We start from the raw sequence: 115,343 nt of genomic DNA, 5'->3' as shown, positions 1-115,343 counted from the left end.
CACCCAGCAGAAAATTTGAAATTAAAGCTGCTTTGGCCGATGACTTAGGATTAAAAAGTGTACAAATTCAGATTCCTGAACTGTCACTGGATAAAGTAATATCATTTGCAACAGATCCGCTTTTAAAATCATACGATTTGAGTTATTTTTTTGAAGTACCGGCAAACAGAGGAACTTCAGAATCTTTCAAAATCAAATTAATTATTACAGACGTTTCCGGAAATGTGGTTAATGAAGAGATTAATCTTCGTTTAGATGGTGAGTTTGCAGCACCTTCTATCACTATGGTGACACCAAAAGAAGGAGCGGTAATCCTGCTTTCAACAAGCAACGAAATGCCAGTAAACTTTATCGTAAACGATGATTCGGGAATCGATTATGTTCAGGTAAAATGTGAAGCACTAGGTATTGATGAAACAGTACAGTTAACAGGTTCTCCGCAATCATATACTTTCAACAAAACCTATACACTGCCGGTAACAGCAGCTGATTATGTACTGACTATTACAGCAAGAGATAAATTTGCTATTCCTAATACCGGGACATTGAGTATTAACGTTGTGGCAACAAATGAATACCCGGCGATCTATTTATGCGATCAGCCAAAAGGTACTAACCTGACTACCGATGCAGTAGGGGTTCCAATGTATTTCCACGAGAAAAACGGACAGGATTTTGAATTCAAATATTATGCAGATACAGACAATAAAGAAGTGTATTTCTTAGGTCAGGAATCTGATTTTGCACCACACTGTTTTGGTCTGAATACTTCAGGAGAATTAGTAGATGATGTAACGTCAGCACCAATTGTTCTGCCAACAAAAGGATATTATATCATTAAAGTAAATCCAAATACTTTACAATATACGGCAACCAAGTACACCCCGACAAGTAAAGTCTGGGCTGATATTGCCAACGGATTATGGCATGATGACGAAGCTTTAAGAAAACCATTCGTGAGTGTTTGCGGAGGCGGTATAGACGGAGCCAACTGGGATACCTGGAATGCATGGGTAGTAACCAAACTTCATTTGGCCAATAATGCGGCAAATCCTTATCAGTTAGTAGGAGAGTACACTTTAACAGGAACTATGGAAGCGACTTTTACAGGTCAGTGGTGGAGCCCGTCATGGAGGTTAATTAAAAATGGTATCTGTACCATGTCACCGGGAGAAAACGGAAATGCTAAATACCCAGCAGCAGCCGGCGTTTATAAAGTAGTTCTGGATACTGAGTTAGAGAGAGTTTTCATAACAAAAAAATAATTTGTTATCAGGCTTTTATAACATTAATAAATAAAACAGCTTAATATGAAATTTAAATATATAGGATTTTTTATTGCCCTATTGTGTACTGCCGTATCATTTGGACAAATAAAAATAAAAGGAACTGTTAAGGACAAAGGCAATGTGCCAATTCCGGGTGTTAACTTAATAGTAAAAGGAACTTCAGCATCGGCAGCCACTGATTTTGACGGGAACTATCTTATCAATGTACCCAATAAAAATTCGCAGATTGAATTTTCATTCGTAGGATTTACTTCTCAGGTAGTTTCTGTAGGCGATAAAACTGAAATAAATGTAGTACTCCAGGAATCCAGCCAGGCACTGGACGAGATTGTAGTAGTAGGTTATGCCGCTGTAAAAAAGAGCGATGTAACGAGTTCTATTTCTTCGATAAAAGGAAAAGAATTACAAACCATGACCGTGGGTAACGTAACCGAATCACTTCAGGGTAAAGTAGCCGGGGTTCAGGTAGTAGGAGCCGGAGGACCGGGTGCACAGCCAAGAGTTTTAATTCGTGGTATTTCTACCGTAAACTTAAGCACAGACCCTCTTTATGTAGTAGACGGAATTCCAATGGGAACCAGTATCAATTTCCTGAGCAATAACGAAATTGAATCTATGGAGGTTTTAAAAGATGCATCGGCTAGTGCTATTTATGGTTCACGTGCTTCAAACGGGGTAATCCTGATTACCACCAAAAAAGGAAAAACAGGAAAAACAAGATTCAATTTTGACTTAAGTTCCGGTATGCAGATCATGGAAAACCCTTATAATATGGCTGATGCCGAAGGGTATGCTACGATTATGAATACGGCCTACAATAATTCGGGCTATTCAGATTACCTGCCAAATCCTTCTCAGTACAGAGGAAAAACTACCGACTGGTGGAAAGCAGGAATCAGAAAAGGAACAGCGGTTACCAATGCTTCTTTGGGAGCAACCGGAGGTTCAGATAAACATACTTATGCCGTAAGTTTAAATTATTACAATTCAGATTCTATGTATGGCGTAGGCGGATGGGAAAGAGTTACGATGAGAATTGCCAATGATTTTAAATTCACGGATAAATTTTCTGCCGGAATCACTTTAAACCCGCGTTACGAAACCTGGGGGTCTCCTGGAAACTGGGCCGATTTTGATAAAATTGATCCTATTACTCCAATTTACAAACCGGCAGATCAGTTAACCGGTCTGGAAAATGAATACAGTATTTATGCAAGATCTCCATCGTATATATGGAACCCGGTGGCAGCTGTAAAACGTTATGATGATTATACAGACCAGTACAATTTAAATACAAACGGATATTTACAATATGAACCAATTAAAGGTTTGGTAATTCGCACACAGGCTTCTGTTGAAGTGGGAGATAAAATCTGGAGCAAATTTACGCCTGATTTCGTGATCGATGCCGCACACGAAAAAGCAGAAATCAATACAATTGAAAGAACTGCTACTAACAATGTAAACTGGACATGGCAGAATACAGCCACTTATACCAGAACATTTGCAGACAAACACAATGCCTCTTTAATGATTGGTAATACAATGGAAGAGTACAACGGAAATGATGTTTGGGGATATGGAGAAGGAGTTCCGAATAACTCAGAATCTATGAGAGAATTAAATGCCGCTACCAAAAACCGTAACAGCGGTGGTAACAGCTGGTCAAGTTCTTTAATGTCTTATATTTCCCGTTTATCATATAACTATGATGGAAAATATTATTTCACTGGTACATTCAGACGTGACGGTTCTTCGAAATTTATGCCAGAGAACAAATGGGCTAATTTCCCTTCGGCTTCGGTTTCCTGGAGAATTTTAAACGAAGGATTTATGGAGAAAACCAAAGATGTTTTAAGCGACCTTAGATTCAGAGCAGGATGGGGTAAAGTAGGAAATCAAAACCTTCCGGATGCGGTTTATCAGTCTAACATCGGACAAGGATTTTATATTATCAACGGTGAAGTGGTAGATACTTCTTATCCTTCTTCTATGGCTAATAAAGATATTAAATGGGAAACTGTAGAAGACGTAAGTTTTGGACTTGATTTTGGATTATGGAAAAACAAACTGTCAGGATCTTTGGAATATTATCAAAAGAAAACACGCGATATGTTGTTCCTTAAACAGTTTCCAACCTACAGCGGATTTCCTGGATATTCTACAATGTGGACAAATGTTGGTTCCATGCAGTCAAACGGTATCGATTTAATGATTTCTTATAAAGATAAAAAAGGAGATTTCTCTTACGGTGTAGATGTAACGTTTACTACTGTAAATGTAAAAATGCTTTCATTATCAACTGAAGGAGAAAAACTTTACGGTTCAAGTAACAGAACCCTGACCGTAAAAGGCGAAGAGCCAGGCTATTTTTACGGATATGTAGCTGATGGCTTATTCCAGAACCAGACAGAATTAAACGCTCATACAGATGAACATGGTACTAAATTACAGCCTTACGCACAATTAGGAGATGTTCGTTTTAAAGATCTGAATGGTGACGGAAAAATTGACGATAAGGATAGAACTAAAATTGGTTCTCCATGGGCAGATTACAATATTGGTCTGAACTTAAATTTTGCTTACAAAGGATTTGATTTAGTGGCCAATTTCTATTCAAGTATCGGAAATGATTTGGTAAACCAGAATATTTCAGATTTATACAATGGTGCCAGTTTAACCAATAAAGTAAGCGGACTGGACCAAATGGCGTGGCACGGAGAAGGAACTTCTAATTATATTCCTCGTTTATCAAAAGACGACAACAACGAAAACTACACTAAATTCTCTTCTTTATATGTTGAAGACGGTTCGTTTGTACGTTTAAAAAACTTACAGCTGGGTTATTCTTTCTATAATAAATTCGGTTTAGATAAACTGAGATTATCAGTGTCAGGTCAGAATATATGGACATGGACAAAATACACAGGAGTTGATCCTGAAGTAGGAGGAGGAGTGTTAGGATCAGGTTTTGGAGGATGGAATTATCCGGTACAGCCAACTATACTGATGGGACTTAATGTTGCATTTTAATAAAAAACGATCATGAAAAAAATATTAGTATCTATTATAGCTTTTTCAATGCTGACGGTTTCCTGCAGCGATTTTATTGAAAAAGAGCAAAGAGGAACGCAGACTTTAGAAAACTATTTTCAGACTGCACAGGAATGCGAGAATTATGCCAATGAATTAACCCAGCGTTTGTTACTGGCAAAAGACTGGTGGACCTTAACGGCACCAAGGGTAACCAACGAAATGTCTACTGATGATGCGTGGATGGGAAATACAGGTCAGGACAGCGGTGCTCACAGGCCATGTTCACAATACATCATTACACCAGACAATATGGGGGATATGAACAGTATTTATACAGCACACTATTACACCATTCAGTCTGCTAACATTGGGTTAGAAAAAATGGCCAATTCGCCAATTACCGAAGCACAGAGAAATCAGTATATGGGAGAATCATTGTTCGTTCGTGCGTACTGCTATTATGAATTGGTGAACCTTTTTGGAGGAGTTCCTTTATATACAAAATCTTTAGGAACAGGTGATTTGAATTTAGAGCGCAGTTCTGCTGCAGACGTTTATGCTCAGATTGAAGCAGACCTTAAAGATGCTGCGGCAAAATTAGAAAGTGCCCCTGTAAACCGAGACGGAAGAGTAAACAAATGGGCAGCCTATGCTTTATTGGCACGTGTATCTTTATTTCAGGAGAAATGGGCAGAAGCCAAAACATATTCAAATAAAGTGATTACCGAAGGTCCTTTTTCTCTGGAAGCTGATTTCTTAAATATCTGGAATGTAAACAACCATAATGGTGTAGAATCAATTTTAGAAGCGCAGTCATCCTCTGTACAGGACAAAAGTTTAGGAGCAGCTTTACCTACTTTGGCAGGAGCAAGAGGCGAGGACAAGAAAAATTTCCCAAGTAATGATGCCGGAGATGTTTTAGACGGCTGGGGATGGTGTATGCCAACCAGTGATTTAGAAAATGCTTATTTATCTGAAAATGATGAGATTCGTCGTAGAAGCACTATTACCAAATGGGGAGAAGCAGCTTACGGTGATGAGACTTTAAACCCAACACACAAATTCAGCTTAAATGATAATAAATCAGGACGTATCTGCCGTAAATACTATATTCCAATTGCTACACGTCGTGCTTTGGATAAAAAAGACGGACATTTACCATTAAACATTCCGTTGATTCGTCTGGCCGAAATGTATTTAACAAGAGCAGAAGCCAATTATCATCTTGGCGGAGATGCTTTATCAGATATTAATGTCATTAGAGCCAGAGTAAAACTGGATCCGAAAACCGGAATATCAGGACCAACGCTTTTAAGACAAATCTATAAAGAGCGTCGTTTAGAATTAGCTTTTGAAGGATTACGTTTATTCGACATCCGTCGTGAAAAAGACCCAACAACCGGAAGACCTGTAATTGAATCTTTACTTGGACCAAACGGAACTTTTGTACAGTACAATCTGAATTCAACAGATCCGTACGAAACTACCAATTTAAGAGAGCCTCAGGACAAAGGAATCAATTTTGATCCGTCCAAACATTTGTTATGGCCTATACCACAGCTGGAAATTGACTTGAGTAACCATTTGATTACACAAAACCCTAACTACTAAAAATGAGGTTTTTAAATAACAACAAAGTAAGTCTGCTGTGTGCAGGCTTACTTTTCAGCAGTACTTTATTGACAAGCTGTGACTCTGATGATTCTAAAAGTTCAGGTTCAGAGTCAGGGGTAAATGAGCTCAGTGTCAGTCTGGATATGCCGCTGCAGACTATGGAAAGCTTTGGTGCCTCAGATGCCTGGCAATGTAATTTTATCGGGAAAAACTGGCCCGCAGACAAACGAAACAAAATAGCCGATTTATTGTTTAGTAAAGAACTGGATGCCGACGGAAATCCAAAAGGTATCGGATTATCATTATGGCGTTTTAATCTCGGAGCAGGAAGTGCAGAACAGGGAGATGCCAGTGATATTACCGATGAATGGAGACGTTCTGAGTGTTTTACCACAGACGGTATCAGCTACAATATGAACAAACAGGCCGGGCAGGTCTGGTTTATGAAAGCAGCGAAAGAAAGAGGAGTTGAAAAATTACTGGCTTTTGCCAACAGTGCTCCGGTATATTTAACCCAGAACGGAAAAGCACATGCTTCTATCAAAGAATTTTACAATTTAAAAGATGGAAAAATGCCGGATCTGGCTGATTTCTGGGTAAACTCATTAGACAAATTAAAAACAGAACACGGTTTAACCATTGATTATGTAAGTCCGTTTAATGAACCACAGTATGAGTGGGATGGTACAGGTCAGGAAGGTTCTCCGGCTACTAATGCCAATATTTACAGTTTTGTAAATATTTTGTCTCCAAAATTACAATCAAAAGGACTCGAAGCACAAATTGTGGTAGGAGAAGCAGGAGCTTATGAACCACTTTATAAAACTGTATCCGGAAAAGAAAGCAGATCCAATCAGATTGATTATTTTTTTGGTGCCAATTCTACTAAAAAAATCAGCGGGTTAAGTAATGTTAAAAAAACAATTTCGGCACACAGTTACTGGCAGGCATGGCCATTAAGCGAAATGGTGTCTTCCAGACAGCAGGCTGCTTCCAGAATTCAGGGAGCAGGAAATATCAGCCTTTGGTCGTCTGAATATTGTGTACTCGAAAGTCCGGGAACTTCAGAACTTCCGGGTGGCGCAGGAGCGGGAAGAGATTTAGGAATGCCGTTAGCCCTTTGGACAGCCCGTATCGTAAGTACCGATATTGCTGTTGGAGGCGTAACCTCATGGCAGTGGTGGACCGCCATCAGCCGCGGTGATTACAAAGACGGTTTGATTCATGTGGATGACGGAGCAAGTAACGGAGCAGGAGATGCCAATTATTGTAAAAACGACGGATACATCAGAGACTCTAAAACCTTATGGGCTCTTGGAAACTTTTCATTCTTTGTAAAACCGGGAATGGTTAGAGTTCAGATTCCTTCTGTTGACAGTGCATCAGCTGTAAACGATGTGATGCTGACGGCTTATAAAGATACAGCTAATAAAAAACTGGTAATTGTAGCGGTTAACATCAGTAAATCGGCAAAAGCTTATAAATTAAATCTTGCCGGCGGAACAGTAACCGATAACAAATTAACGCCTTATATTACTTCTGAAACAATGAGTTTGAAAAAAGGAACAGCAGTTGATGTTTCCGGTTTTGAAATCCCTGCCAGATCAGTAGTGACTTATGTAGGAACGTATAAATAAGATACTAAGGTTTTGAAAAGCATAAAGTAAGAATGAAAATTAACCGCAAAGATGATAGAAAACTTTGCGAACATTGCGTAAAACTTAGCGTCTTTGCGGTTAAATAAAAATAAAGAATAAATGAGAAAAATATATCTCTCGCTTTTATTGGTAATCAGTTCGCTGTCTTTTGCACAGCGCACTGTTACTATCAGCACAGATAATGTAGTACAAACCATGGACGGTTTTGGAGGCTCAGATGCCTGGAGAACACAGTTTGTAGGGAAAAACTGGCCGGAACAGAAAAAAAATGCTATTGCAGATTTATTGTTCAGTAAAGAAATCGATGCAAACGGAAATCCAAAAGGAATCGGACTTTCGATATGGAGATTCAATCTGGGAGCCGGAAGTACGGAACAGGGAGAAAACAGTAAAGTTTCGGACGAATGGAGAAGAAGCGAATGTTTTTTAAATGCTGACGGGACTTATGATTTTTCCAAACAGGAAGGTCAGAGATGGTTTTTACAGGCGGCTAAAAAACGTGGGGTAGAAAAATTCCTGATTTTTACGAACAGCCCGCCGGTTTACATGACAAACAACGGATTATCTTTTGCTTCTCAAAAGAATAAACTGAATCTAAAAGATGGTGCAATTCCACAATTTGCCGATTTCTTAGTTCAAAGTATTCAGGGATTGGAGAAAAAAGAAGGAATCAAATTCGATTACGTTAGTCCGATTAATGAACCGCAATGGGAATGGATGCCCAAACATGGTGACACCAACAGTCAGGAAGGAACACCGGCAACCAATCAGGAAATTTATGATTTGACCAAATCACTTTCGGAAAAGCTGAAAGCTAAAAAAATGAGTACCGAAATTGTGATTGCAGAAGCGGCACAAATCGATTATTTGTATGAAAATGTAAATGCCGAAAATCGTGACAATCAAATTGATTTTTTCTTTGGAAAAACAAAAACCAATGTGACTAAATTTTCGAATGTAAAAAATGTAATCCTTGGACATAGTTATTTTACAACCTGGCCAATTGAAAGACAAGTTTTAAGCCGTAAATTAATTGCCGCTGAAGTAAAACAAAAACCGGGATTAAAATACTGGCAGTCGGAATACTGTATATTAGAAAATCCGGGAGAAGCTGAAATTCCGGGTGGTTCCGGAGGCGGAAGAGATTTAGGAATGCAGACCGCTTTATTCGTAGCAAGATTAATTCATAATGATATTGCAGTAGCCAATGCAGCTTCATGGCAGTGGTGGACATCGATCACAAGAGTAGATTACAAAGACGGATTAATTTATCTGGATGACGGAAAAAGCAACGGCGGAACTGAGCCCAATTATGTAAAAAATGACGGAGAATTTCACGATTCAAAATTGCTTTGGGCATTAGGAAATTATTCGCTTTTTGTACGTCCGGGAATGCAGAGAATTGATATTCCAAATCAAAAAGAATTGGATGCGGCAAATGATGTAATGCTGACCGCTTATAAAGACATTCAAAATAAAAAACTGATTGTTGTAGCAGTAAACTGCGGTAAAGAAGCTCAGAAATACAAATTCGATTTGTCAAAAGGAACTCTGAAAAATAACGAGTTTACTCCTTATGTAACTTCTGATACTTCAAATTTAAAAAGAGCGAATACACAGAAAATTAATAATTTAGAAATCCCTGCAAAGTCAGTTGTAACGTTTGTGGGAGAATTAGAATAGTAGAAAATTGTTTCAAGTTTCAGGTTTCACGTTCAAACCTAACTTGAAACTTGAAACCTGAAACAAAAAAATAACTAAAAAACATGTTAACTAAGAAAACCTTAATCTCTGTTTTACTCTTTTCATGTCTGTCTGCGAGCAGTCAGATTTCGTTTGGAGATTCGAAGAAAATAAATGACAACTGGAAATTCAATCTTCAGGATGTTTCCGATGCTAAAAACGTCACTTTTGATGATGCTAAATGGCAGAACGTCAATGTACCGCACGACTGGAGTGTAAAAGGACAATTGAGTCCAACACTGGCAAGCTGTACAGGATATCTGCCTGGAGGAATTGCTTGGTACAGAAAATCAATTAATATTCCGCAGGCTAAATCCGGTGAAAAAGTCTATTTGTATTTTGAAGGTGTTTACAACAGAAGTGAAGTTTTCATCAACGGAAAATCATTAGGAAAACGTCCAAATGGCTATATTTCTTTTGCTTATGATGCTACACCTTACGTAAAATATGGCGGAGAAAATACCATTTCCGTTCGCGTTGATCACAGTCAAAGTGCCGATTCAAGATGGTATACGGGTTCAGGAATTTACAGAAACGTTTGGTTGGTTTACGCAAATCCCGTTCATATTGCACAATGGGGCGTTTATGCGTATCCGGAAGTTAAAAAAGGAGCAGGAACTTTAAATGTTGAGGTTGATGTAGAAAATGGTTCTTCTTCAAAATCATCTTTAACTGTTGTAAATGAATTGTTTTCAAAAGACGGAAAATCGGTTGGAAAAACAACTTCTAAAGTTGAAGTTGCCGGAAATCAAAACGGAAAAATTTCGGCTAAAATCAATGTTAAGAATCCACAACTATGGGATTTAGACAATCCAAATTTATACGAACTGAAAACTACTGTTTTACAAGACGGAAAAGAAATCGATAAAACGGTAACACAAACAGGTTTTAGAAACTTTACATTTGATCCAAACAATGGTTTTGCCCTTAACGGAAAATGGATGAAAATGAAAGGTGTTTGTTTGCATCACGATGCCGGAGTTTTAGGATCAGCAGTTCCAAGAGAAGTTTGGAAAACAAGATTACAAACACTAAAAGAAATTGGTGTAAATGCCATCAGAACAAGTCATAATCCGCAGGCACCAGATTTTTATGAGCTTTGCGACGAATTGGGATTATTGGTTTTAAACGAAGCGTATGACGAATGGGAATTTCCAAAACGTAAATGGTTAGAAGGCTGGAATTACGGAACTCCGGGATTTGAAGGTTCATTTGATATTTTCGCGGAGTATGCTGAAAAAGACCTTGAAGATTTTGTACGTCGTGACAGAAACCATCTTTCAGTTTTCGCATGGAGTATTGGTAACGAAGTAGATTATCCAAACGATCCCTATTCACACCCGGTTTTAGATAAAGGAAAAGACGGTTTCGGACAAGCAGCTTATGGCGGTTATAAACCAGATGCACCAGATGCCATGAGACTTGGAGCAATAGCAAAACGTTTGGTTGCGGCAGTAAAAAAATACGATAAATCACGTCCAACAACGGCTGGTTTAGCAGGAGTTGCCATGTCTAATGAAACAGAATATCCAGGCGCTTTAGATATTACAGGATACAATTATACAGAAAGTAAATATCAGACAGATCATGCTAAATATCCAAAAAGAGTAATCTACGGAAGTGAAAATGTGCATGATATGGAACCTTGGTTAGCAGTAAAAAATAACAAACATATTTTTGGACAGTTTCTTTGGACAGGTATCGATTATTTAGGAGAATCAGGAAGATGGCCTTCAAGAGGATTTTACTCTGGATTAGTGGATTTTGCTGGAGTTATCAAACCAAGAGGTTATTTCCGTCAGTCTTTATGGTCAGATAAACCAATGGCTTATTTAGGAACTTATCCTTTAGTAAATGAAAAAGATATTTCTAAAGACGCATGGGCAATCTGGAATTACGAAAACGGACAAAAAATCCGTGTGGTTTGTTATACCAATGCTGCAAAAGCACGTTTAGAATTAAACGGAAAAGTAGTTGGAGAAACGAAATTATACGACGAAAAAACTGGAATTATCTATTGGGATATTCCATTTGCTTCAGGGAAATTGGAGGCAATTGGCTTGGATAAAAATGATAAAGAAGTGAGCCGTTATGCAATCAATTCGACACAACAGCCAGTTGAATTAACGATTGCTGAGAAAAACATCACGATCAGCAAAGACAAAGGCGTTGCTAAAATTATGGTTCAGGTTAAAGACCAAAACGGACTTCCGGTAATGCTTTCTGACAATGAAGTAACTTGTACAATTGTTGGCCCAGGAACATTATTAGGACTAGAAGCAGGAAACAACAGCGATATGACAGATTATACAGATAATGTACAGCGAGTATTTCACGGTCATATTGCGGCTTACATTCAGGCAAAAGGAGATTCAACAGAACCTGTAAAAGTGAAATTCACAAGCCAATGGCTAAAACCAGTTGAGGTTACGATTAATTTGAAGTAATTGATTAATTTCCAGATGAGACTTTTATCTGGTCAGTAAAAAGAGGCTGTCCATTAATGTTGGACAGTCTCTTTGATTTTTGAAAGAGCCGCTTCGGAGAAGCGCAATATTTATAGAATTCGTAATTGTTATGAATATCAAAGCTTCAGAGGAGCGGCATTTTTTTACAATGTTTGTATATTTCGCTCCGCCGGAGCTCTTTTATATTTGTAATTATTGAACTTCTATAAATATTATGCCCGGCCGGGGCTTAATAAAATGAGCACAGAAATAAAACAAAAGCATTGTCTGATGATTTTTTAGATAACCTTCTATCTGTAAAATATATGTAATGAAAACAACAAGAAACATTCTGATTTTAAGTTTTATATTAAATTTTTGTCTTCTAAAAGCACAAGAATTAGTATCTCCCAACGAGAAAATTAAAATAGAATTAAAAACGGTAAAAGACAGAATTGATAAGGTTTATTTTAAAATAAGCTATAAAAATAAAGAAACCTATACCGAAGTTTTACCAGAATCCCATCTTGGAATTCTGCAGGATAAAGAGCGTTTTGACAGTTTGGTTTTTATTGGAGAATCCAAAATTGTCGAGATCCACGATGATTATCAAATGATTTGCGGAAAGCGTTCCCATTGTGAGAATTTTGGAAGAGAAAAGAAGTTTCATTTTAAAAATAAAAACAATCAGGAATTGGATATTGTTTTTAGAGCTTATAATAACGGAGCTGCCTTTCAATATGTATTTCCTAATTCGTCTGAAAAGAAGATTAACATAACAGAAGAAGCTACAACTTATGTTATTCCGGATGGAACCTCACGATGGATACAGCCTTTCGAGCCTTCTTATGAAGGATTTTATCCTCAAAGTAAAACAGGATTAAGCGACGAAAAAAACAACAATAATTGGGGTTTTCCTGCACTTTACAATGTAAATAAAACACTACTTTGGGTACTTATTTCTGAGGCAGGAATTACAGAAAACCATTGTGCTTCCATGTTGAATAATAGCAATAGGTTATCAGAGTATAAGGTAACGTATCCTGCTAAAAGAGATAATTTTCAGCAAAGCGGAGTTATAACGAAATTACCCTGGAGTTCTCCGTGGCATATCTTTGCGATTGGAAATTTATCAGATATCGCAGAATCCAATTTAGTTACAGATGTTAGTGAACCCAACAAATTAAAAGATACAAATTGGATAAAACCGGGAACCGTTTCATGGATTTATTGGGCGAACAATCATGGTTCAAAAGATTATCAGAAAGTTGTGGAATATATTGATTTAGCGGTAGAAATGAAATGGCCTTATGTATTAATTGACTGGGAATGGGATGTCATGGCTAACGGAGGGAATCTGGAAGCAGCATCTAAATACGCTAAAAGCAAAGGAATCAAACCGCTTATTTGGTACAACTCTGGGACCAGCTGGCTCGAACCAACTCCTGTAGACCGATTACTGACTGCGGATAAACGAAAAAAGGAATTTGAATGGCTGAATAAAATTGGAATTTATGGAATAAAAGTTGACTTTTTTGCCGGAGACCAACAGGATATGATGCAATATTATATTGACATTTTAAAAGATGCTGCAAAATATAAGTTATTAGTTAATTTTCACGGCGCAACGGTGCCGCGCGGCTGGGCGAGAACCTATCCAAACTTAATGACTACAGAGGCCGTTTATGGTGCTGAATGGTATAATAATAATGGAGTTTTAACCAATAAAGCAGCAGCTCATAATACGACACTTCCGTTTACACGAAATGTAGTAGGTTCTATGGATTACACGCCGGTAACGTTTTCTGATAGTCAGAATCCTCATATTACTACTTATGGGCATGAACTGGCTTTGGCTGTCGTTTTTGAATCGGGTTTACAGCATTTTGCAGACCGTCCTTCGTCTTATTATAATCTGCCTGCAGCGCCAAAAGAGTTTCTTAAAAGTTTCCCTTCCAGTTGGGACGATACTAAACTGATAGATGGTTATCCGGGAGAAAAAGTAATTATAGCCAGAAAGAAAAAAGATGTTTGGTACATAGCAGGATTAAATGGAAAAGATACTGCTGAGACTTTAAATGTTGCTTTCGATTTCCTAAATGATAAAGAGTATACTTTGGAACTGATTACAGACGGAAAGGATGATAAATCTTTTACAGTTAAAACACTTCAAATCAAAAAAGGGCAAAAAATTACAGTGGATTGTCTGCCAAGAGGAGGATTTGCCGGTTTGATCCAAATAGCAAAATAAAATACCAATTAAATCGTACAGAATAAACTCAAATTGGAAGAATTTCACAAGTAAATCTCTAATCAACAGAAAACTATAATCGTTATTAAAAAAAGTTCATTACTTTTAAAGTGTATAAATTACACATAAAAACCACTTATAATGAAAAAGACTAACTTACTAGCCATGATGATGGGGGCATTTTTCCTGTCAGTTGTATCTACCGCACAAACCAAACCATTTCAAAAAGAAGAATTTAAACAATGGGCGCAGACTCCTCCAATGGGCTGGAACAGCTGGGATTGTTACGGTCCTACAGTTGAAGAACACGAAGTAAAAGCCAACGCCGATTATATGGCAAAAGAGCTGAAGAAGTTTGGCTGGGAATATGTCGTAGTCGATATCCGATGGTTTGTCGAAAATGACAAAGCAGGAGGATACAATCAAACAGATCCTCGTTATGTAATCGATCAGTACGGAAGATATCTTCCGGCAGTTAACCGATTTCCTTCAGCGAAAGACGGACAAGGTTTTAAGCCTTTAGCCGATTATATTCATAAAAAAGGATTGAAATTTGGAATTCATATTATGCGTGGTATTCCCAAAAAAGCGGTTGAGGAAAAAATGCCGATTAAAGGTGCAAACGGAATTACAGCTGATCAGGTTTATTCAACAGCATTGCAATGCGAATGGTTGAGAGACAATTATACCGTTGCAGCGGATAAACCGGGTGCACAGGAATATTATAATTCTATTTTCGAATTGTATGCACAATGGGGAGTAGATTTTATTAAAATTGATGATTTATCAAGACCCTATCACGAAGGAGAAATCAACTTAATTCGAAATGCGATTGACCATTGCGGACGCAAAATTGTATTAAGTACTTCGCCAGGAGAAACACCAATTTCGGCAGCATCACACGTAACGACGCACGCCAATATGTGGCGTATGGTGGATGATGTTTGGGATACTTGGCCGCATATGACACATTTAATGGATGTAGCGCAAAAATGGTATCCATACATTGCGCCGGGAACATGGCCGGACTGCGATATGATTCCTTTAGGACGTATTTCGATTAGAGGAGAACGCGGCGAAGACCGAATGACCCGTTTAACAAAAGACGAACAATATACTTTAATTACATTTTTCAACATCTTCAAATCACCATTGTTTTTTGGCGGTGATTTACCAAGTAATGATGCCTTTACTTTATCATTGTTAACGAATAAAAATGTCGTGAAAATGCATAATGAAAGCACTGCGGTAAAACAGCTTTTCCAAAAAGACGGAAAAATTGCAGTAACTTCAAAAAATGCGAAAGACGGAAGTGTTTATTTGGCACTATTCAATATTTCAGATAAAGACTCTCAGAAAGTATCCGTAAATCTTTCAGATCTTGCAATTTCCGGTTCAGCAGAAGTTTTAAATATGTGGACAGGTGAAAAATCTAAAGTAACTTCCAAAGAAATAGGAGCAGATTTAAAACCGCATAGTTCAGTTCTGTATCAATTAAAAAGCAAAAAATAATGAAAAGTTTTTTGCTTAATTCCAATTTAAAACTGATTTTGCTTTTTACTATTGTTTTTGGAATGTCTGGATTTACAATCAAAACAAAAGATGAAAATCCAGGAAAGGTATATTTATTTGCGTATTCTACTTTAAAAAATAATGGGAAAAACGGACTTCATTTTGCATGGAGTACAGATCAGAAAAATTGGTTTGCCATTGGTCCGGAATTCAGTTTTCTAAAATCAGATTTTGGAAGCTGGGGACCAATGGGTAAAAGTATGTCTGAAGCTTTTTTAGTTCAAGATAATGCTGGAGTTTTTCACTGTTTCTGGAGTGTTAGAGATAATGTTTTTGCGCATTCAGAAAGTAAGGATTTGGTCAATTGGGGAAGACAGAATTATATTCAGGGAATGAAAAATTTTGTTGGAAAAAACCAAGATAAATCGGTTATTCTAAATGTTCAGGTTAGTCAGAAAGAGGCACAATACATAGTTCACTTTAGCGAAAGCGGAAAAAATTATTATACTGCTACAAAAGACTTTCAAAATTTTACACCTGCTGCAATTGATGCTAATACTTCTGCATTAAATTTAAGAAGTGAGATTCAACTGCAAGGAGAGGTTTTACAAGGAACATTGCATAAAGTAGACTGGAGTTTAGTAGACAACATGATTAAAAATATGGAGTCGGTTAAGTTTAGAGATAAACAGAATAATACTTCTCCAAAAAGTGACAGTCTGCTGTTTTTGGGTTTAAAACCAATTAAAGCAGAAATTAAAATAAACGGTCAGGAATCCAAAAAAATCAGCAATATGCTAACGGGTGTTTTCTTTGAAGACATCAATTATGCAGCAGATGGCGGTTTATATGGAGAACTGATTCAGAATCGTGATTTCGAATATTCGGTTCAGGATAAAAAAGGAAGCGATCCAAAATGGAATGCTTCAATGGCCTGGAGCGGTGATTTTAAAATTGAAAACGAGAATCCAATTCATGCTAACAATCCGAATTATGCCATAATTAAAAACGGAAATATCACGAATTCAGGTTTTGACGGAATTGCGCTTAAAGCGAATGAAAAATACGATTTTAGTGTTTTTGCCAAAGGAACAAAAGCGGTTGCTCGCCTGAAATCGGCAAGCGGAGAAACTTTAGCGGAAGCGGCATTCACACCTTCAAACACTTGGAAGAAACTGAATCTGGTTTTAAAACCGACAAAAACGGTTAATGATGCTCATTTAGAAATTAGTACCAATGGAGAAATGGCTGTTGATATGGTTTCGCTTTTTCCACAGAAAACATTTAAAAATCGTAAAAACGGATTACGTTTGGATCTTGCTGAAGCAATTGCAGATATGCATCCAAAATTTGTTCGTTTTCCGGGAGGATGTGTGGCGCACGGAGACGGATTGCATAATATTTACAAATGGAAAAATACGATTGGACCGCTGGAAAGTCGAGTAGGATCGCGAAATATTTGGGGTTATCATCAGTCAATGGGATTGGGGTATTTTGAATATTTTCAGTTTTGTGAAGATTTAGGAGCCGAGCCAGTTCCGGTTTTGGCGGCAGGAGTTCCGTGTCAAAATTCATCTGATGGAGGTTCCGGACAGCAATTCGGAATTCCGATGGAAGATATGGACGAATATGTTCAGGATGTTTTGGATTTAATTGAATACGCTAACGGAAGTGTCAACACCGTTTGGGGTAAAAAACGTGCTGAGGCGGGACATCCAAAACCTTTCAATTTAAAATATGTCGGGATTGGAAATGAAGACTTAATCAGTGATGTTTTTGAAGAACGTTACCGAATGATAGTAAAAGCGGTACAGCAAAAATATCCAGAGATTATGATTATTGGTACAGTCGGACCATTTTTTGAAGGAACAGATTATAGAGAAGGCTGGAAAATTGCTGATGATTTGAAACTGCCTCTTGTAGACGAACATTATTATCAATCTCCGGGATGGTTTATTAATAATCATGATTTTTATGATAGTTACGATCGTTCAAAGTCTAAAGTCTATCTTGGAGAATATGCATCCTGGGGGAATAAGTTTTATAACGCTTTGGCCGAGGCATTGTATCTTACAGGCGTTGAACGAAATGGAGATGTGGTTGCAATGGCTTCTTATGCGCCGTTGTTGGCGAGAGAAAAACATACGCAATGGAATCCGGATTTGATTTATTTTAATGGAAATGAAGTAAAACCGACAGTAAATTATTTCGTTCAAAAACTGTACGGTCAGAATCCGGGGGATATTTATATCGAGAGAAGTATAAAAGTTTCAGATAATAATGATGTAAATAAACGCATTGGAGTATCTGTAGTTAAAGAAAGCACTTCAGGAGATTTGATTGTCAAATTGGTTAATGTACTTCCAGTTGCGGTTCTGCCATCAATCGAGACAGCTAATTTGACTACAAGCGAAAACGCGAGTTACACGGTATTAGCTGGAAATCCAGAAAAAACAGATGCCAGACCAGTAACTCAAAATATCACAGTTAAAGAAGCATTTTTGAAAGAATTACCGCCCTATTCTTTTACTGTTATCCGTATTAAAACCAAAAAATAAACTGTTGTATTATTTTCGAAAATAGAACAGCATTAAACTTATTACAAAATGAAAAAATTAAAATTTAGTCTTGTATTCTTGTTATTGATTTCAACTTTTTTACAAGCGCAAGATAAAGCACAAGGAGTGCCGCCTACAATTGCAGAGAAAGATTTAACCGCCTATTTATTCGTTTATTTTATTGGAAATAAGGTAGAAGAAGAAGCGGTTAATTATGCTGTAAGTCAGGACGGTTATCATTATTACAGTTTAAATGGAAACAAACCGGTTATAGATAGTAAAGCAATCAGTTCAACTGGAGGTGTTCGCGATCCGCATATATTGCGAGGAGAAGATGGCAAAACATTTTATATGGTTTTGACCGACATGACTTCTTCAAAAGGCTGGGACAGTAACCGTGCTATGGTTCTGTTAAAAAGTACCGATTTAGTAAATTGGAAAAGCAGTATTGTAAATATCCAGACTACATTTCCAGGAAACGAAAACTTAAAAAGAGTTTGGGCGCCTCAGACTATTTATGATGCGAAAGCTGGAAAATACATGATTTATTTTAGCATGCAGCATGCCGGTGGTCCTGATAAAATTTATTATGCTTACGCCAATAAAGATTTTACAGCTTTAGAAAGTGAACCGAAATTATTGTTTGTTCCAAAATCAGGAAATGCTTGCATAGATGGTGATATTATCGAAAAAAATGGAGAATATCATCTTTTCTATAAAACAGAAACCAATACGCCAGGAATCAAAGTCGCAGTTACAAAAGATTTGACTTCCGGAAACTGGATTGAAAATGACAATTATCTGCAACAAACAAAAGATGGAGTAGAAGGTTCGAGTGTTTTCAAACTGAATAATTCAGATGAATATATTTTGATGTATGATGTTTACACCAAAGGAAGATATCAATTCACAAAAACGAAAGACCTGGAAAATTTCAGTGTAATTGACAACGATATTTCAATGGATTTTAATCCGCGTCACGGAACTATTCTTCCAATAACTCGATCTGAATTAAAAAGAATTACAGATAAATGGGGAACGCCTGAAAAGTTTCCAAAAGTAAATCATAACCCAGTTTTAGAAGGGTATTATGCCGATCCTGAAATTCTGTATTCAAACAAAACAAAGAAATATTATATCTATCCAACAAGCGACGGATTCGATGGCTGGTCTGGTTATTATTTTAAAACATTTTCTTCAGATAATTTAACAGACTGGAAAGACGAAGGTGTTATTCTGGATCTTAAAAAAGAGGTGCCCTGGGGAAACAGAAATGCGTGGGCGCCTTGTATTGTAGAGAAAAAGATAAAAGGAAAATATAAATACTTCTATTATTTCACTGCTGCTCAAAAAGTAGGCGTTGCAGTTTCAGATAATCCGACAGGGCCTTTTAAAGACAGCGGAAAAGCTATTGTAGCCCAAAGACCGGAAGGAATAAAAGACGGACAGGAAATTGATCCGGATGTATTTACAGATCCTAAAACAGGAAAAAGTTACTTGTACTGGGGAAATATGTATATGGCTGTAGCCGAATTAAATCCAGATATGGTTTCGCTAAAACCAAATACCCAAAAAATTATAGCGGTTAATAATTCTTTCCGTGAAGGAACTTATGTGATTTACAGAAACGGAAAATATTATTTCTTTTGGAGTGAAGACGATACCAGAAGTCCGAAATATAAAGTGAGATACGGAATTTCAAATTCACCAACAGGCCCATTGGAAATCCCGGAAAATAATATCGTAATTCAGGGAAAACCAGACGAAGGAATTTATGCGACAGGACATAATTCGGTATTACAGATTCCAAACAAAGACGAATGGTACATTGTATATCACAGATTCTCTTATCCAACGGGAATAAAAATGGGTGATGCAGGAGGTTTTCATCGTGAAGTCTGCATCGATAAATTAGAGTTTAATCCGGACGGAACCATAAAACCGGTAGTTCCTACTCATGAAGGAATCAGCAGTTTAAAATAATTTTGTTTTTGTTTCATTTAAGAAGCCATTTTCGTAACAGGAAATGGCTTTTTTAGTTATATAAAATCCTGCTGATTCCTTAAGAAAAGGAAACATCTGCCTTTATTTTATAATTTTTGACTGTTTTGTGTTATTGTGTGTTTCAGAAATTTCTTTTGTATTCAATTTTGAAAAAATAAGTGTAGGTAAAATCATGATATGGATTATTTCGTGGTAAGTAAAAAATGATAATTAGAATGAATTACAACCTTTGGTTATATTCTATAAGCTGATTTGTAAGAAAAAAAACGTGATTATGCGTAATATTGTGAAAGGATGTGCTGTTGAACTTAGCAGCATTTTCAAAACATATTTTTAAGCCTCAAACAAATTCAAAGAAAGCCGCCCAGGGACTTTCCTGAATTAGATTTTTAATTATTTAGTATTATGTTCATTTCACTTACACATGACCAGGTGCGGTTTTGCTACGGGTCAAATCAATGGCAGTATCATTTTAACGAAGTTGTTAAATTAGGTCTGCTCAAAAAAAAGAAATCCTGTCTTTTTGAAAACAGTGCATTTATTGCCGTTACTGCATCAGCTTATTATTGCATGATTTTTACCAGCCTGATGGAACTCTATTATGTAATTCCCACTTTATTATGCTACAGTTTTCTACTTATCTTAAGGTTTCACAACCAGGAAGAATTTGAATATTTCGTCTTTGTAAAAGATATTTACAGAAAGCAGATTAAAGTAAAAATTAATGCTTTGGACCGTCCGGCTATTGGCAGGCAAATCGACCAGTATTCACGTTTTGAATTTTACCGGATTTTAGAAACGGCACGTCATTAACATTAAGATGAATCAATTATTTAGCAAAATTTCCAATTATGATTTAGCCTTTATAATTGTTGCCCTTGTATACGGCTTTATTATTATAATTAGAAAAAAATAAAAAATCAAGTTTCGTCTACCTACCATTGAAACAGAAATTAAATTATCCAATTAAACAAACATAGCTGAAATACCTAAGTTTAATGGCTGTTCAGCTATACATGCCTCCCCAAATCAAACTTATGGCCACTTCAATTAAAAATAAAATAAAAAGCATTAGAGAGTTAAAAAATTACACTCAGGAATATATGGCAGATCAACTCGGTGTAACCCAGGCTGGTTACAGTAAAATAGAAAAAGGAAAAACTATTTTATCTTATGTTAAATTAGTAGAAATTGCCAAAATTTTAGAAGTTAGTGTAGAAGACATTATCAGTTTTGACAGTCAGCGTTATTTCAACAGTTTCAATACCGTCAAAGGCAATCATAATACAGGCAGTATCTTAATCAATTCCAGTAATGATGAAGCCTTAAAAGAATTGTATGAAGATAAAATCAAACTGCTTGAAAAGCTTTTAAGTAAAACAGAAGAAGAGCTTAACCGATACAAACGAAAGTTTGGTCAGATGTAAAGCATAAAAATCAATTTAGTTAAAGTAAAAAAAGACGGATCTTAAAATCCGTCTTTTTTTATATGTAAATCTGATAAATATATAAAGATCAGTTTTTTAGTAATAATAAAAAATTAAGTTATTGATTGTTAGTGTTTTAAAAATTATTACATTTACATATTCTTATTATAAAAAGGAATTTTATTTTCTGCATCAAAGCATCTCTTTTTTCCTTTTTAGTTACCTGCCTTAAACATGTAAATACACAAAAATACGATTCTCCCTGTTTAAAGGGATCCTTCACAGAACTTTTGAATTTTCAGGAGTGATGCTGTGGGGTTTGTATTCATTTTTTATTTCTCTTATAATTTAAATTGTTAACGCTAATAATTCAATCTTATGAAGAATAAAATACTCTCCATGTTTTTATTATTAAACAGTTACACTGAATTTTCCCAGGCAGGTTTAGGTGCGCCAGTGCTTAATTCCTCTGCTCAATTAGAAGTAGCGGCTGCCGATAGAGAGGTACTGATTCCCCGGATGAATTCAACCGGTCCAACAGATACGTTAACCATTACAGGTGGTTAACATATAACAGACAATGTCTTAAAATGACATTTTAAAAACGTTTAATAGCTAAAAATATCGCACTCCAAACGGAAATTTGCACTTTCAAACCCCGCTTACAAAAACAATTAAACATTAGATTCTAAGAATTAAAATTAATAAAGATGAACTTAAAACCAGCAAAGAGGTCATTATTTATTCTTATAATTTTTATTATAAGTTTTTTAGGCCATGCACAAGTTGGAGTTGGAACACTGACTCCTGCTAATTCGGCACAATTGGATGTAACTGCTGTAAATAAAGGTGTACTGATTCCCAGAATAAATTTAACGGGTTCAACAGATACATCAACCATCACATCAGGAAATGTGAATAGTTTACTGGTATTCAATACAGCGACAATTTCCGATATAAAGCCGGGGTATTACTACTGGCTTAATAATAAATGGAATAGAATTCTTATTTCAGATGATGTTACTTCCAGCTCTGCAAATGTGGTTTATAATCCAGCAACTCAAACATTCAGTTATATTGATGCAAATGGAAATATGCAGTTAATTTATTTCAGCACCATTGTTAAAGCAAATGAAACTGTGACAGCTCTTGTTAATAATTCAGGTGGATCTTATACTTACATCAATGAAGCGGGAACAGCTGTAAATATTGATATTGTGGGAGATGTGACTACTAATTTTAGTACAATTGCAAATAATCCAGCTGTAACCAACATTCTTCAGCAGATCGTTGTTAAGACAAAAGGAATTGTCACTTATAATTCTGTTACAAATCAATTCAGTTATGTTGATGCTTCAGGAAACACAAAGGTTATTGATCTAAGTTCAGTCGTCAAAGCAAACGAGACCGTAACCACTCTTGTTAATAATTCAGGGGGATCTTACACTTACACCAATGAAGCAGGAACAGCGGCAAATATTGATATTGTTGGAGATGTGACTACTAATTTTAATACAATCGCCAATAATCCAGCTGTAACCGACATTCTACAGGATATTGTAATTAAAACAAAAGGGATTGTCAATTATAATTCTGTTACAAATGAATTTAGTTATGTTGACACTTCAGGAAATATACAGGTTATTAATATAAGTACAATAGTCAAAGCAAATGAAACGGTTACCAATATGGTTCAGGCTCCGGCTACTGGCGTAATTACCTATACCAATGAAGCGGGAACTGCTCAGACAGCCAATGTAACAAGCACAGATGCAGGAAATATCCTGACTGCTGGAACTGATGGAGGTTCTTTATTGTCGTCTGCATCGCTTGCAAATGCAACTTCTGTATCAAATGCTTCAACAGGGAACACTTCAACCATTACAGTAAACGGAAAAACCAGCGCAGGAGCACCCATTATCAACAGTAATACTTTAACTGTTACAAATGGAAATTTAGTGTCAACTGTAAACGGCGTAGCAGCAACAGCGGTAGTTCCAGTTTTAATTTCGGCAGATAATGGGGTAACAGCAGCTAACGGCAATGTTCAATTAGGCGGCAGTTTAATAACACCAACTACCATTACTACAGATGACACCAATACTCTGGCTCTTAAAGGTTTGCAGCAGGGAAATCCTAACGGTGAATTACTTACGGTTGATTCTGCTACGGATGTCATCAGAAAAATAAGTATCAACGAGTTGACAGGGGTTATAAAAGAGGAACTGATTGCGGTTAATGGACAGAAGGTTTTTGCTACTCCACAGCCTATTACCTCTTTAGATAAAGTACAGGTTTTTAGAAATGGAATCGAAATAAATTTTACCGCAACCCCGGGAACTTCCCAATTAACATTACAACTGTATGCTGATACTAATGGAGGATGTCTGGAAGGCGATGAAATAAAAATTTACCAATGGAAGTAAAAATAAACTAGCATTAAAATAAAAAATAATTTTTAACCAATATAGAAATATGGAAAAGGAAATGAAGTAGAAAAAAACAGAAGAACAGTTAGGATATGTTTTTAGAATATTCGTAATAAAAAACAATAATCATAAATCGTAGACAAATTAGTAAAATGGAAAATAACAAACAAATATCAATCATGAAAAACAAGACAATTAAAAAAGGTATGTTCGTGTTAGCGGCAGTTTTAGGGATCAGCCTAAGTGCACAGGCACAACAAGTAACGGGCGATGTTACAAAACAAGCGGCTGTAGCTGCACCGGGAGCAACATCATCACTAAGCGGCTCTGTTAGGGTAATTGACAACAAGGGTACCGTTAAATATCTGCAGGTACAAAATGGTATTACCCAAATTACAAACTCTAATGCTGCCGGCAATATTGTTACGACGTGGCAATTGGGAGGTACATTAACTAATGATACCTATATTGATGCAACAGGAAAAGTATTTGCTTTAGATGGAATTAAATTAGCCCCTAACACATTAGCTGCCTCTACTAATGCTACGGACGGATCTACACATACTACAGCAACCGGTACAGGTTATACTTTTTTGGTACGTGATGAAACTACAGGAGAAACATTAAAATTGATGCCGTCTCAATTGGTTGGAACCGGTGTAACAGTAGTGGCTGTTACCACTGCTGCTACGGATGTAACCTATACTGATGCCGCCTTTTTACCTAATGATGTGAGTAAAGTATCGGTATATCGCAATGGTGCTAAATTATTGGCTGGTACAGACTATACATTAGCAGCCGGAACATTAACAGTTAAAGGTGCAGGTGGTACAGATCCGGAAGATTATTCTCTGGCTACAGCTGACAAGATTGAAGTTCAGTGGATTAACTAATTAAGTGCCCAAAAGCAATAATCAGGTTAGTATTCAATCACTTTTATCTCCCTGCATACTGTAATGCAAGGGAGGTAAAAGTGATTATAAAAAATACGAATATGCTGATATTCTATTATAACGTAAATTGTCCTGTTTGCCTTATAAATGATTTTTTTCAATGTGTCTGGAGTTTTTCCATAGAATGTCATCGGGTGGGAAATGTAATATAGAACTAGTGATGCCTAAAAAATAGTATTCCATTTAAATGATTAAAAAAATGAATAAGTATTTAATAATATTGTTGTCTCTTTTATTCCCTTGTGTGCTTTTGGCTCAGAACAAGGGCATAAGAGCGGTTGATAATAAAGGTACAATTATTTATGTAGATCCAAGCAAATGGTATCAGGTGGGATCTAATCTATTTAATAAAAACACCAGCGGAAATGTAGCTATAGGAGTGGATACATTAAATATTCCGTCATTGTTCAATTCCCGCTTGTATATTAGTAATAATAACAGCACCACCATACCTGTATTAAAATTGGATACTCCTTTTGACGGAGAATTGACTGATAATGTACTCACATGGGATCCAGCTACCTTTTCAGTTAGAAAAATAAATATTACTAATTTATCGCCAAACGACTGGCATTTATTGGGTAATGCTGGAACTAATCCAAGTGTTAATTTCTTAGGGACTACTGATAACCAGGCATTACGTTTTAAAATAGACAATACCAACTCTGGTCTTCTCTCTAAAACCATGACAGCCTTTGGTTTTAGTGCATTAACCAATAGTACAGGCGCCAATAATACTGCATTTGGTATAAGTGCATTAACTTCTAATACATCAGGTCACGATAATACAGCTGTGGGTTCTAATGCATTAAGTACTACTGGTTCAACATTTAACAATACTGCTGTAGGTACTTCGGCGTTGGCTCTTAATACAGGCAGCTACAATACTGCAATAGGTAGTTTTGCAATAGGCACCGGTGGAGGATCAGGGGGTAACAATACAGCTGTAGGTAATGCTGCATTGTCAAAAAACACATCAGGAAATTACAATGTGGCTATAGGAGCATCTGCATTAAATTCCAATACAGTAGGTATCGATAATATAGCTATTGGCGGTAATGCATTAGCGGCAAATGTCTCCTCTATCAACAATGTGGCTATAGGCAGCAGTGCTTTAGGTGCATTTGCAGGTACTGGCGTAAATAATTTGGTTGCTGTAGGCTATCAGGCTTTACAGTTAGCCCAAAGTGGAAATTCTAACACTGCGATAGGCTACCAGACGCTCCAAAACACTAATGCTGGTACTGCAAATGGAAATACGGCAGTAGGATCTACAGCTTTAAAGGCAAATACAACTGGGGCTGGCAACACTGCTTTAGGATCTGCGGCTTTATCTAATAGTACGTCGGGTACCTCCAATACAGCTCTTGGATCGGCGGCAATGAGCAGTAGTACTGGTTCAACCAGCTACAATGTGGCTGTAGGAAATAGTGCTATGCTTTTTGCAGCTGGTGCCAATGCAAAATATAATGTGGGGATAGGAGCTAGTGCACTTAGCGGACCTACTTTTTCAGGTGCCTATAATATTGGAATAGGTTCTGCATCTGGTTTTACCACTACTACAGGCGGTTATAATATACTTATAGGCAGCAATGAAAATAGTAATGCAAATGCGTCATCAGCTACAGTAAGTAACGAACTAAACATAGGTAATACATTATATGGTACAAATGTAAATGCTAATATAGCTAACCAGGGTAAAATAGGTATTAATACTAATGCTCCTCAGGCAGCTTTACATGTTGTTCCTTATCTCGTAGGTCCTACAGATAACCCTGTTCGTATAGAAGGGCTTAAAACTGGTCTTACAACAGATAATATTGTAACAGCAGATGCAAGCGGTAATTTAAGAACCATTGATCCTGCTTCCTTGGTTCCAGCAACAACAGTTTCAAATACTTCTGCAATCAATGCTCTAAGTACTACAGTAAACGGAGTAACAGGAGCTGACGTGAATATTATTAATGATAATACTTTAACCGCTGCCAATGGCAACCTAATATCAACTGTAAACGGCGTTGCAACACCAGCAGTTCCTGTACTAATTGCAGCGGACAATGGTCTAACAGTAACTAATGGCAAGGTACAATTAGGCGGAACACTGATACAGCCTACTACAATAAATACTAACAGCAATAATTTTGCAATTACTAATCTTCCGACCGGAGCAGCATCAGATAAACTTGTAGCTATTGACCCTGCAAGCGGGGTTTTAAAAACGGTTACTCAGGCAATGTGGTCTATAATAGGCAATGCTGGCACAACTCCAGGTACTAATTTCCTAGGTACTACCGATGACCAGTTTTTAATGTTCAAGGTTTTTAACAACAAAGCCGGTATGGTTTCTTCTGCCACTAAAGGTAATTTGAATACTACTTTAGGGTATCTAACACTCAACAATTGGACAGGTATATCGCCAAATAATGGTGCAGAGAATACCGCTATTGGAAACAATGCATTACCTGCAGGCGGCGGAGCCAGCGATAATACTGCCATTGGTTATGGGGCTTTATTCAAAGCAACATCAAATGCTAATACAGCAATAGGTGCCTTGGCAATGAATAATTATACTACCTCTTCACCTGCTGCTAGTGCTGGATGGAATACTGCTGTAGGTTATCTTGCAATGTCAGGCCAGAGCACCAACACTGTTCCTGTTACGGGGGCATACAACAATGCTTTTGGTTCAAGTGCGCTTCATGATAATACTTCCGGTACGGGTAATGTAGCTATTGGAGCTAATGCATTGTCCATCAATTCAAGTGGAAACTACAATGTAGCTATAGGCCACGGTGTTGGTTCTACAGGAGCAATTGGTACAGGTACAGGCAACTCCAATATTCTAATTGGTGGAGGAACTTCATCAATTAATGTCAGTACATCTACAGCAACTGTCAGCAACGAAATGAACATTGGTAACACTTTGTTTGGTACTGGTGTAAATGGTGCGGCAGGAGGAACTGCCGGAAGAATTGGTATTAATACTAATTCGCCAGCCAATACTTTGCACATTAGCTCAACTGCAGATCCAATTCGGGCTGAAGGCTTGCAGACAGGAGCAGTAACAGATAATTTTGTAGTAGTTAATGCTAGTGGTGTCTTTAAAACAATTGCTCCAAATACTGCAAACTATTGGAGAATGACCGGTAACGGCGGGACCGATTCGTCGATTAATTTCTTAGGAACTACTGATGGCCAGCCTTTAATGTTCAGAATTAATAATGTAAAAGCCGGAATGTTATCTCAAACCGGAACAACAGCTTTTGGACTTCGAGCATTGTCCAATTCAGTTGGAACCAATAATACAGCTTTTGGGCATAACACCTTAACAGGTTCTGCAAGTGGTACTGGAAATGTTGCAGTTGGATATAAAGCCTTAGAAGTTAATACCGGTAATTTTAATACAGCAATGGGAGTAGGAGCGCTTATTGTTAATACCTCTGGAAATCAAAATGTAGCTATTGGTAATACAGCACTTGGTGTTTTGGCCAGTGGTACGGGGAATACAGCTTTAGGATATCAGGCTGGAATGAATTTAACATCAGGAAGTCAAAATATTATTATTGGAAATACTGTAGATCTTCCGGCAGCCACGGGAAGTAACCGTTTAAACATTGGAAATGCAATTTTTGGTACAGGAGTAAATAATTTAGGGTCGTTGGCTAAACAGTCGAAAATTGGAATTAATATTGATACGCCGACTAATACCCTTCATGTTTCACCACAGACTATTGGTACTGATGATCCCATACGTGTTGAAGGATTAAAAAGCGGCAGTACAACAGATAATTTAGTTGTGGCAGATGTTACTGGAGTATTTAAAACAATTGCGCCATCAACATTAGCTGTTGAACCTTGGCATGTAGAAAATTCAGCAGCATTGGCTACTACAAACACTCAAAATATTTATCAAAACGGTAACGTAGGTATTGGAGATTTTAATGCTGCTGTTCCTTTAGCAAAATTAGATGTACGTGGTGCTGTAAGAACTGGTCTGCCAGATTCAGCTCTAACAATTGGTTCGAATTCTTTTGCAGGAGGAAACGGAATGGAAGCCTCCGGAATTAATTCTTTTGCATTTGGGGCAGGACATACAAGCCCTACTACAAGTACATATTATCCTCCTGGCAAGGCTACTGGAGAATCTTCTGCAGCTTTTGGTACCTCTACTGCCAGTGGAGCACTTTCATTTGCCTCCGGAAATGGGAATACGGCATCGGGAAACTATGCCGCTGCTTTTGGTCAGGGTAATTTTGCCACAGCCCGATTTTCAGTGGCTGTAGGACAAAATAATTACATAAAAGATGCCGCTATGCCGGCACCGCCAGCGCCCTACGTAGTTGCGCCAACGCTTGGTGCAGGACCCGCTACTGTTTCATTTGCGGCAGGCTATAACAATCAAATAGCGGCTTCAAATGCTGCTGCATTTGGAGCGAGTAATATTGTAAATGGTCAAAGTTCTGTGACAATGGGGGTTGGAAACACCACAGGAGCTTCTGCAATAGGTTCAGCAGCAATGGGTAGTACCAATTATTCTATGGCGTTATACTCGGTAACGATGGGATTAAACAATACTATTGCTGTAACAAATGGGAATTACAGTCTTGCAGTTGGCAATGGTAATTTTATTGGTGATGCTGCCACGGCTAATTCCTCTTTTACAGCCGGAGCGGGTAACCATGTTAATAGTTCATATTCAACCGCTTTAGGTCAGAATAATAATATTGGCAGTACAAGTACTTTTTCAACAATAATGGGGAACAACAATATCATTAATAGTAACAGTAGTAATACTACTATTATGGGGCAGAGCAATACAGTGTCATCGCAATATAGTACCATAAGCGGATTTAATGCCGTTATTCCCGCCTCTATGCCAGGATCAACAATAATGACTGATTTTTCTTCTGGAGGAACTGTTACTGCTACAGCGTCTAACCAATTTACAGGAATGTTTAATGGTGGCTACAGATTGTTAACCAATAGGGTTGATTTAAATAAGGGAATGGTAATGGATAATTTAGGCAATGCAACTTTTAGCGGTATTGTCACTCCTAGTGCGGTAGTACTTCCTTCCGATGTACGATTGAAAAAAGACATCCAAACCTTAACAGGTGTGTTGAATAATATCAAACAGCTAAGAGGAGTGACCTATTACTGGAAAGATGCTTCAAAAGGGACAGATCTTCAGCTTGGTATGATCGCACAGGAATTAGAAAAAGTATATCCCGAACTCGTTATTACCAATAAAGAAACTGGATTTAAAGCTGTGAATTATGCTCAGTTTACAGGAGTATTAGTTGAAGGTATTAAAGAACAGCAGACTCAGATAGAAGATCTGAAATCTGAAGTAGAAACCCTTAAAAAACAAATGCAGGAAATTAAAGATTTGTTGAAAAAGTAATAAAATGTATAGAATGGACTAGCTTAAAATTGAATAAGTTATGGGTACAGTAAAGAGATATATTTTAGTATTGTTTTGTATTCAAAATATAACCGCGCAGACTGTCAATACAGGGGTGTTAACTATTGAACCCAACACAGACTTTCTGACCTTTTTTGCCTTTGATAACAAGAGTAATGGAAATGTTTTACAAAATGGAAATTTTTATGCCTACTCAGATTTTAAAAATGACGGACTGTTTACCTATAGCAATTCATTGGATGGAAAAACTTTTTTTATTGGTAATTCCAATCAAATAATAGAAGGGGGATCCATTTCAGAATTTCAGAATATAGAATTCAATAATATTTCCAGTAAGTTTCCTTTTTCCTTAAAAACTACTATTGTTGTTAATAAACGGGCTTCATTCAGGAACGGAATTGTAGACGGATCTCATGATGAAGGAATCATGATTTTCAACGCAAATGCCTCCCATTCGCAAACCAGTAATTTAAGTTTTGTTGATGGAAGGGTAGAGAAAATAGGCACTGCAAAATTTGAATTTCCTATTGGCGATGATGTGTATTACAGACCATCTATGAATGATGCAAACAATAATTATAATAGATATACAACGGAATATTTTTTTGAAACTATAGGAAATATTCATCCGTACACCAGTAAAGAAGCAAGTATTGTAACCATAGATGAAGCTGAATATTGGAATTTAGCTCAGGAACAAGGAACAGATAAAGCGGTTTTAAGTCTTACCTTGGATAAAAATACAACACCCGCGATTTTCTTCCAGGAAACTAATGATACTGAATTAGCGATAGTGAGATGGGATACTGCGACATCTAAATGGATTAATGAAAAAGGCATGACAACAGATCTTCTGACTGGTGCTGAGTATACAAAACTCGTAACGACTCAGGTTAGTGGTTACGGTATTTTTACAATAGCGATAGTGCAAAAAGCTAATCCTGAACCACCCACTGATGAAATTATAGTGTATAATGCCATTTCTCCCAACGATGACGGGATGAATGATACTTTTCATATTAAAGGAATCGACAATTTCCCGGATAACAGGGTACAGATTTACAATCGATGGGGAGTTAAGGTGTTTGATGCAAAATCCTATAATGAAAGCGACAATATGTTTAGAGGTTATTCAGAAGGACGAGATACAGTCAGGAAAAATGACGGATTATCTGATGGAACGTATTTTTACATTCTCGAATATCAAAATGCAGGTAAAACAGTGAGAAGATCGGGTTATCTTTATATCAGTAAGGAGAATAAATAAAAAAGCGAGGTTTTTGCCTCGCTTTCATTATATTTTAAAAGTAATACCAAACGAATTTATTCTTTATTCAAAACGCTCTGGTATAATGCCGATCTAATATAGAAAATAGAACAATGTAATGAGTCTATATTGAATATATACAATCGGTATAAATTTAAGCTGTCTGATCATCTATAGTTGCATCAGGAGCATTTTTCTTTACAGATTCGATTCCGTTTTCTCTGGCGGCAGCACTTTCATACATTTCACTAGAACCAATAATTTGTCCGTTTCCGGCCTTTAAATTAAAGTAAGGTTTTCCGTTTTTAGCCTCTTTTCGGTCATAACGATTATCGTCAGCAGCATTGTTTTTTACAGACTCAATACCATTATTGCAGGCAGCTTTTGTAGTGTAACCTTCACTGGTTAGAATTGTCTGGCCATTACCAGCTTTTAAATTGAATTGAAACTCTCCGTTGGCTCTGGTTGTAATTACAAATTTTCCCATGTAGTTTATTATTAAAGTTAGGTAATATATTCATTTTGCTGAACATAAAAATACAAAACTTAGCTATATGATGAATAAGACAATAAAAAATAATCGTTTATAATTTGTTAAATGTTAACAGTGAAAGCTTAAGTTGGTACTAACTTGTTAAAATACAACATGTAAGAAAAATTGGTACATTTGAAATAACAATAAATACAAAGAGTATGAAAAAAACAGCCCTTCTACTGATTGCTGCAATTTGCACAATCTCTTGTAATTCAAATAAAAAAAAGGAAGAACTTCAAACAGCTGCAGCTGCAAAGGATTCTCTCAATTTAAAAACGGAAAATGTTTTGGTTTATGAAGGTTTACTGCCTTGTGCAGACTGCAGTGGTATTCAGACGGTACTTAAGATTGATATGGGAAACGGGACCATGGAAGGACAAAAGTTTGAAGTATCCAGTATTTATAAAGGCAGATCACCTGAAAAAAAGTTTGTGGAAAAAGGAAGTTTTAATACCGAAAGAGGTTTGGAAAATGATCCCAACGGAACCATTTTTATTCTCAATTGGAATAAACCGGCTGCTGAACAGATCTATTACGGTTATTTCAGTTCAGATATCAAAAAGATTTATATGCTGGACAGAGATAAAAGAATTATTAAATCGAAGCTGAACTATACGCTCGAAATGAAAAATTAAAATTGATATTTTTCCGGATTTTACAGGAGAATAGGATAAACTTAACGGCTTTCCTGCTGTGAGGTTTATAATATTTTTTATTTTTAGAGTATTAAAAACATCTTCAGTCTTATTTTTACGGGAGAGTATTTATTTTATGAAAGAAATCAGCGAAATTTTAAAAGCGTATTCAAAAGCAAAATCAGAAGAAAAGAAAACAACTTTAGCAACAGTCGTCAAAGTTGAAGGATCATCGTATCGACAACCCGGAGCCCGCATGCTTGTTACTGAAGATGGTCAGTTAACAGGAGCGATAAGCGGAGGCTGCCTCGAAGGAGACGCACTTCGAAAAGCATTGCTTGCTATTCATCAAAAACAGAATAAATTGATTACGTATAATACCAATAATGAAGATGATGCTGAACTCGGTTTACAGTTGGGCTGCAACGGAATTGTACATATTCTTTTTGAATTTATTGACGATGAACAGTCAAATAATCCAATACAGCTTTTACAACAATTAGAATTAGAAAGAAAAGAAGCGGTTATTGTTACCGTCTTTTCACTTAGAAGAAATGCTTTTCAAATAGGAACAACCTTATTCTTTAGGAAAGATAGTCCGGTAATGAATCATAATGGCGAAGTATTAAATTTGATTGCTTACGCGAAAGAAGTGTTGCAAACCAAAACTTCAGTAGTAAAAAAACTTCAAACTGAAAATGAGGCTTTGATTGAATACATTAATCCGCCAATTTCGCTGGTGATTGCGGGAGCCGGAAATGATGTACAGCCTTTAGTGAAAATGGCCTCTATATTGGGCTGGAAAATTACTATTGGCGACGGACGCGCCACACATACTACCGAAAAGCGTTTTCCAAAGGCAGATACAGTTCAAACTGTTAAGTCGGAACAATTTCTGGAAAATATTATAATTGATGAACAGACTTATTTTGTTTTAATGACTCACAATTATAAATATGATTTAGCAGTTTTAAAACAGCTTTTAGAAACGAATTGTAAATACATCGGAATTCTTGGTCCTAAAACCAAATTAAACCGAATGCTGGATGATCTTGAAAACGAAGGAATAAATCTTAATGACGAACAATTGGAACGTATCTACAGTCCGATTGGTTTAGATATTGGAGCAGAAACTTCAGAGGAAATTGCTCTCTCAATTGTCGCAGAAATCAAAGCTTTTTCAGGAGGAAAGACCGGAACTTCTTTAAAATATAAATTGGGTAAGATCCATGATGAGGTGCCGCATGAAAGATAATTTTTTAAATAAAACAGGAATCATCATTTTGGCCGCTGGAAATTCTTCCAGACTAGGCCGTCCCAAACAATTACTGGAATACAAAGAATCGACACTTTTAAAAAATACAATTTCAGAAGCTTTAAAGATCGAAAATGCATTCACTTTAGTAGTAACTGGTGCAAACTATGAAACGATTGAAAATGACCTTAACTTTCCTGAAATAACAATTTGTTTAAATTCAGATTGGGAAAACGGTATGTCATCTTCAATTGTCAAAGGATTAAGTGAATTATTGAAATTACACCCGGATTGTGAGCAGTGTATATTTTCAGTCTGTGATCAGCCTTTTGTGACGAGTTTAGTATTTGAAAATCTTATAAAAGAACAGCACAAGACTCAAAAAGGAATTATAGCTTCTGCATATTCCGAAACTTTAGGAACTCCGGTTTTATTCGATAAAAAATATTTCAAAGAATTATTGGATTTAAAAGGACAGGAAGGAGCAAAAAAACTCCTTAAAAAATATGCTGAAGATACTGTCTCGATTTCTTTTGAAAAAGGGAATATTGATATTGATACTGAGGAAGATTATACTAAGCTGATTTCGTGAGTAGTTTTGCCACGAAGGCACTAAGGCGCTAATTTTTGTATTGTTATAAAGGCAATAAGTTTTTTATTAATTGCCTCCAGTTTTAACTGGAGGATATAATAAATTAACATTAAGAAAGGCTTTAGCCAAATAAGCAGGCTTGGCTAAAGTTTGGATTTTAATTGTTTTTTCTTATAATATTAAATTTTGTGACTTTGCAAGATAAAAAAACTTAGCGCCTTAGTGCCTTTGTGGCAAAACCAATTGCTGAGCCAAAGTTAAAACCCGCTCAACTGCAATATCAATTTCTTCATCAGTAGTAAATCGTCCCAAACTAAAACGAATAGAACTCAAAGCTTCTTCATCAGACAATCCCATTGCTTTCAAAACATGTGAAGGCTCCGAAGTAACCGCAGAACAAGACGAACCATTAGAAACCGAAATATTCCCCAAAGCCATAATAAGCTGTTCGGAATTCACGCCCGGAAAACAAATATTAGTAGTGTTATAAATTCGGTTTGGAATATTTCCGTTAACAAAAGAACCTTCAAATTGCAATAAGCCAAATTCGAGTTTATTTCGCAATAGATGAATTCTATTTGAATCTTTTTCTAATTCATTTACAGCTATTTCAGATGCTTTACCTAAACCGATAATTCCGGGAATATTTAATGTTCCACTGCGTAATTTTCGCTGCTGTCCTCCGCCTAAAATCTGTGGAATTAATTTTAATTTGGCTTTCGCCGAAATATACAAAGCACCAATTCCTTTTGGCCCATAAAATTTATGAGCAGATAAAGTTAAAAGGTCAATTCCTAAAGCTTTGACATCAATCGGAATTTTACCAACTGCTTGTGTCGCATCGCACATAAAAAGTACATTTTTGCTTTTGAGTATTTTAGAAATTTCGCTGCTATTTTGTATGACACCGGTTTCATTATTAGAAAACAATCTAATGAAAATCAGAGTTTTATCGGTTATGGTCTCGTTTAAAAGATTAAGGTCTAAAAGTCCGTCTCTGCCAACCTCTAAATAACTGACTTCAAAACCATTACTTTCCATAAAACGACAAGTTTCAAGAACTGCCTTATGTTCTGTAGAAACAGTAATAATATGTTTTTTATCTTGATTTACCAGACCTTTAATCGCCAGATTAATTGCTTCTGTAGCACCGGAAGTAAAAATAATTTCTTCAGCATCGGCATTAATTAAATCAGCAACTTGCCAGGCAGCATTTTCTACAGCTTCGTTGACCGTTAATCCAGCAATATGACTGCTTGTAGAATTGGCATACAAATCAGTAAAATACGGAAGCATAGCATTCAAAACACGTTCATCAACACGAGTGGTGGCGTTATTATCCAGATAAATAGATTGCTGATTTGACATATAAAAAACTTAATCTCGTAAAAATACAATTTTGATGGGTTTTCTAACCGCAAAGCACGCAAAGATTTTAATCTTATGTCATGCTAAATGATCGCAAAGTTCGCAAAGCTGGAATCGATAAAGCTTTGCGAACTTTGCGTTTTATTAAGGTGTAAATAGTAAAAAAAACTTGCGTTCTTTGCGGTTAAATAAAAATTGTAATTATTCTAAATAAGCCTAATGTTTGAATTTCATAACTTTTTGTGATTTAAGATTGTTAAATTTGTTAGAATACCCAAGTGATTTTGCTAATTTAAAATAGATAGAATGGCTTCTAAAAAAAACAATCCGAAAGAAGTATCGGAGAATGACTCCAATTCCCGTCGTGACTTTATAAAGAAATCTGGACTTTTTACTGCGCTGGCTTTTACACCGCCTTCATTGGTGATGGCTTCAGAAAATAAATGGGATGAGAAAATAGCGGAGTATTTAGAAACAGTACCGCTATCTATTGAAGTAAATGGTAAAAAACACAATCTTAATATCGAGCCCAGAACTACTTTGCTTGATTTGCTAAGAGAGCAATTACAGCTTACCGGAACCAAAAAAGGTTGTGATCATGGACAATGTGGTGCCTGCACAGTCCATGTAAACGGAACCCGAATTTTATCGTGTCTGACTTTGGCATCCATGCAGCAAAATGCGCAGGTTACTACAATCGAAGGTCTTTCGAAAGGAAAAAAATTACACCCAATGCAGGAAGCATTTATCAAACATGATGGTTTTCAGTGCGGATATTGTACGCCTGGACAAATCATGTCGGGAATTGCCTGTATCAAAGAAGGACATGCCAACAACAGAGAAGAAATTAGAGAATATATGAGTGGTAACATCTGCCGATGCGGTGCTTACCATAATATTGTAGACGCTATAACTGAAGTGAAGGAAGGAGGGAAGGAGTTATGAAAAATTTTCAAATAATTAGAGCTTTATCGTCAAGAACAGCCGTAACGAATATCAGCAAAGAAAAAGAAGCGATGTTTATCGCTGGCGGAACAAATCTGGTGGATTTAATGAAAAAGAATGTTGTGGCACCAGATAAATTAATTGATATCAACGGTCTGGATTTAAAGAAAATAGAATTCCTAAAAGGTAAAGTTTCGATAGGTGCTTTGGCAAAAAACAGTCAGGTTGCCGAAGATGCGATAATAAAAGAAAAACATCCTTTATTGTCTTTAGCTTTAGCAGCAGGAGCTTCACAACAAATCAGACATATGGCGACTGTTGGCGGTAATATGCTGCAGAAAACCAGATGTTCTTATTTTTATAATACTGATATGCCGTGTAATAAAAGAACACCTAAAAGCGGTTGCGGTGCTATTGGCGGTTCCAACAGAATGCATGCTATTTTTGGAGCTTCAGACAGTTGTATTGCCGTTCATCCAAGTGATATGTGTATTGCTTTAGCAGCTTTAGATGCACAGGTTTTAGTTGAAGGATCAAAAGGCAAAAGACAAATTAAATTTACAGATTTTCATCGTCTGCCGGGAAATATGCCTGAAAAAGACAATACTCTGGAAGCAAAAGAATTGATTACTTCTGTTGAAATTCCAGATCATAATTTTACTAAAAACGTGCACTATCTAAAGGTTCGTGACAGAACGAGTTATGCTTTTGCATTAGTTTCTGTTGCTGCAGCATTAGATTTGAAAAATAATGTAATAAAAGATGTTAGACTTGCCATGGGTGGTGTGGCGCATAAACCATGGAGATTGACTGAAGCTGAAGAATTTCTAAAAGGAAAAACAGTTTCAGAAGAAGTTTTTAGACAAGCAGGCGATTTAGCAATGAAAGGAGCCAGAACTTACGGCGGAAATGATTTTAAAATTACGCTTGGAGCTAATACCATAACAGAAGCACTTACTATAGCAGCATCAAAATAATTAGAATTATGAGCAAGACAAGTAATATTAATAGAGTTGACGGATTTGCTAAAGTAACGGGTTCTGCAACGTACTCGGCTGAATATAAAACGCCTGGAGTAGTCTACGGTTGTTTGGTCGGAAGTACTATTGCCAAAGGAAGAATAAAAAGTATTGATACTAAAAAAGCAGAATGGGCGCCGGGAGTTTTGGCGGTAATTACGCATTTAAATGTCGATAAACCTTCTGGCTATCAAAAAGCAAAAGACAAACGTAATTTTGGACAGCCTCTACAGATTTTTAAAGATGATTCGGTATTGTATTACGATCAGCCAATTGCTCTGGTTATTGCAGATACTTTTGAACGTATGCAATATGCTGCGAGTTTAATCAAAGCAGATTATTTTAAAGAAGAGCATTCAACAGATCTTCAAAAAGCAGCTGATAAAGAGAAAAAAATAGATACCGAAAAAGGAAACGATTACCATCGTGGAGAACATGACGGTTATAAAAATGCAGAAGTAGTTTTTGAAGCCGAATATACAATTCCGACTGAAGTTCATAATCCGATGGAATTAGCGAATATCATCGCGAAATGGGATGGAAATAAACCGACTTTATATACCAAAAGTCAGGGAGTAGAAGGAACAAGAAGAAGTGTTGCCGGAGTTTTTGATGTTCCTGTCGATGATGTTTCAGTGTTTTCAGAATATTTAGGAGGTGCATTTGGAATGGGATTACATACCTGGCCTTATGAAATTGCTGCTTTGATGGGCGCAAAGAAACTAAATCGTCCAGTAAAATTGGTTTTACATCGTGAACAAATGTTTACTAATGTTGGATTCAGACCTTTTACAATTCAGAAAATGGGTCTTGGAGCAACAAAAGCAGGAAAGCTGACTGGTTTGACTCATGAAGCGGTAGCCATGACTTCCAGCTATGAGGATTTTATGGAAGGAACCGTAAACATGTCCCGTTTTATTTATGATTGTGCCAATGTTTCAACACGTTATAGAATTGTGCCTTTGGACACTTGTACGCCAATCTGGATGCGTGGTCCAGGAGAAGCAACGGGTTCATTCGCTTTAGAATGTGCGATGGATGAAATGGCATATAAATTAAACTTAGATCCGATTGAATTCCGCAAGCTGAATTATGCTGAAAAAGATTTGGAACAAAATAAACCGTGGAGCAGTAAATACCTTCTGGAATGTTATGAAGGCGGAATGGAACGTATTGGCTGGAAAAATCGTAAAAATGAACCCGGTTCAGTAAAAGAAGGAAACTGGTTGGTTGGCTATGGAATGGGAACGGGGACTTTTGGCTGTTACAGAAGTCCAACTTCAGTAAAAGCAAAATTTTTACCAGATGGTAATTTAGTGCTGCAATGTAGTGTTAATGACATGGGACCAGGAACAGCAACAATGATGACGGCTATTGGTGCAGAAATAACAGGGCTTCCTGCTGAAAATGTTATTGTTGAAATGGGAAAAAGCGGTTTGCCAAAAGGTCCAACTCAAGGAGGATCGGCTACGACTTCATCTGTTGGTTCTGCAGTTCATGATTCTTGTAATTTATTGGTTAGTAAAGCCTTGGAATTGGCAGCTCAAAATCCGGTTTTTAAAGGAATCGCTATTACTGATTTAACTTTTTCAAATGGTTTGATTTCTGCTAAAAATAATAGTTCGAAGTCTGTTACTTTGGCCTCTTTACTTACTGCTAACAAGTTAGAAGGATTAGAAGTCGAAAATCTGTCTAAAGCGGCAGAAGAAGCGAAGAAATATTCCATTTATTCTTTTTCAGTGCACTTTGTAAAAGTTTTGGTGAATCCGAATTTGGGTAAAATACGATTGGCACATGTGGTTTCTTGTGCTGATATTGGAACCGTTATCAATCAGAAAACGTCTGCCGGACAAATGTTTGGCGGTGCAGTAGGAGGAATCGGAATGGGATTGATGGAAGCTTTAGAAATCGATCATCGTTTTGGACGTCCAATCAATAATAATTTTGCGGATTATCATGTACCTGTGCATGCTGATATTGAAAAACAGGAAGTTTTCTTCGTTAATAAAAAAGATCCAATTAGTAATCCAATGGGAACAAAGGGATTAGGAGAAACCGCTTTAGTAGGAATGGCACCTGCAATTGCAAATGCCGTTTTCAATGCAACCGGAAAGCGAGTTAGAGATTTACCGATCACATTAGATAAAATTATAGAAACCGTTAAGGTTTAAAAACAAAAAGAGACATTGAAAAATGTCTCTTTTGTTTTATGCCCCTATTTTAAACATAGCCCGTGGTTGAAACCACGGGCTATGTTTATGACGGATTGTATTTAGAAATGCGGAAAAATATTTAAAAAAGCATTTATCAGTTTACAGCAATGGGGCTGTTTCTTTCTAAATATTTTCTCAACAGTATCATTAAAAAAGCTAATGTTCCAAATATCATAGTAAGCCAAGGGGTGTATTGGACACCTTTACTAATGATAATCCATCCTCCAACTGTTGTACCTAAAGTAACTCCCAGATTCCCAAAAGAAGTAGCAAGACTATTCGCAAATTCCAGCGAATCAGGTGCCGATGAAATCATATAAGTCGAAGCATTCAGAAAACTGGGAGAATATAAAAATCCCCAAAGTGCCACAACAAAAATAATGGCAATTGTATTGGAACCGGAAAAATAAAGTAATATAGGAATAATGATTGTTCCCGATAAAAACAGGGCTGTTGTATGGGCTATGTTTTTATTTAGCATTTTTCCGGATACACGATTAGCAATGACGCCTATTACCCCAAATATAAAAAGCATATAACTTACCATTGTATTGTCCATTCCTTTGGCTTTATTCAAATATTCGGCAAAATAACTGTAAGTAGAGAACCAGGCTGCTATCATAAAGAAATTCATTGCCGTACTTATGATAAAAATAGGTTGCGTTAGTATTTTCAGCTGACTAGAATATGATTTTTTTTCTGTAATAGGCATTTTGGGCAGAAAAAAATAGATTATCAGTAAAGCGATAATACTTACAAGTGATTGAATCATAAAAGAATACTGCCACGAAAAGATGCTGGCTAACCAAGTCGCAAACGGAACTGTAGAAACCATTGCAATTGCAACACCACTAAAAACAATACTCATCAGTTCATTTTCCTGTTTTTTATTGCCTACTGAAACAGCTACAGATAAAGCTGTGGCAATATAAACAGGCTGTAAAAATGCCGGAAGTATTCGAACCAGCATCAGTAACCAAAATGGTGGAGAAAATGATGAAATAATTCCTGTAAAAAGAAAGATAATTAGTGATGTAAGCATTATTTTTTTACGATCAAAACCTGAAGTGAGTAAGGTCATGAAAGGACCTGTTAAGGCAATTACTAAAGCAAAAGCACTGAGTAGCATTCCCGCTTTATCAATACTTAAATTATAATGTTCGGCAATCTGAGGCAGAATCCCAATTACACCAAATTCTGTAGTGATAACAGCAATAAAACCTAAACATCCGATGTACGCGTATTTTTTCATTTTGTTAAAACAGTATTATTTAAAAAATCTACTATATCCTGCATCAAAATTTTAGACTCACCAATAAATCCTCCCATTTGAAAGAAACCATGAGTAGTTCCCTTGTATAGATTTAATTTTGTATTTCCTTGAGCTTCTTTTATTTTTTCCGCATATTGAATCGCTTCATCTCTTAACGGATCATATTCTGCCACAGCGATAAATGTAGGTGGCAGTCCTGATAAATCATTTGCCAGTATAGGGATAGCATCTGGATTATCTACATGTTCTTTGGGTAAATACCAATCCCATGCTTGGATTCCACCTTTTAAATCGAGCAGAGGTCCGTTTTGAAATTCGATCCATGATGCTGTTTTTAAATCATTGCTTGTTACGGGATATATAAGTAGTTGTGCTGCAATTTTACTTCTGAATTTTCTTGTAATTGATGAAGCCAAAGCACCACCCGCACTGTCACCTGCAACGATTATTTTTTCTGGATTAATATTAAGTGATAAGGCATTTTCAATCACCCATTTTACAGCAAATTCACAATCGTGTAATCCTGCCGGAAAAGGATATTCTGGTGCAAGTCGATAATCTACCGCAATTATGGTTGATTGTGCTGCATTAGCCAGTTGTCGTAAAGGTGTGTCGTGTGTTTCAAGATTTCCGGCATTAAACCAGCCACCGTGAAAATAAATAATTACAGGTTGTTTGTCATTATCGTTTGGACGATAAATTCGTAAGCTAATTGCATTATCAGCATTTGATAATGTCTGTTCTGTAATTTGAAATACGGTTTCTTTTTCTCCAGCCAGAGGTGTAAATTTTTCGTAAAAAGCCCTGTTTGCCTCCCATGGATTTAGATTCTCATCTATTTCAATTTTTTGTATAAAGTCCAATACATCTTGTACTTGTTTTGATAGTATCATATTATTTTTATTAGGATGATGGACAAAATTATTTCACAATCCCTAAATTTGTATGGTACACATTCAAATGTATGGTACTAACAAATTTGTAAGTAATGGGAAAAAGAAAGGAAAATTCAACTAATATGTTGAATGAGAACTATATCACAGAAAGCTGTAATTTAACTTATGCAGTATGTAAAATAGGAGGAAGATGGAAGTTGTTAATCCTTTGCAAGCTTGAAAATGGAAAATTACGTTTCAGTGAATTACGCAATCAAATAAAAGGCATTACAGAACGTATGCTGACTCTTCAATTAAGAGAACTTGAAAAAGAAGGTTTGATTAAAAGAACTGTTTATGCAGAAGTTCCTCCAAGAGTAGATTATGAGTTAACCGAAATTGCTAAAGAATTAGTTCCTATATGGAATCAATTGAGTAATTGGGGAGCAAAACATAAGGAAATTCTATTGTCATCAGTTTCTTCTTCTATATAAAAAACATAGCCCGTGGTTGAAACCACGGGCTATGTTTTTAGAGAATTATATTTTTAAAACTGATTAATTATTTAACCGTAATTGGTAATTCAGCAGTTGTTTTATCCCAGCCAATCACAAGATTTGCAATATTGCCTTCAGTAGTAAAAGCAATTGATAAAGCCTCGATTGGAGTAGAAACTGGCTTAACAGGAACAGAAACTCTTACAACGTCTTTGCTTTCATCATAAGCATAACCACCCCATAAGTCTAATTCTTTATTGATAATGATAGTCCATTTGTCTTTTTCAGGAATAGCAAATAAACTGTAGTAACCTGCAGGAACTTTTTTACCGCCGATAGTTACGTCTTTGTAAAATTTAATTTCTGTGTTTTCATTAGCACCAACTCTCCAAACTTCACCAAATTTTACAACGTCGCCAAAAATAGTTCTTCCTTTTGCAGAAGGTCTTGCATAAGTAACTTTTACAACTGGATTTGGATTATCTGTTTTTTTGAATTTAACAGCCTTGTTTGGGAAATAAGAAATATCAACCGGACTTGCATCAAGTGGAGCAAATTTTACTACATCTTGAGCCTGAACTGTAAAAGCAGCAAATAAAGTAACTGCCAGTAAGCATAATTTTTTCATAGGATTACAATTTTTAGAATAACTACAAAGTAAATTAATAATGAAGAAAAATCATATAATTCCAGTTTGTTTTTTGTTAATGAATTGGTAATAGGCAATAATTTTTATTGCTCTTTTTTCTTTTTCGCATACCAATCCTGCATGATGTAAAATGCTTTTTTCTTCTCTCCATCATTTGAGATTAAACCTTTACGATTATAACCATCCTGAATTCCTGGAAGCAATCTTTTCGGCGATCTGAAATCAACCAGAATCCATGGACTTGTGCCACTTAAGTGAGGAATTTTTTCAATCATTTTTAAATTCTGAATATATAGATATTCCTGATATTCTTCTGTCCAACGTTCGTTTTTCTCTCCATGAAAACCAGCTTTGGCATCACCTCCAAATTCAGAAACAAAGACAGGTTTGTTGTATGGTGTTGTCCAAAATGTTTTTTCAGCATTTTCTAAATTACCGCCGTACCAGCCTAAATATTGGTTGAAAGCAATAATGTCAAGCGATTTACCAATTTCATCATCAATTTTTCCATTATGTGATAATAAGGCTGCACTGATTAATCTTGTATCATCTAATGATCTTGTATGAGCTACCAAATTTGTGATAAAAGTATTTCGTGCATCAGAAACCGGAGTTTCATTAGCCATAGACCAAATAACAATACTGGCTCTGTTTTTATCTCTTGTAATCGCAGCGGTTAACTGATCCTGGGCATTTTTATAAGTGTTTTCATTTTTAAATTCAACGGTCCAGTAAACTGGAATTTCTTCCCAAACCATTAATCCCATTTTATCGGCTTCTCTAACCATGTTTTCGTTATGCGGATAATGTGCCAGACGAACATAATTACAGCCTAGTTCTTTAGCCCAGTTTAATAAACGTAAAGCATCTTCCTGAGAATTGGCACGTCCGCCTTTTGCGTTTTCCTCGTGAATCGAAATGCCGCGTAAAAAGACAGGTTTTCCGTTTAAAAAGATTTTATCTTCTTTTGTTTCAATCGTTCTGAAACCAATTTTATCATTTAATTTTTTCCCGTTAAAGTCAACAGTCACGTCATATAACTTTGGATTTTCCGGTGACCAATAGGAGATTTTTTTTCCCGGAATTTCAAAATTTAAAATTCCATCAGCACCAATTTTTCCTTTGTAATTGATTTTTAATTCCGGAATAGAAATTGCAACCAGGTTTTGTGCCGGATTGAAATTATTGATTTTAATAAAACCGGAAATAATATTTGCATTTCCTTTCTTCAGTTGAATATTGTAATCTTCTACAAAAGAATTTTCTTCTTCAATTAAAGTTACATCACGCGTAATACCACCGTAATTCCACCAATCGGTATTTACTGTCGGAACATCTTCTTTATGGCGTGTATTATCTACTTTAATAACCAGATAATTTCCGGTAGGTTTTACAATTGAAGTAATTTCATAATTGAAAGGCGTAAAACCACCTTCATGTGTTCCCAGCTTTTTTCCGTTTAAATAAACATCGGCTTTGTAGTTAATGGCTCCCAAATAAACAAAAAGACGTTTGTTGGCAGCTAAATTATAATCAAAAGACTTTTTGAACCACACATTGCCTTCGTAATATTTTAATTCCGTAACCTGCGAGTTCCAGTCACCCGGAATATTGATTGTTGGTGATTTATCAAAATCATATTCTACTAATTCCTGCTTGTTTTGAGCATGATAATTCGTAAAAAAAGCTCCTTTTGCCGGTTTTTCACTTTTATCATATTGATCAAGGTGGAAGCTGTAAAAACCTGTTTGATAAGGATCGACAATGTAATTCCATACACCGTTTAACGAAGTGGTATTTCGGTTTGGAACGTTTGATATTAGATTTTGTGCAGACGCCAAAACGGAAGAGGTTAGGAGTAATGCGGTTAATAGTTTTTTCATTTTTGTATTAATTTGTTTTTGTGTTTTTTGCCACGAAGGCGCTAAGACGCAATTTTTTTTAATGCCACAGATTAAAGGATTAGAATGATTTTGTTTCACGCAGATTATAAAAGATTTACGCAGATCAAAAATAAATTCTTCCTAATTTTAATATGCATCAAACGAAAAAACTTTGTGTCTTAGCGCCTTAGTGGCCAGAAAATCTTACTTTACAGGAATCTTTAAATATTCCCCTTTAAAACTTTGATTCAAAGCGGTCATTTCAATTGGCTTGCCTGAACCATCAGGAATCACTTCTATAGATGCTTTTCCATTTGCCATTCTGATGGATTCGCTTCCTGTTGGTGTTCCTTGATTTTTTAGTGTTTTACCACCTTTCAAACATTGGAAATAAACGCTTTCTTCGTAATCTAAACAACGCAAATTGTTATTGTCAATCGCAATCGCAGTTACTAAATAATTGCCGTTTTTTAGTTTCTCTGCAGATAATTGCAGGGAAGAAGCAGTATCATTTTTATTAAAACGATAATTTACTTTTATGGTATCAGAAACGGTTTTTCCATCTTTGTTTTTACCAATCGCAAGAAGAATATTTTCTCCTTTTTTGAAATTAACATCCCAAGTCAAACCATTGGCTGGATATAAGGAAAGATTACGTTGTTTTTCACCCAATGATTTTCCGTCATGGAATAAAGTTACTTTCTCACAGTTGCTGAATACGCTGATTGTTCTCGGTGTGTTTTCAGGTCCTTGACGTTCTGTCCAGGTATGTGATTCAATGTAGGTGAAAGGCTCTTTTGCCCAATAACTTTTAAAAACATAATAGGCATCTTTCGGATTTCCGTTGCGGTCGGTAAGTCCTTTTTGGTTCATGTACGGAATATCATCTTCAGGACGTAATGGTGTTGCAAAATCCTTAAAAGCCCATTGAATATTACCCACAAATGTTGGATCATTTTCGGAAACATGCAAATGCCAGTCAAATAAATCGACTATGTAATTCTCGCTCCAGTCACCAATTTGGGCAATATTCGCCACTTTAGTCTGAACAATGGCTTCTTCCCAACCTTCTGCTTTTATCACATTTTCTCCCGTAACAGGGTTTTCACTGTGACGACCTACGTGACTGTCACCGCCATATTCAGCATGAATAAAATGTTTGTATTCTTTTTTATAAGTGTTAATCGCTTTTTGGTAGCTTTTATAACTTCCTGAATACCATCCAGACCAGATAGAAGGAGAGAATACATCTACAATATGAGAACCTTCGTAATATTTTCTAATAGCCGTTTTTCGGGTTGGATCGAGTTTATGAGCCAGATCATTTAATTCGGTTAAGAAAGCATTGGTTCTTTGATCATTATCTCCATCAGCAAAATCAGGAAGCCAATTGATTTCGTTTCCTAAAGACCAGATAATAATACTTGGATGATTGTAATTCTGACTGATGATTTCTTCCAGCATGTTTTTGGTGTTGGTTTTCCAAACCTCATTTCCAATTCCGCCACGACACCACGGCAATTCATCCCAAACCAAAAGACCAAGTTCGTCACAGGCTTTATACACTTCAGGATCCTGTGGATAATGCGCTAAACGGACAAAATTCGCCCCCATTTCTTTGATCGATTTCATATCTGCCCAATGCTGTTCGTTGCTCATCGCAGCACCGACTCCGGCTTGTTCTTCATGGCGATGTGTACCGCGAATAAGTAAACGTTTTCCGTTAAGGTAAAATGGCCCATGATCTTTAAATTCAAACCATCTAAAACCTACTTTTTCAGAAACACTGTCTCGGATTTGATTTTTTTCTGATAAAACAGCTGTCAGTTTATATAAATTGGGCTTGTCAGTATCCCATAGTTCAGGATTTTTAATATTTTCGAAAGTAATTATTGAAGTTTTAGCTGAAACAGGAACGGTTTTGCTGACTATTTTTTTCCCTTTCGGATTTGAAAGCGTAACCGTTAACGATAAATCTTTCGAATTATCTGGGTTTACAAATGAAGAAACAATCTGTACCGAAGCTTTTTTAGCTGAAACTTCTGGTGTTGTAATTTTTATGTTATCAATATGATTTTTGTATTGTGAAACCAGCCATACATCGCGTGTAATGCCTCCGTAAATAAAGAAATCGCTTTTTTGAGATGGAATAATTTCGATATCGTAGCTATTGTCTACACGAACAAAAATATCATTGTTTCCTTCTTTGATGAAGTTGGTAATATCGATAGAGAAACCAATATAACCACCTATATGGCTTCCGGCTTCCTTTCCATTCACATACACATTTGTAGTGACATTTGAACCTTCAAAGTATAAAGAATAAACTCGGTTTTTGTCTATTTGAGGAATATCTAATTTCTTTTGATACCAGCTGGCATCACGACGATAACCGGGATACAAATCTGTTGCGTCTTCGGCGTTCCAGGTATGAGGTAAGTTTAGAGAAGTCCAGCCGGAGGCTTTTTGTGCTTCGTTTAGGTTTTGAGTATCATTTTCTAAATAGAGCCAGTTGTTATTGATATTCATCTTTGTCTGAGCAAAACTGCTGCTCAGACAAATCTGAAAAAAAACAAAAAGCGCAAAAATTGAAAATGTATCGTAATATCTTTTTTTCATAAGGTTATAAGGCTTTTTTTTAAGGTACAAAGGCACAGAGGTTCAGAGATGCAAAGGTTTCTAGAGACAGAACCCCTTCGTTACTTTGCACCTTTGTTACTTTTTCTTAGTAATGCTTCGAGAAAATAATAATCGGCGTATATGATCGGTTCATCAATTTCGTCGTGTTTTGGCCAGTTTCCTGTACTGTGATCAAAAAGGAAGGGAGCCTTAATGCTGGAATCTAAAATGTATTTATCGGTTTGAACAGACTGTAGCATTTTATCGGCGAAAGCCAGATAATTTTCATTTTTAGTATAATCGTATAACTCGTATAATGCTGAAGCCATAACCATAGCGGCCGATACGTCACGTGCCGAATCCGGAATGCCGGGATCTTTAAAATCCCAATACGGAATTCCGTCTTCCGGCAGGTTTTTATTAGTCATAAAAAACTTTGCAGTAGCTTCGGCCTGCTTTTTATAAGCTTCGTCTTTGGTGTAGCGATAGGCCATTGTAAAACCATAAACAGCCCAGGCCTGACCGCGGGCCCAAACCGAATCATCATTATAACCCTGAAGCGTGGTTTTTTTTCTCACTTTTCCTGAAACAGGGTCATAATCGATGACATGATAACAGCTGTTATCTTCTCTGAATTGGTTTTTTAAAGTCGTATTGGCATGCTGAACAGCCACCTCACGATATTTTGGGTTTCCGGATAATTTCGAAGCTTCGAAAAGCAGTTCCAGATTCATCATATTGTCAATAATTACCGGATAATCCCAAATTTCCTTATTGAAATCCCAGGAACGAATTGAACCCACTTTTGCATTAAACCTTGTGCATAAAGTTTCAGCGCCTTTAATAATTACCGCTTCGTATTCTTTCTTGTTTTCCACTTTCAGCGCTTCTCCAAAACTGCAAAACACTTTAAAACCTACGTCATGCGAATTACTGTTGACACTTTCTTTTTTACTGAAAGGAGTCCATTTTTGAGCTTGTTCCCTGTATCTTGAATCACCTGTTAGTCGGTATAACTGCCAAAGGTTTCCGGCAAAAAAACCGCTTGTCCAGTCTCTCGAAGGTACCTTGCGGATTTCATTGGTTTTAATATTCATGCTTCTGGGCATTGACATGGAATCTACCGGATAATCCAACAGCATTTTGTAACGGGTCTCCAGTAATGTATTTCCGGCGGCTGTATTGTTTTGAGGCTGAGAATTAATTCCCGGTCTGCATGCCGTTACCAGCGATGCAAACCCAAGAATTAAACAAATGAAACTAACATTCTTCATATTTAAATAATATTTTTTTAGTCTCTGGACTAAATTTTAGACGCGGATTTTACGGATTCGCTATTGCGATCCCGACACTTCGGGACTGATTTACACAGATTTTTTTACATAATGATTATTTAATTTCACACAGATTTTGCTGAGTGTACAGAAAAAAATCAATTTTATCTGCTAAAATCTTTTTAAATCTGAGTGAAATAAGAAATCCGTTCTATCCGTGTCTTTGCGATAGCGAATCCGTTTTATCTGCGTTCAATAATAATTAATAACCAGGATTATTTGGTTTTAAATTCGGATTGATGGCCAGTTCGGTTCCCGGAAGCGGCCATAAATAATCTTTGTCCGGATTGAAATTGGTGTGCGGTTCTAAACCATTTGGCCCAAATACTTCCGGTCCTATTTTTAATCTTTTGATATCGTACCATCTTATGTATTCAAAAGCCAGTTCTAACCTTCTTTCATCAATTACCATTTTTCTGAAATCTTCTTTAGACAAACCAGGTGTTACATTGGCTGGAAAAGAAACCAGTTTTCCGGCTTTGTTTCGGGCTCTCGCACGAACACGGTTTACATAACCATCTGCTTCTGTAGTTCCCGGATTGATTTCGTTTAAAGCTTCCGCAGCTGTCAGCAGTACTTCTGCAAAACGCATTGTGATGTAATTGTGCTGGGAAGTTCTTCCGTTAGCACCTGCTTTTCCGGGAAAACGGAAATATTTAGCGATATGCGGACGAGGTGCTTTTTCGTTATCACTTGAAGGATAAATTTCCAGTGCACCGCCCGGTCCAGTTTTCTTTCTGATAATGGTATCAAAACTTACCGCTCTTCTGTAATCTCTCTGATCCCAGGTGTTGAATACTTTTAAGGACGGAACCGCAACAGAGAAGCCCTGTCCGTAGCTGTAACTGTCGTCTTTTAATGAACCGGTAAAAAATGCGGTATAATCCTGACCGTAATTTCCTGAGGTTAAGTTATTAAAATCGATTGTAAATAAGGGCTCTTTTAAAGCAGCTGCTTTGGTAGCGTTAAATAAATCCTGAAAATCAGCATCCAGACCCAGACCAAATTTTGCTTCATTTGTAATGACATATTTGGCCTCATCATAGGCTTTTTGAAAATTCCCTAAAGTCAGGTATACCGAGGCTAAATAGCCCGCAGCCGTACCTTTTCCGGGAACTGCTTTTACTTTTGGTTTGTCATCCAGCCATTGTTTCGCAAACTCTAAGTCGGAAATAATTTTTGGATAAACATCTGCGGCTTTGGTTTTACTTAGTGTATTAATCTGATTCACATCATTTACTACAAAATCAATGTACGGAATATCTCCAAAAAGACGCACCAGATGATAATAAGCAAAAGCTCTTGCAAAATACGCCTGAGCCACGATGGCATTTACTTTTGCAGGATCTCCGGGTGTTTTTTTAGCCCCTTCGATAGCCTGATTGGCCGCTGTGATAATAACATACGACTGAGGCCAGAAGTTGGCCACCAGTGCATTGGTATCGTTCATGTTCATATCGTTTACATCGATACGTGCTGCCTGAGTAGTCCGGTCACCAATGTCGGCCATATCATCGCGGAGCATTAAAGCAATAGTAAATTCACGTCCCCAGTAGTTATTGTGGGCGATGTTGGCAAAAGCACCGTTTACCGCTGCCTGCAGATCATCGGTATTGTTAAAAAAGTTTTCCGGACGAATAATTCCTACCGGCTTTTCTTCCAGATCAGAACAGCCAAAAAAGGTGAGTGTTCCTAAGAATAAAAATGCTATATATTTTTTCATATTTGGATAATATTTGTTTTTTAACGGAATATGGAATCGCTGTTCTTAGTTCTGTTTTTTTAATCATAGCGATTTCATGATAGTTGTAATTAGACTAGAATTTTACATTAAGCCCCAGTGTAAACGTTCTTACGTTTGGATATCCGCCATAATCTAATCCTAAGTAAGTGTTACTTCTTGAATTAGTATCGTTTAAGTAGCTGGTTTCAGGATCTGTTCCCGGATAGTCTGTAATGGTCCAGATGTTTTGTGCACTCACATAAAAACGAACTTTGTTTAATCCCATTTTCGAAACAATTCTTTCGCTTAGACTGTATCCAAGAGAGAGGTTTTTTAAACGAATATAACTTCCATCGTAAACAAATCTTGAGGTAACCCTTTTTGTTCTGGCTGCATTGATTGGCACATTAGTGTCAGTATTGCTCGGTGTCCATGAATTTAAAACTTCGGTTGTGGCATTATTGTTTCCTGATGCCAGTTCCATCAAAGTATAGTTTAGGATCTGACCTCCCTGTGATCCCTGGAAAAAGATATTCAGGTCGAAGTTTTTATAGGTAAAATCATTGTTTAATCCAAAAATAAAATCAGGATTTGGGTTTCCAATGATCGTTTTATCCTGCGAATCCAGTTTACCGTCTCCATTAAAATCTTTGAATTTTTCCCCTCCGGCGATAGTCTCAAAGTTTCCTGGTAATACCGTTTCTCCCTGCTGAATGACACCGTCATAAATAAAACCAAAGAAAGAACCTACCGGCTGCCCCACTCTTAAAATCTGAGATTCTGTTGCTAAAAAGTGCCCCGGAGCTGAGTTGATTAACAAGTCTTTATTATCCGCTAATTTTAATACTTTGTTTTTGTTCGAAGAAATATTAAAGTTCGTAGACCAGGTAAAATCAGCGCCGATGAAGTTTTTGGTATTGATGCCTAATTCCCATCCTTTGTTTTCTAATTCCCCCACGTTCTGAAGCTGTGAAGCAATTCCGGAAACTCCCGGAAGTGGTCTGTTAAACAACAAATCTTTAGTGATGGTTTTATAATAATCTGCCGTAATACTGATTCGGTTATCAAATAAACCTAAATCAATTCCGTAATCCTGCTGATAGGAAGTTTCCCATTTTAAATTCGGATTATCGAGCGACGTCAGCTGAACCGCATTTACAATAACATCACCGCTTACGTAATAAATTTCAGAGAAACGCGAAAGGGTAGAGTAGGCTCCAATAGAAGGGTTACCGGTTGCTCCGTAACTCGCTCTTAGTTTTAAGTTTGAAATGGTTTTATTGTCTTTTAAGAAAGCTTCTTTACCAATATTCCATCCAATGGCTCCCGATGGGAAAGTTCCGTATTTGTAGTTTTTACTAAAGCTGGAAGAACCGTCACGTCTTGCTGTAAAGGTTAATAAATAACGATCGTCATAATCAAAGTTTAACCTTCCGAAAGCAGAAATCAATTCCGTTTCAGACAAACCTGAATCCGGTTTTAAAAATACAGTTCCGGCGCCTAAATTTCTATATGAATTGGTATTCGTTAAAAATCCTCTTGAAGCAGCGTATGAATTTTCGTTTTTGTTTTTTTGATACGAGTAACCTCCAAGAACCGTTAAAATTCCTTTGTCGATAATTTCACGTTTAAAAGTCAGATAGTTTTCTGTTAAGAAAGAAGAGAATCGGGTATTGTTAACAGAAGCTTCTCCTTTGATATTTTTTCCTGCGATTAAAGTTGACGGAATAAAACGTCCGGTTTGTGAATTACTATCGGTTAAACCTAAGGTGGTTTTAAAATCCAGGTCTTTTGTGATTTGGTACTGAGCGAAGAAATTGCTTCGGTTTACAATAGAAACAGTTTCCAGTATGTTTTCCATAGCTGTAGCATACGGATTATCAATATCATCTCCAATTGGAGCCGTTGTAGTATAAGTACCGTCCTCGTTATAAATTCCTTTATCCGGCATAAAACGGTAAGCCGATGCGATTACACCCGCAGCTCCGGTTCCTCCGGCACTGGTCTGGCTTACAATTCCCTCTTTGTTTTGTTTGCTCTGAAAGATGTTTAATCCCACTTTAAACTTATCGGTTAAATCTGATTCAAGGTTGCTTACAATAGTGTATTTGTCAATACCCGAATTGATTACTACTCCGTTTTGGTTAAAATAAGTTCCGGAAACATAATATCTCATTTTATCAGATCCGCCTGAAAAAGAAAGCTGGGTATTCGAAATCATTCCGTCACGGTAAATAACATCCTGCCAGTCTGTATTGGCAGGCCCCTGTGTGTGCGTTGTAAAACTTTTTCGGTAAGCGGCAAACTGGTCTGCATTTAATAATTGCAGTTTGTTGTTTACAGATTGTATAGAAGTCGAATTGTTGAATTCAATTACCGGTTTTCCTGGTTTTCCTTTTTTGGTTGTGACCATAATCACCCCGTTCGAACCTCTGGAACCGTAAATAGCCGTTGCCGAAGCATCTTTTAAAACTTCGATAGAAGCAATATCCTGAGGTGCCGGCATAGCGACACCTGCAAAACCATCGACAACTACAAGAGCATCACCACTGGCATTGATAGAGGTTCCGCCTCTTACTCTGATTTTGGTCGAAGCACCCGGTTCACCGCCATTATTGGTTTGTACCGAAACCCCTGCAGCACGTCCCTGTAAAGCCTGTTCTGCATTCAGAACCGGAAAAGCGGTTAATTCTTTGGACGTTACAGAAGAGACAGATCCTGTAATATCACTTTTTTTACGGGTTCCGTATCCTACCACAATGACTTCGTCAAGGTTTTTGGTGTCCGGTTTTAAAGTAACGTTGATGACCGTTTTGTTTCCCACTGGAATTTCAACTGTTTGGAATCCCACAAAATTGAAAACTAAAACAGCATTTTTCTCTGAAACGAAAACAGTATAATTTCCATCCATATCTGCTGAAGCTCCAACCGAAGAGTTTTTGATATAGACATTGGCACCAGGGAGCCCGAGTAAATCTTCACTCGAAGTTACTTTTCCGGTAACTTTTCTTTCCTGTGCATTCATCATAATATTTACCAGTAAAAAAGATACCAGTAAACACCATTTAAACGATTTGTTTTGTTGGTTTGTAAACATTCATTTTTTGGTTTTAAGGTTAATGTTAGATAAAGTAGAAAAGCAATAAACTCATTCCGATGATCAGAATTACAAACAGAATCTGCAGCAGTAAGAAGCTCGTTTTTTTGATTTTCATATCGCAAATGTAGAAGCAGGAAAAGAAATAGAAATACAAAAAAGGGTATCTAAAAATACAGATACCCTTTTTTAAGTCTTTAAAAATGCGGATTTATTAAAATACTCCCGATGATTTATAAAATTTGTCGGCATATTGGGAAGGAGTTTCCCCGTATTTTTTCTGGAAGCATTTACTGAAATATTTTGGGTTGTTAAAACCTACTTTATAACTTACTTCAGAAACGGTTAATTTGTTTTGTTCTAATAATTGTGCGGCACGTTTTAAACGGATTTCATGAATAAATTCATTTGGCGTGCAATTCGTCCAGGCTTTTATTTTTAAAAACAACATGGTTCGGCTGACACCGAGTTCAGAACAAAAGAACGGAATATCGAATTGTTCGTTGGAGATGTTTTCTTCGACAATTTTAAACGCTTTTTTCAGTAATTCCTCATCCAGAGAAGAAACTGTGATTTCTGACGGAATAAAACTGTCTTCGCTTGAAAATTTGATTCTTAAACGTTCTGTTGTATTCAAAAGGTTTTTAACACGAAGTCTGAATTCCATTAAATTGAATGGTTTACTGATATAATCATCGGCACCACTTTCCAGGCCTTCAAATTTGTATACCAGTGAAGATCTGGAGGTTAGTAAAATAACCGGAATATGACTGGTTTTTAAATTCTCTTTTATTTTAGAACATAATTCAGTTCCCACCATTTCCGGCATAATAACGTCGCTGATAATCAAATTTGGAACATATTTTAAAGCTTTCTCAAGCGCCATTTTTCCGTTTTCGGCTTCAATAATGTTGTAGTCTTTTTTGAGCAGGTTTTTCATGAACTTTCTTAAAACTTTGTGGTCTTCCACAATTAAGATAGTCTGTTTTTCCTCGTTTACGATTAAATCTTCCAGATCTTCGTTTTCATTAATTTCCGACGGTTCCAGCTGAGCGGCATATTGTTCAATATCGTCACTGATTTTGAAATCAGGGATAATTTCGTCGTCTGAAAGATGTTCACGGCCTAAAGGCAGAGTCACTTTAAAAATAACACCTCCGTCTGGTTTATTGGTAACCTCAATCGAACCTTTATGCAGTTTTACAATGTTTTTCACAATAGAAAGTCCGATTCCGGTTCCTTTATTATAGTTTTTCTGAACCTGATTATGCGTAGGAACCTCAAAAAACAAGTCGAAGATTTTATCGATATGTTCTTCGGCAATGCCAACTCCGGAATCTTCTACAGCAATAAAAAGATTTTCCTGATCGTGATTGATTTTGATATTGATTGTTCCGCCTTTTGGTGTATATCTGAAAGCATTCGAAATCAGATTGTAAAAAACACGTTCGAGTTTGTAACGGTCAAAATAGGCCGGAATTTCATCGTCTGAAGTTTCAAATGTATAGGTATAACCGCCGTCTTTGGCATATTCAATAAAAGACAGGTAAATTTCACGGGTAAATTTGACAATATTTCCGTTAGCTGATTCCAGTGTAACCTGATGGTTTTCCAGTTTTCTAAAATCCATTAAACGGTTAATCAGGCTCAGCAGATGATTGGCACTGCCTTCAATCACCAGCAGCTTTTTGTACATTTCGTTGGTGCCGTTGTAATCAGCCAGAATCTGCTGTAAAGGCCCCAGAATTAAAGTCAGCGGTGTTCTGAATTCGTGGGAGATATTGGTAAAAAAGTCCAGTTTTAGTTTGTTGTTTTCTTCAATACGTTTGGTTTCCAGGTATTCAAGTTCCAGTTTTTGTTTCAGTCTGGCTTTTGATTTCATAATCCAGATCAGGCCGTATAATCCCAAACCAATAACAATTCCGTACAGCAAAAATGCCCAGATACTGCGCCAGGGAGCAGGATTTACAATTACGGTCAAAGTAGTCGGAGTTTGGTTCCAGACCCCATCATTATTGGCACCTCGGACTTCAAAAGTATAAGTACCCGGGTTTTGAATCGCAAAATTGGCCTCGGTGTTTTTGGTCGTAGTCCAGTTGTTTTCCAAACCGGTTAAACGATAACTGTAGAGGTTGTTTTTGGATCGTATATAGTTTGGAATCGCAAAGTTGATAGTAAAATTAGCTTTATCATAATCAAGGGTTATGGTTTGCGTAAAACCAATGCTTTTTTCCAGAATGCCATCTTTGTCATGTGCATTTATGATTTCATTTTTGATTTTTAGATCGGTTATTAAAACCTGAGGGGCATATTGGTTTAACGAAATTTTTGAAGCATCAAAAAAAGTAGCACCGGACGGACTTCCAAAATAAAACTGATTCGAAGTCAGTTTTAAAGCCGAATTGTCATTGAATTCATTACTGGCCAATCCGTCTTTCTGATCATAAATTACTACTGTTTTTTTAGCAGTATTGTATTTGATAATCCCCTGATTGGTGCTGATCCAAAGGTTTTTATCATCATCTTCTAAAATAGAATGAATAGAAGTGATGACGGTATTTCCCACTTTCAGACTGATGCGGTTGAATTTTTTTCCGTCAAAATAATGCAGTCCTTTTGCTTTTGTGCCTACCCAGATTTTGTTTTGTGAATCCTGAAACAAAGTCAGTATATCATCACCGGATAAAGAAGAATGGTCATAAAAGAAATGCTGAATGATATATTTCTGCGGATTGAAATTCTGCAGCGGAATACGGTTGAGTCCGTTTTGAGTTCCCACCCATAAAAAGTGCTGTTTATCGACTAAGATAGTTCTGAGGATATTGTTGGTCAGGAAAACCGCTTTTGTATTATCGTTCCCAATACTATGAAACGTTTTGGTTATAGTATTGTAACGGATTAATCCTTTTCCAAAAGTTCCAATCCACAAAATACTGCCTTCTGTTTTAAGTGAGTAAACACCGCTGTCTTTTAATAATTCAATTAAATCAGGAGCAATTCTGTTGTTTTCAATTTGTTTAGAGATTGTATTGTAAGCAGATAATCCTTTAGAGAAAGTTCCAATCCACAAAATATGATCACCGGAAAGGCACATCGCTTTGATATCATTTTTGTTCGTTTGTCCCGTTTTACTATTGATATAACTTACGGTTTCAGAATTTTTATTGTAAATGGTAATACCGCCGCCTTCGGTTCCAAAATAAATATTCTGGTTTTGATCAGCGATAATTGAACTTACTACATCAAAACTCATCGGAATCTTTTTTGAATTCTGATTGTAGTTGGAGAAATTGACATTGGATATATCCCAAAGATTTACGCCTTTGTAATAACAGCCAATCCAGATAGAACCTTTTTTATCCATAAAAACCGACTTTACTTTGTCGATTCCGTTAGCGTTGTTACTGTTGTTTATTTTCTGCAGACTTTTATCGGGGCCCAGTATGTAGATTCCGTCATACGCCCCAATCCATAAAGCTCCCTGTTGATCAATGACCAAAGAACGAATATCAGTATTGATTTCACGGTATAAATTAGTTTCTAAGAAAGAAACGTAAGTTTTCTGTTTTTGATCGAATTTTAAAAGCCCTTTGTTTTTTGTTCCTACCCATAAATCGCCATTTTTATCTTCAATAACCGATTGTACATTTAACAAATCAACAGAATTAAAGGGATAATTTTTAAACACAAATTTTCCGCCTTTTCTATTCGTAAGCTGACACAAACCTTTTGTTGTTCCAATCCAGATTTCGCCTTTTCTGGTTTTCAGAATACTTAAAATATTATTGCTTGGAAGCGTAGAAGCATCATCATCTGAATGAAAAACCGAAGTAAATACGCCTGTTTTTTTATTATAAATCGTTAATCCTTTTGAAGTTCCAAACCACATTTCGCCGCCAATTTCCCTAATGCTCCAAACGGCATTATTGCTTATGGTATGATTGGCTTTCGTATGAAGATATCTTGTAAAGGTATTCGAAACCGGATCGTAACAGTTTAACCCGTTGTAAGTCCCAACCCATATTTGACCGCTGTTGTCTTCTTCAATCGCTAAAATATCATTATTGCTGATGGAAAATTTATCACTGACATCATTTCGATAAATTGTAAAACGGCTGCCGTCATATTTGTTGAGTCCATCCCGTGTACCAAACCACATCTGTCCCAATTTATCCTGATGAATGGCAATAACAGAACTCTGCGAAAGCCCGTCAGTAGTAGAGATATTTTTAAGACGGTATTTATTTTGGGAAAACATGTTTCCGATACTAATTAGTAAAACCAGAAAAGCTATTTTGTATTTCATAGCGTTTAATTTTAGGTTCAAAGTTGCAAAGGAGCAGAGGTTCAAAGTTTTTTTCATTTTTGTCATTTCGATGAAGGGGAAATCTTCACGAGTAACTCTACAAAGATTGACAAAATTGTATACAGAGTCACTTGCAAGGATTTACTGTTCTATTTCGCTATCGCTTGAGTTTGCTTCGTCGAAAGGACAAATTATATTTAATTAATGATTAAAAAGAACAAATAAAACTTTGCGCCTTAGCGCCTTTGAGAGATTAATTTTTAAACACATAGAAACATAGATTTTTCTTTTTATAAAAGATGATCTAAAAAAACTAGTTTTTCACACATAGCTTTACGCAAAGACTATGTTTATTAATGCAAGTGAAACGCCTTTTTAAGTTCTCTAAAACTATGTTTCTATGTGTTTAAATTATTTCTTTAAACGTTTATTTAATTGATAATCATAAAGCGATGGAATCTTTTCTATCGGCATGTTTAAAAGCTCAATATACGGATCAACATCGTATTTAATTTCAAATTTTGCATTTCCGTGAACTCCAATGATTCTTGCAAAAGCGCCGTCTTTCATTCCAAATAATAAAACAGGTTTTGCCGAATCAGGATTGGTAATCTGAACGTTTAGATTCCAAAAAGTACTGAAAGGCCCGTGTGACGGTTTCCAGTATTCGGCTCCGCCGCCGCCAAATAAAAAGTAACTGTTATTTTTATCCGGAGTAATATGAACGGTAATAAGATCAAATAAATTTTGATGATTGGCCCCTGAATGCTGGTCTAAAAGCGGATCGGCAAAAAGCTCGCAATCCTGATATACGTTTTTGGTGGCAAAAGTATTGAAACTTAAAGGATGCACCGTTTTATTATAAACTTTTAAGTTTTTCACCAATACATTATGAACACCGCCTAAAGTTACGGTATAATGTGCTAAATGCGGTCCGTCTGTCGTAATATCCTGAACCGTTACATTGGAAACCTCTTCGGCTAAGATTCCACTGTCGGCATTAGTGATTTTGATATCTTTTACCCAGCTGTTGAACAAACGGGTTAAGAAAATTCCGTTATTTCCGGGTTCAACATGATGGGCAACTCTGGGAATATCAGGAAATGTAAAACGCAGATGTTCAATTCCGACTTCGTTTAAATGTTTCCATTCGACCAATTGCGCCTGATAAACGGGTTTAATTGAAAGAGTCAAAGGTGTTTTCAGTGTAATTTTAGAACCCGAAATCTTTACAATTTCTACCTGCTGTCTCACAATAGGAAGTTTTGGAAACTGCCAGTGGTGCGATCCGGGTTTAACTTTAGCACCCTGATATAAATCTTTGATGATTTCGCCGTTTTCGCCTTCTTTATTAAAAAGTTGTAATTCAACAACATCGCCTGCTTTCAGATTTTTAACATCAGATACACTGATAGTAAATTCACCCATTTTTCCGGAGCTCACTTTTGCCAGAACATTTGGTTCCGGTTCGTATTTATCAAGATATGATTTTACACGTTCCCCGGGAACTTGTGTCCAGATAAAACCTCCTGACCAGGCATATTGTGAAAAAGGCAGATCAACATTGTTTTCCGGTTCACGCTGTCTTTTATCAAAAGTGGTTAAATATTCACGAAGTTCTGCGAGCGATTCAGGATCTTTAAGATACATCATTGGCCGCGGGCAGTAAATTTCAGTTCCGTTTTCATCAGAACCTGTGCCCCGCAATACAAAATTGCTTCTTTCAATGTAAAGAATATCACTCAGGATAATTTTTCCTTTCGGCAATTGTAAAATGACATTTCCTTCAACAGCATTAGCTGCTTTTAAGGCTTTTAATAAAGCTTTTGAATCGTCGAGATGGTCATCGGCTTTTACGCCGAAATCGGCTGCATTGATGATTTTACCACTGACTTGAGGAATAGGGCTTTCGCCGAAGCGGTAACCGGCATAACTAAAATCGGGAAGATAGTTTGTTTTTGAAGTAATAATTTTAGGTAATTCCTGCGCCAATATGGTATTCATAAAAAAGCCACAGGAGATAAGAATGGCCTGGCGAATCATGGTTTGTGTGGTTTTGTGGTTAGTTAGTTTTTTTGGTTTTGCCACGAAGGCACTAAGGCGCAGAGTTTTTTATGTTAAAGATTAAAAGGATTTTGTTTCACGCAGATTTAGCAGACCTCGCGGATTTTTTTCTTTTATTTAATATAGCCCATGGTTTCAATCACGGGAACGGTGGTATTGATATACTTTGTGTCCTCGTGGTTGAAACCACGGGCTATGTTGATTTCGAAAATCTGGAAAACTTTGCGACTCAGCGACTTTATGAGACTAAAACATAAGCCTGTAAAAAACCTTTGCGCCTTAGTGCCTTAGCGGCAAAAAAATTATAAAGATCTTTTAATCCCTATTTCAAGTCCGCGCAGCTCTGCTAAACCTCTTAAACGGCCGATAGCAGAATAACCCGGATTTGTTTTTTTCTTTAAATCATCCAGCATTTGGTGTCCGTGATCCGGACGCATTGGTAAAGTACTGTTGTTTCTTTTTTCAACTTCGAGAATGGCTTTTACCACTTCGTACATATCAACGTTGCCTTCGAGATGGTTAGCTTCGTAGAAACTTCCTTCTTCGTCACGCTGCGTGCTTCTAAGGTGAATAAAGTTCATTTTATCGCCATGACGTCTTACCATTCCAGGTAAATCATTGTCGGCTCTTACGCCGTATGAACCGGTACACATTGTAAATCCGTTGGATGGAGAAGGAGCAGCATTCATTAAATCCACTAAATCTTCTTCAGTACTTACAACTCTTGGTAAACCTAAAATCGGGTAGGGAGGATCGTCCGGATGTATAGCCATTAAAACGCCTTTGCTTTCGGCAACCGGAATAATTTCTTTTAAGAAGAAGAAAAGATTGTTTTTTAAAGCCTGTCTGTCAATATGATTGTAAGCACTTAAAGTAACAAGGAAGTCTTCAACTGAGTAGGCTTCTTCAGCACCCGGAAGTCCGGCCAGGATATTTTGCTGTAATTTTACTTTGTCTTCTTCAGTCATAGCTTCAAAATAGCTTTTTGCTTTTTGAGTCTGTACTTCAGAATATTCTTTTTCAGCTCCGGGTCTTTTTAAAATAAACAATTCAAAAGCTGCAAAAGCATTGATATCAAATCGTAGTGCTTTAGATCCGTCTTCTACGGTATACGATAAATCCGTTCTTGACCAGTCTAAGACCGGCATAAAATTATAACACACACATTTAATTCCGCATAAAGCCAGATTACGAATGCTTTCTTTGTAATTTTCAATGTACTGCAGATAATTGCCCGTTTGTTTTTTAATGTCTTCGTGTACCGGAATACTTTCCACAACCGACCAGGTTAAACCTGATGCCCCTTTTTTAGGATCACCGTCTTCGTGTTCGATTTCAACTTTACGTTTAATGATTTCGTCAATGCTCCAGACTTGTCCGTTTGGAATGTGATGTAAAGCGGTTACAATTCCGGTGGCTCCGGTTTGTTTGATATCTTGTAAAGAAACAGGGTCATTGGGGCCGAACCATCTTAATGTTTGTTCCATGTTTTATGATTTTAATTCCTGCAAGGTTTCCAAAACCTTGTAGGTTTAAATTAAAGATTATTATAAATAAAAATATACCTACAAGGTTTTGGAAACCTTGCAGGGGAGATTTTGCTAAATTTTAAATACTGACAGCCGCAAATCCGCCGTCTACTTTTAAGATTGTTCCCGTTACGAATTTAGACATATCGCTGCAAAGGAATAATAAAGCACCGTCAATATCTTCCGGACTTCCAAATCTTCCCATTGGGGTGTGATCGATAATTTTTTCGCCTCTTGGCGTTAATTTCCCTTCCGGTGTTAATAATAAAGCACGGTTTTGTTCTCCGATAAAAAATCCTGGTGAAATAGCATTTACACGTAATCCTTCACCATATTTCTGTGCTAATTCAACCGCCATCCACTGCGTAAAGTTATCAATGGCTGCTTTTGAAGCAGAATATCCGACCACCCGTGTTAAAGGTCTCTGTGCTGAAGCTGATGAAATGTTGATGATATTTCCTGATTTCTGTTTAGCAAAAAGCTCTGCAAAAACCTGAGTTGGCAGCATGGTCCCGATGATGTTCAAGTCAACTACTTTTTGCAGATCGTCGCTTTTCATATCATAAACGGCCTGATCCGGCTGAACCGTTGCGCCTGGCATATTTCCTCCAGCAGCATTGATTAAGATATCTAAACGGCCGTATTTTGCCGCAATGAAGTCTTTTGCTTTTTCTAATTCTTCTTTGTTTAAAACATTCGCCTGAACAGCAAATCCCTGTCCGCCATTAGCTTCTATACTCTTTACGGTTTTTTCTGCTTTTTCAATCGATTGAGAAACAATTCCCACAATAACGCCCTGCTGGGCCAGAACATCTGCAAATCGGCTTCCTAATACTCCGGCACCACCAGTTATAAGCGCAACTTTTCCTTTTAGGTTAAATATTGAATTCATTTTTAGTTTTATAGGTTATAGTTTTTTCTAAACACAGAGAAACACAGTTTTTTACGAATGTGAAAAGACGTTTCACTTTTATCAACAATCCTGGATTTTACATAAGTCAGTTATGCGTGAAAACTTTTGAACTGAAAAAAATGATGTTTCGATGTGTCCAATTAAATTTTTACTTTAAATACCAGCTTTTTCAAAAAGCCTTCGCCAATCATGGCCGCATGTACATCTTCGGGAAACAGTATGGCAAATTGTTTTTCCTGAAGCTCAAAAAACATATCGGGTTTGTCATGAAAAAAACGAACATCTCTTTCGTTGCTGTAATCACCATTTGGCTGTGTACATTTTTCTCTTGGTTTCCAGGCAAAAGTTTCCGGGCCCTGTATCGATATCTGAATGTCTATGTTCTGGTCATGGCATTCAAATCCTTTAATACTTTCTTCCCGTGTACTGCCATCTCCGTGAATGACAATTAGTTTTAAACCTTCACTGATTTCAATAACACCAGCTTCAAGACCGGAAATATCGGTTTGCAGTACATATTCAAATGCTTTTTGAAAATTTGGGTGCAGACTGTAATACCGGGCTGCATTGTGTAATGAATCTACTATCATTAGGCTGAATTTTGTTTAAGTTCCTGAAATAAATACTATAAAAATAACAATTGTTTTATAGATTGTGTATTTTTACGTGTACGCACACGGTATTTTACAAATGTATGTAAATTGTAATGTAAAACAACTTATTTTTGCTAAAAAAAATAAATTTTGTAAAGAAGCCTTTTATTATTTTAACTAAAAAAGAATCAATATCATAACGATTAAAAAAATTGCGGAACTAGCGAATGTTTCTCCCGGAACGGTGGACCGGATTATTCATAATCGGGGACAGGCCGCACAGGAAACGGTAGACAAAGTCAATGCTATTATTGAAAAGTTTGGCTATAAACGAAACATTCTGGCCAGCAATCTGGCTTTAAACAAAAAATTCCATTTTGCCGTTTTTCTTCCCAGATATGAGAAACTGGAATACTGGCGCAGTCAGGCTGAGGGAATTGAAAAAGCGGCTGAAGAGTTTAGTAAATTCGGGATTGTTCTGGATTATTTTTTCTATGATTATAATTTGTTATCCTTTAAAGAAACGGTTCAGAAACTGATGGAGTTTGACTGCGATGGCTTGTTGTTTGCGCCTATTTTTTATGAAGATTCGGTCCAGTTTTTAAATGAATATAAAAAGAAGAATATTCCGGTTGTAATGATCGATTCGAATATTTCGAGTGACGAAAGTTTTGCTTACGTAGGACAGGATGCTTTTCAGAGCGGTTATCTGGCAGGAAGGCTTACAAGTTTTGCCGTAAAAAACGAGAGACGTGTCCTGATCTTTAAAATTACCAGAGAAATAGAAAGTACCTCGGTTTATCTGCAGCGGATTGACGGATTTTATTCCTTTTTTAAAGATAATGAGCAGTTAAACCATTTTGAGTTTTCTGAAATCACTTTAAAAGAAGACGGAATCGATCAGCTGAATCTGGAGATGTTTTCTGGTGTCAACAGCGTTTTTGTTCCGAATTCCAGAGCCTATATTGCGGCCGAGTTTTTAGAAAAGAATAATATTAAAGGTGTCCGCATTATTGGTTATGATTTATTAAAAGAGAATATTGAATATCTGAACAAAGGCGTAATCGACTTTTTAATCAACCAGAGACCCGAAGATCAGGGTTATATGGGAATTAGTTATTTGTATAAAAAGCTGGTCCTGAAAGAAGATGCAGAACGCACACATTATATTCCGCTGGAGATTATTTTAAAAGAGAATTATTTTCCGGCCAAGAAACACTAAACGTTTCTCAGAGATTGCAAATGTCTGGCAGTACAGACAAATATATAGCCGCAGTTTCATCTCGGAAAGACATATCGCCCACGATTTCAACCGTGGGCGATGTTTAAATAAAATAAATTAAAAGCTTTTGCGTCTTTGCGCCTTAGCAGCAAAACAAAAAAATCATTTTTTAACCTTAACAATCAAAGGATTATTGATTTTCTCTACAAAAGAACTCAAATATTTTTCCCATTCCGCCTTGGTCTGAAACGGACTTCCTTTTTTCCATCCAAAACCAGCATAATAAATAGCTTTATTGCTTTTAACGGCAATATTTCCGTATAGGTTGCTTAAATCTTTTTTATCTGTAACATGATTATCAAAGCTTAACAAAGTGTTTTTGGGAGCCACTAAACCAGTTCCAATTTCAGAATCATCGATAGGTTCCCAATAGCTTAACCAGCCTTCTTTTAAATTGGTACCAGTCGTACCTTTTTTATCATGAAGTGTGAGTCCGGCTGCAATCGTTTTGGTTCCCGTGATATTGATTTCAAAACGCGAAAGCTGGCTGCCGTAATCCAGGCTGATCAGTTTCGATTCGGTTATAGTATTGCCTTTTGCGTCCCAGTTAGCATACGTTAAAAGAAAACTCGTTCGGATTGGTCCTGTTGTAATGGTTTTCCAGCTGATAAAGTTTTTGGAAAAATAATATTTTCCATCCACATTTACGGCAATTCCGCCCACGCCGCGGCTGTCTCCCACATGAAAATTGTCAAGACCTTCTCCGGTGTCTTTATGGTAAGTTCCCGTTCCGTTAGTCGCTTTTTCATACCATTTATTGATAATTGGATAATCAACTCTTTTTAACCAGGCATCAATTCCGCTGGTTAAAGTACCGCCCGGAACATTGTCTTCCACCATTTTTTGTGCCACAGGACCGTATGTTCTAAAAGCTGCTTTATTGTTTTCCCAGGCATAATCATCTGTTCGTTCCGGAACAAAGCGCGAGTAACAGCTGATTGTTTTAGAAGCTTCAGGATTAGTTCCGGCGGCAATTTCAAAATCCTGTTTTGCTGCCGCTTTAATTTTGGGCTGAAATAAAAGCACATCCATAGTTCCGTCGCCGTCATTATCTACAGTTTGGGTTTCCAGAAAAGAATTAGTACTGAGGTCTTTTATTGTATAATTTTCAAGTTTGGCATCTGTCGGTAATCCCAGTAGTTTTTTGGTGAGTTCTACAGTTTCAAATTCCCGGTCAGTTTTCAGGCTGTTGCTGATTGTGATGATTTTATTTTGAGACTGGATGCTGAAAGTCCCGGCCAGAATTGCGGTAAATAAAAAATGTTTTTTCAAAATTTATAGATTTAATTTTTTAAAAATCGGTTCGATAGGATTTTATAAAAGTACAAATCATAAAATAAATTCAAATACAAAACAGGAGTAATTCTGTACAAAATGTTGGTTGTGAGTTTTATAACTTTTTTTATAAATACTTATTGTTTACGGAAATCCGTAAAATCTATTTTTCAACATTTAGTATGTTTGACGATATAAAAAAATAATATGAAATATGTTTCAAATTTAATTCCAGAAAAATCAAGGGTACTGGAACATTATTTTAAAGGAAGTATTCATCAAACTAAGAGAGCTAAGCCTTCATCTGGATTCTTAAAATGGCTTGGCGGCGTATTCTTTCTTTTATTTGCATTACTTTCTTTAAAACATCCATTAATCACTTTACTCTTTGGTTTTATAGGATTTATGATTTTGCCACCAGGGCATAATTGGTTGGAAAAAAAGTTTAGATTTTGTTTAACTACAAAAATAAAATCATGTTTTGCAATTATGATTTTACTTTTTTCTTTTCCTCTTTTAGCACATTATAGTGTAATTGATAAAGAAGAGGCTAGATTGTTGCAATTGAAATTTGAAAATGAACAACGTGAAAAAGCAGAGTTTCTACGAGAAGAAAAAGTTAGAAATGATAGTTTAACATATTATATCACAGCAAGTTCTCAATTTGCAGATAAACATAAAACAGGCGAAGCTTTTAAGCAATTAAAAACGGCATCTTCTTTTTCAAAATTGCCTGAAGATAATGTTAGAATTTCTAAAGAAAAAAGCAGAATATCGACAATTAGAGCTTATGATTTTCTTAAAGCTGAGAAGTACAAATTAGCTTTATCAGATTTAAATACTTTAATTTCAGAAGGAGACAATAACTCTGATTTGTATTATAACAGAGCAATCTGCTTTAGTAAAATTGGAAAAATTAGAGAAGCTGTGAGTGACTGCTTAAAAGCAAAAGAACTTGGAGACAAAAGAGCTGATAAATTACACAATAAAATTAATCCTATAAAGACACGAATAGCCTATTATGTTACTCGTTGTTGTGATGGAACAACCTCTAGTTCAAGTGGAAGAGGAACTTGCTCACATCATGGAGGCGTATGTAATTGGAGTGAACCAGTTTACGAAGAATACAGAAAATATGAATAAAATGAGAGATAATGTTTTTCAAATTGTGCCATTAGTTAATTTAAGTTTTTTTCAAAAGATTTTTAAACAGCTTCCATTAGAAAATAGTGTTATTGAAATAAATAATTTATTAGCATCGAATCCCTTAAACAGAATTTCTAAAGAACAAATTGCTGAGATAGAGCAACGCTATGAAATTAATCTATTAGAAGAATTCAAACTTAATTTGGAAGAATTTTATGCAGTATATTTAAATTTCTGCCTTATTGATGGAGTCTTGAGTGATATAGATTTTGAAAATTTAAATCACCTGCAATTGATTTTATCTCTTAGTAATGAAACGATAGAAAGGTTAAATCATAATATTGGAATAATTGTTTACAAAAGATTTTTTGAGAAAGCAATTTCTAATGGAAAACTAATAAAAAAAGATGAAGATTTTCTATATAAAATAGAAAAAGACCTTAAACTTCCCAAATCATTCATAAACAAGATTTCGAATGAGTGTAAAGAAAGTTTTGTTCAGGAATATCTTGAAAATGTTATTAAAAAATTAGAATTGTCTCCAGTTATTGAACAAGAGATAAGTGACATAGCCGAAAGGTTAAATTTTGATGTTTATTTTAATAAAAATAATAATAAAAAGCTAGAGAGCCTCAAGCTCTATTGGGAATTAGAGAATCTTCCTTTATCTACAATTGAATGTGATATTACGATTCAAAAATCTGAACAGTGTTATTTTAAAATTAATTCAGTAAAATGGAATGAATCAAGAATTATTAGAGATAAACCAACTCATTTTGTTTCAAATTTCAAAAAAATTAAAAAGTTTTATTTGAGCTCAGATTGTCAGAAAGTAAGACAAAATAGTTATGAGTTAAAACATATTGATTCAGGAAAATTATATCTCACAAACAAAAGAATTGTTTTTATTGGAAGCATAAAAAACATCAATATAAGATTTGAAAAAATACTTCAATTAACGCCTCAATTGGATGGAATTGAGATAGATAAAGAAACTGGGAAACCAGTCTTAATCCAACTGAAAGATAGGAGAGATGAATTTTCTATTATTCTGAATAAACTTATAGCTAATAAAAATTAATTATTAGATTTTGATAAAACTTAAAAATGGATCTAAACAATAAAATAAAACAGATAAGCTAAACTGGCAGTTAGACCTTTACAAAATGTTTCTGAATTTGGTGTGAAGTCTAGTAATGAATTTGAAATAGATTGCTCTTTATTAGATGATTACAATAATATTGATATTAGAGAATCTGAAAAATATAAAAGTTTATTCACCGATTTTAAAAAAATTGATGGTCCTGTTTTATATTATTGGGAAATAATCTCAGATCATTCTCCAGAGAATATTGTCAATAAAATAAAAGGATATGCAAGTTCTGAGAACTCAAAATCGATACCTGCCATTAAAAATAATTATCCAATAAGTAAAGTTTTGTATGTTGGAAAAGTTAAAAAACACATATGGTGGCGACTTGTACAACATTTAGGATTTTATAAAGTTCAGCGTACGCAAGGTTTGCAACTTTTTTATTGGCAAAAGAATTATCTTTAAATCTTAAACTTACTGTTCTTGAATTTGAACCAGAAATGATAAATTTAATGGATGTTCTGGAAAGAGAATTGGCAAAAGAATTAAAGCCAATATTAGGAAAGCATCGCTAATAACAGAAATTAAACTTTAATCAGGTAAAGATATATTTTTTGTAATTTACATTCACTGACTTTGACTCAGTAAGAATTTATAATTAAATGAAAATCAACAAAAATGGTTAAATGTATTATTTTCGATTGCGATGGCGTATTGGTAGATACAGAAAAAATTGGCAACGGAATATTGCTCGAAATGGCATCAGAATACGGGTTTCAGCTGGAACTTGAAGAAGCCTATCATCTTTTTAACGGCCGAAGCCTCAAAGATTGTTTTGTACAGATTGAAAACGGAATTGGAAAAAAACTTCCTGAAGATTTTGAATCCTGTTACAGGGAAAGGAGTTTTGAAGCCTTTAAAAAAGAAACCAGCCCTATGGAAGGTATTGTTGCTTTTTTAAACAGTCTTAAAATTCCTTATTGTACAGCTTCGAGCGGACCTTTAGAAAAAATAAGACTTAATCTTGGGCTTGCAGGTTTACTTGACCGCTTTGAGGGCAGGATATTCAGTTCTTATATCATTAAAAGCTGGAAACCGGATCCCGGAATCTTTTTACACGCGGCCCGGGAAATGGGATTTGAAGTAAAAGACTGTATTGTAATCGAAGACAGTGTGGCTGGTGTACAGGCAGGTATAAACGGCGGATTTAAAGTATACGGTTTTGCAAACGGTTTTAATAATGCTGATTTAGAAGCAGAAGGCGCAGTGCTTTTTCACAGTTATAAAGAACTGAGTGAAGTTCTTGGGATTTAGGATAGTCTGAATTTAGATCAATTTTGACAGAATTTCGGTAAGCAAAAAATCATCATTTATAATGACTTTTTAGATGAAATCAAAAATTAAATTTGCTTTTAAACATAAACGCAAATTAATTTTAGGCTGTAAAATGAAAGAATATAAAATTGATATAGAAAACGAAATTACCCGGTTCGCAGCAGAACATAAGGCTGATTACAAATTGATTACCGATAAAATTCTCTCGTATAGTTACGAAGAATATACAGAAGATTATAATGAATTTTTTAGTTTCAGAAAGAAGCTGAAAAGAAATTATCTAAAACAGGCAGCGGCTGATTTTAAGGCTTCTAAAGACAAAAAATTAAAAGAACTAATTGTAGAGCTCGCCGATGTTTCCTATGAAAGAGATTATGATATACTGATAAGTCTGGAAGAGCAAGAGGTATTTCAAAAAGTCGCGGCGTATGCAGAAGATTTTTTGAAAGGAGAGGATTTTATATTTTTTCAGGGATTGTTTGTGAATTCCGGAGTTCTTTTTGCTTTAGTAAGGGCTTACGAAAATCCTCTGTTCAGCAAACAGGTTTTGCTGTTCTTTGATACTGCTTTTGATTTCGTTAAAAAGTATGCAGCAGAAAATGATAAAAAGAATTCAAGTACCAGCGGAGATCCTAATGGCAGTACACTGCTGGAACTGGTAAAAGCATTTTCTTCCTTTCATCCGGAGATACGGGAGCGTTTTGCCCCGGTTGTTTTTGAAATTTATGCCTTTTCATCGAAGAGTCGAAGAAATTATCAAATGACACAGACATCAGGCTTTATTGCCATTTTATTAACGAAATTTCAAACGCCTTTTGATTTACGTCCTCTGAATACTTTTATTAAAAGGGAAAGTAAATTTTCTCCGAATGCTATAGAAGTACATCAGGCTCGTTACGCAAAATGGTTTTTGGAGAAAAATACAAATAAACCCTTACGATATTTAAAGAACAATGAAAGTCTAAATCCGGTATTTGCGGTTTTTGCTTTAACTGATTTAAATTACAAAGCTGTAATTCCGCTGCTTGCAGAAAAACAGGAAAAAGAAACCAACCCGATAATCTGGCAGGTATATCAGGAAGCGGTTTACCGATTGGAAACAGATTTTACTGCCTCGTCTTTTGAAGAAAGAATAATTGCTCTGTATGATTCTTTTACTCCGGCACAGCGTGCTCTGGGAACAGAATCAGATAATGTTTTTGTTCATCGTGCCAAACAGAAATTCCTTATTGATAACACTATTTACGAAACAGATCAGGATTAGAATTGAAAAAATAATAAAGGATTGTAATCAGAATAGATAAAAAATCTGTCATTTCTGATATTCGTATTAAGTAATGTAATTTGTTGCATTAAAATAAAATTTTATATATTTGAATTTCGACATTCTCTTTTTTGGTCGGATAATGATGAATAATTGTCATTGATACATTTAAAAAGTGAATGTTTTTTGCCTAGAAAATGGCTTTTCCCAAAGAGCTGTTTTAACGCTGCGATCTCCCAAAGGCTGCAGCACTAACCTACAGACAAAAACAAAATGACGAAATTTACCTATAGAATTTTAGTTGTATCCTTAGTGCTTTTTTCTTCGGTCCTGACCTCTCAGATCAAAAAAACCGGAGTTCCGTTTATAACCAGTTACAGTCCCAAAACCTATAAAGCGGCATCAGAAAACTGGGATGTTATTCAGGATTCCAAAGGCATGATGTTTTTTGCCAATCATTTCGGGATCATGCAGTTTGACGGTGTCCGATGGAGCATTGTTACCCAGCCCGAAAACCGCAGTATGGTGCGGTCGCTGGCTATCGATTCAAACGACAAAATGTATGTAGGGGCGCAGGGCGATTTTGGTTATGTTATCCAGCTGTCAAACGGGCAGTACCAGTATACTTCTTTGGTGAAACTGCTTCCTGAATCTGCCCGGAATTTTGGAGATGTTATCCATACCATTATCCGGAACAATGAAGTTATTTTTTTCTCTTACGAAGGTATTTTTATCTATAAAAACAATAAGATCAGGGTTTTAAAATCAAAAGCCAATTTCGATGATTTTTTCGAAGCAGGTAAAGAAATCTATGTTGCAGATAATCAAAAAGGATTACTACAGTTACAAAACGATGCTTTAATCCCGTTTCCGGACGGACACAAGTTTGCCGGAATGAAGATCAGAAAGATTTTCAAAACCCAAAACGGACTTTTGTTATGTACTCAAAAAGACGGATTGTTTCTTTACGGCGGCAATCAGATCAGGCCTTTTGTAACCGAAGCAGATTATTTATTAAAGCAGCATCAGATTTCCACAGGAATCCAGTTTTCAGACGGTTATTTCGGAATCGGGACCCGACAGTCAGGGTTGATAGTTCTGGATAGTGCGGGACATCTGATCCAGCATATCGATAAACAATTAGGATTGCAGAATGATTATGTTACCAGTCTGAAAGTAGATAAAGAAGGTAATTTATGGGTGATGCTTAAAGAAGGAATTTCGCTGATACAGATTTCGTCACCTTTATCCCGTATTCTGGATGCTTCCTGTTCTGAAACCAAAATTTACTCCAGCCGGATTTATCAGAACAAATTGTATGTCGCAACCGATAACGGATTATTCTGGCTCGACTGGCTGGCCTATAAAAACGGAAAACGCGACAATATTCATTTTCAGCATATTCCGGGCATGTCTGAAAATGTATGGAATATTGGTGTTTTTGATAATAAACTGCTGGCTTTTGAAAAAAACGGCATCTTTGAAGTTTCAGGAAATTCAGCCAGAGCCCTCGCAAAAATTGACGGAGCCTGGCAGGGTATTCTCGTTCCTAATCACCCCGATCTGATGCTTGTTGGAGGTTATACGGGATTGTATCTCTTAAAAAATACAAATGGTTCCTGGGCATATCAGCATAAATTAAAAGGTTTTGAAGAAAGCAGCCGTGTGATTGAAACAGATCCAAACGGAGCCATCTGGATTGCCCACGGTTATAAAGGTATTTTTAAAATTAAACTGAACACCGCATTTGATGCTGTTTCGGAAGTTCAGTTTTACAATCAGAAAAACGGTTTCCCGTCGAGTTTGTTTCTGAACACTTTTAAAATTGACAATCAGATTCTTTTTGGTACTACCAAAGGAGTTTACAAGCAGGATATAAGTTCTCAAAAAATGATTCCGGATCCTATTTTTAAGAAATATCTTAAACTGGAAAATCATATTCGTCTGCTCAAACCGGACAGTCAAAACAATATCTGGTACATTTCGGGAGAGAATACCGGAAAAATGACCAGAAAAGGAAAGAACCTGTTTCAGGTTGAAGAACTGCCTTTCAGGAAGCTGCGTTATTTATACGTTCCGGGTTTCGAGAATATCCAGACTACGGCTGATGGTGATGTATTTTTTGGTACGCAGGACGGATTAATTCATTACAATGCCGTTAAAAACAAGAAATACCAAACGCCTTATAAAGCTGTAATTTCCGAAGTCAAATGTATTATTCCGAAGGACAGTCTTTTGTTTTCAAGCCGTTATGATGTACTGCCCAATAAAACCGGATCAGCCAAAGATAAATTATCAGCAGAATTGCCCTATGCCAATAATGCCCTGCATTTTTCTTTTGCTTCTCTTTTTTATGATGAAGCCGAAGCCACGAAATACGAATACTGGCTGGAAGGTTTTGAGCCGGGCTGGTCAGATTACAGCCTGCAGAGCGAAAAAGAATATACAAACCTGCCCGAAAATGAATATGTTTTTCACGTAAGGGCCAAAAATATTTATGATGTAGTAAGCGAAGAAGCCGTTTTTCGTTTTGAAGTCCTGCCGCCCTGGTACAGAACCATCTGGGCTTATATTTTATATTTTATACTGTACAGCGTCGTCATTTATCTCATTATAAAGTACCAGAAATCAATTGCCGAAAAAGAACGTCAGCAATTGATACTGAATCAGGAAAAAGAATTGCTCCGCAGCCGTGCCGAACTAAACGAGCAGAAATTGACGCTGGAACAGGAAAACATGACCATTGTAAGGGAAAACCTCGAAGCGACTATTAACCTTAAAAATGCCAAAGTAGCGTCAAGTACCGTAAACCTTATTCATTTAAATGAAATCCTGCTTTCGATAAAAGAACTTATCAGTCAGATCGATAAGAAAAATGATCCGAATGTGAACTTTAGTTTATTGACTAAAATAAACAAACTAATTGATCACGAATTACAGGGAGATAAGCAGTGGAATGAATTTGAAGAGATCTTTAACCAGCTTCATGACAATTTCATGCAGAGGCTGAAACAAACCTACCCGGAACTGACTCCTCGTGATATGCGATTATGTGCCTATCTGCGAATGAACTTCAATACAAAAGAAATTGCACCGCTTTTAGGAATTTCCGTAAGAGGTGTTGAAGATACCCGCTACCGAATCCGAAAGAAATTGCAGCTTCCGTCTGATACCAACATCACAGAATTCATTCTTAATTTTTAATTGTGAAGTAAACTCCTAAGTAGTTTTACGTTTTTTTTACGCCTTTTTTTTCAAACACCGTAGTCAAACCGTACCCCAAAATGTAAGTCTAGCCTGAATTATTTGTTAATATTGTCGGATTATTACCAAAATAACCACCCCGTTTCTGCAAAAACGGTTTTACAAGGGTAATAGACTTTACTAACAAAAAACTAAAAAAAATGAATCAAAAGGACTCTTTTTTCGGCCGACCACCGAAAGACAATTTTTATTATTTAAAATTTTTGGCTTTAGCCGTATTCGTATTGCTGCCTTTTTTAAAAGTCCAGGCACAGTGTAAAACATTAGTCTGGTCTGATGAATTTAATGGTACTACCGTTGATTTAACCAAATGGCAGAGTATTTCAGGAAACGGCTGTCCTTCGCTCTGCGGATTCGGAAATGCTGAGGCACAGCGTTACGATCCTAATCAGGCCACCATTGTAAAAGAAGGAACCAACAGTTACTTAAACATTGAGGCCAAATACCTGCCTAGCGGCTCTTTTCCGGATCAGCCGTACACCTCCTCAAAACTAACTACTGAGGGCAAATATTCGCTTAAGTACGGAAGGGTAGAAGCCCGTATGAAGTTATCAAACGGACAGGGAGCCTGGCCGGCTTTCTGGATGCTTCCCGTTAACGGAAACTGGCCGTATACAGGTGAAATTGATATTATGGAAGCCAAACACAGAAACCCGCAGTCGGTAGACGGAACCATTCATTACGATGGAAATGGTTATCATTTTACAGGCAGAAGTTACAGTTCTCCAACGGATTTATCTTCGGATTTTCATGTATATGCGGTAGAATGGGGACCTAATTTTATCAAATGGTTTGTAGACGATGTTTTGTTTCATACCGCAACACCCAATACTACAGTAAATGGCGGATGGCCTTTTAACGACAGTCAGTTTTATATTATTTTGAATTTAGCTGTCGGTAGTGCCGGAACGCCTTATACAAGCGTAAACGGTGCGGGAGTTCCTCCGGTTCCGGGCGATTTCCCGGCAAAACTGCAGGTAGATTATGTTCGTGTTTACGACGGGAGTTATAAATATGCGGTTGCCGGAGATGCCAAAGTATATCAAAATGAAACCGGTAAAACCTATTCGATAAATGCTGTTACAGGGGCCGCATATAACTGGACAGTTCCTGCAGGAGCCACGATCACTGCCGGACAGGGAACCAATGCGGTAACCGTAAACTGGGGAACAGCAGGAGGAGACGTTTCGGTAACCACTACCGTTTCAGGCTGTACGGCTAATACCTACAAACTGGCTGTAAAAACAGAAGCAGCTATTCCGGTAGAGAAAATACACGAAGATTTTCAAACAAACAGAAATGTATTGTATCCGGTAAAAACAGGAGTACTGACAGAAGCGGTTGCCAATCCTTCTGCGACGGGACTTAATACCTCTGCTTTGGTAGGAAGATATGTTCGTAATTCAAGCGAACTGTATGATGTGTTGAATATCAGAAATGTAACGATTAGCAATGCGAATGATTATGTATACGGGAGAAAACGACTTTCTTTTGATATTTATACTTCGGCACCTGTCGGGACAAAAATTTCGATGCAGTTAGAAAACAGCAATGTAACAACGGCAACCAATTATCCTTCGGGAAGACACAGTGGTTTTAAAGCCACTACAACGGTTCAGAACAAATGGGAAACCATCGAATTTGAATTCGAAAAAATAATTGATCCTAATACCAGTGCTTTAACCATTAATAATGTAGTCTTGCTTTTTGAATCCAATTCAAATTCAGGGGCGACTTATTATTTTGATAACCTGCTTACCAGAGCAGAGGCCGAAAAACCAATTGTAGCGACAGATGTTTTGCAGAACTATGACGGTATTAATAAAATTATAAAAGGAACTACAACAGGAACTTATTCAGTAGCAGCGAATCCGGGAGCAAACTCCGTTAACTCCTCTGCCAATGCAGCGAGATATGTTCGAAATGTAACCGAACAGTACGATGTACTTTTCTTTAATACACAAACAGCAATTGAAGATGCCGGTTTATTTAAAAACCAAACCAATAAAATCATGATGGATGTGTACACAACAGCTCCGGTTGGAACTATTGTAAGCATGAATTTTGAAAACAGTGCCGCTTCACTTCCGGCCAATTATCCAACCGGAAGAAACAGTAATTATGTTGCTATCACCACAAAACAGAACCAATGGGAAACCTTAACGTTCTATTACAATTCAAGCCCTGATGCCGGAACTTCAAATCTGGCGATTAATCAGATGGTTTTATTGTTTAATTCGGGTTCTTATACAAACGATACCTATTATTTTGATAATATCAGAATCGGATCAACCAAACTGCCGGATACTTTTACGCCTGGCGTTATTTATGAAGATTATCAAACAATACATAATATTACTTTCAGGGATGCTATTGGAACTTACACGGCAAATGTGGCAAACCCAGGTGCATCGGGAATCAATACTTCATCAAACGTGGGAAGATATGTTCGTAAAGCAACAGAATTATACGACAACTTCTCTTTCAACACGACTTTAACAAATATTGGTGATTTTAAAGCCGGAACTAAAAAGTTTGCGATGGATGTGTATACATCAGCTCCGGTGGGTTCTATTATTTCATGGCAGGCAGAAAGCAGTGCTTCGGTTCCGTCTAATTATCCAACAGGAAGACACAGTATTTATCAGGGAGTGGTAAAACAAACCAATACCTGGCATACGGTTACCTTTACTTATGTAAGTACTCCGGACGCTTCTACGGCAGATAACGAAGTAAACCGTTTCGTTTTCTTATTCGAACCCGGAACCAATTCAGGAAATACTTATTACTTTGATAACTTAAGAGCTTTAAACCTGGTTTCTACAGAAACTCCGGCAGGATTGCCTTCGCCGTGGGTGAGTACCGATTTAGGTGCTGTTTCACCGGCAGGAGAAGCGACTCACTCCAGCGGTACTTTTACCATTAAAGGTGCCGGAACCGATATTTGGGAAACCAGCGATCAGTTTCAATATGTAAATCAGGCCATTACTGGTGATGCTGAGATTATTGCCAGAGTTAATTCGTTAACCAATACCAATACGTATGCAAAAGCGGGAGTAATGTTCCGTGAAACGCTTACGACAACGTCCAAACATGCGATGACAGATGTAACACCGGCTGCCGGGGTCGAATTTTTGTCAAGAGATACTGCTTCCGGAATTACCACTGCTGATGTTACAACGGGAACTGCACCAAAATGGGTTCGTATCGTAAGATCAGGAAATACATTTACATCGTACTGGTCTGATAACGGAACCACCTGGACACAGATTGGAACACCAAAAACAATTGCCATGGCAAGTACCATTTATGCCGGAATGGCGGTTACTTCTCATGCTAACGGAACATTGACAACGGGTGTTTTCAGCGATGTTATTGTTCGAAATATTACCGCAAACCCTAATGTAAATGTGGCTCTAGGAAAAACAGCAACAGCTTCTACAGAAGAAAATGCGACACTTACAGCTGGTAAAGCAACTGATGGGGACGGAACAGTATCAAGATGGGCCAGTTCTTTTGCCAATGCCACAGAATGGATTTATGTGGATTTAGGAAGTAATTACAACCTTAACCGTGTTGTACTGAAATGGGAAGCTGCTTATGCCACACAGTATAAAGTACAGCTTTCAACTGACAATGTTTTTACAGAAAGTGAAACGATCAGCAACCAGACGGCAAGCGACGGCGGTACAGATGATTTAACGGTAAGTGGAACAGGAAGATACCTGCGTATTTTATGTACGGCAAAAGCCCTGGCACCTTATGGTTATTCATTGTATGAAATTGAAGCCTACGGATCGGCATCAACAGCTAAAAAAGCGTTGAACCCTGTAGAAGAAACTCAGCCGCAAGAGATCATTTTTGCAGTATATCCAAATCCGGCTAATAATTACATTCAGCTTTCGATACCTGAAAATTTAGATAATAAAGTAATTACTATCTATGACAATTCAGGAACGCTGATGCTTCAGAAAACACCGGAAGCCGATGCTGCTGAAAGTGTACTTGATATTAGTAAACTGACAAAAGGAATTTATATCCTGAATTTCAAATCAGATCAAAAAAGCTGGACTAAAAAGCTGATTAAGAAATAATTTAAAAATCCGTTGGGTGTGATTTGTTTTTAAATAGCCCCCAAATATTAAAAAACTGGAATTAAATTTAAAAGGATAGCACCTAGAATTGCACCTGACGGATTGTTAAAGTCACTCTGAAAAAAGTGGCTTTGGTTTAGAATCTATTTACGTAACCCCAAAATTATTTAAATATGAAGAGAAATAAACTTCAAAGATTGTCCGTGCTGACAACACTGTTTCTGGTGTTTTCATCTTTAATGTACGGTCAGGGACCAGTTCCCTTTACCATTAGTAACAATTCTACTTTTGCAGACAGTGATCTGTATGTAGCCATAGTAGGTATTGATTATACCACCGGAAACCACGTCTGGGTAAATGCCAAAACAAGTCAGGTTTTACCAATGAGCGCTTCTTACAATACCGTTACGGGACCTACTTACGGAGGAAATACCGGACCGGGACAGAATTCAAAATATGCAGCCTGTTTTACCAAACTGAGCGAAATTCCGAATAAAACTTTTACACTGCCTTTAATTGCTGGCTGCAGGGTTTTTATTTCGAAAGGCTCACAGCTGTATTTTTACTTTTTTGGTGCCAGCGGAGCTCCGTCGGGATATGCTTCACCAAATCCGCAGAATGCTACAGACCCCAATCAGGGCATTTTGTATGAAATGATCGAGCTGACCAATAATCAATACGGATTCTTTGGAAACCCGACAAGGGTAGATTCTTATAAATACCCAATGGGACTTGAGTTATTCGGAGCCAATGGCTACCAGAAAAAAGTAGGGGATTTAAAAAAACATGCTGATATCGTTGCGGCTTTTAAAGCCAATGTTCCGGCAGAATTTCAAGGCTGTGTAAACGATGCAACGGGAGAAATTACAGCTCCGTCAAAAACTCCGGCTTATGCAGCAGGAGGACCATATGAAAACTACTTAAAATCCTATATCGACGCTATTTGGAATAAATACAAAAACGAAGATTTAATATTTTACGCAGGAGATGCGGGAGTTTTTAAAGGAAGAGTTATAGGCGAGCAGCTTGAAATGGTTGGACAATCCGGAGGTTTTGTTGGCCGTACAGGACGTGTACAAAACCGACCAAGTACGCAGGAAGCACTGGAAGGAAAAGGCGTTCTGGACAGAAGACTGGTTGATGGAGATTTAGATCTTGTAATTCAGGCACAATTAACAGCAGCGATTAACAGACACGTTGTAAACACAACAACAGCAAATCCGGGTCAACAGAACTGGTATGATGCTACAAAATATTATCAGGTAAACCCAACCAATCATTATTCTAAATTCTGGCATTTACCGGGAATTAATATTGACAATCTGGCTTATGGTTTTGCCTATGATGATGTTGCAGACCAGTCGCCGTCTTTACATTCGCCGCAGCCAACAAAAGTTATTGCTACATTTGGAGGTTACGCAGGTTTAGTGCCTTCGGTTCCGGCTTCTACAGATGTTATTACGGTTTATAAAGACTGTAACTACACAGGTTTCTCTGGTGGATTAACTATTGGAGATTATAATTTAGCACGTTTAAATTCTCTTGGAGTTTTAAATGATGATATTTCTTCACTAAAAGTTGCGCAGGGTTATAAAGCAATTTTATACATGGATGATAATTTTACAGGAACTTCAACTGTAATTACTTCGGATACCTCTTGTTTGAATGCAACGTGGAATGACAAAGTAACTTCTATAAAAATTCTTCCTAACGGTGTTACGACTTTAGGTAACCAGACTTTCTTCCTTCAAAACAGAAACAGTAATTTGTACATGGATGTCTGGACTGCAAGTATGTCAAATGGTGCCGGAATTAATCAAGGTGCTTTGACTTCCGGAAACAACCAGAAATTTACTTTTACACATTTAGGCGACGGAATGTACAAAATCATAGTTAACCACAGTGGTATGTCTATGGATATTAATAATTTCAATAAAGCCAATGGTGCCCGTGTAGAGCAGTATCCGTACAATGCGACAACCAATCAGCAGTTCATTTTGGTAGATGCAGGAAGCGGTTTTTATAAAATTGTTCCCCGTCACAGCGGAAGAATTGTTGAGGTTGCAGGAGCCAGTACCGCTTCGGGAGCAATTGTACAGCAGTGGGATAATAACAACCAGACCTGCGGACAATGGAAATTAGTTCCGGCCACAACTTCTCAAACTTCTGTTTTAATTCAGGCCGAAGATTATTCAGCCATGAGCGGTATTCAGGTAGAAGCTACAACGGATACTGGCGGCGGTTCCAATGTTGGTTATACAGAAACGGGTGACTGGTTAGCATACAACAGCATCAATTTCCCAACAACGGGTTCTTATTTAATAGAATACCGTGTGGCAAGTGCCGTGACAGGCGGAAGGTTATCTTCTGATTTAAATGCCGGAGCCATTGTTTTAGGAAATGTAGATATCCCGAATACCGGAGGCTGGCAGAACTGGCAGACCGTTTCACAGACGGTAAATGTAAATGCCGGAACTTACAATTTTGGAATTTACATTCAAAATACCGGAATGAACATCAACTGGATTAAAATTACAAAAGTGGGTGCAGGAGCTGCGGCTAAAACCGCTGCTGTCCCAACTGCAGAAGAACCTGCAGAGACTGTTTTAAATGTGTATCCAAGCCCGGTTGAAAGTACTTTATATGTTACGACAGACCTTTCAGGTGGAAGTGTAAAAATCGTCGATTCACAAACGGGATCTACTGTAACCTCTCAAAGAATCAGTAATAATAGTTTTGATGTTTCGCATTTGAGACAGGGAATCTATTTTATTGTTTTTGAAAAAGAAGGCAAACAAACGATCAAACGTTTCATTAAGAAATAAATCTTAGATTTCAGAATTTAGATTTTAGATTGATTAATAATGATTTTAAAAGTAGGATTGAACAAAGTCAAATCTTAATCTAAAGTCTGCAGTCTAAAATCTAAATTCTAAAAAATACAACTCAAAACCGTCCCCAATATTTACGAGTTTATTAATCTATTAAAACAATTATTATGAAAAACAATTACAGAAGACTGCTGCAGAAATGCGTGATTATTTTAGCGCTGGGCGTTTTTAATTTAGCGGCTGCCCAGAAAAAAGTCATAGCTTATGTTCCAAACTGGATCGATTTAAATGCTTTTTCAGGTACTATTCAGTATAGTAAACTGACGCATATTAATATTGCGTTCGAAAACCCGGATGCCAATGGTTATCTGACTTTCAATTCAGGAAGTAATGCCATCATCAATGCAGCACATGCTCAAAACGTAAAAGTTTTTGTTTCGCTGGGCGGAGGTTCCGTTTCAGAAGGCGGAGCAATTCGTGACAATTATTTCAATTTAATCACACCTGCCAACAGAACGGCTTTTATCCAGAAAATCTACGATTATGTGGTAGCGCATAATTTTGACGGAGTCGATGTCGATCTGGAAGGACCAGCCATTAACGGGGATTACGGCGGATTTGTAATTGCTCTGGCCAACAAGCTGCATGCCAATGGTAAACTGATCTCAGCAGCGCTTTCAGAAGGATATGGTGGTGCCAATGTACCTTCATCTGTTTTTGCGGCTTACGACTGGATCAATATTATGGCTTATGATGCAACAGGTCCCTGGGCACCGGGAAATCCGGGACAGCATTCTCCGTACAGCATGGCGGTAAATCAGTTTAATTACTGGACCGGAAGAGGTTTACCAGCTGCTAAAGCCATTATTGGAGTTCCTTTTTACGGTTATGGCTTTGGAGCTTCGGCCAATCAGGGAATTTCTTATGCGAATATCGTAGCGCAGTATCCGGGAGCCGAAAACCTGGATCAGGTGGCCAATACAATTTATTATAACGGAATCCCGACAATCAAACAAAAAACAACTTTTGCCATTCAGAATGCGGGAGGTGTTATGATCTGGGAATTATCACAGGATGCCACAGGAACCAAATCGTTATTAAATGCCATCAATCAGGTTATTACCGGAAGCAATCCTCCGGGAACAGGAACTTTGATTCAGGCTGAGAACTACAATACGATGAGCGGTGTACAGACCGAACCAACGACGGATACAGGAGGCGGATTAAATGTAGGTTACTGCGATACTGGCGACTGGATGGCCTATTACAATGTTAATTTTCCAACTTCGGGTACTTATGTAATTGAGTACAGGGTAGCAAGTGCGGTAAACGGAGCCAGAATTTCATCTGATTTAAATGCCGGAACAATTCAGCTTGGTGCTATTAATGTGCCTAATACCGGAGGCTGGCAGAACTGGCAGACCATTTCGCAGACTGTAAACATAAATGCGGGAACTTATAATTTTGGAATTTATATTCAGGCTTCGGGACCTAATATTAACTGGTTCAGAATCACTAAATCGGGTTCAGCGTTAGCCGCAAAATCAGCTGCTGTGGCAGAAACACCTGTAGATATTGCCAGTGTTACTATTTATCCAAATCCAACAGAAGAAACGCTTTTCTTTAGTGCAGAAGTTTCTGGTGCTAATGTAAGTGTTATCAATTCGGAAGGCGGCGCAACCGTTTCTTCACAAACCGTAAACAATAACAGTATCGATGTATCAGGTCTAAAAAGCGGAATTTACCTGATTTCATTAGAGAAAAACGGAATCAAAACGGTAAGACGTTTTATTAAAAAATAAGTTTTTAACCGCAAAGCCCGCAAAGAAAAAGCGCAGGGTTCGCAAAGAGAATAAAATACTTAGCGAACCTTGTGTAAACTTTGCGCTCTTTGCGGTTACTATTTTGACATCGTTGTAACCCCCTTTACCCCCAAAATATGAAAAACAATTACAGATTTCGGTTAAGCTTACTCCTGATTTTAGCTTTTGGCTATTATGCAGCAGCACAGACCTCTTTAGGTTCAGGTAAAACCTTCCTGAATAAAATAAAAAATGAATTAGCTTCTTCTGCATCAGCAAAAGGAACAGATAAAACGATTGTACTTCAGGCAGCCAATTCGAAAAGTTTTAATGCCAAAATAAACTATAAAGAATCCAGCGAATCGAGTGAATTTTTGATTGGAGAAATTAAAAATACCGCTGAATCTTCTTTTTATATAAGAGTAAAAGAGAAAACTCTTGAAGGGCATATTCTGTTAAAGAAAACCAGAGAAGCTTACAAATACTATTCAGATGCTCAGGGAAATGCTTTTGTTTCCAAAGTAGACATCAATAGTCTGGTTTGTATCGATTACAAAAACGTTCCTTCAAACACCAATACAGCAGGTAAAACAGCTGCAGCGGCAGAAATTGCCCCGGCACTGCTTAATCTGCAGAGTTTACCCGGTGCTGCAGGCTGTGTTTTACTGGATTTTGACGGTTATTATATGCCGGCAGGAAACCTTTGGAACAATGGTAATGCGATAAATGCGGCCGCTTCCGGAATGAGCGATGCAGCGGTACAGCAGCATTGGGAAGTCGTTTCAGAAGATTACCGTCCTTTTAACCTGAATGTGACCACCAGCGAATCGGTTTTTAATTCCTATCCTAAAAACAGAAGAATGCGCGTGGTAGTTACGCCAACCAATACAGCGGCTCCGGGAGCAGGAGGAGTAGCCTATATTGGTTCTTTTAACTGGGATAATGACGTGCCCTGCTGGGTATTTATAACCTCAGGAAAATCAGGTGGTGATGCTTCTTCGCATGAAGTGGGTCATACTTTTGACCTGGGGCATGACGGACGTACAAACCCTGCCGAAGATTATTTCTTAGGTTTGGACGGAACTTCATACGCACCTATTATGGGAGCAGGTTATTACAGACCTGTTGTACAATGGAGTAAAGGCGAATACAATTATGCCAATAACTTTCAGGATGATGTAGCCATTATTGCCAGTTCTAAATTTGGAGTTGGGTATCGTGGAGACGATTACGGAAATACGATTGCTTCGGCAGCAACACTGGATTATAATACAAGCGGACAGATCAATCAGAAAAACGGAATCATCTCCAGTGAAGCCGATTATGATTTCTTTACTTTTACAACCGGAGGAGGTAATGTTTCGATAAATGCCAATACGGTTTCAAGAGACGGGAACCTGCATATTTTAATGAGATTGTATAATTCGTCAGGAGCCGAGATAGGCACGTTTTGGAATTCGGATCCTTTTGCTTTAAATGCTTCTATGAATGTAAATCTGGCGGCAGGAAGATATTATGTGGGAGTTGACGGAACCGGAGCAGGAAATGTTGGAAGCGGCGGTTATTCGGCTTATGGTTCTATAGGAAGTTATTCGATTACCGGAACTATTCCGCCGGGAGGCAATATCAGTTCATCAACTGATGTCATCACGGTATATAAAGATTGTAATTATACAGGTTTTTCAGGCGGATTAACTATTGGAGATTACAATCTGGCCCGTCTGAATTCGTTAGGAGTTTTAAATGATGATATTTCATCACTTAGAATTACGCAGGGTTATCAGGCTATTTTATATCAGGATGATAACTTTGGCGGGGCTTCAACGGTAATTAATTCTGATAATTCCTGTTTAAATACGACCTGGAATGATAAAGTAAGTTCTATCAGGGTAATTGCCAGCGGAACGACTACTTTAGGAAACCAGACTTTCTTTCTGCAAAACCGAAACAGTGGTTTATATATGGATGTCTGGAATGCCAGTATGACAAACGGGGCAGGTATAAATCAGGGTGCTCTTAATTCCGGAAATAACCAGAAATTTACTTTTACCCATTTAGGAGACGGTATGTATAAAATTATTGCCAATCACAGCGGTCAGTCAATGGACGTTAATGGTTTTAATAAAGCCAATGGTACACGAGTGGAACAATATCCGTATAACGGAACCACCAATCAGCAGTTTATCTTAGTTTCAACAGGCGACGGATTTTATAAAATTGTGGCCCGTCACAGCGGAAGAATTGTGGAGGTAGCCGGAGCAAGTACCGCTTCAGGAGCTATTGTACAGCAGTGGGACAACAATAACCAGACCTGCGGACAATGGAAGTTAATCGCGACCACTACTTCTCAGACTTCTACATTAATTCAGGCAGAAGACTATTCCGCAATGAGCGGCATACAGGTTGAAGCCACTACAGATACCGGCGGAGGTTCTAATGTGGGTTATACCGAAACCGGTGACTGGCTGGCGTACAATAATATCAATTTCCCGACAACGGGTTCATATTTAATAGAATACCGTGTAGCCAGCGCTGTTACCGGCGGCCGATTATCCTCTGATTTAAATGCCGGAGCAATTTTGCTTGGAAATGTGGATATCACGAATACCGGAGGCTGGCAGAACTGGCAGACGGTGTCACAAACAGTGAATGTAAATGCCGGGACCTACAATTTTGGAATTTATATTCAAAATACCGGAATGAATATTAACTGGATTCGTATAACCAGAGTAGGAGCAGGAGCACCTGCCGCTGTAGTTGAGGAAGAAATAACGGACACAGCTTTGAATATTTATCCAAATCCGGTTTCCGAAACATTATTTTTCAGTACTGATATTTCAGGAGGAAATCTGAAAATAGTAGACTCCCAGACCGGAGCTGTTGCTGCCTTACAAAAAGGAAACGATAATAGTCTGAATGTATCGAATTTGAGACAGGGTATTTATTTTGTCATTTTTGAAAAAGACGGTAAGCAGACTATAAAACGTTTTATAAAGAAATAAACATAACCCATTTGCCATAATGGTTTAGATACATTGAATTTTTTGGTTTTAATGTAAAAGAAGGCTGTCAGAAATGACGGCCTTCTTAATTTTTATCTGATATTGAAATGTGAACCGTGTTATAGAGTGCCGTGGAAACTTTATGAATTGTTAAAATAAAACTTCCGTAAACATTATCATTCCATAACAATAGGGTAAAGTCATTTCGGCTGTAAATCAATAAAATTGCGGTATCTTAAAAGATGATATTTTGAAGGCATCCCCATTTTACAAAAGTTTACCGCTTATGAATTTTAAGTCTGCATCCCGATTATTAACATTGGTTTTTATTTTCACTCACTATACTATTTCTGCTCAAAAAACAAAGAATTTAGAAGGAGTTCAGGTTGCTTTTTTATCTGATGTACATTTACAGGATTTGTTTGGAAACTTCTCCGATAATGATTTTAAAGGGGTTTTGAATACCAAAACCGGAAAATATACGTTAATAAGAACGATGGCCTCGCAGTTACATTCGACAAGAATTTTCAACGAGAATTATTTCGCCTTCATCGCAGCTCTTGAAGATATTGCTAAACGAAAAATAAAATACGTGGCACTTCCGGGTGATTATACGGATGACGGACAGCCGATACACGTGCGCGGATTAAAGAAAATTTTAGATCAGTACCAAAAAAAATATGGTATTGCGTTTTTTATAACCACCGGAAACCATGATCCGGTGGGACCCTTTGCCCAGGAATCGGGTAAAGATGATTTTTTAGGTAAGGAAGGTAAAAGCCAACCCATTTTTAGCAAAGACGGCATGTATAAGCCTAACATGAATATCGAACAGCCAGTAGTCATAACAGCCGATATTGCTAAAATGGGTTATTTAGGAATCACAAATGATTTGAAGAACTTTGGCTTTTATCCGGACAAAAATTACAAATTCTGGTCAACCCCTTTTGCTAGTTATACTTCCCAAAACTATACTTATAAAAAAGCACTTGAAGCTTCTGAGTTAAAAAACAGAGTGTACAATGTAACTCCCGGTTTCGAAGTACCGGATGTAAGTTATGTAGTGGAGCCAACAGAAGGACTCTGGTTAATGGCAATTGACGGTAATGTTTATATTCCAAAGAAAACAGCTGGTGATCCCAAAGATTCCAAGAGTTATTCGGAGGCCAGTACAGGATATAATAATGTACTTTCTAATAAAAAGCACCTTATAAAATGGGTTCAGGATATTTCGGCAGAAGCCAGAGCAAAAGGAAAAACACTTATTGCTTTCAGCCATTTTCCGATGATCGATTTTAATGATGATGCTTCTTCGGAAATCAAAGAATTACTGGGACCTGATAAATGGCAGTTAAACCGTGTTCCGGTAGAAGAGGTAGCTCAGGTTTTTGCCGATGCAGGTCTGAAGATTCATTTTGGCGGACATATGCATATCAACGACACAGGAGTACGTACAACGGCAAAAGGCAATACACTGGTGAATATCCAGACGCCATCGCTTGCCGCGTATATTCCGGCTTATAAATTATTAACGATCAAAAAAGATAATGTAGTCGATATTCAGACCATTACGATCGATGAGGTTCCGGGATTTGATGAGCTTTTTGATTTGTATCAGATGGAATATCAGTTTTTACAAAGACAGCAAACAAAAGACATCTGGAATATCGATATACTGAAAACCAAAAGTTATCATGATTTTACCGATTTCCATTTAAAAGAATTAGTCCGTTTACGATTTTTAGCAGATGACTGGCCAGCTGCTTTTAAGGATTTTATTCTGAATGTTTCGGCTCAGGATTTACTGGTTATGGTCCATATTCAATCGGATAAAGATTTTGATTTTATTCTGAAAAACAAAGCACAGTTTCAGAGAGAATGGAACGAAGCAGAAATAAAAACTACAGAACTTTTAGCTCAGCATAATCTGAAGCCCGAAGATTTCAACTGGACAGGAAACGATCTTTTAATCGACTTTTATCGTTTTAGAAGTGCCGATGAGCTGGCTCTGGCCGATGTGGGTATAAAAAGAGCCCGGCAGTATAAAATACTATCAAAAATGTTTTTTGAGGCTCAGGAAGAGACTTCTAAACCTTTACTGAAACAGATGAAACTATTTTTAAGTATCTTCAGTAAATTCATGTACGAAGTTCCGGCTGATCATTTTACGGTTGATTTGAAAAGCGGCGGGGTTAAGAGTGTTAAATAAAGTTTTCAGTCTCAGTTTTCAGTTTTTTACCGCAATTAAACCCGACAGGTTTTTAAAACCTGTCGGGTTTGTCTGTAAGATCTAGTTTGTAGATTTTAAAAATCGATTTGTTGAGATTTACGCAAAATACACAAGGTTTTTTAAAGAGGATTTTATAAAATAAAAAGTTCGCAAAGCTATTCTTGATTAAGCTTTGCGAACTTTGCGTTTATGGGCACAAACCAGATAAAAAATCTTTGCGTGCTTTGCGGTTAAATCTTATCTCTGTAAAAGGCATCATCTGAAAACAGCCACTGAGACTGAGACTGCGACTGAAAACTCATTCCCCTCCATTAATCGGATCAACTCTCACATAAGTTCCGTTATCAAATTTAATCTGATAAGGAGAATCAAAGAAGGTACTTGGCAGGTAATAATCAGTGGTGATGATCTGTGCCCCTGATTTTTTAGCAGCTTCAAAATGTGTGTAATCGTTGGCTCTTGCTTCTTTGGTATCAGCATCGGCTCTTGTTCTTATAAGGTAGCCTTTTTTAACCAGATCAGCTATGGAAGCATCTTCCGGATTATTTCTGAAAATAGTGGCTGCTTCCGGTTTTCCGGGTTCAGCATTAATAAAAACAGCGCGTCCTTTTAACGACGGATGGTTTAAAGCATATAAATCTCTTTTTGTACCGTTATTATCGAGTATAAACAAAAATTTACCCTTTGCTTTTTTCAGGGTCGGCCAGTTGTTGTTTAAAACTGCTTCTTCAAGTGTTTTATATTTTCCTCGTACCATATCGGGTGTAATCAGTTTGTTTCCTAGTCCTTTACGAAGTTCTTTGTCTAAAGCATCAAAAAGTTCCGAGGTAAATTTCTCGGCTTTTGTGCCCAGATAGCTGTCATCGTCTTTTGGTTCTAAAGTAATAAATACCGGAACGTGATCAGGATTGGCATCCGACCATTTTTTTAGTTCTGCAAGACAGCCCTGAAGTGTATAGCAGGAAGTTCTGAAGTCGATATCAATCATATGAAAAACTTTAAAACCCGGTTTTTTCATTTCTCCGTTTGGGTCATAGGCTTCCTGAGGTTTTACAAGGTCAAGACCTTTTGGATGTGCAAATTTTCCTCCCTGAGGATCGCCCTGAACATCAATTTCTAACTGACGTAACCCTTTATTTAACTGGTCTGTAATGCTGATGTGTGTGTATTGTAAACCTTTTAAAGAACGGGTAGTATCTTTTGCCTGTATATAATTATACAGATCAGGTTCTATATTATGGCGGTAGCTGTTATGAGAACCAATCACCTGAAGCTGATTGATTTTTAAATTATCATTCTGGGCATGGGCGAACTGGATTGTCCCTGCAAGCAGTAATGCAGATAAAATTTGTTTCATAAGAAAATGAAATTAAAATTAATAAAATAACGGGACGCAGTTAGAGAGAGCAGCATTTTTTGAGATTACTAAAGTAAAACGGGTACCGAATTTTGAGGTTAGCTAAATAAAAAGAAATAGATATCCTAACATGATGATTCTTCAAAAATAGTAGTATTACTAAAACAAAAGTATTTATTATTTAATTTAAAGATAACATTCAGGCAAAAAGCATTGGTGTTACATTTTATTATTTTACATCTGCTAATGCGACTATGATTACCCATGAAGAATCCTGAAATATTTGAAAAAACGTATACTGATTACTGGCAGAAACTCAATGCTTTCTCGTATACAATGACTCAGGACAGAGATCTGGCGCAAAATATAGTTCAGGATGTTTTTATCGATCTGTGGGAACGAAAAGATGATCTAAACATTAATGCCATTGAACCTTACTTATTTCGTGCCGTAAAAAATCAGATTTTCAAACATTATCAGAACAACCGTTTCGATAAGACTATTATAGAAGATAAATTTGAAGATTATATAATTGATAATTTTTCTTCGATTGATCCGGAAGTGATGGATTTACTGTATTCCTTATTAGATAAACTTCCGGAGAAACGAAAAGAAGTTTTATTAATGTACAAATTCCAGGATATGTCTATCGATCAGATTGCCGAAGAACTCGGAATTTCAAAACAAACAGTGAAAAACCAAATTTCATCGGCCCTGAAACAACTGCGCGAAGGCCTGAAAGACCTGGCCTGGCTAGCTCCATTTATCATTTTTAGACAAAATTTTTAAGATAACTTTCCCTTGATGTTTTCATAATATTTAAGGATAGTACGATTTCTGTTTTTCGGTACTTATGGGTAACAATAAGTATTATGATAAAAAGAATCAGACATAGTTTAGAATATCTTATAGATAAAAGTTCAAGAAATAAAACTTCGGAAGCAGAAGAAAACCTGCTCCATAATTTTGCTTTCAGCGAATATCAAAAATCAGAATGGGACGAAGCTTCTATGGGAAATTCGTTGGAAGTTTCTAAAAATATATACAACGGAATCCAGCTTCGAATGGCGAAGAAGAGATCTTTCAATCCGTATTTAAAATATATGGCCGCTGCCAGTATTCTTTTTCTTGTTGGTTTAGGTTTTTTCTTTAAACCTAAAATTGCCGCCGCAAAGCAATTAACATTTAAAACGTCATCGATTCCCAAATCTATCCAGTTAAGTGACGGCTCGAAAATTTATCTGGCAGCAAACTCATTATTTCAGTATCCTGAAAAATTCGAAGGTGCTCAGAGAAAGGTGGCACTTTTAAAAGGAAACGCCTTTTTTGAAATTGCCAAAGACAAAACACATCCCTTTATTATTACATCGGGTGAAGTCAGAACAAAAGTAGTGGGAACTTCTTTCCATATTCAGATGTCAAAATCAAAATGTGAGGTAATTGTGGTTACCGGAAAAGTAAACGTGACTTCAAAAGGACAGAGTGTCGATCTGGTTCCAAATGAACAAGCTCTTTTTGAGGCAAAGAAACTTACTAAAATGCCTGCCGATAAATCCTTACTGGTCAATTGGTACACTACTGACATAACACTGAACGAAACTACATTAAAACAGGTAATCACCATTTTACAATACAAATACGGAGTTACATTTCAATATGATAATGAACAGGTATTAGCAGTACCGTTAACGGTATTCATTAAAAAAGACGCAGCATTGGAGAGTGTTTTAGAGCAGATAAATTATATAACCAACCTAAAATTCAAAGTTTATGGCGAAACAGTAAAAGTGGATTAAAAACAAAAAAAGCAGCTGCTGAGAACAACTGCCATTAATAATTAAGTATCGTAAAAAACCAATAACTTAAATCATGTATTTTAAACCTTCTTATTTAAATCTAAAGAGTTTTGTCTTTTTAGTACTAGCTTTACTAACCATTGAGAGTGGTTTTAGTAAAACTAACTTAAAAAAATCAAATGTAAAAAATAAAATAGAAAAAGCGACACTTGTTTCTATTTTTTCAAAATTAAGTCAGCAGACGGACTATAAATTCAGTTATGGACAAGCTGTAATTGCCGACAATACAGCTTATACTGTAAATTATAACGGAGAATCGGTTACAGAAATATTAAATGATCTTTCCAAAAAAGCCAGTTTCAATTACAATATCAACGGAAAATTAGTTTTAATTCAGAAAACGGCTGCGCTAAAAGCGGTAAATACAAAAGCAGCAGACAGAATTAAAGTAAAAGGGAAAATTATTGACGAAAACAAAGTACCAATTCCGGGTGCTACAGTAATTGAAACAGGTACTTCAAATTCAACGATTACTGATTTTGACGGAGTTTTCGAACTTTCTGTCGGAGAAGGAAAAACCATCGAAGTTTCGTATGTAGGCTATAAAACAAAATCACTTCCTGCACAAGCTGCTTTTATGACCATTCAGCTTGAACCAAGTACTGCAGAATTAAATGAAGTTTTGGTAGTAGGTTACGGAAAACAGTCTAAAAAAGACGTTACCGGAGCCGTTACACAGCTTGAAGCGGCAAACTTCAAACAAGGTGTGAATATTTCTGTAGACAATTTAATTCAGGGAAAAGTGGCCGGTGTTCGTGTAGTCAATACAAGTGGTGAGCCGGGAGCAGGAGTAAATGTAACCATTAGAGGAGTTGGGTCTATCAGAAGCGGTAGTACACCTTTATTTGTGGTAGACGGAGTGCCGTTGTCAAATGACGATGTGAGCCCTTCAGGAAGCAATGTAGGTTTCGGAAATTCATCAGCTAAAAACCCTTTAAACTTTTTGAATACCAGCGATATCGAATCGATTACTGTTTTAAAAGATGCTTCGGCTTCTGCTATATATGGAGCAAGAGGATCAAACGGGGTAGTTTTGGTAACTACTAAAAAAGGTTCAAAAGGTGAAGGAACATTAACGCTGGATTCTTATATGGGAATCGCCAATGTAGCCAACAAACTCGATGTTTTAAGTGCCAGCCAGTACAGAAGTGCCATTAAAGATCCGGCTTTTGACCACGGAGGAAATACAGACTGGCAGGATGTAATTTACAGAACCGCTATTACATCTAATAATTCTTTGTCTTTTTCTAAACAGACAGAATCAGGAAACTATTATGCTTCTCTTGCCCAAATGGATCAGGAAGGGGTTGTAAACAACAGTAACTTTAAACGTATCTCCGGTAGAATCAATGCGGCAGAGTCATTTTTAGACAACAAACGTTTAAAAGTAAAAATGAACCTTACAGCAAGTGAAACGAAAGATGACGGTGTACCAACAAGTGATGACGGTGGTTCTAACGGACAATTGATCGTACATACTTTAATGGCCAACCCAACACGTTCTGTTTTTGATGAAAATGGTAACTATACCAACTTCAACATGAACGCTCATTACAATCCGGCTTATTTATTAAGCATTTATGAGGACCGTACCCGTACTTTAAGAGTATTAGGAAACTTAGAAACGTCTCTTAGAATCGTAAACGGATTAGAATACAAATTAAATATTGGTATTGACCGTTCTATGGCCGAAAGAAATACAACGATCTATCCCAACTTAACCGATTTGAACCCAAAAGGAAAATATGTTCAGAACAATTTAGATTCTAAAAACTCTTTAATTGAACACTATTTAACATATAATCTAAATCTGGACAAACATAAATTAGAAGCTCTTGGCGGTTTCTCTTATCAAAAATTTGAAAGATCAGGAACCAGTTTCAGTATCGACGGAATTTCAAATCAGGGAGTAGGTATTAAACCTTCCATCAATCCTGGTTTTACAGGAACACAATCAGGAACTACGGGGTATGCTCAGGAAAATGAATTACAGTCTTATTTTGGAAGAGTAAATTATACTTTCAATGAACGTTATCTTTTAACTGCTTCGATGAGAGCTGACGGATCAACCCGTTTTGGTAAAAATAATAAATACGGTTATTTCCCTTCATTTGCAATGGGATGGAATATTTCTAAAGAAAGTTTCTTAGAGAATGTGGAAGCTGTAAGTAATTTAAAATTAAGAGCAAGCTGGGGACAAACCGGAAACCAGGAGGTTGAAAACAAAATTACACAGGCCAGTTATTCCTTATCAGGAGCTGACGGATATTATTTATATAATGATTTGAATCTGGTAAACGGAGTTTCGGTAAACAGAACACCAAATCCGGATTTAAAATGGGAAGTAGTAACCCAGTATAACTTAGGTTTAGATTTCAGTTTATGGAATGATAAATTATACGGAACATTCGATTATTTCAACAAAACAACAACCGATGCCATACTGAATGTACCTTCTCAGGCTTTAAGCCCGACCACAACTATCTGGACTAATATCGACGGAAAAATCATCAACAAAGGTTTTGAATTTATGTTAGGTTCCAAAATAGTAGATACTAAAGATTTTTCGTGGAATGTGGACATGAACGGAGCAACTCTGAACAACAAAATCGAAAACCTTCCGGTTTCAGAAATCTTAACTGGAACTATTTCAGGACCGGGACAGTCAGGTGTAAATGCCAATATTTACAAAAGTGGTTACGCTGCAGGATCTTTCTACCTGTTAGAGCATATTGGTTTTGACCAAAACGGAGCAAATATTTTTAAAGACCAGAACGGCGACGGAAAAATTGATAACAGCGACAGAATTATTATTGAAGGGGCTTTACCAACTTTTTACTACGGACTGAACAGTGATATGAGATATAAAAACTTTACGTTCTCTTTCTCAATCATCGGGCAGACAGGAGGTTACTTATTGAATAATACAGGTTTAAATGCATTAAACATCAATAACTTAGCATCAGATCGTAACGTGGCAGCAGGTTATTATGAGTCAGGGGCAAACCCGACAAACTCACCAATCCTGTCAACACTTTTCTTAGAAAAATCTGATTTTATCCGACTAAATACAGCCCGTATTGGTTACAACTTTGATTTGAAAGGATTAAACTGGATCAACGGACTGACACTTTATGTAACAGGTCAGAACTTAGTTACGATTACCAACTATACAGGTTATGATCCGTTAATCAACAGCCCGAAATCAAACGGAGGAAATCAATCTATTGGTATCGATTATGCAAGTTATCCAACTTCTAGAACGTTCAGTTTTGGAGCAACTTTAAAACTATAATTTATTATGAAGACAAACACAATTTTGAATATAAAATCAATTGCTTTATTCTCTTTCATCTGGTTGTTTGCCAGTTGTACGAATCTTAACGAAGTAGTTTTGGATGAAGTTTTGGGAGAGAATGCTTCCAACCCTGCCGGAGCTCTGGCAGCAGCTTACGATCGTTTGGGAGACGGAACTTTTGTAGATCACGGAGGGGTATTTTCTTTACAGGAATACACTACAGACGAAGCTATCTTACCAACACGCGGAAGTGACTGGGGAGACGGTGGAAAATGGAGAGACATGCACGAATTTACATGGAAATCGGATAATGCGATCGTGGTAGACAACTGGAACAAACTGACTAACGGAATTACACGTTCGCTTACCGCGATCCAGTCAGTTGAAGAAAGTTCTATTCCGGAGAAAAAATTATTCTTAGCAGAAGCAAAAGGACTTTTAGCCTATTATTTATATACGACACTGGATTTATACGGACAGGCACCTTACCGAGATCCTATGAACCCAAATGCTCCTTTACAGATTTTAAAAGCCGATACACAGATCGATCAGCTGATAAAAGATGTTGAGGCCCTGATTCCGGATCTGGCGGCTATGGGAGAACAGCAGACGCATCACGGACGTTTTACAAAAGAAGCTGCTTATGGATTTTTAGCAACAATGTATTTAAACCGTGCCGTTTTTAAAGATCGTTACAATGCTTCTTCAAACTTCAATTTTAATGAAGCCGCTGTAACAGGCACAGGAACTGATATGGACCGTGTGGTTTATTATACCTCATTATTGATCAATTCCGGCAAGTATTCTTTAGAAAGCGATTATTTCAAAAACTTCGCAAGAGATAATGAAAATGGTAAAGAATTAATTTTTGCGATTTCACAAAAGATAGATTACATCCGTAACGGTTCAAACAGTTTTGCTTATGTATGTATGGAGCGTAACCAGAGAACTTCTGCAGCAAACAGAGGAACAAATGCAGCTTGTACCACACCTGAGTTTTTTGCTACCTGGGACGGGAACCATGATGATCCAAGGTTTCAGCAGAAATACCAGTATACAGATGGTACCTGGTTTATGAATGATGGTACCGATGTAAGCACGCCGGCTACGGATATTGTTCCTAAAAGTGCCAATTTACCATGGTTCCACTTTAACAGAGGAATTCAGTACGGCCCTCAGTACGGCCCAATATTGTTAGCTTCCGGATCATTGGAAATGACAGGAAACCGTATCAAAGTTTCTCCTTTATACATGGAAAAAAGTACAACCACAAGAATGGATTTTACACCGTCTTTAACCTTTAAAAATCCTGCTCAGGCTGTTTTTGCCCAAAACGAAATCAATCAGGGTGCCCGTATTTTTAAATATGAATTTGACCCTGAAGGAGGAAACGGAAACAGTAATGTGGACATTCCGTTATACCGTTTAGGAGGTATTTACACCATGAGAGCCGAAGCCAATTTCAGAAAAGGTAATACAGCGGCAGCAATGGAAGATCTGAATAAATTACGTACCGGCAGAAAAAGAGAATCATTATACGGAAATGCGGCCGGAAAAGCCTTAACGGCTATTGATCAGACCGTATTATACAACGAAATAGGTTTCGAATTGTACTGGGAGCTGTACAGAAGACCACAGATGATCCGTTTTGGAAAATATGACCTTGCCGGAACAGCAAAAGCAGCATCACAGCCTTTCAGACGAATATTCCCAATTCCGCAGTCCACCATCGACGTAACGAAGGAATTCGAACAAAACCAGGGATACAATTAAGATTTTTGTGTTAGTTTATTTTTTATTTTTTTTGAAAAAAGCCTGTATTCGGAAGAAGCAGGCTTTTTCTTTTTAGGGGTGCAAAGGAGCAAAGGGGCAGAGGTTCAAAGGTTTTTCTGTAGGGCTCCATAGTAGTGCGCCCCTATGATTTTTTATAAATTAGTAACCTTTCTGTATAGAGGTCTTTGTGTCTTTGTTCCTCTGAGCCTCTGCATCTTTGTCCCTTTTAAAAAACATCTCTGCGATTTTTACAGACACAGATAACCTCTGGGTATAAAACCTTTGTCCCTCAAAAACCAATCTTAAAAAACTATAAGAAATAATTAAGAAAAATGTAAGATTTAACTATCAGATAATCACTAAATTTGAGTAACATTTTGGTATTCAGTATTTTGTTTTTTTTGAGATGAAATATCAAAATGAAAACTAATTATTTCAATAACTCAAAAAGTGTAAAAATCATGATACATCAAATTGACACTACCGATAACATTGTGGCCTTTCGGGCACTGGCAGAAGTAAGCAAAGATGATTTTCTGGCCGTTGTAGTTCCTGCCGTTGAACATTTGGTAAAACAAATAAACGAAATTAATTTTTTACTGGTTCTGGATACTGATATAGAAAATTTTACAGCCGGAGCGTGGCTTCAGGATGCGCTCTTAGGATTAAAGCATTTAGGGAAATGGAACCGTGCGGCTATTATAACCGATTCCGAAGAGATCATTTCTTTTACCAACGGCTTTAGTTATGTTGTTCCCGGAGAATTCCACGGTTTTAAAAAAGAAGCATTTAATAAAGCCTTAAACTGGGTGGAGGGCAACATCAGTCTTCCGGCTGATTCCTAAAAAACAAAAACTGTTTCCGGATCTTTAAAGATCCAAAAATACACACTGTGTCAAAAATACCCAATAAGTAAAAAACATGACATTTATAGAAAATGCCCGTTAGGTCTAAACCTTAACGGGCATTTTCGCCTTAAGCAAACGTTGCTTTTTTATCGTGCTAATTTTTTATAAACAGCAGCCGATAATAGCGGAAGTGCAAGTCCGCCTACAATAGCCGCTGCTTTGTTATGTCCGGTTTTCTTTAAAACAGCTCCGGCCAGAAGCGTACCAATTCCGGCACAGGCCAGCTGTTTTACTGAAAGTTTGCTGGTATTATCTTCAATGGGTTTAATGCCGTGTAACAGCGGATCGATGAATTTCATATTTTCCATGGTTTTTATTTATTTAATTAAACGTATTTTTATTTGCTGAGCGGTTTTTCACTTTCCGTTTCATTCTCTATTTTTTCAATTTCTACTTTCTCTTTTTTAATGGCCTGACGCAGCAGTGCAAAAAGACTCATATAGATATTTGCCATAAACACCAGCGAAAATCCCGCCAAAATGTACCCCCGCCAATCGTTTAACAAAAGTTTATAATTACAGAGAATCAAAAACAAAATAGTAACATAATGGCTAAAACAGTATTCACAGGTAAAAAGATAGAATGCTTTTCGTGACAGCAGTGTCCTGCTGTTTTTAGAACGATAAACACACCATTCGCGGGGTTCCCTGAAAACTTCCTCATGTGTTACTGTCCAGCTTACACAGGCAATAGGAACAGCAAGTACAAAAAGCCAGAAAATCTGTTCAGCCATTGTCATAAGCGATTATTTTAGTTACTCTCTCGGATGATTTTCAGGATAATGTTCTGCATCAAAATCATCTAACTCCTCATCAGTATCCAGATCCCTGCTTTTTTCAGGATCGTCTTCATAATCCGGATCAGTATCATCATCAAAGTCATCCTGATGACCATCATTAGTAATCAGATCGTCCTCGTTAACAATTCTGTCCTGATTCGGAATATTCTCAGCCCTGACAGCTTCATCATTGTTAAAGTCATTTGTCAGATGGCGGCCGTCGTCAATAAATTCTTCCTGATATTGGTACGGATCTTCATCTCTGGCATAATTGTCATTATCCAAAGGTGTATTCTGATCGATATAATCAGGGTCACTTTCTCCAAATTCAGTCACATCATCACTTGTTGAATGCTTGTACAAATCTTCATTAGAGAAAGTACCATCCACCAGAGTATTTTGATCGATGTAATCCGGATCGGTCTGGCCATAATCAAAATTATTGTGCTTTTCCATAATGTTGTTTTTTAGATTATTTCTTATTTTTTCAATAAAACCATTCTTTCTTAATCTGCATTCGGTTCACAAATTTGTCTTTACGGTTTAAATAAAACTTGTCGTCTGTCACTATTTTCAGCTGTTGTTTTTCGCGGCGTATATCTTTTTTGCAATCTGTTTTACAAAGTTACCCACGAGTCTGTAATCTGTTTTACAGGAAAATACATTATAGTTGCATAATTAACAGTTACTTATAGGATAACCGTTCCAGAGAAGATATAAAATGTAAAAATGACTTATTTTTATGTTTTTTGAGAAGGTCAGTACAATTTGAAATAAATTAAAGCCATATGAACAGTCTATATACCATTGGGCAGATAAAGCCCGTTACACAAACGAAAATTGAAAGTATCCAAAGCATGATTACATTTTCTTTACCGGAAGATTACATACAATTTCTGACCCGGTATGGCTTTGGAAGCATAAATGAAATAGTAATGCTTCAGGAACCTGATCCTGAATTTGTAAAAGCAAATTTTGAAGACTATATGGATTTCTGGGATCTGGCTTCTCACGAAATTCCTTCTGTACTGCATTCTCTTACTATTGCAGCAACAATCGACGGAGATACTATTATAGCAACAGCTGACCATGATAATCCGCTGGTATTATTACCACGTTATTCAGATCAGGTGGTGCGTTTTAGAAATTTTGAAAGTGTTATTACATATTATAATAATAATTACGAACTCAAAAACGATTTGTACTTTGATTCTTACCATGATTTTGAAAGCCATTATATTAGTTTTGTGAAAGACGGCAGGCTGGAAAAAGAAAACTTTGACCTGATATATCAGACATTTTTAAATGAAGTCCCGTTTGATAAATCCTTTAATAAGGATACACAGCCCAAATATAGTATTCAAAAAATAGGCGGATGGGTTTATTTTGATAACATGGGAAAAAGTGCCATACGGATCAAATATCAAAAACAGTTTCAAAAGGAAGCTGACAGTATAATAGAAATCATTAACAAAAACAGGGTATTGTAATACAGCAGTCTCTGTTGATGTAGTTTTCTTCAATTTCTTTATGAAGTTAATTAACAGTTGTTGTTTTATAAAAATAAAGCTTATTTTGATATACTTATATCTTTTTGTAGGTATTTTCTCTAAGTTGAGAATTGTATTTTTACAGCTATTATAATTTTTTACTGACATTTTATAAAACGGCTATGAAAAAATATGATTATCTGAATTTAAAAATGGGAAATATTAAGCAATATTGCATGATTGTAGACAAAACTGATTTAGGATGCTGGAAAAGTTCGGGCTGGAAAGAATACAAAGAAATTGCTTTACGTAAAAGAGACGAACAAGCCCATTTGATATACAAAGAGGTAGATAAAAAAAAAGAAACCCTTGTATTCAACCGGCCGGATTTATTGAAAGATGTTTCTAAAGAATTAATAACCGGTTCTTCTATTTTGGATGTCAATACTCATTTAGGGACGTATGGCATTGGAAATCCTGGTTTTTTTGGCCTTCTTTTAAATAATAAACATTATTTGGTGTATGCTGTCTGGAATGCCTCTAATTACATTTTTGTAGACGAAAAAATAGTGAAATGTGATTCCTCTCAATACGATAAAATGAAGCCCTGGATTTCTAATTTTAGTGATGACAAATGGGATGATCTGACAGAGTACATAACCGGAAGTGTTATTCTGGATTATAGTATAGAAACAGACACCTTTTGTTTACAGCTGAAAAAAGGCAAAAAAGAAATTGAAGTTCGTTTTGTTCGCAATGATATTAAAATTCCAAGAAAGGCCGGCAGATTTCGAAATGCTTATCTTGAAGGGGCAATAGGAGATTATATAGTCATTCAGGAGATAAACGGAGCCTTAATCGTATAGTGATAATCCTGAAAATAAATGCGTTTCTGATGTTTTAAGGAACGTTTAATCAATACATAATTCAATTTTACATAAATCTTAAACGTTCCTGCAGGGCACCGGGTTTAGTTTCCCATGTTTTTTTTAGGGATGTTCCGGTTATTTAACAGAATAAAGCGATCCATTTTTTATAGTTTTCTTATTCAGTTTTCCCTTGCTGTATAGTTCTTCCAGAATAATTTTAGCTTCATTGACCGTAAGACCCAAAATAACGGCATATTCTTGTGGTGCCAGTGTAGGATAAATTTCAAAAAGGGATAAAGTATTTGTGTTTACGATTTTTTTCTTTTTCGCTTCAGGATATAAGGCAGACAATGCATTTTCATAAGCGGCATAAGGTTTAGAACCATAAATCGTTAACTGATTCGCATTGCCATCAGAAAAAAACAAAGTTGGAAAACCCCGTACACCCAGTTTTTTAGCCAGATTGAGATCCTCTTCAAAAAGTCTTCGGGCATCACCTTCATAATCTGATTTCAGCTTTTTAATATCCAGATCAGCCAGTGAAGCAGCTTTAACTATATTGTCCCATTTGGCAATATTGCTTTTTTCCAGATATAATTGTTCACGAAGGATCCGCATAAATTTTACAGCTTTTTCATTGTTCTGAATCTGAGCTGCTTTCATCGCAATACAAGACGGATAGGATGAATCTAAAGGATCTTCAAGCCATACATTTCCATCAATCGGCATTTCATAATACAGGCTTGCTTCGTCCCAATGGTGCGCCACATCAGACGGCTTACTGATTCCGCCGCTGTTATAACTCCAGTCTGGCAGTAAACCGCCCATACGATATTCGATTTCAAAATAATCACCGTGTTCCAGTTTTAGTTTTCGCAGCTGCGGTTCAATTCCCCAGCAGGAAGAACAGATCGGATCAGTATAGTAAATGATTTTCACAGGTTTATTTTCAGATGCAATAGCTGCATTTTCGTTAGATGTTTCAGCGGATGGCATTTCGCATGTTCCGCTTACAGGGTCGCATAAAAGCGGATTTGTTTTATTTTCATTCATTTTAGGATGTGTTTGAGACTGGCAGCCTGCACTGCAGATCAGGATTAAGAATAGCGAAAGTATTTTCATAGAAAGGTTTTTAATTTCCGCTTTGGTTTAAATTTTTAACTTTACGCAAAGTTCGTCTGTATTTAATCACAAGTCAATTAGTCTGAAAAACATGACTACAGAAAATAAAACCCAAAAAGAAAACGAATGTCCGGCTGAAGGGCTTTTGAAACTGCTTTCAGGAAAATGGAAACCCCAGATTTTTTTACTGGCGGTAGAAGGACCGTTACGTTTCAATGCTCTTTTACGTGATATTAAAGGAGCTAATAAACAATCCATTGCAGTAGCATTGCGTGAACTGGAAGAGTTTGGACTGTTAGACAAAAATACCATTAAACTCAAGCCGCTTCATATTGAATACACTTTATCAGAAAAAGGAAAATCCCTGATTCCGGTTTTTAAACAGCTTGAAATTTTTTCATAAAAACAATTGTCAGGTTTCTTCAGTATTATTTTGCAAATACATATTTATAAAAAAGAAATATGAGTTATACTAAGTTAGAGAAGGAAATAGAGAAATACTACAGCCGGAACAATTGGCCATTTTATTACAATGCCCTGACAGAAACCGAAGAAGAACAGAAAGAACGCCTTAAAAGATACAATGAAGTACGCGATTTAATGGTAAAGAAGTGGATGGAAGAACGTAAGTATGCAGAACTTATTTCCTGTGCACACGGCGGATGGTTTTCTTATGAGGAATTAGAAAAGCCGCTTGAAGATTACTTTATAAAAGAACAACTTATTGGGGAATTGAAATTTTTATGTGAAAGAAAAATCAGGTTTCGAATTGAGGATATGCTGAGCAGTCTGAAACATCTAAAAGAAGACATACCGGATTTCAACATAGAAATAATACTCAATTTTAAAGAAGGCGGTCTTACCGAATGGAGTAAATTTCACAGTTTTGAAAGTATTGTAAAGTACAGAATAAAATCGCTCAGTCTTTTAGATCATTATCTCTCGTTGTTAGCGAAAACAGGAGAAACGGAATATCAGAGTTCAATAGAAACGTTACGTAAAAAAGTAAGTAGTCTTTCAGTTAAAAAATCAGATTTAAAAGCAATCCGATTCAAATTGTAAGAGGTTGTTTAACATAGTATTTTTCATCCTTAACAATAAAGTAATTGCAATCTTACAAAGAATTGCGTATTTTCACGGCTAGTAAATATATAAGCCTTTGTTATGATCGAAATACAGAAGAAAGAGGACATCCTGATTCCGTTTGACAAAATTGGTGATTCGGATTGGAAAGTCAACACAAAAAAAATCATTGAATCGATTGCCGCTAATTTTGGCGATGATGTAAAGAAACCGGTTTCAAAAGAAGAGATTCTGGCTCTCGAAACAAAATTGGGAACTGCCTTACCAGAAAACCTAAAACTATTTTACGAAACATTTGGAATTGCCGATATAGGCGAGCAGCTTCAGGAATTTAATGAAGTAGACCGGATTAAAGATATCTGGTCAGATGCACCGCAATACGGCCCGGATTTTTCAGACGAAGACAAACTCATTTTACCTTATTTAATTTCTTTCAGTGACTATTTGGGAAACGGAAATATGTTCTGTTTTCACAGCGAAACAAAAGAAATTTATTACTACGACCACGACAGTAAACCTTATCTGACCAAAATGTTTACCACTGTCGATGAATATCTTAAAGGCTGTCTGATTTTTGCTCAGGCAGATTTATCAGAAGATAAAGAAGCTGAAAACTGGACAGAAGAAATAGTCATGGGTTTACTTGGAGAAAATATAGTTCGGAAATGGAGGTATTAATCTTCTAAAAAATAGCATTTAAATGAATTACATTCAAAAAATAAAACGTCTTTACGGCCTTTCTGAAAAAGAAAACTATGGATTTTCTGAAGCTGAAATACTGGAACTTGAAAAAGATTTGGAAACAACAATTCCTGCACAGCTAAAAGAATATTATCTGGAATTGGGAAAAGAAGAAAACCTTAATTATTCCTATAATCGATTGCTTAAACCTGAAAGCGAAATAGGATTTTCTGAAGACGATTTTCTGATTATTTATGAAGAAAATCAGAATGTCGCCATCTGGGGAATTAAAAAAGAAGATTTAAAATTAGAAAATCCGCCTGTTTACGGAAATTATGATACGATCGAAAGATCGGAATGGGAAATGGAAACACAGACCACAGAAGACTTTTTCTTATTTATAGCTGTTTACAACGGAACTTTGGGCGGTTTACAATATAATGGAAACTATATTGGTGAAATTGATGCTGAAATAGTAAAACAAGTTGAAGAAAACTGGACTTTTGTACCCGAAATCAGCAGGGACAATCAGAAAGTGTATACTGATGATTTTTTTGATGTAATCAGTTTGTCTTTTGATAAAGATAATAACGGTACGGCCGCTTTTATAGGAAGCAGTGATCAGCAGCGTTTTGATGCTATTCTGGGTATTATTGATATTGACTGGTCGTATCTGTCATACGATGATGAAGATTATGAGGACGAAGAAAACGAATAAAAATGAGAGAATTACGTTATTTAGTAAAAATAGAAGGTAATGAATCCCTTTTGGAAAGATTCATTGAAGCGATAGAAAACGGAACCGTAAAAATAGACAAAGACTATCCGCAGCCTTATATGTTAGATTCCGGAGAAAAGTTCCTGCTGGATGTCATTATTGAATATTATTTTAAAACCAGACCTTTTTCAAAAGAGCAGTACATTGCCTTTATTGAAAAATTGCGAAAACAAACCGGATTTGACAGTTACCGTTATACAGTTGGAATAGAAACCGAAGATTTGGTTTTTAAGACATTCGAACTTGTTAAAAAAGGGAAATACAAGATTTTTATACCTAAAACAGAAGATAAACTTCCCCAACGTACCTTAACTGAAAATGAACAGGAACTTTTAAGTTTTTTATGTTATCTGGCTGTATCGCATATTAAATATGGTCCCAGTTATGCGACTGTTACAGCAAACGAATATTTTGATATTGTAACCCAATTAGGTTCAGACGAAGTAGAAGAGCTTAAGAAAAAGGGAACCGGAAAACTTCCAAAAGAAGTAACCGACTACAAAGATCCTGATTTAACTGCGAAAGCCAATGATGTTTTTGCGACTATAAACCTGAAACTCGTAAATGATAATGAAGAAAGTTACGGTAAAGCCTTAACGTTTGTCAATAAATTGCTTCAGACTGATTTTCCTAAAAGTTACGAAATTGCTTTTTCATCAAAAAATAAAGAACTGCTTCCGGTAAAAGGGCTTCCAAAATGCGGTCAGCATTATCTGTTTGCAGGAGCAGTAAAATATCCAAAACTGCATTCTCAGATTTTGGAATATATTGCCTTATCTAAGCACAAATATGAATGGTATAATAATCTTGAAAATGAAAATTGTGCGATGCCTTCAACCTTTGCTGTTTTGGCTTTAGGGTTACAGGACGAAAAATATTTTGATACGCTGACAGAGTATTACCGTACTGTAGATGAGGAACATCAATCACTTCAGGCTAAATTTACTCCTGCTTTTTTGGAAAAATTTGGCGTAAACGAAAAATCAATAAAAGTATATGTCAATGCCATTTTGTCTCTGCAGGAGCATCCGCATAACAAAGGTTTTATTGCGCATTTCACTACAGAAGAAAACCTGAAATTATTATTGGACAGTAAAGAAAATTTCATTGCTTATTATTTTACGCAGGAAGATTTAAAAGAGTATGCAGATAGCGGTAATCAAGCACAGGAAATGGCAGATTACTGCTGGGAAAGTGTTATGTACACCACTTTTGGTCAGAGTAAAGGTTTTTCGAAAATCGTAAAAGAATTAAATAATCCTGAAAAACTATTGTTTGAAAAATTACAAGTAATAAGATAAAATATGCTGAAGGTATTTGCTGTGAATTATATTAAAGACGATCTTCTATCAAATAAACAATCAATTAGAAACTTTCCAAAATCGGTTTCTTTTCCTTTTGCTGCATTATATAAAGATATTGTTACTCAGATCAAAACCGTTGAAATTTCATCGGAATGTATTTTGTTTGACAGTGTTGAATCTTTCAATGAAACAAAAGAGTTCTCAAATCCCGATTATTGGTCTGAAAATACAAAAGAGGCAATAAATAACTTCTGGTTTTTTGCTCAAAACGGACAAGGCGATTTTTGGTTGTTTGATAATGAAAACAAGGTTTATTTCTACGATCACAATCAGGAAGAAATGAGTGCTCAAAACTTTACTGATTTAGGACTGAATTTTGAGAAATGGCTTCAGTTCGCTTACCTCAATAAACAATTGGATGAAATCTACGAAACAGAAGATGAAATCAGCGAAGAAATAAAAACAGAATACAAACAAAGATTAGAAGAAATTAGTGGGCTTTTATTGGAAAAGCATCCTTTTGAAATTTAAAAATGTATAATAAAAAAATGTTCGGTTAGAAACATTTGGCTGGCACCTATAACAGGTTAAATTGATTAAAACAAACAAAATGGCAAATACATATACACAATTGCATATCCAATTTGTTTTTGCAGTAAAATACAGAAAAGGATTAATTGCTAAAGAATGGAAAGAAAGACTGCATCAGTATATAACCGGAATTATTCAGGCAAATGAGCATAAGGTGTTATGCATAAACAGCATGCCGGATCATATTCATATTTTTATAGGATTGCGGCCTTCACAATCGATTTCTTCGCTTATTCAGAATGTAAAAACGGAGACGAGTAAATGGATTAAGGAACAAAAATTTTCATACCAATTTGCCTGGCAGGAGGGGTATGGTGCTTTTTCCTATTCGAGAAGTCAGGTTCCGAATGTTATTCGTTATATCGAGAATCAGGAAGAACATCATAAAAAAGAAACATTTCAAGATGAATACCAAAAGTTTTTAAAAGCATTTGAAGTGGAATATGATGAGAAATATATTTTTAAAGAACCAATTGAGTAATAACTGATGTTTCCAAACGTCCCTATGGGACGATATTCCTGATGTGATATGATTTTGCTACTACCGACCAGATGTTCCTAACGGAACATTCTATTGGAGGAAAATGAAAAAGAAGAAAACATATTAAAAACAATGTTCCGTCAGGAACATCTCGTCGGCAGCAAAAAAAGAATATACCGGATGAAAAAATGTTCCGTTAGGAACATCTCGTCGACAGCAAAAAAATAATGTAACGGATAGAAATGTTCCGTTAGAAACATCTCGTCGGCAGCAAAAAAATAATATAACGGATAGAAATGTTCCGTTAGAAACATCTCGTCGGTAGTAAAAAAAATATGACACATGTAAAAATGTTCCGTTAGAAACATCTTGTAGACAGCAAAAAAAATATCACATATGTAAAAATGTTCCATTAGGAACATCTCGTCGGTAGCAAAAAAAAAGAATATAACGGATAGAAAAATGTTCCGTTAGAAACATCTCGTCGGCAGCAAAAGAATATAGCGGATGTAAAGATGTTCCGTTAGAAACATCTCGTCGGCAGCAAAAAAAGAATATAACGGATGTAAAAATGTTCCGTTAGGAACATCTCGTCGGCAGCAAAAAAAAGAATATACCGGATGAAAAAATGTTCCGTTAGGAACATCTCGTCGGTAGCAAAAAAAAGAATATAACGGATGAAAAAATGTTCCATTAGGAACATCTCGTCGGTAACAAAAAAAGATACGTTTTATTATAAAAAAAACAAAAACCGACATACGTCTTTCTTTTCTGTGAACAGATAATAATAGTGAACCTGTTGGTGAAATAAAAGAAATATATTTAAATAACATTAAAAATGAAAAACGAAACATTTGACATCATAGAATTACGTCCGGCAACAAAACATTATTATGGAGACAGTGTAGAAGTTGCAGCTATTTTACTTGAAGATGGATTATTGGTAAAAGCCAGTACAATAGACATTCCGCTGGGACATTCCCGTTATGGAGGACCAATTGCAGATCTTCCAAAAGGTTTTCCATATCCGGAGGATGATTTGCGTTTTGCAGGTCAGTTGGACTTAAAACAGATTGCACCGCATGATAAATCGGGGTTGCTGCCTAAAACGGGACATTTGTTCTTTTTTGCGGATATTATAGAAGACAAAGGACTTGTAGCTTATGCTGATATTGATAACAGCGAATTGGAGAGAGTGGTAAAAGATCACGATGATAATTTTTTTGAAGGTGTATTAATCAAAGAAGCTTTTGCTAATACCGAAAAATTATCAAGTCGTTACCGTGAGCCTGAATATGAGGATGAAGAAGAGTACACCAATGCTGAAGGTGTATTATGGGATTATTTTGCAGGAAGCGAAACTTCTAAAATATTTGGAATTTTCACACATTGTCAATGGCAGGAAGAAGAAATAGTCGAAGTAGTGAATTCTGATAAAATAGTGCTTTTCCAGATAGGAGAAAACGGTTTTAATGACGAAGGTGTTTTCAGCGTTTTAATTGATAAAAACGATTTGAAGAATCTGAATTTCAGTAATTGTGAATTTCACTGGGGACAATCATAAAATAAAAATGAAAAAACAATATTTGATAATTGGGTTCTTGTTGTTTGTTTCAGGCATTAAGTTATATGCTCAGGAAAATAAGAAACAGCCAATCACAACTGAAAAAGGAATGTTATTTACTTTAAAATACGAACATCAGGACTGTTCTTACGAGATACTGGTTAATGATGTACCTGTAACGATTTTTTTTGGTTTAGGCGGTGGGTTTTCTTCGAAGAAAGATGTTAATAGATATATTTTAAAATCAGGAAATCAGGATGTTATAATTAGGATTTATCCACAAAAGAAAACAGAAGATTCTTTTGAAGATCTAATAAGTAAATCGGCTAAAGTAAAGATAACGGTAAAGAAAAATAAAGAACCATTATCGATACTGGATTTAGCAGAAGCAAAAGAAAAGGGAATACAAACCGAATGGGAAATTTTGACTTTTGAAACTCCAGTAATAGAAAAGAATGCTCCTTATGTGGAGTTTAAAACGTCTTTTAATGTAACGGATAAAGATATCAGCTGGAAAACACAAGGTTGGCAAGAAAGCAAAGATTTAAGAAATGATCCTGATTTAAGAAAGCAGGTTGATGCTTTTTATGAGAATTTCAAAAATGTTTTAGTTACCAAAGATCAGCGGGCTTTTTCAAATTTAATAAAAAATACTATTCATGAGGAAGCATTATCTAGACCTTGGATGGGATCAGATTTTGAAGAAAATTTAGCAAATGTGATGTCTGCATATCCAAAAGAGGAACGAAATTTTATTTATCCTTGTCAGAATGCCCAAATGGAGTTTTATGGAAATGGCAGAATTGTGACTTTAGTATGCAAAGACATGCTCGGTTTTGGTTATTCTCCCTTAATTTCAAAATCATCCAAAACTGCTATGCCAGTAGCCCATTTAATATATCTGCATAGACCCAAAGATTCAAACGAACTGGAAATTATCAAATGGCAATAAAAGAAATTTAAAATGGTTAAAGATTTAGGACACGGTTATAAAATCATCGACAATAAATTTATTCTTCGCTATGAAAGTGAAGTGTTTAAAAAGTATTATAAGGTTATAGATTTCGAAACATTCAAAATTAAAGCAACAAATGCAGAATTTGACCATGATGGTTTTGCTTCAACAGTTTATTTTGAAGATAAAAATCATATTTATATAGAAAGTGCTTTTACGAGTTTCTCTATTTTAGAAGATGCGAAACCAGAGGATTTCAAAGTGATTGATATTCAAAAAGGATATACTTTTTCAAACGGAAATTATTTTCGCCATGATGATAAAATGCCTTTTGATCTGAGTAAAGCAAAACATCTCAATGATTATCATATTCAGGTTGAAAATCAATTGTATTTTGGAGATGTAAAACGAATTCAAAATGTAGATTTGAATTCCTTTACAATTCCGTATCCGGATTTAATTCAAAATTTGGCAATGGATAAAAATCATGTTTTTTTTAAAGGAGAAATAATTCCGGAGGCAGACAGACAAACATTTAAAATTCTGGACGGCTGTTTAGACGGAACGTATTATTTGGAATGCGATAATGCTTTTTATGCTAAAGACCGTAAATATGCTTATTTCATTAGAACAATCAGTAATGACGTAAAAGTAATAAAATCGAAAAGTCTGAATGATTTTCACTTTAAAGTGATTGACGAAAGAGGATATGCTTTTGATAAAGAGTATAGCTATTATATGGGAAAAAGAACAAAACTTTAATAAGATGTCAGTATATAAATTTGATGAAGTACTAAATGATCTGATGGATTATTTTATTCTGGGAGATCCGGATTATCTGCTTCAATACAAAATTGAAAATAACTTACCCGATGACCTTCTTACGGAATTTACCACAGAAGAAACTGGTGATCAAGTTGTAGAAGAAGGAGTAATCATACCCATGATAGGAGTTGAAAATTATCCTTATACGGTTTATTTTAACTTATCAGAAGATATTCCGGAGTTACTAAAATCACGAAATGAAGTACAGCATCAGCGTGATGGGTATTGTTTAAAGGTAGTTAACGGAAAAATTTATCTTTATACAATTCCCTATTTAAGAGATTTTACAGAATCGAAACTGGAAACATTAAAGAAATATAAACATGCTGTAATCGAACTGCCAAACGGCTGGTATTCCGTAACTATATTGGCAGGATTAACCAGACAGCAAATCGAAATCAAAACAGTTTCAGGAGAAATAAAACAAATAGAAGAAATGGAACCTACATTTGAGTTTGTTCTAAAGCCAACTGTTGAGAAACAGGATTACTACGCTGATTTTACTTATCCGTTTAAAGTTGAAGCATAAAAAGAAGCGATATGAAAATGTATATTTTAATTAAACAGGATACTCCGGATAAATTGGTTCCTGTAATAACTGCACATGCTTCTTTGGCTTGTTTTAGGAAGTTTGAACACAATGAGAATATGCAAAAATGGATCAACGGAATATTTAAAAAAGTGGTATGTGTAGTTTCTGAGAAGGAATTTGAAAATGCAAAAAAGGAATCAGAAAACATTGTATTGACAGAATCTTCATTAGAAAACAAGGAAGTTTGTATCGCTTTTGTACCCAGGGATGAATATTCTAAAATGTTTAAGTTTTTTAGAATGTGGACACCGCAAGATAATTTGTAATGATGAATAGACAGATAGCAATAGAAGAGATTAAACAAAACACTTTTTTCTGGCAATTTTATTTCTGCTGGTCAAGAGGTTGCGATCATGAAAAAGAAATAAACATCGATGAGGTTCTGGAAGTAGTAGAGACAGATGAAACCAAAGCGTATGAATGGGAGAGATCATTTTTGAATGAAGAAGATATAGAAGAAAATCCTAGATACATTGCAGAAAAACTGAATGATAATTTAAATTACGCGATTGAATTTCAGGAATATGAAATCAATTTTTTTCTGAATGATATTTATATTGGAAATCTGGGCGGACATTTTGAGGCGTGGTTTTTTACTTTAGAAGAATTATTAGCTTTTGAAAAATACCCGGATTTATTTCTTCTTTTTCTGCCTATGACGGGAATTAAAGAAGATCAAAGAGTTATTCTAAAACCGCTTATTTCCAAACACCTTGAATCAATTCCAAAATTCGAAACACATTCTGAATATATAGCCGATTGTATTTTAAATGGTTTAATTATGGAATCCGGATTTTCAGAAACAGAAGGAATTGGCATAACCAATAATCAAAATCATAGCGTGCGGAATATAGCGGCATATCCACGTTATATAGAAAATGTTAAAGAATTAAATAAACTTCTGATTACACCGAAATAACTGATTTCAAATACTAATACTATAAGCCAAATACTCTTTTTATGGAAAGCAACACGAACAATCAAAAATTTGAAACCGATACATTTTCTCTTTTAATACCTTCTGTTTACACCGATATGCAGGTGGTTTGGGAAAGCATTCGCGCAGCGCACGAACTACCCAATGATGATTATTTATCCTATGCAACTACAACTCTTATTCCTGTAGAATTTTTTAATGAATTTGATGGGGAGAATATTGTTTTGCGCTTTTGGCAATCTAATAAACTAGCAGACGAGGAAATTGAGCTGATAGAAGAAAAGGAAATTCAGGTAGCAGGTCATAGTTCGAATATTCGATTGATCAAATCAAAAGAGGATATTTTCTATTATCTGGCTATTGTTCAGATAAGTGATCATTTTTGCTATATTTTTAAAGGCGATTGTAAAATAGAACAAAGAAGTTTCTATGAACCATTATTTGAAGCTATTTGGCAAAGCCTTGAGTACTTTGGAAATCCTCAGGAAGCAATAGACAAACTGCCTAAATTTTTACTGGATTTTTATTATCATAGAAAGTCAGAACATAATTTTAATGAAGAAGAACAATCAGAGGAAAACAGCATTCGTCCTGTTATAGAAGAATTCTCTATTCCGTCAGACGATAAAGAATATTGGATTATAGATGATATTGAATTGCAGTTTTTACCAGAGTGCAGTTCTTCTGTAAATGGAACTCTGTACGTTAATCTGGAAGCAATTATTCCTGAATTTGATGAGAAAAAACACGGTTACATAATAGATTCTTATAACGGAGCTGCAGCTTTAAATTTTTCTCTTAGCCAAATCTATAACCAAGGTGTACCTACAGGGATTATTCCGTTTGAGAAAGGGAGAGACGAAAGTTACAATCATTATTTATGGGATCGGGGTTTTCAATATTCGCTGGCCTTTTCGGGCAATGTCACTTTAAAAGAAGGATGGATAGGAATAAATGGTTATCTGGAAGATAAATGGGAACCTAAAAGATATAAAATAAGCATAGCTAAAAAAATAGCAGTACAGGAATTAGAATGGGAAAAGTATGATTTTACAATCGTAAAAGAACTGGAAAAGACATCACCAAAAATTGTCCGTCAGCTAAAGTTAAAGGATCCGGATCCTGTTGAATTGAGAGAAGAACTTCATTCTTTGGTTAATTTGGAAACCCTTTCAATTCAGTTTTCAAATAATAGTAAAGAAGCTGAAATTTTTACTGAAATACCGTCATCAATTAAGCATTTTAAAAATTTAAAAAGTTTTCATCTTTGGGGTATTTCAGCCATTACGAGATTCCCGGAATGGATAGGAGATCTTCGTGAATTAGAATTTCTATTGCTGACAGGAAGTAAAGTGGAAGGAATTCATCCTTATACCTTGCAGTATCTTTCAAAGCTTAAATTTTGTTATCTTGAAAATAACAATTTAGGATCTGCTCCTAAGTTAATCCCTGATCATTTGGAGGTTTTACATTTAGAGGGAAATCAACTTACGGATATTCCAAATTCATATACCCAATTAAAGAATCTCAGAAAGCTCCATATTAAAAATAATCCCCTTAAATCGCTTCCTGCAGGACTTGAAAATATCCCGGAGCTTGATTTAGAACTGGAGAAAAAAATGACATTACTCGATTACACTTATAAAGGTGCCGATAATAATGGAGTAATAGCTTATGATGATGAATTGTTTTATGCCCGAAACGATTCGGATTTAAATTCAAACCTCCAAAAAGTTATTAAAGAAAATGATTTTCAGGAATATGAAAATGGACTTTCTAAAATGGCTCGGCATTCAGTAAATTTAGTCACTACAATTCCGGATTTGTATGATGAATTAGGGAATAATAGAATAGGTGGACTTCCGGATTTACCTGTAAATATAGATTATCCTGTAGTAACAAGCGGTGAGGAAATAAAAGGTTATCAATTCATTGCTCAGATTAATTGTGCCTCTATCGCTAGTTTACAAGATTATCTGCCTCGAACAGGAATGCTTTATTTTTTTATTGAAGATCAGCAGAATTTTGTTCCGAAAGTCATTTATTATGAAGGAGAAACGGATCGTCTAAAATCAGCAAAAGAATTGGATATTGATGAAGAGTTTATTTATGATGAATCGGGCATTTACCAGCCATTTAAGACCAATTCGGCAAAATGTGTAAGCCTTCCGTCATTTTATAATGATGAGCATTACTATAAAGACATTGCACCTGAATTGAAGGAATTAGAAGAGAAATACGATGAAACTGAGGCTTTACAGCAAGCACTTTTACCGTTTGAAGCAAAATCTTCTCACGGAATTAATAGTTATGTTTTTAAACAACACGATTCTCCTGAAATAGAAGCGGTAAATACCCTGAAAGGAAAACCAGAGGAATGGATGGTATTACTGCGTGTAAGCAGTGATAATAATCCGGGCTTTTGTTTTTGGGATGCGGGAGAAATTTATTTTGTCATTCACAAAAGTGATCTGGCCAAAAAAGATTTTTCAAATGTTTATTGCGGATTAGAAACTAGTTAAACAAAATCTGGAATTCCGCAGGAATGTTCCATTTTGTAGCAGCTCCCGATAGCTATCGGGATCAATACGTTGAAAAATATAGACAAAGATCATAAAGTTCCGTAGGAACGATTCATATATCTTAGCAACTTAGAGTCTTAGTCCCTTAGCATCTCAAAAAAAGACTCATTAAATTTTCATTAACAAAAAGTAAGATTGCATTAGTTTATATTTGTAAGGCTCAAATTAATTCTAAAGCGTTTTTTATGAAAATCAAATCAGTTCTCTATATATTTCTATTCATTATTTTTTCCGTTTCAGCATACAGTCAGAAGGTTAAACTGATGAACATCGATCAGTTGAATGAGAGAATCAAAAACGGAAAAGACAGTACTTATGTCGTTAATTTCTGGGCAACATGGTGTGCACCGTGTATAAAAGAATTACCTCATTTTGAAAAATTAAGTGCTGAGCATAAATCAGAGAAATTGGCTGTATTATTAGTGAGTCTTGATTTTAAATCCAAATTAGAGTCGAATGTTATTCCGTTTGTAAAAAGAAAAAATCTGAAAAACGAAGTATTTCTTTTAAACGAAAGCAGTCCGCAGGAATTTATTGACCGAATCGATCCCAGCTGGTCAGGAAGTATTCCGGCAACACTTTTCATCAAAGGAGACAAACGAAAATTTGTAGAAAGCGAATTTACCTACGAACAATTATTAACTGAATATAAAAAACTGTAAACCATGAAAAAAATAATCTTATTACTGACATTGGCATTTTCTGCCTTTTTAGCTCAGGCACAAACCGGAACAACACTTAAAGCGGGTGATACAGCACCGGATTTTAAACTGAAAAATGTAGACAATAAAGAAGTTTCTTTGGGGACTTTTAAAGATGCCAAAGGATATATTGTGGTGTTTACGTGCAATACCTGCCCATACGCTGTAGGTTATGAGCAGAGAATCATTGATTTAGATAAAAAATTCAAGCCACAGGGATATCCGGTAATTGCTATTAATCCAAACGATCCTGAAGCTTCCACAGCGGATACTTTTGGCAAAATGCAGGATCTGGCAAAAGAAAAAAAATATCCTTTCCCGTATTTATTTGATCCTGGACAAAAAATCACTGACGAATACGGAGCAAAACGTACACCACATGTTTTCATTATTTCTAAGACTTCAAAAGGAAACGTAGTAGAATATGTAGGCGCTATCGACAACGATCCGGAAGGAAATAAAGCCGACAAAGTAAAATACGCCGAAGATGTAATTGCCTCTTTAAAAAGCGGTCAGAAACCAGCTGTAACGCAAACCAAAGAAATTGGCTGTACAGTGAAAAGAAAAGCGAAAGCTTAATTACCAGAATTTTAATTTGTTAAAAACGCCTCAGAATAGACTGCACCCAAAAGTTTAGACGAATTTATAATTAAATTTGATAATAATGAGC

Annotated in this window: 80 protein-coding genes (1 of these 80 running past the window's edge); 59 read left to right on the top strand and 21 right to left on the bottom strand. The window is 36.4% G+C overall.

The genetic code is table 11. The features are described from left to right. The 17 genes from ACODST_RS10215 to ACODST_RS10135 form a co-directional block, all read left to right on the top strand. Nucleotides 1–1,265 carry the 3' portion of a cadherin repeat domain-containing protein gene (locus ACODST_RS10215; RefSeq protein ID WP_488932015.1) on the top strand. 133 nt of this gene lie to the left of the window's left edge, so 1,265 of the gene's 1,398 nt are visible here — the last part of the coding sequence; the start codon falls outside the window, past its left edge; the stop codon is at nt 1,263–1,265. A gap of 45 nt (nt 1,266–1,310) precedes the next feature. Continuing rightward, nucleotides 1,311–4,322 (top strand): SusC/RagA family TonB-linked outer membrane protein, encoded by a 3,012-nt coding sequence (locus ACODST_RS10210; protein ID WP_488932014.1) that lies wholly within the window; start codon nt 1,311–1,313, stop codon nt 4,320–4,322. 12 nt (nt 4,323–4,334) lie between these two features. Next, the gene (locus tag ACODST_RS10205) at nt 4,335–5,936 is read left to right on the top strand and encodes a RagB/SusD family nutrient uptake outer membrane protein (RefSeq protein WP_488932013.1); all 1,602 of its coding nucleotides are present in this window, start codon (nt 4,335–4,337) and stop codon (nt 5,934–5,936) included. 2 nt (nt 5,937–5,938) lie between these two features. Beyond that, nucleotides 5,939–7,576, top strand: coding sequence for a glycoside hydrolase (locus ACODST_RS10200; RefSeq protein ID WP_488932012.1), 1,638 nt, complete (start codon nt 5,939–5,941; stop codon nt 7,574–7,576). 120 nt (nt 7,577–7,696) lie between these two features. Beyond that, nucleotides 7,697–9,280 carry a glycoside hydrolase gene (locus ACODST_RS10195; protein WP_488932011.1) on the top strand — a complete coding sequence of 528 codons (1,584 nt, stop codon included), beginning with the start codon at nt 7,697–7,699 and terminating at the stop codon, nt 9,278–9,280. A gap of 83 nt (nt 9,281–9,363) precedes the next feature. Next, nucleotides 9,364–11,787 (top strand): glycoside hydrolase family 2 TIM barrel-domain containing protein, encoded by a 2,424-nt coding sequence (locus ACODST_RS10190; protein ID WP_488932010.1) that lies wholly within the window; start codon nt 9,364–9,366, stop codon nt 11,785–11,787. Nucleotides 11,788–12,118: 331 nt separating this feature from the next. Beyond that, nucleotides 12,119–14,038, top strand: coding sequence for a glycoside hydrolase family 97 protein (locus ACODST_RS10185; protein ID WP_488932009.1), 1,920 nt, complete (start codon nt 12,119–12,121; stop codon nt 14,036–14,038). 141 nt (nt 14,039–14,179) lie between these two features. Beyond that, nucleotides 14,180–15,550 carry a glycoside hydrolase family 27 protein gene (locus ACODST_RS10180; RefSeq protein ID WP_488932008.1) on the top strand — a complete coding sequence of 457 codons (1,371 nt, stop codon included), beginning with the start codon at nt 14,180–14,182 and terminating at the stop codon, nt 15,548–15,550. Continuing rightward, the gene (locus tag ACODST_RS10175) at nt 15,550–18,108 is read left to right on the top strand and encodes an alpha-L-arabinofuranosidase C-terminal domain-containing protein (RefSeq protein WP_488932007.1); all 2,559 of its coding nucleotides are present in this window, start codon (nt 15,550–15,552) and stop codon (nt 18,106–18,108) included. Before ACODST_RS10180 ends, ACODST_RS10175 begins: the two co-directional genes overlap by 1 nt. Before the next feature lie 48 nt (nt 18,109–18,156). Then, the gene (locus ACODST_RS10170; RefSeq protein WP_488932006.1) at nt 18,157–20,091 is read left to right on the top strand and encodes a glycoside hydrolase family 43 protein; all 1,935 of its coding nucleotides are present in this window, start codon (nt 18,157–18,159) and stop codon (nt 20,089–20,091) included. 426 nt (nt 20,092–20,517) lie between these two features. Further along, on the top strand, nt 20,518–20,925 hold the full coding sequence (locus ACODST_RS10165) for a hypothetical protein (protein WP_488932005.1): 408 nt from the start codon (nt 20,518–20,520) through the stop codon (nt 20,923–20,925). 185 nt (nt 20,926–21,110) lie between these two features. Further along, nucleotides 21,111–21,539, top strand: coding sequence for a helix-turn-helix transcriptional regulator (locus ACODST_RS10160; protein WP_488932004.1), 429 nt, complete (start codon nt 21,111–21,113; stop codon nt 21,537–21,539). Nucleotides 21,540–21,917: 378 nt separating this feature from the next. After that, nucleotides 21,918–22,106: a hypothetical protein gene (locus ACODST_RS10155; protein ID WP_488932003.1), complete on the top strand. Its 189-nt coding sequence runs from the start codon at nt 21,918–21,920 to the stop codon at nt 22,104–22,106. 143 nt (nt 22,107–22,249) lie between these two features. Further along, a complete protein-coding gene (locus ACODST_RS10150; RefSeq protein WP_488932002.1) occupies nt 22,250–23,965 on the top strand; it encodes an autotransporter outer membrane beta-barrel domain-containing protein in 1,716 nt (571 codons plus the stop codon). 182 nt (nt 23,966–24,147) lie between these two features. Then, entirely contained in the window at nt 24,148–24,861 is a 714-nt protein-coding gene (locus ACODST_RS10145) for a hypothetical protein (RefSeq protein WP_488932001.1), read from the top strand. 259 nt (nt 24,862–25,120) lie between these two features. Continuing rightward, the gene (locus ACODST_RS10140) at nt 25,121–30,325 is read left to right on the top strand and encodes a tail fiber domain-containing protein (protein ID WP_488932000.1); all 5,205 of its coding nucleotides are present in this window, start codon (nt 25,121–25,123) and stop codon (nt 30,323–30,325) included. 40 nt (nt 30,326–30,365) lie between these two features. After that, nucleotides 30,366–31,613 carry a T9SS type B sorting domain-containing protein gene (locus ACODST_RS10135; RefSeq protein ID WP_488931999.1) on the top strand — a complete coding sequence of 416 codons (1,248 nt, stop codon included), beginning with the start codon at nt 30,366–30,368 and terminating at the stop codon, nt 31,611–31,613. A 154-nt stretch (nt 31,614–31,767) separates the two neighbouring features. On the opposite strand, the gene ACODST_RS10130 is transcribed toward ACODST_RS10135, so the two are convergent. Continuing rightward, on the bottom strand, nt 31,768–32,100 hold the full coding sequence (locus tag ACODST_RS10130) for a YegP family protein (RefSeq protein ID WP_488931998.1): 333 nt from the start codon (nt 32,098–32,100) through the stop codon (nt 31,768–31,770). Between the two features lie 206 nt (nt 32,101–32,306). Between ACODST_RS10130 and ACODST_RS10125 the strand changes: the two genes are divergently transcribed. The 3 genes from ACODST_RS10125 (at nt 32,307) to ACODST_RS10115 (ending at nt 34,630) form a co-directional block, all read left to right on the top strand. Then, complete coding sequence (locus tag ACODST_RS10125; protein WP_488931997.1) at nt 32,307–32,783, top strand: copper resistance protein NlpE N-terminal domain-containing protein; 477 nt, start codon at nt 32,307–32,309, stop codon at nt 32,781–32,783. A 136-nt stretch (nt 32,784–32,919) separates the two neighbouring features. After that, a complete protein-coding gene (locus ACODST_RS10120; protein ID WP_488931996.1) occupies nt 32,920–34,038 on the top strand; it encodes an XdhC family protein in 1,119 nt (372 codons plus the stop codon). Then, complete coding sequence (locus ACODST_RS10115; protein ID WP_488931995.1) at nt 34,028–34,630, top strand: nucleotidyltransferase family protein; 603 nt, start codon at nt 34,028–34,030, stop codon at nt 34,628–34,630. Before ACODST_RS10120 ends, ACODST_RS10115 begins: the two co-directional genes overlap by 11 nt. A 219-nt stretch (nt 34,631–34,849) precedes the next feature. On the opposite strand, the gene ACODST_RS10110 is transcribed toward ACODST_RS10115, so the two are convergent. Then, a complete protein-coding gene (locus ACODST_RS10110; protein WP_488931994.1) occupies nt 34,850–35,998 on the bottom strand; it encodes a cysteine desulfurase family protein in 1,149 nt (382 codons plus the stop codon). Between the two features lie 306 nt (nt 35,999–36,304). Here ACODST_RS10110 and ACODST_RS10105 point away from each other — a divergent pair, with 306 nt between their 5' ends. Genes ACODST_RS10105 through ACODST_RS10095 form a run of 3 tightly spaced genes read left to right on the top strand, consistent with a single transcriptional unit; the run spans nt 36,305 to nt 40,133 of the window. Continuing rightward, a complete protein-coding gene (locus tag ACODST_RS10105) occupies nt 36,305–36,943 on the top strand; it encodes a (2Fe-2S)-binding protein (RefSeq protein WP_488931993.1) in 639 nt (212 codons plus the stop codon). Then, nucleotides 36,940–37,920: an FAD binding domain-containing protein gene (locus ACODST_RS10100; protein WP_488931992.1), complete on the top strand. Its 981-nt coding sequence runs from the start codon at nt 36,940–36,942 to the stop codon at nt 37,918–37,920. Before ACODST_RS10105 ends, ACODST_RS10100 begins: the two co-directional genes overlap by 4 nt. Before the next feature lie 8 nt (nt 37,921–37,928). Beyond that, nucleotides 37,929–40,133 carry a xanthine dehydrogenase family protein molybdopterin-binding subunit gene (locus ACODST_RS10095; protein WP_488931991.1) on the top strand — a complete coding sequence of 735 codons (2,205 nt, stop codon included), beginning with the start codon at nt 37,929–37,931 and terminating at the stop codon, nt 40,131–40,133. A 136-nt stretch (nt 40,134–40,269) separates the two neighbouring features. Here ACODST_RS10095 and ACODST_RS10090 read toward each other — a convergent pair whose 3' ends face one another. Together ACODST_RS10090 and ACODST_RS10085 are read right to left on the bottom strand one after the other, a co-directional pair. After that, the gene (locus tag ACODST_RS10090) at nt 40,270–41,427 is read right to left on the bottom strand and encodes an MFS transporter (RefSeq protein ID WP_488931990.1); all 1,158 of its coding nucleotides are present in this window, start codon (nt 41,425–41,427) and stop codon (nt 40,270–40,272) included. Further along, the gene (locus ACODST_RS10085; protein WP_488931989.1) at nt 41,424–42,341 is read right to left on the bottom strand and encodes an alpha/beta hydrolase; all 918 of its coding nucleotides are present in this window, start codon (nt 42,339–42,341) and stop codon (nt 41,424–41,426) included. Before ACODST_RS10085 ends, ACODST_RS10090 begins: the two co-directional genes overlap by 4 nt. A gap of 95 nt (nt 42,342–42,436) precedes the next feature. Between ACODST_RS10085 and ACODST_RS10080 the strand changes: the two genes are divergently transcribed. After that, the gene (locus ACODST_RS10080) at nt 42,437–42,817 is read left to right on the top strand and encodes a winged helix-turn-helix transcriptional regulator (RefSeq protein ID WP_179005633.1); all 381 of its coding nucleotides are present in this window, start codon (nt 42,437–42,439) and stop codon (nt 42,815–42,817) included. Between the two features lie 67 nt (nt 42,818–42,884). Here ACODST_RS10080 and ACODST_RS10075 read toward each other — a convergent pair whose 3' ends face one another. The 11 genes from ACODST_RS10075 to ACODST_RS10025 all read right to left on the bottom strand — a co-directional run bounded on the left by ACODST_RS10075 (nt 42,885) and on the right by ACODST_RS10025 (nt 63,527). Beyond that, entirely contained in the window at nt 42,885–43,448 is a 564-nt protein-coding gene (locus ACODST_RS10075) for a DUF2911 domain-containing protein (protein WP_488931988.1), read from the bottom strand. Nucleotides 43,449–43,552: 104 nt separating this feature from the next. Beyond that, nucleotides 43,553–45,352 (bottom strand): glycoside hydrolase family 2 protein, encoded by a 1,800-nt coding sequence (locus ACODST_RS10070; RefSeq protein ID WP_488931987.1) that lies wholly within the window; start codon nt 45,350–45,352, stop codon nt 43,553–43,555. A gap of 204 nt (nt 45,353–45,556) precedes the next feature. Continuing rightward, nucleotides 45,557–47,971: a glycoside hydrolase family 2 protein gene (locus tag ACODST_RS10065; protein WP_488931986.1), complete on the bottom strand. Its 2,415-nt coding sequence runs from the start codon at nt 47,969–47,971 to the stop codon at nt 45,557–45,559. Nucleotides 47,972–48,051: 80 nt separating this feature from the next. Next, nucleotides 48,052–49,245 carry a glycoside hydrolase family 88 protein gene (locus ACODST_RS10060; RefSeq protein ID WP_488931985.1) on the bottom strand — a complete coding sequence of 398 codons (1,194 nt, stop codon included), beginning with the start codon at nt 49,243–49,245 and terminating at the stop codon, nt 48,052–48,054. Nucleotides 49,246–49,507: 262 nt separating this feature from the next. Then, nucleotides 49,508–51,028, bottom strand: coding sequence for a RagB/SusD family nutrient uptake outer membrane protein (locus ACODST_RS10055; protein ID WP_488931984.1), 1,521 nt, complete (start codon nt 51,026–51,028; stop codon nt 49,508–49,510). Between the two features lie 94 nt (nt 51,029–51,122). Continuing rightward, entirely contained in the window at nt 51,123–54,125 is a 3,003-nt protein-coding gene (locus ACODST_RS10050; protein WP_488931983.1) for a SusC/RagA family TonB-linked outer membrane protein, read from the bottom strand. Between the two features lie 214 nt (nt 54,126–54,339). Continuing rightward, nucleotides 54,340–58,431: a hybrid sensor histidine kinase/response regulator gene (locus ACODST_RS10045; RefSeq protein WP_488931982.1), complete on the bottom strand. Its 4,092-nt coding sequence runs from the start codon at nt 58,429–58,431 to the stop codon at nt 54,340–54,342. A gap of 411 nt (nt 58,432–58,842) precedes the next feature. Next, nucleotides 58,843–60,474 carry a hypothetical protein gene (locus tag ACODST_RS10040; RefSeq protein ID WP_488931981.1) on the bottom strand — a complete coding sequence of 544 codons (1,632 nt, stop codon included), beginning with the start codon at nt 60,472–60,474 and terminating at the stop codon, nt 58,843–58,845. 323 nt (nt 60,475–60,797) lie between these two features. Then, nucleotides 60,798–61,982 (bottom strand): mannonate dehydratase, encoded by a 1,185-nt coding sequence (gene uxuA / locus ACODST_RS10035; protein ID WP_488931980.1) that lies wholly within the window; start codon nt 61,980–61,982, stop codon nt 60,798–60,800. A gap of 121 nt (nt 61,983–62,103) precedes the next feature. After that, nucleotides 62,104–62,916: an SDR family oxidoreductase gene (locus tag ACODST_RS10030; protein ID WP_488931979.1), complete on the bottom strand. Its 813-nt coding sequence runs from the start codon at nt 62,914–62,916 to the stop codon at nt 62,104–62,106. A 161-nt stretch (nt 62,917–63,077) separates the two neighbouring features. After that, complete coding sequence (locus ACODST_RS10025) at nt 63,078–63,527, bottom strand: NanQ anomerase/TabA/YiaL family protein (RefSeq protein WP_488931978.1); 450 nt, start codon at nt 63,525–63,527, stop codon at nt 63,078–63,080. A 190-nt stretch (nt 63,528–63,717) separates the two neighbouring features. Between ACODST_RS10025 and ACODST_RS10020 the strand changes: the two genes are divergently transcribed. Then, nucleotides 63,718–64,752: a LacI family DNA-binding transcriptional regulator gene (locus ACODST_RS10020; protein WP_488932101.1), complete on the top strand. Its 1,035-nt coding sequence runs from the start codon at nt 63,718–63,720 to the stop codon at nt 64,750–64,752. Nucleotides 64,753–64,914: 162 nt separating this feature from the next. Here ACODST_RS10020 and ACODST_RS10015 read toward each other — a convergent pair whose 3' ends face one another. Continuing rightward, a complete protein-coding gene (locus ACODST_RS10015; protein WP_488931977.1) occupies nt 64,915–66,084 on the bottom strand; it encodes a BT3233 family polysaccharide utilization protein in 1,170 nt (389 codons plus the stop codon). 210 nt (nt 66,085–66,294) lie between these two features. Between ACODST_RS10015 and ACODST_RS10010 the strand changes: the two genes are divergently transcribed. The 11 genes from ACODST_RS10010 to ACODST_RS09960 all read left to right on the top strand — a co-directional run bounded on the left by ACODST_RS10010 (nt 66,295) and on the right by ACODST_RS09960 (nt 88,127). Further along, the gene (locus tag ACODST_RS10010) at nt 66,295–67,230 is read left to right on the top strand and encodes a tetratricopeptide repeat protein (protein ID WP_488931976.1); all 936 of its coding nucleotides are present in this window, start codon (nt 66,295–66,297) and stop codon (nt 67,228–67,230) included. Nucleotide 67,231: 1 nt separating this feature from the next. Beyond that, nucleotides 67,232–68,314 (top strand): hypothetical protein, encoded by a 1,083-nt coding sequence (locus ACODST_RS10005; protein WP_488931975.1) that lies wholly within the window; start codon nt 67,232–67,234, stop codon nt 68,312–68,314. A gap of 102 nt (nt 68,315–68,416) precedes the next feature. After that, a complete protein-coding gene (locus ACODST_RS10000; RefSeq protein WP_488931974.1) occupies nt 68,417–68,791 on the top strand; it encodes a hypothetical protein in 375 nt (124 codons plus the stop codon). A gap of 213 nt (nt 68,792–69,004) precedes the next feature. Continuing rightward, a complete protein-coding gene (locus tag ACODST_RS09995; RefSeq protein WP_488931973.1) occupies nt 69,005–69,640 on the top strand; it encodes an HAD family hydrolase in 636 nt (211 codons plus the stop codon). A 73-nt stretch (nt 69,641–69,713) separates the two neighbouring features. Further along, entirely contained in the window at nt 69,714–70,925 is a 1,212-nt protein-coding gene (locus ACODST_RS09990; RefSeq protein WP_488931972.1) for a hypothetical protein, read from the top strand. Nucleotides 70,926–71,198: 273 nt separating this feature from the next. Beyond that, complete coding sequence (locus ACODST_RS09985) at nt 71,199–74,129, top strand: triple tyrosine motif-containing protein (protein WP_488931971.1); 2,931 nt, start codon at nt 71,199–71,201, stop codon at nt 74,127–74,129. Nucleotides 74,130–74,329: 200 nt separating this feature from the next. Next, entirely contained in the window at nt 74,330–78,283 is a 3,954-nt protein-coding gene (locus ACODST_RS09980) for a family 16 glycosylhydrolase (protein ID WP_488931970.1), read from the top strand. Nucleotides 78,284–78,456: 173 nt separating this feature from the next. After that, complete coding sequence (locus ACODST_RS09975) at nt 78,457–81,108, top strand: beta-1,3-glucanase family protein (protein WP_488931969.1); 2,652 nt, start codon at nt 78,457–78,459, stop codon at nt 81,106–81,108. A 173-nt stretch (nt 81,109–81,281) separates the two neighbouring features. After that, a complete protein-coding gene (locus ACODST_RS09970) occupies nt 81,282–82,916 on the top strand; it encodes a glycosyl hydrolase family 18 protein (protein WP_488931968.1) in 1,635 nt (544 codons plus the stop codon). Nucleotides 82,917–83,053: 137 nt separating this feature from the next. Continuing rightward, a complete protein-coding gene (locus ACODST_RS09965) occupies nt 83,054–85,918 on the top strand; it encodes a carbohydrate-binding protein (protein WP_488931967.1) in 2,865 nt (954 codons plus the stop codon). 286 nt (nt 85,919–86,204) lie between these two features. After that, on the top strand, nt 86,205–88,127 hold the full coding sequence (locus ACODST_RS09960; RefSeq protein ID WP_488931966.1) for a metallophosphoesterase: 1,923 nt from the start codon (nt 86,205–86,207) through the stop codon (nt 88,125–88,127). A gap of 319 nt (nt 88,128–88,446) precedes the next feature. On the opposite strand, the gene ACODST_RS09955 is transcribed toward ACODST_RS09960, so the two are convergent. Then, the gene (locus ACODST_RS09955) at nt 88,447–89,505 is read right to left on the bottom strand and encodes a phosphatidylinositol-specific phospholipase C1-like protein (protein WP_488931965.1); all 1,059 of its coding nucleotides are present in this window, start codon (nt 89,503–89,505) and stop codon (nt 88,447–88,449) included. Between the two features lie 264 nt (nt 89,506–89,769). Between ACODST_RS09955 and ACODST_RS09950 the strand changes: the two genes are divergently transcribed. The 5 genes from ACODST_RS09950 to ACODST_RS09930 all read left to right on the top strand — a co-directional run bounded on the left by ACODST_RS09950 (nt 89,770) and on the right by ACODST_RS09930 (nt 97,277). After that, nucleotides 89,770–90,294: an RNA polymerase sigma-70 factor gene (locus ACODST_RS09950; protein ID WP_488931964.1), complete on the top strand. Its 525-nt coding sequence runs from the start codon at nt 89,770–89,772 to the stop codon at nt 90,292–90,294. An 83-nt stretch (nt 90,295–90,377) separates the two neighbouring features. Next, nucleotides 90,378–91,301: a FecR family protein gene (locus ACODST_RS09945; protein ID WP_488931963.1), complete on the top strand. Its 924-nt coding sequence runs from the start codon at nt 90,378–90,380 to the stop codon at nt 91,299–91,301. Between the two features lie 73 nt (nt 91,302–91,374). Next, nucleotides 91,375–94,656, top strand: a complete 3,282-nt coding sequence (locus tag ACODST_RS09940; protein ID WP_488931962.1) for a SusC/RagA family TonB-linked outer membrane protein — start codon at nt 91,375–91,377, stop codon at nt 94,654–94,656. Nucleotides 94,657–94,662: 6 nt separating this feature from the next. After that, nucleotides 94,663–96,432: a RagB/SusD family nutrient uptake outer membrane protein gene (locus ACODST_RS09935; protein ID WP_488931961.1), complete on the top strand. Its 1,770-nt coding sequence runs from the start codon at nt 94,663–94,665 to the stop codon at nt 96,430–96,432. A 461-nt stretch (nt 96,433–96,893) separates the two neighbouring features. After that, on the top strand, nt 96,894–97,277 hold the full coding sequence (locus tag ACODST_RS09930) for a SpoIIAA family protein (protein WP_488931960.1): 384 nt from the start codon (nt 96,894–96,896) through the stop codon (nt 97,275–97,277). A gap of 149 nt (nt 97,278–97,426) precedes the next feature. Here the strand turns inward: ACODST_RS09930 and ACODST_RS09925 are convergent, their stop codons facing one another. Genes ACODST_RS09925 through ACODST_RS09915 form a run of 3 tightly spaced genes read right to left on the bottom strand, consistent with a single transcriptional unit; the run spans nt 97,427 to nt 98,574 of the window. Further along, a complete protein-coding gene (locus tag ACODST_RS09925; protein ID WP_488931959.1) occupies nt 97,427–97,648 on the bottom strand; it encodes a PrgI family protein in 222 nt (73 codons plus the stop codon). Between the two features lie 29 nt (nt 97,649–97,677). Next, nucleotides 97,678–98,079, bottom strand: coding sequence for a hypothetical protein (locus tag ACODST_RS09920; RefSeq protein WP_488931958.1), 402 nt, complete (start codon nt 98,077–98,079; stop codon nt 97,678–97,680). A 15-nt stretch (nt 98,080–98,094) separates the two neighbouring features. Beyond that, nucleotides 98,095–98,574, bottom strand: coding sequence for a hypothetical protein (locus ACODST_RS09915; protein ID WP_488931957.1), 480 nt, complete (start codon nt 98,572–98,574; stop codon nt 98,095–98,097). A gap of 332 nt (nt 98,575–98,906) precedes the next feature. Here ACODST_RS09915 and ACODST_RS09910 point away from each other — a divergent pair, with 332 nt between their 5' ends. Together ACODST_RS09910 and ACODST_RS09905 are read left to right on the top strand one after the other, a co-directional pair. Beyond that, entirely contained in the window at nt 98,907–99,608 is a 702-nt protein-coding gene (locus tag ACODST_RS09910; protein WP_488931956.1) for an SMI1/KNR4 family protein, read from the top strand. A 182-nt stretch (nt 99,609–99,790) separates the two neighbouring features. Beyond that, a complete protein-coding gene (locus tag ACODST_RS09905; protein ID WP_488931955.1) occupies nt 99,791–100,474 on the top strand; it encodes a hypothetical protein in 684 nt (227 codons plus the stop codon). A gap of 138 nt (nt 100,475–100,612) precedes the next feature. On the opposite strand, the gene ACODST_RS09900 is transcribed toward ACODST_RS09905, so the two are convergent. Then, entirely contained in the window at nt 100,613–101,530 is a 918-nt protein-coding gene (locus ACODST_RS09900) for a DsbA family protein (RefSeq protein ID WP_488932100.1), read from the bottom strand. Between the two features lie 160 nt (nt 101,531–101,690). Here ACODST_RS09900 and ACODST_RS09895 point away from each other — a divergent pair, with 160 nt between their 5' ends. The 16 genes from ACODST_RS09895 (at nt 101,691) to ACODST_RS09820 (ending at nt 115,252) form a co-directional block, all read left to right on the top strand. Next, nucleotides 101,691–102,002, top strand: coding sequence for a winged helix-turn-helix transcriptional regulator (locus ACODST_RS09895; protein WP_488931954.1), 312 nt, complete (start codon nt 101,691–101,693; stop codon nt 102,000–102,002). A 59-nt stretch (nt 102,003–102,061) separates the two neighbouring features. Next, nucleotides 102,062–102,661: a hypothetical protein gene (locus tag ACODST_RS09890; protein ID WP_488931953.1), complete on the top strand. Its 600-nt coding sequence runs from the start codon at nt 102,062–102,064 to the stop codon at nt 102,659–102,661. A gap of 102 nt (nt 102,662–102,763) precedes the next feature. After that, on the top strand, nt 102,764–103,360 hold the full coding sequence (locus ACODST_RS09885) for an SMI1/KNR4 family protein (RefSeq protein ID WP_488931952.1): 597 nt from the start codon (nt 102,764–102,766) through the stop codon (nt 103,358–103,360). A 22-nt stretch (nt 103,361–103,382) separates the two neighbouring features. Continuing rightward, nucleotides 103,383–104,081, top strand: coding sequence for an SMI1/KNR4 family protein (locus ACODST_RS09880; protein ID WP_488931951.1), 699 nt, complete (start codon nt 103,383–103,385; stop codon nt 104,079–104,081). Nucleotides 104,082–104,083: 2 nt separating this feature from the next. Next, entirely contained in the window at nt 104,084–105,442 is a 1,359-nt protein-coding gene (locus ACODST_RS09875) for a DUF6138 family protein (protein ID WP_488931950.1), read from the top strand. Between the two features lie 3 nt (nt 105,443–105,445). After that, nucleotides 105,446–105,976, top strand: coding sequence for an SMI1/KNR4 family protein (locus tag ACODST_RS09870; protein WP_488931949.1), 531 nt, complete (start codon nt 105,446–105,448; stop codon nt 105,974–105,976). Nucleotides 105,977–106,055: 79 nt separating this feature from the next. Continuing rightward, a complete protein-coding gene (gene tnpA / locus ACODST_RS09865; protein ID WP_488931948.1) occupies nt 106,056–106,517 on the top strand; it encodes an IS200/IS605 family transposase in 462 nt (153 codons plus the stop codon). 838 nt (nt 106,518–107,355) lie between these two features. Further along, nucleotides 107,356–108,081 carry a DUF1963 domain-containing protein gene (locus ACODST_RS09860; RefSeq protein WP_488931947.1) on the top strand — a complete coding sequence of 242 codons (726 nt, stop codon included), beginning with the start codon at nt 107,356–107,358 and terminating at the stop codon, nt 108,079–108,081. 7 nt (nt 108,082–108,088) lie between these two features. Next, nucleotides 108,089–109,033 carry a hypothetical protein gene (locus tag ACODST_RS09855; RefSeq protein ID WP_488931946.1) on the top strand — a complete coding sequence of 315 codons (945 nt, stop codon included), beginning with the start codon at nt 108,089–108,091 and terminating at the stop codon, nt 109,031–109,033. Between the two features lie 12 nt (nt 109,034–109,045). Next, nucleotides 109,046–109,798 (top strand): DKNYY domain-containing protein, encoded by a 753-nt coding sequence (locus ACODST_RS09850; RefSeq protein WP_488931945.1) that lies wholly within the window; start codon nt 109,046–109,048, stop codon nt 109,796–109,798. 4 nt (nt 109,799–109,802) lie between these two features. After that, nucleotides 109,803–110,390 (top strand): hypothetical protein, encoded by a 588-nt coding sequence (locus ACODST_RS09845; protein WP_488931944.1) that lies wholly within the window; start codon nt 109,803–109,805, stop codon nt 110,388–110,390. 11 nt (nt 110,391–110,401) lie between these two features. Further along, nucleotides 110,402–110,719 carry a hypothetical protein gene (locus tag ACODST_RS09840; protein ID WP_488931943.1) on the top strand — a complete coding sequence of 106 codons (318 nt, stop codon included), beginning with the start codon at nt 110,402–110,404 and terminating at the stop codon, nt 110,717–110,719. Continuing rightward, complete coding sequence (locus ACODST_RS09835; protein ID WP_488931942.1) at nt 110,719–111,372, top strand: Imm19 family immunity protein; 654 nt, start codon at nt 110,719–110,721, stop codon at nt 111,370–111,372. Before ACODST_RS09840 ends, ACODST_RS09835 begins: the two co-directional genes overlap by 1 nt. A 41-nt stretch (nt 111,373–111,413) precedes the next feature. After that, on the top strand, nt 111,414–113,912 hold the full coding sequence (locus ACODST_RS09830; protein ID WP_488931941.1) for a DUF1963 domain-containing protein: 2,499 nt from the start codon (nt 111,414–111,416) through the stop codon (nt 113,910–113,912). A gap of 245 nt (nt 113,913–114,157) precedes the next feature. Next, on the top strand, nt 114,158–114,634 hold the full coding sequence (locus tag ACODST_RS09825) for a TlpA family protein disulfide reductase (RefSeq protein ID WP_488931940.1): 477 nt from the start codon (nt 114,158–114,160) through the stop codon (nt 114,632–114,634). Nucleotides 114,635–114,637: 3 nt separating this feature from the next. Further along, on the top strand, nt 114,638–115,252 hold the full coding sequence (locus ACODST_RS09820) for a thioredoxin family protein (protein ID WP_488931939.1): 615 nt from the start codon (nt 114,638–114,640) through the stop codon (nt 115,250–115,252). Nucleotides 115,253–115,343: the final 91 nt, after the last annotated feature.

It is taken from the genome of Flavobacterium sp. FG19, assembly GCF_057809475.1.
Note: the sequence above shows the minus strand (reverse complement) of the source record. Positions and strands in the feature narration are given on the sequence as shown.

What these genes read in the sequence shown, in the direction of transcription:
- ACODST_RS10210 (WP_488932014.1), top strand. Translation starts at nt 1,311, where the DNA reads ATGAAATTTAAATATATAGGATTTTTTATTGCCCTATTGTGTACTGCC.
- ACODST_RS10205 (WP_488932013.1), top strand. Translation starts at nt 4,335, where the DNA reads ATGAAAAAAATATTAGTATCTATTATAGCTTTTTCAATGCTGACGGTT.
- ACODST_RS10200 (WP_488932012.1), top strand. Translation starts at nt 5,939, where the DNA reads ATGAGGTTTTTAAATAACAACAAAGTAAGTCTGCTGTGTGCAGGCTTA.
- ACODST_RS10195 (WP_488932011.1), top strand. Translation starts at nt 7,697, where the DNA reads ATGAGAAAAATATATCTCTCGCTTTTATTGGTAATCAGTTCGCTGTCT.
- ACODST_RS10190 (WP_488932010.1), top strand. Translation starts at nt 9,364, where the DNA reads ATGTTAACTAAGAAAACCTTAATCTCTGTTTTACTCTTTTCATGTCTG.
- ACODST_RS10185 (WP_488932009.1), top strand. Translation starts at nt 12,119, where the DNA reads ATGAAAACAACAAGAAACATTCTGATTTTAAGTTTTATATTAAATTTT.
- ACODST_RS10180 (WP_488932008.1), top strand. Translation starts at nt 14,180, where the DNA reads ATGAAAAAGACTAACTTACTAGCCATGATGATGGGGGCATTTTTCCTG.
- ACODST_RS10175 (WP_488932007.1), top strand. Translation starts at nt 15,550, where the DNA reads ATGAAAAGTTTTTTGCTTAATTCCAATTTAAAACTGATTTTGCTTTTT.
- ACODST_RS10170 (WP_488932006.1), top strand. Translation starts at nt 18,157, where the DNA reads ATGAAAAAATTAAAATTTAGTCTTGTATTCTTGTTATTGATTTCAACT.
- ACODST_RS10165 (WP_488932005.1), top strand. Translation starts at nt 20,518, where the DNA reads ATGTTCATTTCACTTACACATGACCAGGTGCGGTTTTGCTACGGGTCA.
- ACODST_RS10160 (WP_488932004.1), top strand. Translation starts at nt 21,111, where the DNA reads ATGGCTGTTCAGCTATACATGCCTCCCCAAATCAAACTTATGGCCACT.
- ACODST_RS10155 (WP_488932003.1), top strand. Translation starts at nt 21,918, where the DNA reads ATGAAGAATAAAATACTCTCCATGTTTTTATTATTAAACAGTTACACT.
- ACODST_RS10150 (WP_488932002.1), top strand. Translation starts at nt 22,250, where the DNA reads ATGAACTTAAAACCAGCAAAGAGGTCATTATTTATTCTTATAATTTTT.
- ACODST_RS10145 (WP_488932001.1), top strand. Translation starts at nt 24,148, where the DNA reads ATGAAAAACAAGACAATTAAAAAAGGTATGTTCGTGTTAGCGGCAGTT.
- ACODST_RS10140 (WP_488932000.1), top strand. Translation starts at nt 25,121, where the DNA reads ATGAATAAGTATTTAATAATATTGTTGTCTCTTTTATTCCCTTGTGTG.
- ACODST_RS10135 (WP_488931999.1), top strand. Translation starts at nt 30,366, where the DNA reads ATGGGTACAGTAAAGAGATATATTTTAGTATTGTTTTGTATTCAAAAT.
- ACODST_RS10130 (WP_488931998.1), bottom strand. Translation starts at nt 32,100, where the DNA reads ATGGGAAAATTTGTAATTACAACCAGAGCCAACGGAGAGTTTCAATTC.
- ACODST_RS10125 (WP_488931997.1), top strand. Translation starts at nt 32,307, where the DNA reads ATGAAAAAAACAGCCCTTCTACTGATTGCTGCAATTTGCACAATCTCT.
- ACODST_RS10120 (WP_488931996.1), top strand. Translation starts at nt 32,920, where the DNA reads ATGAAAGAAATCAGCGAAATTTTAAAAGCGTATTCAAAAGCAAAATCA.
- ACODST_RS10115 (WP_488931995.1), top strand. Translation starts at nt 34,028, where the DNA reads ATGAAAGATAATTTTTTAAATAAAACAGGAATCATCATTTTGGCCGCT.
- ACODST_RS10110 (WP_488931994.1), bottom strand. Translation starts at nt 35,998, where the DNA reads ATGTCAAATCAGCAATCTATTTATCTGGATAATAACGCCACCACTCGT.
- ACODST_RS10105 (WP_488931993.1), top strand. Translation starts at nt 36,305, where the DNA reads ATGGCTTCTAAAAAAAACAATCCGAAAGAAGTATCGGAGAATGACTCC.
- ACODST_RS10100 (WP_488931992.1), top strand. Translation starts at nt 36,940, where the DNA reads ATGAAAAATTTTCAAATAATTAGAGCTTTATCGTCAAGAACAGCCGTA.
- ACODST_RS10095 (WP_488931991.1), top strand. Translation starts at nt 37,929, where the DNA reads ATGAGCAAGACAAGTAATATTAATAGAGTTGACGGATTTGCTAAAGTA.
- ACODST_RS10090 (WP_488931990.1), bottom strand. Translation starts at nt 41,427, where the DNA reads ATGAAAAAATACGCGTACATCGGATGTTTAGGTTTTATTGCTGTTATC.
- ACODST_RS10085 (WP_488931989.1), bottom strand. Translation starts at nt 42,341, where the DNA reads ATGATACTATCAAAACAAGTACAAGATGTATTGGACTTTATACAAAAA.
- ACODST_RS10080 (WP_179005633.1), top strand. Translation starts at nt 42,437, where the DNA reads ATGGGAAAAAGAAAGGAAAATTCAACTAATATGTTGAATGAGAACTAT.
- ACODST_RS10075 (WP_488931988.1), bottom strand. Translation starts at nt 43,448, where the DNA reads ATGAAAAAATTATGCTTACTGGCAGTTACTTTATTTGCTGCTTTTACA.
- ACODST_RS10070 (WP_488931987.1), bottom strand. Translation starts at nt 45,352, where the DNA reads ATGAAAAAACTATTAACCGCATTACTCCTAACCTCTTCCGTTTTGGCG.
- ACODST_RS10065 (WP_488931986.1), bottom strand. Translation starts at nt 47,971, where the DNA reads ATGAAAAAAAGATATTACGATACATTTTCAATTTTTGCGCTTTTTGTT.
- ACODST_RS10060 (WP_488931985.1), bottom strand. Translation starts at nt 49,245, where the DNA reads ATGAAGAATGTTAGTTTCATTTGTTTAATTCTTGGGTTTGCATCGCTG.
- ACODST_RS10055 (WP_488931984.1), bottom strand. Translation starts at nt 51,028, where the DNA reads ATGAAAAAATATATAGCATTTTTATTCTTAGGAACACTCACCTTTTTT.
- ACODST_RS10050 (WP_488931983.1), bottom strand. Translation starts at nt 54,125, where the DNA reads ATGTTTACAAACCAACAAAACAAATCGTTTAAATGGTGTTTACTGGTA.
- ACODST_RS10045 (WP_488931982.1), bottom strand. Translation starts at nt 58,431, where the DNA reads ATGAAATACAAAATAGCTTTTCTGGTTTTACTAATTAGTATCGGAAAC.
- ACODST_RS10040 (WP_488931981.1), bottom strand. Translation starts at nt 60,474, where the DNA reads ATGATTCGCCAGGCCATTCTTATCTCCTGTGGCTTTTTTATGAATACC.
- uxuA (WP_488931980.1), bottom strand. Translation starts at nt 61,982, where the DNA reads ATGGAACAAACATTAAGATGGTTCGGCCCCAATGACCCTGTTTCTTTA.
- ACODST_RS10030 (WP_488931979.1), bottom strand. Translation starts at nt 62,916, where the DNA reads ATGAATTCAATATTTAACCTAAAAGGAAAAGTTGCGCTTATAACTGGT.
- ACODST_RS10025 (WP_488931978.1), bottom strand. Translation starts at nt 63,527, where the DNA reads ATGATAGTAGATTCATTACACAATGCAGCCCGGTATTACAGTCTGCAC.
- ACODST_RS10010 (WP_488931976.1), top strand. Translation starts at nt 66,295, where the DNA reads ATGAAATATGTTTCAAATTTAATTCCAGAAAAATCAAGGGTACTGGAA.
- ACODST_RS10005 (WP_488931975.1), top strand. Translation starts at nt 67,232, where the DNA reads ATGAGAGATAATGTTTTTCAAATTGTGCCATTAGTTAATTTAAGTTTT.
- ACODST_RS09995 (WP_488931973.1), top strand. Translation starts at nt 69,005, where the DNA reads ATGGTTAAATGTATTATTTTCGATTGCGATGGCGTATTGGTAGATACA.
- ACODST_RS09990 (WP_488931972.1), top strand. Translation starts at nt 69,714, where the DNA reads ATGAAATCAAAAATTAAATTTGCTTTTAAACATAAACGCAAATTAATT.
- ACODST_RS09985 (WP_488931971.1), top strand. Translation starts at nt 71,199, where the DNA reads ATGACGAAATTTACCTATAGAATTTTAGTTGTATCCTTAGTGCTTTTT.
- ACODST_RS09980 (WP_488931970.1), top strand. Translation starts at nt 74,330, where the DNA reads ATGAATCAAAAGGACTCTTTTTTCGGCCGACCACCGAAAGACAATTTT.
- ACODST_RS09975 (WP_488931969.1), top strand. Translation starts at nt 78,457, where the DNA reads ATGAAGAGAAATAAACTTCAAAGATTGTCCGTGCTGACAACACTGTTT.
- ACODST_RS09970 (WP_488931968.1), top strand. Translation starts at nt 81,282, where the DNA reads ATGAAAAACAATTACAGAAGACTGCTGCAGAAATGCGTGATTATTTTA.
- ACODST_RS09965 (WP_488931967.1), top strand. Translation starts at nt 83,054, where the DNA reads ATGAAAAACAATTACAGATTTCGGTTAAGCTTACTCCTGATTTTAGCT.
- ACODST_RS09960 (WP_488931966.1), top strand. Translation starts at nt 86,205, where the DNA reads ATGAATTTTAAGTCTGCATCCCGATTATTAACATTGGTTTTTATTTTC.
- ACODST_RS09955 (WP_488931965.1), bottom strand. Translation starts at nt 89,505, where the DNA reads ATGAAACAAATTTTATCTGCATTACTGCTTGCAGGGACAATCCAGTTC.
- ACODST_RS09950 (WP_488931964.1), top strand. Translation starts at nt 89,770, where the DNA reads ATGAAGAATCCTGAAATATTTGAAAAAACGTATACTGATTACTGGCAG.
- ACODST_RS09945 (WP_488931963.1), top strand. Translation starts at nt 90,378, where the DNA reads ATGATAAAAAGAATCAGACATAGTTTAGAATATCTTATAGATAAAAGT.
- ACODST_RS09940 (WP_488931962.1), top strand. Translation starts at nt 91,375, where the DNA reads ATGTATTTTAAACCTTCTTATTTAAATCTAAAGAGTTTTGTCTTTTTA.
- ACODST_RS09935 (WP_488931961.1), top strand. Translation starts at nt 94,663, where the DNA reads ATGAAGACAAACACAATTTTGAATATAAAATCAATTGCTTTATTCTCT.
- ACODST_RS09930 (WP_488931960.1), top strand. Translation starts at nt 96,894, where the DNA reads ATGATACATCAAATTGACACTACCGATAACATTGTGGCCTTTCGGGCA.
- ACODST_RS09925 (WP_488931959.1), bottom strand. Translation starts at nt 97,648, where the DNA reads ATGGAAAATATGAAATTCATCGATCCGCTGTTACACGGCATTAAACCC.
- ACODST_RS09920 (WP_488931958.1), bottom strand. Translation starts at nt 98,079, where the DNA reads ATGACAATGGCTGAACAGATTTTCTGGCTTTTTGTACTTGCTGTTCCT.
- ACODST_RS09915 (WP_488931957.1), bottom strand. Translation starts at nt 98,574, where the DNA reads ATGGAAAAGCACAATAATTTTGATTATGGCCAGACCGATCCGGATTAC.
- ACODST_RS09910 (WP_488931956.1), top strand. Translation starts at nt 98,907, where the DNA reads ATGAACAGTCTATATACCATTGGGCAGATAAAGCCCGTTACACAAACG.
- ACODST_RS09905 (WP_488931955.1), top strand. Translation starts at nt 99,791, where the DNA reads ATGAAAAAATATGATTATCTGAATTTAAAAATGGGAAATATTAAGCAA.
- ACODST_RS09900 (WP_488932100.1), bottom strand. Translation starts at nt 101,530, where the DNA reads ATGAATGAAAATAAAACAAATCCGCTTTTATGCGACCCTGTAAGCGGA.
- ACODST_RS09895 (WP_488931954.1), top strand. Translation starts at nt 101,691, where the DNA reads ATGACTACAGAAAATAAAACCCAAAAAGAAAACGAATGTCCGGCTGAA.
- ACODST_RS09890 (WP_488931953.1), top strand. Translation starts at nt 102,062, where the DNA reads ATGAGTTATACTAAGTTAGAGAAGGAAATAGAGAAATACTACAGCCGG.
- ACODST_RS09885 (WP_488931952.1), top strand. Translation starts at nt 102,764, where the DNA reads ATGATCGAAATACAGAAGAAAGAGGACATCCTGATTCCGTTTGACAAA.
- ACODST_RS09880 (WP_488931951.1), top strand. Translation starts at nt 103,383, where the DNA reads ATGAATTACATTCAAAAAATAAAACGTCTTTACGGCCTTTCTGAAAAA.
- ACODST_RS09875 (WP_488931950.1), top strand. Translation starts at nt 104,084, where the DNA reads ATGAGAGAATTACGTTATTTAGTAAAAATAGAAGGTAATGAATCCCTT.
- ACODST_RS09870 (WP_488931949.1), top strand. Translation starts at nt 105,446, where the DNA reads ATGCTGAAGGTATTTGCTGTGAATTATATTAAAGACGATCTTCTATCA.
- tnpA (WP_488931948.1), top strand. Translation starts at nt 106,056, where the DNA reads ATGGCAAATACATATACACAATTGCATATCCAATTTGTTTTTGCAGTA.
- ACODST_RS09860 (WP_488931947.1), top strand. Translation starts at nt 107,356, where the DNA reads ATGAAAAACGAAACATTTGACATCATAGAATTACGTCCGGCAACAAAA.
- ACODST_RS09855 (WP_488931946.1), top strand. Translation starts at nt 108,089, where the DNA reads ATGAAAAAACAATATTTGATAATTGGGTTCTTGTTGTTTGTTTCAGGC.
- ACODST_RS09850 (WP_488931945.1), top strand. Translation starts at nt 109,046, where the DNA reads ATGGTTAAAGATTTAGGACACGGTTATAAAATCATCGACAATAAATTT.
- ACODST_RS09845 (WP_488931944.1), top strand. Translation starts at nt 109,803, where the DNA reads ATGTCAGTATATAAATTTGATGAAGTACTAAATGATCTGATGGATTAT.
- ACODST_RS09840 (WP_488931943.1), top strand. Translation starts at nt 110,402, where the DNA reads ATGAAAATGTATATTTTAATTAAACAGGATACTCCGGATAAATTGGTT.
- ACODST_RS09835 (WP_488931942.1), top strand. Translation starts at nt 110,719, where the DNA reads ATGATGAATAGACAGATAGCAATAGAAGAGATTAAACAAAACACTTTT.
- ACODST_RS09830 (WP_488931941.1), top strand. Translation starts at nt 111,414, where the DNA reads ATGGAAAGCAACACGAACAATCAAAAATTTGAAACCGATACATTTTCT.
- ACODST_RS09825 (WP_488931940.1), top strand. Translation starts at nt 114,158, where the DNA reads ATGAAAATCAAATCAGTTCTCTATATATTTCTATTCATTATTTTTTCC.
- ACODST_RS09820 (WP_488931939.1), top strand. Translation starts at nt 114,638, where the DNA reads ATGAAAAAAATAATCTTATTACTGACATTGGCATTTTCTGCCTTTTTA.